This window comes from Serratia fonticola, assembly GCF_001006005.1.
Lineage (GTDB): Bacteria > Pseudomonadota > Gammaproteobacteria > Enterobacterales > Enterobacteriaceae > Chania > Chania fonticola.
Genome location: NZ_CP011254.1, coordinates 2,244,867 through 2,360,209, shown reverse-complemented (window position 1 = coordinate 2,360,209; position 115,343 = coordinate 2,244,867). Strand labels below are relative to the sequence as shown.

Below are 115,343 nucleotides of genomic sequence, written 5' to 3'. Positions count from 1 at the left end.
TTGCCGGTGACGACACTATTTTTGTCACTCCGGCCAGTTCATTTACCGCACGCCAACTGTTTGAAGCCATTCTCTCCTTGTTCGAACAGGAACTTTGATGCATTCAGCGCAGCCTGCGGCGCTCCGTCGCGGGCTGTGCATCCTTTATTAACCCTTCATTTACTTCTTCCGCACTGCCTACCACGTTTAAAACTGCCAAAAAGCCGACCTGCAGCACATTTCAATGACATTTCTGGGTGACTGGTGATAGTGACTGGAAGCTTCCGCACTTTTAGTCAAAAGCACTTAGCTCATTGAAATTACAAAAATTTAACATCAAAAGTGTATTTTATCGCCGTTTTTTATTCCATTAGGTTATTAAAAGTAACGGCCACCCCAATAAAGTTTCACTAGAAACTGTTAGTCAGCTATTAATTTTTTCCGTTACTAGATGTATACTCATTTTCGTGACGTAAATCACAGTTCATTGGAACTGATAAAAGAATACGAAGAGGATAAATCATGAAAATTAAAACTACCGTAGCAACAATTAGCCTGCTGTCCATGCTGTCTTTCGGTGCATTCGCAGCACAATCCGTTGATGCTTCACAGGCTGAAAAACTGCAGTCTGCCGGTACCATCACCGTGAGCGGCGTCGGTGCAGCACCTTCTGATATCCGTCAGGCACTGTCTGCCAAAGCCGATGCCCAAGGCGCGACTGCTTACCGCGTGATCGAAGCTCGTAACGAAGGCAACTACCACGCTACCGCTGAGATTTACAAGTAAGTACAAGATGTTATGTGAGCATTGCACGACAACTCTCTGGTAAAAAACCAAGTAGATAACCGCCTTCAAGTATAAAAAACGCTGTAAAGCCCTTCCAGGCCGTTATCTCTGAACGATTAAGGATCCAAGTATCATGAACATGAAAACTACTCTCGTTGCACTTAGCCTGCTGTCTGCCGTTTCTTTCGGTGCTTCTGCGGCTAACCTGGTCACTGATGCCCAAGCCAGCAATCTGCAGTCTGTCGGCACCATTACCGCTAGCGGCGTGGGTGGCGCACCTTCTGATATCCGTCAGGCGCTGTCTGATAAAGCGGACCAGCAAGGGGCCAAAGCCTACCGTGTGATCGAAGCCTATGAAAATGGCAACTGGCACGCAACGGCTGAAATCTACAAGTAAAACACCGAGGTCGCGCTTACTGAACTGACTACCCTCGTCACTGCCACTGCCGAGTTCTCAGGTAAACGTTATATCCTCGGAAATTGTCGTCGTCCTATCCGACGAACCCCATTGCCCTCGCACGCGAGGGCTTTTTTATGGGTGTAAAAAAGGCCGCATCAGCGACCTTGGTATTGGAACAAGCGCCGCACGCGACGCCTGTTTAACTAAACGTTAGTAGGTTTCTTTCGGTTCAGCCTTGTTAGCCAGCCCTGCCAGCAATTTGTCATGAATGCCGCCAAACCCGCCGTTGCTCATCACCAGAATATGGTCACCCGGCTGCGCGGTTTTCACGATCATCTCCACCAGCGTATCCAGATCGGCACTCCAGTGCGCGGGCTGGACACAAGCTTCGGCAACTTCTGCTACCTGCCACGGGATGTGGTGAGGCTGGAACAGGAACACTTCGTCGGCACGACCCAGTGAGGGGGCCAGATCGTTTTTGCTGATCCCCATTTTCATGGTGTTTGAGCGAGGCTCCAGCACGGCCAGGATGCGTGCGGTGCCGCCCACTTTGCCACGCAGCGCCGCCAAGGTAGCCAGAATGGCTGTCGGATGATGAGCAAAGTCGTCATACACCGTGACGCCGTTGGCTTCACCACGCAATTCCAGACGGCGGCGGGCATTGATAAAGTCACCCAGCGCCCGGCAGGCATCGGCTGGCTGTACGCCAACATGACGGGTAGCAGCGATTGCCATCAGGCCATTATGCATGTTGTGTTCGCCCACCAGCGCCCAGTTAACTTCCCCTACCTTCTCACCATTGAGGAACACTTCGTAATGGCTGGCATCCGTCGTCAGTTTGTGTGCGCGCCACGCGCCCCCTTCCCCGACCCATTCCTGTTCGCTCCAGCACCCCATCGCCATCACCTGTTTCAGATGGGTGTCGTTTTCCGGCAGGATAATCTTGCCTTGGCCCGGCACCAGGCGTACCAGGTGGTGGAACTGCTTCTGGATCGCTTTCAGATCGTCAAAGATGTCGGCATGATCGAACTCGAGGTTGTTCATGATCAACGTGCGCGGGCAGTAATGAACGAACTTGGAGCGTTTGTCGAAGAAGGCACAGTCATACTCATCGGCTTCGATGACAAAGAACGGGCTACCGCCAAGACGGGCCGAGACATCAAAATTGCCTGGTACACCGCCGATCACAAAGCCCGGCTGATAACCGCAGGCTTCCAGGATCCAGGTCGCCATCCCGGCGGTGGTGGTTTTACCGTGTGTTCCCGCTACCGCCAGCACCCAACGATCGCGCAGGACATAATCATGCAGCCACTGAGGGCCAGACATGTAAGGAATGCTCTGCTCCAGCACCGCTTCTACGCAAGGATTACCACGGCTCATGGCATTGCCGATAATCACCAGATCCGGAGCCGGATCCAACTGGGCAGGATCGTAACCCTGGATCAGATCGATCCCCTGCTTTTCAAGTAAGGTGCTCATAGGAGGATAGACGTTGGCATCTGAACCGGTCACCTCATGCCCCAGTGAACGAGCCAACATGGCTAGCCCACCCATAAAGGTGCCGCAGATCCCAAGAATATGTATGCGCATTAGGTCTCTCATTTTAGTGCAACGATTTACTGCCTATTCTAGCGCTCAGAATCGCTCAGAAGAAATGGATTTGCCTATGAATCGCAAGTTGCTTTGGGCTACACTGCTGACGAAAACGTTGGCGGTATGTTAACAAGCCGCTATCCATCCGTAGATTCAGGGATTGTGTCATGAAAACGTTAGGCGAATTTATCGTCGAGAAACAACACGACTTCTCTCACGCCACCGGTGAGCTGACCTCATTACTTTCTGCCATCAAACTGGGTGCCAAGATCATTCACCGTGATATCAACAAGGCAGGTTTAGTTGATATTTTGGGGACTAACGGCATTTCCAACGTTCAGGGCGAAGTTCAGATGAAGCTGGACCTGTTCGCGAACGAAAAGCTGAAAGCAGCGTTGAAGGCTCGTGGTGAAGTTGCGGGCATCGCGTCGGAAGAAGAAGACGAGATCGTGATTTTCGACGGCGAGCGAGCTGAGAATGGCAAGTATGTGGTGCTAATGGATCCGTTGGACGGCTCGTCCAACATTGATGTGAACGTCTCGGTCGGGACGATCTTCTCTATCTATCGCCGCATCACTCCGATTGGCACGCCAGTCACCGAAGAAGATTTCCTGCAGCCTGGCCATGCACAGGTAGCGGCCGGTTATGTAGTTTATGGCTCTTCCACCATGCTGGTATACACCACCGGTTATGGCGTACATGCCTTCACCTACGATCCGTCTCTGGGGGTGTTCTGTCTCTCCCACGAGAAAGTGCGCTTCCCGGAAAAAGCCAATATGTATTCCATCAACGAAGGTAACTACATCAAGTTCCCGCTCGGGGTGAAGAAATACATCAAATACTGCCAAGAGCAGGATGAAGCCACCCAGCGCCCTTATACCTCACGCTATATCGGTTCACTGGTTGCCGACTTCCACCGTAACCTGCTCAAAGGCGGCATCTATATCTACCCAAGCACCGCCAGCCACCCACAGGGCAAGCTGCGTCTGCTGTATGAATGCAACCCGATGGCGTTCCTGGCTGAACAGGCCGGGGGTAAAGCCAGCGATGGCAAAAACCGCATTCTGGATATCGTGCCGCAACAACTGCACCAGCGTGCGCCATTCTTCGTCGGAACCAAATCGATGGTAGAAGACGCCGAACGCTTTATTGCTGATTTCCCAGACCAGTAACGCTATAAAAGGGGCGGCATACCGCCCCTTCACATCACAGTTTGAACACAGCCATACTCTGTGCCAATAGTTGCGCCTGCTCTTCCAAAGAGCGCGTTGCTGCCGCAGACTCTTCCACCAGCGCCGCATTCTGCTGTGCCACCTGATCCATTTGCACTACCGCCAGGTTAACCTGCTCGATCCCACTGCTTTGTTCGCGAGTGGCCGCCGAGATTTCACGCATCAGCGCCGTGACGCGCCCGACTTCGCCCGTTATTCCGTTCATGGTCTTCGCCGCCGTAGCCGCCATCTGTTCACCTTCCCGCACGCGGTGTTGTGAAACTTCGATCAGCCCTTTGATCTCTTTGGCCGATTGCGCACTACGTTGGGCCAGGCTGCGTACCTCACCGGCCACCACGGCAAAACCACGGCCTTGCTCACCGGCACGTGCCGCCTCTACCGCCGCGTTGAGCGCCAGGATATTGGTCTGGAAGGAGATACCGTCCATCACGCTGATGATGTCGGCGATGCGTCGGGAGCTGTCGGTAATGGCCTGCATCTTGCTCATCACCTGGCTGACCACGTCACTGCCCTGTTCGGCAATATCGGAGACGCTCAGTGCCAACTGGTTGGCCTGTTCGCAGTTTTCAGCATTCATTTTCACCGTAGAGGTCAACTGCTCCATACTGGCGGCGGTTTGCTCCAGCGAAGCGGCCGATTCCTCCGTACGCTGCGCCAGATGAACGTTACCCGCAGCCAACTCACGGGAGCCGGTGTCGATCTGGCTGCTGGCATCGCGGACTTTACTAACCGACATCACCAGCGATTGTTGCATACGCTGCATGGCGCTTACCAGGCGCCCCATTTCGGTATCACCTTCACCGCTAATTTCGTGGGTCAGATCCCCGGCGGCAATATGCTCCAATTGGACGATCGACTCATCTAACGGGCGCAGCAAGATCACACGCATAGCAAACCAGGCCAGCACCGCCAGTAACATGCTGAGCAGCCCAGCCGCAACGATCAGGATAATCTTGGTGCTGGCATTACTTTCTGCCTCACGCGCATGCTGCTGGCCAATATCCATGGCAAACGCGCGGAATTCACTAAGATCGGCTTCAAAAGCAATGCTCAACTTAGAGATATGATTTTCTTGAATGGCGTAATAGTCATCCAACTTCCCCGCCTTTATGGCCGCCGCCATGGGCGCAATGCCTTGCTCCAGATAGGCGCGATAGCTCGCCTGCATCCGCATTGAGAATTGGCGACCGCGTTCGGTCACCGTTCCCACGTCGACAAAGCGCGCCATTTCCTTTTTCGACTGTTCCAGATAGCCATAAATGCGCCCCACCGAGGCGTCAGCAACCTCAATCTGACCAATCTCGCGCTGGCGTACTGCAAGCGAGGCAGCCGTTCTGGCCCGTAGCGCCAGGTTGGAGCTATTGGCCAACGAACCCAGTTCTTCCCCCAGGATCTGGTTCAGAGTCTGTAGCGAACGTGTTCCGTCGTTAATGGCTTTAACCCCGATGATGCTGACAACAATCAACAGCAACGTCATCAGGCTCAACAGGGCAATCAGCCCGGCCTTAACGGTGATCTTCTTTAACATGAGTGTTTCCCGGCTTTAGAAAAAAGTAGCTTCAGATGTAGAGGAGGCAAGAAGGCAGGGTCAGCTAGCTGCTGGACCGTTATTATTTGAGGAAGTTATCGGCAGCCGGGGAGTAAACTTCAATCAATGAGGGATTAATCTGGAAAAGTTGCTGTTATCGGCCAGGCAGCAGCTCAATGATGAAAAGGACGGGAAATCACAAAAGACTCCGCTATAATAGCCGCCACTCCATTTCTGGTTTGATTAAAGGAAACCGACATGAGCTTGAACCTGGTCCCTGCTGGCAAAGACCTGCCAGAAGACATCTACGTAGTTATCGAAATCCCGGCTAACGCCGATCCAATCAAATACGAAATCGACAAGGAAACGGGTTCGCTGTTCGTTGACCGTTTCATGTCCACGGCGATGTTCTACCCGTGCAACTACGGTTACATCAACCACACCCTGTCACTGGATGGTGATCCGGTAGACGTGTTGGTGCCAACCCCATACCCACTGCAACCAGGCTCAGTGATCCGCTGCCGCCCAGTTGGCGTGCTGAAAATGACCGACGAAGCCGGTGAAGATGCGAAACTGGTTGCCGTACCGCACAGCAAACTGACCAAAGAGTACGATCACATTAAAGATGTGAACGACCTGCCAGAACTGCTGAAAGCGCAGATCACCCACTTCTTTGAACACTACAAAGATCTGGAAAAAGGCAAGTGGGTAAAAGTGGATGGTTGGGCAGATGCTGCTGCAGCCAAAGCTGAGATCGTTGCCTCTTTCGAGCGCGCCAAGAAGTAATTCTCGCCCGAACTGATAAAAAAACACCGCCCAGATGAGCGGTGTTTTTTTTACTGCTTTTCGTCAAGACGCTTGAGCCAGTCACCGCTTTCAATCCGCGGGAAACCGTCCACGCTGTGCCTATACAGGTAGATCCACGCACTGCCGTAAGGCGTGCGGATCAGCTCGCGCTTGTAGTCTTTGGTATTGCTTTTCAACTCGTCCAGCTCGGCCAGAATCGATGAGTTAATACGATACACTTCGCAGTGTACCGTGCCCTCTCCAGGGATCGCCGCCGGGTAGTGCCCCAGATTATAAAGCTGGTAGCCTTCTAACTCATGTTCACCCAACCATTGGGCGTTGGTCATCCAATGGCTGTTTCCCTGTTTGCGTCGTAAACTGCCGTAGACAATTATTCGCATAGCTAAAACTCAAACTGATAGAGCACATCCAGTGCCTGGTCTAGACCAGACACCGCTTCCAGATACAACCTAGGCATCAGGCGGTATCGCAACGTCAGCGTGGCCAATGAGTCGAAGATCCCCACCCCATATTTTACTTGTAAGCCAGGGAGGACATAGCCGCTCACCACTACCTGAGAGCTGTCGCCAACTCCCTCGGTATCAAGGGCCAGATTACTTACGCCAAACGCCTCGCCGATTTTACCCACAAGTTGACCACTTTGTGCAACCCCCATACCAATTAACATTGAGGTCATGGCGTTACCATCGGCACCGCCAGCCCCTAATCCCTGGCCGCGCAGCAGGTAAGACAGCGCTTCTTGCTGAGACATGGCCGGATCGGAGAACACCTCAAGCCTTGGCGCATCGGCCATGCCGGTCACGCGGACACCAGCGGTCACGTCATTTTCCGTAGCATCCGGATTACGGATCGCCTCAATATTCAGCAGCGGTTGATCTGGTGGCCCAGAGAATATCAGTTGGCCTTTACGCACGAGCAGATCCTGACCATACGCATGGAAACGCCCCGATGGAATATTAATCTGGCCATGTACTCCCAGACCATTCTGGTCCTGTGCCACACGTAGATCGCCACGCAGTCTGGCTTTCAGGCCAAATGCATCCAGACGCACGTCGTTACCCACGCGGATCGTCAGATTGCTGTTGATTGGGATCCCTGCCGTCGCCGGTTGGATCGGCTTGAGCTGGTTATCCAACATCACTTCATCAGGAGAAACCCCGACTGCGCTTTCTGGCAGCTCCTGCACCGTGATGCGCGCCCAAGGGATACCTACGCTACCATTGAGTGAGAACAGCTGCGGCGTGGCTTCGAACACCACATCCGGTGAAACATCAATACGGACCATTGGCGGCAGGGTCACCCGCAGCCGATCGCCCTTGGCTGCAATACGTGCACGCCAGGCATTGATATCCCGCCAGTCGGCATCCCCGGACAGATTGAGCTGCCCATGCGTGGTCGCCAGCAATCCTTCCAGGGTCGAGGTCATCCCGTTGAAGTTCAGCGCCAGGCGGCCTTCGGTCATATCGAACGGCATCCAGTGGCCAACGATCGCTACCTTATCCAACGCCAGACGGCCAAACACCAGCGGGTTCTGCGCATTGCCGCCTAATTGCAGGTTGGCATTCAGCATCCCCGCGGCTTTCTCGCCCTGCGTCAGTATCGGGTTAAGCAGCGCCAGCGACACATTGGTGATATTGACGTTGCCGCTGATGGTACGACGTACCTGCGGATCGGCGATCTGAACGTTACCGTTAAACTGCCCGTTATTAGTCAGCTTGATCAGCCAGTCTGCCTGTGCCCGGCCATTGTTCAGGCCCGCATTGAGGTTTAGCGTGTCAAAGGCGATCGGCAATGCGGCGCCCTGCACCTGCTGCACCACTTTCACTCCTTTGCCAACCAGTGAAACCTTCGCCTGTGGCAATGCCCCCCCCGGTTGCCAACTTACGTCAGCTCGGCCAGTAAAGACCCCGTTCATGGCGGTATCCGGCCCCAGGAACGGTTTGATCATTGCCAGGTCGAAGCGATTGAGTACCACGCTAGCCTGGCCGCTGGCCCCCGCCTCGATGGTTCTAGGTACGCACAGCTCGGCATTCGGGTTCACCCAGCAATGCGGCCCTACGCTGATTTTCTGTTGCGTATTCAGGTAATCCAACGCGATGGCACGGCTAAGACGCCATTCACCCACCGGTGTATCAAAACGAGTGTTGTTCAGGTTGCCTCGCCAGCGCTGTTGCTGACGATCAAAACTGCCCTCCAGGGCCAACTGCCCGGAGACTGGCTTGCCATCAATGTTCAATTGCAGCCGATGTTGGCGCTCACTGCCTCTGGCATCCAACGTCAACAAATTGACCTGCAGCGCGTCCTGCTTGAGCTGTTCAACCCGTACCGCCAGTTGCCCCTGGATCTGATCGCTGGAACGGACATCACCGTTGACCTTCACCCGATTGATGTGTAGCGCCTGCCATTGCAAGCCTGTCGCGGTCAGGTCTGCCAACAGCTGTGGTGCCTGCAAATTTCCGCGCAGCTTCAACTGCCCGCGGACATTTCCAGCAAGGCCCGGCAAGGCTCCGTCGAGATGCGCCGCATCAACATTGGCATCCAGCACCCAGCTTTTCTCATCCAACTGGCCTTTAACGTTGAGCGTATTGCGCCCCAACGCCAGATCGATACCCGGGATCGTCCACTGCCCGGCCGCATTGCCACGCAGGGAACCGCGCGCCGATACCTTGTTTTGTTTCACATTGCCGTCGAGCTGCAGCACCGGCACCTGTAATTGCCAACTGCCGCCGTGCAGGCTGCCACGGGTGGTGATTTTCCCTTCCAAACGCGCTGGCCATTCCGGCCATTGCTTGGCGGTATTAATGCCTGAAAGCGTCAGCTGTGATGTCCAACTGATCGCTTTGCTCCAGTCCACCAGCGCCGTCAGATCGGTGTTCCCCTCCAGCGCAACCAACCGCAGGCGCTCGAGTCTGAACTGTTCAAGATTACCTTTACCATCCAGCTGTAGCACTGCCGGTGGCAGATCCTGGCCTTTGAAATTGGCGCGGGTAGAGAGCGCATAATCTGCGGCCTTGCCGTTAAAGCGCAGGCGGAAGTCATTGATCTGATACTGTGGCTCGCCGGTCAGCGGCCATTTCAGCTGTTTGCTTTGCAGCGTCAGCGCCAAGGGTAAACCCACCTCTGCCAACTGGGTTTGCACATCCAGCTGCGCACCAACGGGGCCAGACAGGTTAAGCGCCACTTTCAGCTCTTCACGCAGCCCACCAGACACATTCAGCTTCGCCTTCTCGCCTTTCAGCGGATCGATATTCAGCGTGCTGTTGGCCACCATTTCCACCGGCCAACTGCCGGTCAGCGTTGCCTGCCCTTTGGCGGAAAGCATGCCTTGCGGCGATCTCACGTCAAAGCGATCGAGCTGAATGTGCTGATCTTTGGTGCTGGCCTGCAGCTGCAAGCGGGTGATCGACACCTCAGTGTCCCCGGTCAGATGTAGCTGCTCGCCGTTGATTTCCTCAACGGTAATATCCAGCGGCAGGCGAATTTCTGGCAGATCCGGCAGCAGCGGTTTGGCAAACAACGCCTTCAGAGTTTCGCCCAACGGTTGCTCTTCCGCTGGCGGTGGCACCAATGCTGGCGCAACCGTCGTTTTCTCTGCCACCTTGTCTGCCACTTTCTCCGCTGCGGGCTGCAGTGCTTCCGGCAAAGGATTCACCGGCGTTTTTTGCAGCGCGATCAGCAAAGCGCGGACCGTAGTTGGCCTCAACGTCAAAGCACGTTCCTGCCACTGAGCACCAGTACTGAACTCCCCCAGCGAGATCGCCGTATCGTCCACGGTAACCTTGACGTTATTCAACGCCAGCTTACGCAGGGTAATAGGATAAGGCGTGCTGAGATCGCCGATCGGCTCGTTGCTTTCCTCAACCGGCGCAGAAGGCGCCATTTCGGCGGTTTTCACCACCACATCAACATCCTGTGCGGTCAGCGCATTGACGCACAATGAACTGCGTTTAAAACAGGAGAGATCGAGCGAAAGATGGAACTGCCCGGCGTTAACCGCCACGCCTGGCATCTGATACTTCACACCTTTCAAGGTCAGATCGCGCCAACCGCCACTGACCGCCGCAATTTCCAACCCGGGTACCCAGCGGGCAGCCCCGTTGATCACCATATGCAAGCCGGTCGTGGTGCCAAGCAGAAACGCCAACGTGCCAATCAGCAGCAACAGCAGGATCAAAAATCCCAGACAAATCTTTTTTATCAGGCTCATAGTTCAGGCCCCAAACCGATATAAAACTGTAGGCCGTGGGTCTCTTGATCCCCAACCGGCGCGGCGATATCCAGCTTCACCGGCCCTACCGGCGACTGCCAGCGCACGCCAACGCCCGCACCGGTCTTGAAATTGCTGTCTGAGAATTTATTGACCGCCTGCCCGGAATCCACAAACATCGCCCCCCACCAGCGGCCAGTGACGTTATATTGATACTCCAGCGAACCCGTCACCATTTTAGAGGCACCGGTCAGCTTGCCGTCATCCCCACGCGGGGAAATGCCCTGGAATTTATAACCACGGATACTGCGATCGCCACCGGCGAAGAAGCGCAAATCCGGCGGCACTTTGTCAAAATCGTTGGTTTCGATCCAGCCTACCTGGCCACGGACCACAAAGCGGTTTTTCTCCCCCAAGGTGCGGATCCAGACGTTCTGCGCCTGCAGTAACGCAAAATCGACCCCGGAACCCCATGTGGTGTCCGACACGTCAATGGAGTAGCGCTGGCTGTCACCCCACACCGGCATCAGGCCACCGCGTGAACGCGTACGGTTGATGGCCACACCAGGATAAAGCAGCATAGTGGTATTGGTGACGGTACCCTGGGTAAAGTGGTCCAAGCGCCAACTGAGGTTGATCGCACGCTGCCAACCGCTGGAAAGATCCCAGTTACGTGAGGCCACGACCTTGGTACTGTCAGATTGGGTATCGTTCAGATCGGTACGTTTGAAACCGGCCTGCAACAGGTAATACTGCTCTAGCGGGCTACGCAACAACGGGATCTTGTAGGTCAGATCCAACTGCTGTTCTGGCGCGGAAATACTGGCGGTGGTGGTCAAGCTGTGGCCCCGATCGTTCAGCCAGGGCTTGCGCCAGGTTCCACGCACCCTTGGGCCGATATCGGTAGAGAAGCCGCCGCCCAACTCCACAATATTGCTGCTACGCGGGGTTACCAGCGCATCTAACGGCAGGATCTTGCTCTCTTTGGCATCGGTGAAATCAGGGGATACCACCACCGAGTTGAACCAGTTGGTAGCAGACAAGCGGCGGTTCAGCTCAGCCAGATCGTTTGAGCTGTAATAATCGCCCTGATGAAAGGGCACCAGGTTTTGCAGATAGTCTTCGCGGATTTGCGAGCCCTTGAAAATCACTTTGCCGAAGTGATAACGCTCGCCACTGTCGAAATCAATGTCCCAGAACGCTTTATGCAGCTCTTCCGCTACACCCAGTTGGCTCTTTTTCATGTTGGCATCGAAATAGCCTTTACGCAGCGCGATCCCGGTCAGGGAACTTTTAAAGCTATCGTATTGGCCATGATTAAGGATCTCGCCCACGGTTGGCCGGTCGGTTCTGACCAGACGCAGGTAATCCTCATCCGTTCTTGCGCCACCTTCCAGCGTAATATTCGCCCCGGCAATGCGCACTGGCTCACCAGGAGTGACATGAACATGCAACACCGGACGCGAGAGCTTCGGGTTATCGTCAAAGGTGAAGTCAATGGTGGGCTCGTAATAGCCCAGTGGCCGAAGCCCCTGACGGATGGCAGCATCCACCCGAGCGCGGAAACGCCCCTCAGCATTAACCTCTTCCGGCGTGATCGCCGAAAGGCGCACACGAACGTTGCGCTCCAAATCCCCACTCAGGCCGTCAACCTGCAGCCGCACATTCGCCGCTAATACCGACGGCGTAACGAATAGCGCACATAACATGCAAAGGACACGATATCGTGGCACAGGTGCTCCTTAATTGATTTTTCTGTCCTGTCAGTACCTTTGCTCTGGTGCTGGGGCGGTGCTATCAGACTGCCCCCCTTACCTTTAGATCCCAGACGTTGCCCATACGGCATCGACCGTTACCGAAAACAAGACGCATTCTTAGCTTTTGGCGCTCAAAATACTGCGTTAAGCTGATACATAAACCTTAGATAGGGCTTATTGTGGGCAAAGAAGCGGCCAGATACAACTGACACGCGTCCCTATTAGGCTAATTCTCATTATGGCAACAGGAGTGAAACGTGGTGCAATCTTTTGATAAGTCTCAAAACATCGATAAGGCAAGTGCGCTTCCTGGCCGTACAACGCCGATGCCCGTTGCTACGCTTAACGAGGTGACCGGCCATTCCATGACCTTCGTGCCCGAGGGGTTGGCAACGGCTATCTTCGGCATGGGCTGCTTTTGGGGCGTTGAACGCCTGTTTTGGCAGCAGCCGGGGATTTATAGCACTGCAGCAGGTTACAGCGGTGGCTATACGCCAAATCCAACCTATCGCGAGGTATGCAGCGGCCAGACAGGGCATGCCGAAGTGGTACGCGTAGTCTTTGACCCGCAGGTCATCAGCTACCGCCAACTGTTACAGGTCTTCTGGGAAAACCACGATCCTGCGCAGGGCATGCGCCAGGGCGGAGATATCGGTACCCAATACCGCTCTGCTATTTACTACCTGGATGCAGAACAACAGGCCGAAGCGGAGCAAAGCCTGCAGGCATTCCAACAGGCGATGGATAAAGCGGGCGATCAACGCACCATCACCACCGAAATCGCACCGGCACTGCCTTTCTACTATGCAGAAGATGACCACCAGCAATACCTGCATAAGAACCCAGGCGGCTATTGTGGCCTGGGCGGCATTGGGGTTTGCCTGCCTCCACAGGGTTAAACTGTTAATTTTTAACCACTGGCGGCCCTCACGGGGCAACTGCTATACTGTGTTGGGCCGCGTTTGCGGCCCGCTTTTGTGGGCACGTGATATAACGGCCCTTGGATCCACCTTTTTATACGGTATGACCCCTCCGAAAGATCGCCGACATCCCGTCGGTACGAATGGATAGACTATGTTAAACAGTATTTTACTGATTCTTTTTCTGATCGCAGTGAGTGCGTTTTTCTCGCTTTCAGAAATCTCTCTGGCTGCGTCACGCAAGATCAAACTCAAACTGATGGCTGACGAAGGCAACATCAATGCCGCCAGAGTCCTTAAGCTGCAGGAAACCCCGGGTATCTTCTTTACCGTGGTGCAAATCGGCCTCAACGCCGTGGCCATCCTCGGCGGGATCGTCGGCGACGCCGCCTTCTCCCCCAGTTTCAAATTGATTTTCGACCGCTTTCTGTCACCCGAGATTTCCGAGCAGGTAAGCTTTATGTGCTCGTTTGTGATGGTGACCAGCATGTTCATCCTGTTCGCGGATTTAACCCCGAAGCGCATCGGTATGATTGCACCAGAGACGGTTGCCGTCCGGATCATCAACCCGATGCGTTTCTCGATCATGCTGTTCCGCCCGCTGGTCTGGTTCTTTAACGGCATGGCCAACCTGATTTTCCGCATGTTCAAGCTGCCGATGATGCGTAAAGACGACATCACCTCCGAAGATATTTACGCGGTGGTGGAAGCCGGCGCGCTGGCCGGGGTATTGCGCAAACAGGAACATGAGCTGATTGAAAACGTCTTCGAGCTGGAGTCGCGCACCGTGCCCTCTTCGATGACGTCCCGCGAAAGCGTGATTTACTTCGACCTGCGCGAAAGCGAAGACAGTATTAAAGAAAAGATCTCCACTCATCCGCATTCCAAGTTCCTGGTGTGCGACGGCCATATCGATCAGGTCGTTGGCTATGTTGACTCCAAAGACCTGCTGAACCGCGTTTTGGGCAACCAGAGCCTGGTACTGAGCAGCGGCGTGCAGATCCGCTCGGCGCTGATCGTGCCGGATACCCTGACCCTGTCAGAAGCGCTGGAAAGCTTTAAAACCGCCGGTGAAGACTTTGCGGTGATCCTCAATGAATATGCTTTGGTGGTCGGGATTATTACGCTGAACGATGTGATGACCACGCTGATGGGTGACCTGGTCGGCCAAGGTCAGGAAGAGCAGATCGTGACGCGTGATGAGAACTCGTGGCTGATTGAAGGTGGAACGCCAATCGAAGACGTGATGCGTGTACTGCATATCGATGAGTTCCCACAGGCTGGCAACTACGAAACCATCGGCGGCTTCATGATGTACATGCTGCGCAAAATCCCGAAACGCACCGACTTTGTGAAATATGCCGGGTACAAGTTTGAAGTGGTCGATATCGACAGCTACAAAATTGATCAGCTATTGGTCACCAGGCTGGTCGACAAACCGATCACTGTGCTACCAAAAGCCCCCGACGAAACGCCTCAGGCATAAACATTAGCGGCCCCTTGGGGGCCGCAGTTACTTTTCTTTGCAGGTGGCTCTACAATTACCCTAAGAATTTCAAGTCGCAGCTAGGCGACAAGCTTGTTCATCCCCAGGAGCTTACTATTGTAAGTGACTGGGGTTAACAAGTGCAGGTAACAACGCTGCGGCTTGAAAGGCGACGGGTATCGCGCTTTAGCCCATTTCGGCCTGCAGTAACAACACCTGCCGGTTAACTTCTGACATCACGTTGAAGTGGCGCTTGTCACGAACCTTCGGCAACAGGATTTTCCCCTTGTCGAATTCGAACGCCCCCACATCCTTGATGTACAGCCGCCCCCGGAACAGGGTTTTTACATACGTAGCCACTTTCAGTGGGTTATAACGCTGGAAGATTCTCATAGTTGTTACTCTCCTCCCGTTGGATCCATGCGCTCAGCGAGCGGCCAAAGTGGCCACCTCGACATTCGGAGCGCAACTTGATTGCTTTCTAGTAGACTGAGTAAAGCCCATTTCGTTCAACTCTGCCTGGATTTCTATCCTGGATTTACACTTGCTGACAGAATTGTGTATACCTATTTATAACCTTTGCAGTATATCCATTCAAAAATCGCGTGATTGCCCCCAGAAGGAAAAACTGCGATCCGGTTAACAGGACAGACCTCGGATGAGCACCTATGCTTTAATCACCTTGAGTCATATTGAGACTTATTTCCCTCTGCAGGAGAATGCATGAAAAATAGCATGCTGATAATATCGCTGCTGTTGGCCCCGATGTTGGCCTCTGCTCACAACCTTCAACTCCACCAACGGGTGGCACCGATCGGCGTCAGCGATAAGGGCGAGTTGGACTATGTTGATAATAAGTTTAGCTACAAAGGTTGGAATAGCGCGCAGCTTGGTGGAAAAGTGCGAGTGGTGCAGCATATTGCTGGCCGCACTTCGGCCAAAGAGCTCAACGATCCGCTGATTGAAGCCATCAAGACCGCTAAGCTACCGCACGATCGTTACCAAACGACGACCATCGTCAACACCGACGACGCCATCATCGGCACCGCCATCTTTGTGCGTAACAGTATTGAAGACAGCAAGAAAGAATTCCCTTGGTCGCAGTTCATTGTCGACAGTAATGGCAACGTCAAAAAAGCTTGGGATCTGCAACCAAAAGGCTCGGCAATAGTGGTGCTCGATAAAGAAGGCAAGATCCAGTTTGCCAAAGATGGCGCACTGACGCCGCAAGAGGTGCAGCAGGTGATGGAGATGCTGCACCAGTTGCTGAAATAGCGCTTAAACGGCGTCCCGCACGGCGATGAGCGGGGCGCTGCCTAAAACAGAGAAACCCTAAAGCCAGGGTTCAGGAAAGACTCACGCGGGGTGTATAACAGCGGCTTGCCCTGCCAATCGTGGATCTGAGCCCCGGCAGCAACCGCTACCGCGTGCCCTGCCGCCGTATCCCAGATATTGGTTGGCCCAAACCGTGGGTAAAGCTGCGCCCGCCCTTCCGCCACCAGGCAGAACTTCAGTGATGAGCCTACCGAGATGGTTTGGTGTTCGCCCAACTGTTGCAGGTAATCCTGTAATTCCTCATCGCTATGAGAGCGGCTGACCACCACCAACGGTAGCTCGGCATTACTGACGCTAATCTCACGACGTCGGCCCCCTTCTTCCTTCCAGGCTTTGCCGCGTTCAGCCAGATACAGCACGTCCATCGCCGGAGCGTAGACCACTCCCATTACCGCCTCACCCTCTTCGATCAGCGCGATATTGACCGTGAACTCACCGTTACGATTTAAAAACTCTTTGGTACCGTCCAACGGATCGACCAGCCAGTAACGCGTCCAGTTGCGGCGGACTTCCCAGGCAGGAGGGTCTTCCTCTGACAGCAGTGGGATCTCCGGCGTCAGTGCCGCCAGACCCCGTTTGATAATATGGTGCGCGGCCAAATCCGCGGCGGTCACCGGTGAATCATCTTTTTTCTGTGCCACATCAAGCGGTTGTTCACCATGATATACCGCCATGATCGCCGTACCCGCTTCGCGGGACAGCTGGCAAATCTGCTCCAACATAGTGCACCTCAGACATTAAGTTCCATGGGACATTTCCCCTTTCTATAGCTTGCAGCCTAGTTTTTTTTTGGCGGAATATCCATCTCAACTCGCTAAGCTGCGGTATTTATTCAAGTCTTCTCCGTCACAACTTTGCATATCGGTAGGTTACATTCGGCCAATTTATGCCAGACTTCACAGTTTACTGAGAGAGGTAGTGGTAATTACATACCCCCTTGAGATGCCCCTCGAAGAATAATCCAATGGAGATAACCATGATCAAGCGCCCTTTGGGACTATCTGCCCTGGCCCTGCTGGTCTGCGCCTCAACGCAGGCAGCCACGGTTGACCTGCGCGTGCTGGAAACCAGCGACCTACACGGCAATATGATGGACTTCGACTATTACAAGGATAAGCCCACCGATAAATTCGGCCTGGTGCGCACCGCCAGCCTGATCCAACACGCTCGCCAGCAGGTGACCAACAGCGTACTGGTCGATAACGGTGACGTCATCCAGGGCAGCCCAATGGCTGACTATATGGCTGCCAAGGGCTTGAAACCCGGCGACCTGCACCCGGTCTACAAGGCGATGAATACCCTGGATTATGTGGTAGGCAATATCGGTAATCACGAGTTCAACTACGGGCTCGACTATCTGAAGAATGCCCTGGCCGGAGCCAAATTCCCCTACGTCAACGCCAACGTTATTGATGCCACCACGCAAAAACCGTTGTTCACTCCCTATATTATTGTCGATACCCCGGTAAAAGACCGTGATGGCAAAGCTCATACTTTACGTATCGGCTATATCGGCTTTGTGCCGCCGCAGATCCTGGTGTGGGACAAAGCCAACCTGCAGGGGAAAGTGACCGTCAACGACATCACCGAAACCGCCAAACGCTACGTACCGGAAATGCGTCAACAAGGGGCCGATCTGGTCGTCGCGATCCCCCACTCTGGCCTTTCCAGCGACCCCTATAAGGCCATGGCGGAAAACTCGGTGTACTACCTCAGCCAGGTTCCAGGCATCGATGCCATCATGTTCGGCCATGCACACGCAGTGTTCCCCAGCAAGGACTTTGCCAATATCAAAGGCGCGGATATCGATAAAGGTTTGCTGAACGGCGTGCCTGCGGTGATGCCCGGCCAATGGGGCGATCATCTCGGCATCGTGGATCTGCAATTGAATAACGATGGGGGAAATTGGAAGGTTACCGCAGCGAAGGCGCAAGCCAGACCGGTTTATGACAAAGAGAACAAGCGTTCGTTGGCAACGGAAGATCCCGCATTGATCAAGGTGTTAGAGGAAGATCATAACGGAACACGTGAGTTCGTCAGCAAGCCTATCGGCAAGTCCGACGGCAATATGTACAGCTATCTGGCCCTGATCCAGGACGATCCTACCGTGCAGATCGTCAACAATGCGCAAAGAGCCTACGTTGAGCACTATATTCAAGGCGATCCGGATCTGGCCGAACTGCCGGTATTGGCCGCTGCTGCACCGTTCAAAGTAGGTGGCCGCAAGAACGATCCCGCCAGCTTTGTCGAGGTGGAAAAAGGCCAGCTCACCTTCCGCAATGCCGCCGATCTCTATCTTTACCCCAATACCCTGGTGGTGGTTAAAGCCAGCGGTAAGGAAGTGAAAGAGTGGCTGGAGTGCTCCGCCGGGCAGTTCAACCAAATTGACGTTAATAGCAGCAAACCGCAAGGGCTGATCAATTGGGACGGTTTCCGCACCTATAATTTCGACGTGATCGACGGCGTCAATTATCAGATTGACGTCAGCCAACCGGCGCGTTACGACGGAGAGTGCGCGTTGATCAATGACCAGGCAGAACGTATCAAGCAGCTGACCTTCAAAGGCAAGCCGATCGATCCTGACGCCCAGTTCCTGGTTGCGACCAACAACTACCGCGCCTACGGCGGCAAGTTTGCCGGAACGGGCGATAAGCATATCGCCTTTGCTTCACCGGATGAGAACCGCGCGGTATTAGCGGCCTACATCAGCGAAGAAACCCGGAAGCACGGCGCGGTGCATCCGCAGGCGGACAATAACTGGCGTTTGGCGAGCTTCCACAGCCCACAGCCGCTGGATATCCGCTTTGAGACCTCCCCTAGCGAGAAGGCTGCTGCATTTATTAAAGATAACGCGCAGTACCCGATGAAGTCAGTGGGTAACGACAGTATCAGCTTTGAGTTGTATAAGATCGACCTACAAGCCAACTAATTGAGTGTTAGGCGCGTTACGGCGCGCCTTTTTGGTTCTACCCCTTTTTAACCATAGCGCACCCTTTAAATTGCATTTAAAATACATGTTATAGATTTCTTCCTTTAAAGGGGCATCATCATGGATTACCGTAATCAATCCCTAGGCGCACTCGCCATTGCAATCCCACGAGCCAGCAAGCTGTTCCGCGACTACGATTTGGACTTCTGCTGTGGGGGGAAACAAACCCTGGAGCGCGCTGCCAGCCGCAAAGAACTGGATCTGGATAAGTTGGAAAGTGAGCTGGCCGCACTGGCGGCAGACCCGGTGGATACCCGCGATTGGCGCCTGGCCCCGCTGGCTGAGATCATCGATTACATCCTGCCACGCTTCCACCAACGCCACCGCGAACAGCTGTCAGAACTGGTATTGATGGCGGAAAAGGTTGAACGCGTCCACGGCGACAAGCCCACCTGCCCACGCGGGCTGGCCAAGCAGCTAAACCTGATCCGGCTGGATCTGGAAAATCACATGATGAAGGAAGAACAGATCCTGTTCCCGCTGATTAAACAAGGCATGGGGCAACAGGCGGCAGGGCCGATTTCGGTGATGGAACATGAGCATGATGAGGCTGGCGAACAGTTGGAGGTGGTGAAATTCCTCACCAACAACGTCACGCCACCGGAAGGGGCCTGTAATACCTGGCAAGCGCTGTACAACGGTATCAATACGTTTATCAGCGATCTGATGGAGCATATCCATCTGGAGAACAACTTGCTGTTCCCACGCGCACTGAGCGGCAGATAAAACCAGGGCGCCGTGAGGCGCCCTTACTGTAACACTAGAGCCGATTACAGAATTTCGAGCAACTCAACGTCAAACACCAGCGCGCTGAATGGCGGGATGGATGCGCCTGCACCACGCTCGCCATAGGCCAGGTTGTGAGGGATATACAGCTGCCACTTGGAGCCAACCGGCATCAGCGTCAGGGCTTCGATCCAGCCTGGGATCACGCCGCTGACTGGGAACTCGGCAGGTTGACCACGTTCAACTGAGCTGTCGAACACATCACCGTTGATCAGGCGGCCGGTGTAATGCACACGCACGCGATCCTGACGTGATGGGATTGGGCCATTGCCCTGCTCCAGCACGGAGAACTGCAGGCCAGACTCAGTCAGCGTCACTTCGTCACGCTTGGCGTTATCTTCCAGGAACTTCTGGCCTTCAACGGCCATCGCCTGCTGGCGCTCAAGGCGTACAGCATCCGCACGTTCGTGGATTTCGCGCAGCGCACGATGGACCACATCTACCGGAACCGCCGGGGCATTCCCTTCCAGCGCGTCACGCAGGCCAGCCAGCAGAGCTTCTGGTTGTAAACCTTGCAGGCCGGACTCTTGCAGTTGCTGACCGACCTGTAAACCAATCCCGTAACTTGCTTGCGCTTCAACGCTATCAAAAGAAGGGGTTGTCATGGGGTTTTCCTTTAGTCTGTAAAAAGTCGAAAGCGCAGCATAACAGCGCGGCAAAGCCGGGTAAAATCTTGTGTGGAGAATGATGACTTTTGTCGTAGAAAAAGAAACAATAACCTGCTGTTAACGTTTGGTGTCATTATTCTCTCGGCTACCAATCGCTTCAAACAGTTAGCGATATAGACCCGGTATGGCTCAAGGCCGGCACCGAAGTGGCGCAGTACAGAGACTATTCGCCCCTCAAGGTGCACAAGTGCACTGCGGCTTGAAACCATAGGGTATACTGGGGTCAGCGATACACTTTTTGTAAAGTGACAAATTTACGCAGTTGAAGAGAGGTCACCATGGGCAGAATCGCGCCCAGGAGAAGGAAAACCACCCGTGTCTACCAGCCATTGCTGCGCACCTGGCTGAACCTGAGCCAACGCCTGAAGCCTGGCCCGGCACCGGAAACGCCAGCAACCACAGATGAGCCGGACTCACCACCGCCACAGCAGAGCGGCAAGGGGCAAAGGCTCAAAGCGTTGTTGCTGAAAATATGGCACCTGCCGGACAGCCTCCACTGGATGGAACCGCTGCCCTATTTTCACCGCCGTTGGGTGATTATTTTTGGTGCTATCCTGCTACTGTCGCTGCTTTGGCCGTATTCCGACGATAACGCGCGTCCGTTCCCGGTCACCAGCCAGGAAAACCAGATACCGTTGCAGGCTCAGTTACAAAACGATGGCCAACAAACGGCAGGCGAAAGCGATAGCTGGCAGCGATATCAAATCCAGGCTGGCCAAACTCTGGCGCAGCTGTTCCGTGACAACAACCTGCCGGTGAACGAGGTGTTTGCCATGGCGCGAGTTGAAGGCAACGATAAGCCACTCAGCAATCTGAAGGCCGGGCAAGAAGTGCGTATCGAACGCAATGCCAACGGTGTGATCACCGCGCTCTCAGTCACCACCGTGGATAACAGGGAAGCCCTGTTCCGCCGCCAGAACGATGGCAGTTACCTGCGCGTTCGCTAATCTTTAAGCTGGTCCAGCAAAAAATCACGCAGTACAACCCCCTGGTTGTGCTGTGTGTCCTTACTGCCATACAGCAAGGTCAACGGCTCACCTCGCTTTAACAACGCCACCAGCGGCTGCCAGGCCTCATTGGCGACCAACTGTTGGCGATAGAGTGCAACAAACTCATCCCACTGGTCGGTATGCTGATGAAACCACTGGCGTAACGCCGTATCCGGTGCCACCTGCTTAAGCCAGATGACGCCCTGCAATCTCTCCTTACTCACACCGCGCGGCCATAGCCGGTCGGTCAAATAGCAGTGCTCCGGTGCCGGGCCGCTGAAATCGTAGACTCGCTGTAAGATAATTTCTGCCATTTTCGCCTCTCCTTGCCAACAGATGGCCTCAGAGTAGCGCGTTTTACCCGGCGCTGAAAAGCAAAACGCCAGCACTAGGCTGGCGTTTTAACTTGGTGTACTAAAGCCGATTAAGCTTCAGCAACCACAACTACATTCAGCTGTGCGAACACGTCGCTGTGTACCTGGAAGTGCACTTCGTGCTCACCAGTGGTACGCAGAACGCCGTTCGGCAGACGAACTTCGCTCTTGGCAACTTCAACGCCTGCCGCAGTAACTGCGTCAGCGATGTCGCGGGTGCCGATAGAGCCGAACAGTTTACCTTCGTCGCCTGATTTAGACGCGATGGTGACTGAACCCAGTTCGTTGATCTTGGTTGCGCGAGCTTCAGCAGCAGCCAGAACGTCAGCCAGTTTGGCTTCCAGTTCAGCACGGCGTGCTTCGAAGAACTCTACGTTTTTCTTGGTAGCAGGAACAGCTTTGCCCTGTGGTACCAGGAAGTTACGGGCATAACCCGCTTTAACGTTAACCTGATCACCCAGGCTGCCCAGGTTTGCTACTTTATCAAGCAGAATAACTTGCATTACCTTATCCTCTCAAAGTCGTTAATGGACAGTGGCCGATTACTGATGACGATCAGTGTACGGCAACAAAGACAGGTAGCGCGCGCGCTTGATAGCACGGGCCAGCTGGCGCTGATATTTTGCACGAGTACCGGTGATACGGCTCGGGACAATTTTACCACTTTCAGTGATGTAGTTTTTCAGCGTAGCGATGTCTTTATAGTCAATCTCTTGAACGCCTTCCGCGGTGAAACGGCAGAACTTGCGACGACGGAAATAACGTGCCATTTGGCTAGTCTCCAGAATCTATCAATTCAATCTGCTCGGCATGCAGGACCAATTTGTTCAGCCCGTTGCGCCCTTGATGGCAGCTAACGAAGCCTTGAACGGTAACCTGACTGCCGACCGTTAATCTTTGAGTTAAAGCTTGTGACTGTTGTCCGCTGACAACCACGGGCATTCGGCACCATGCTTGCCTGCTGAATCCGGCTTCCATCTGCGACGATCGGTGCTCAAGCACAAATTGGCAGTGGGGTATCCCGGAAGGACTCACTTTTCGCACCGGCGTCTTGCACACTGTGCCAGACAACACCAGACGATTAGCCGTCACGACAGCAATTACTCTTCAGAATCCCCAGCATCTGCATCATCTGCGGTTTCGTTAGCGAAGTCTTCGCGGCGATCGCCACGACGTTCGTCTTTCGCTTTAACCATCGGAGATGCTTCAGTTACCGCGTGCTTAACGCGCATAACCATGCTACGGATAACGGCGTCGTTGAAGCGGAAGTTAGTTTCCAGCTCATCGATCGCTTCCTGCGGAGCTTCAACGTTCAGCAGAACGTAGTGGGCTTTGTGCAGTTTATTGATCGGGTAAGCCAGTTGACGGCGGCCCCAGTCTTCCAGACGGTGAATCTGACCTTGCGCGTTAGTGATGGTAGCACTGTAACGCTCGATCATGCCCGGAACCTGTTCGCTTTGGTCAGGATGGACCATAAAAACGATTTCGTAATGACGCATCGAATTGCTCCTTACGGATTATTCAGCCTCCTGTCAGGGTCAACCGCGGCCCATGGAAGCAAGGAACGTGTGTATGTGTGCGGCTGAAAAATGACGCGTAATCATACCGGCGCAAGGGGGGGAACTCAAGGACTGAGTAGGATTTATTGAGGTTTATGCGTAAGGCCACGAGAAATAGCACGATTTGCTGACAGAAAAAGCGATGTATGCCGATCCATAGGTTTTAAAAATCCTTCAACAAAATCATCAGCCCACTGGAAATCATTATCATTTTTTTTGAACAAGGCCATCAAAATCCCCCCCTTTTTAATCCTGACTATCGGACTAAAGTTAAATTATCCGCCGCAGAAAGCGCAGCGATAAAGGGTTGCAGTTATTCAATATTGATAAATAACTTTTTGCTTAATGAGCAGTATATCGGCGGTGGCCCACGTGACACGCCGCTGTAGCAAAGAGTTAAGAGAGGCACCAATGAAACGTATCACCATCGCTACCGCTATCGCGTTGCTGCTTTCCGCCAACGCCATGGCCGCCACTGAAATCACCGCACGCCAGGCCGCAGAGCGCCAAAGCATTGGCTTCGTCAGCCTGACTCAGGAAGTGGTTTCGCCCGACGACGCGACGTCCCAAATCAACAAGATTGCCGATCAACGCGGCGCCAGCGCTTACCGGATTGTTGCGCTACATGAGCCAGGCAGCACCGCGTCTATCCACGTCAGCGCCGAGCTTTATCGCTAACCGAAAAATGCAGCACCAGGGAACCCTGCCGCACCAAGAGGCGGTCGATCAGTAACAGCCATGCCTTGCCCCCTCCCTCGGGGGCTTTTTACAGTGAACCCTGGAAGAAAGCGGCGGTAGCGTTCAACGCCCCAGGGGTAATACGATGGCGTACTTCCGCTTCAGTGAGGTAGGTCAACCTCCGATCCAGGCCGCGCTGGCGTAACTCACTGGCCAAGCGCTCACTCTCCACCGCTGGCACCACATCATCGGTTTCACCATGCCATAACAGCAACGGCCTCCCGGCAAAACGCTCCCAATGCTGCTCAACCTCATAAGAGACCAAGGGCGCAAGACGTGCCTTGAGCGCGGACTGCTCCAGTGGCTGACCCTGCGCATCCAATGGCGGATACAGCGTCTGCGCCAGTGAGGTAAAGTAGCCCGACCCCATCAGGCTGGCGGCCGCTTTCACCCAAGGATAACGGGTAAAGGCCCCTAAGGTGGTCATGCCCCCCATCGAAGCGCCCGCCACGCCAATGCGATCCCCGGCAATTAGCCCACGCTGCTCAAAGTGCGTTTTGAGCGCAGGTAACTCATCGACGTTACTTTTGAGGATTTCCCAGAAATGCGCCAGCCGCCGTGCTTCATCACCATCAAACCGCTCACCGTGCATCGCACAATCGGGCAGCACCACCCGGAAACCGACCTTGGCCAGCCCATAGGCAAAATAGGCGTACACCTCTTTCGATGAGGTATAGCCGTGATAGAAGAAGATAGTGGGCAACGGCTGCTCATAGCGCCCGGCAGGCACTGCATGGATCACCGCAACGTCACCCACCCGCTCATCATGGATCTCGATCATGTATTCCCCCTGTGCCCAATCTTCTCTATGATGGCAAAAATCGGCCCGAAACCTTAGTTCAACCCATTCTACTCTATGCGAAAGAGTAATGAGGCCAGCATGAATCTTTCCCGTACGTTGATCACCCTATTGCTGTTTGGTTTGTTATCCGGCTGCAGCGTATTTAAAACCACGCCCAAACCCCCACCCCCGCCTACCTCTCAGGCACAAGAGATCACCCGCGCCCAAACCACCGAGTTGGAGAAAATGGGAACGATCAGCGCGCTGGTGCATGGCAGCCCGATGAACGTGGAAGCCGAGATCCAGCGCAAAGCTAACGCCAGCGGGGCACGCTATTACATGATCATCATGAACAGCGAAACCATCGTGCCGGGCCAGTGGTATTCACAGGCGATACTTTATCGGTAGCGCTGGCTCTGAGAGATAAGTAAAAACGGGTGCCTGAATAGGCACCCGTAAAAGAGATTTACGCGATTATTCTTTGATTACCGGCCCAGTTACATCACCGTTATTGGTGTATCTCCCCGTCAGGTTCAGTTTCACCCCCTCCAGGCCGCCGATCACCGCGCCGCGCCGGTTAGTTAAATTCTGGCTGTTGATCGTGGTGACCTTGTCGGACCATAATTGACCGCTGTTGGTCAATGCCCCGTTGACGCGAATATCCAGCCCTTCTCTACCGTGGACCAAGCCGCTGTTGGTAAAGGCTGAAGCCACTTCTACGCTACTGCTACCTGTTGAAGAGATCGTGCCATTGCCGTTATCCAGGCGGTTAGCCAGCAGCGACAGAGAAGTCATACTTGAAAGGGTGCCGCGGTTATTATCCACGTTGCCAGCATACTTCATGTTCAAGTTGCCGCCGCTGGCAGCAATCAGACCCCGACTGTTGTACACCCGGTTACCGGTCATGCTCAGATCGCCCATGCTGATAATGCCCCCCTGAGTGTCCTCCGGCATATCGATATGCACGCCCATCACTCGACCAAAATTCCCACTATTACGGTTATAGAGAGTCGCCGCCTTTATTTCTGCCGTCTTCTCGGCAAAAATCAGCCCCTCGTCATTGCGCAATGTGTCGGTATGCACATGAACTTCCTGCCCCCCCAACAAGCCCGCATTGTTGTTGACCGTGCTGGCATACAGCTCCGTGCTACCCAGCGCGCTTCGGATCACGCCATAGTTGTTATTAAGGACATTGTTGATGCGAACGTCATTGCCCTTGTCCAAGGTTAACCCACCCGTGCGGTTATCCAGGCTGTTTGCTCGCAGCAACAGCTTACCCTCACCGCTAACACTGCCATCCCGGTTGTCCATGGCGTTGATATTGGCGAGCTGGATATCCCCCATTGCAGAGATCTGCCCACTCTCGTTGATCAGGTTACTGCCGTTGGTGTTTACGTTCAGCATCTTGGTCGCTTGCAGACTACCGGTTCTATTGGTCAGTAGCCCACTGTTGATATCCAACGCCCCAGCCGACTCAATCAAGCCGTTGGTGTTATTGAGCGCAGCTTTGTTTGTTGTCAGCTTAAAATCGTCACCTGCACTCATTTTGCCGTTTGCGCTATTGTTCAACGTACTGCTGGTAGACAGATTTACCTGATGTTGAGCCGCTATTTCGCCGCCACGGTTATCAAGCGTGCCGCCAACGGTCATCGACAGATCGGACGACGAAGAACCAAAGGCAAAAATCTGCCCATTACGGTTATCCAGCGCACCGCTGATGATAGTGGAGTTACCACTGGTGGTGATCAGGCCATTGTTATTGTTCAACTGACCCGTTTTCAGGGTCATACCCAAGGTGCTGTAAATACCGGTATCGTTATTGCGGCCAGTATTGGTCAGCAACTGCCCATTGGTATCGATAGTGACCTGTGAACTGGATTGCACCATACCGTTGGTATTGTTCAATTGCCCACTATTGATGCTCACAGAGCCGATAGCGGCTATGTTGCCGTTGGTATTGGTCAGGCGGTTTTTATGGGTATTGATAGTGATACCACCGTTCCCGCCGGTGATTTTCCCCCTGGTATTATTAATAGTGCCTGCGGTGTTCAGTTTGTTGGCGTGTGCGGCGGATAGGGTCCCTGAACGGTTATCCAGCACACCATTAACGTCCATCACCAGGTCTGAGGTGGAAGCCGCGATGGTACCGGCATTACGAACGCCCACTCCGCTTTCTGTACCCACCAGGGTGATCTTGCCGGCATACATCCCCCCCAAAGCAGCAACGTCAATCCCGACGCCAGGTCTGCCCAACGCCGAGGCCAGCGCAGTAGCCTGGGTGTTGTCCGCATTGACGTTATTACGGCCAGTGGTCACTTTCAAATCCTTGGCCCAGACACCGGCATTAATCGCCACCGAGCGGGCAATCAAATCGGTATAATTACTGTCGCCGCTGTTCAGGCCATTGCCATTAATAACAATGCTGCCTTTTTCCGTTTTATATCCCTGTATGGCACCATCGGCAATCTGGGCAGTACCGGTGGTCAGCGTTGCTCTGCCAGCATTAATAAATCCGCAGCCGCTACAGGTAATACCGGCCGGGTTAGCAATTATTACCTGGGCCTGCTGACCTGCAACTTCCACCATGCCATTTAACACGTTGGCCCGATTAGAGTTGACCTCATTAAGGATCACCGAGGCCGCCCCACCGCTTAAATTCGCATTACCCGCAAGACTCCCCGCCAGTTGGCTATTCGCACCATCGACGCTGTTATTCAGCACCACACCGTTTTTATCAACGTTGAACTGGTTGAAGATATTATGCGAAACACCGCCTTTACCCGCAGCGTTGATATTCACCACAGTCGACCCATTCGCCCCGGCATTAACCGCAGGGCTAGACGCCTGCCCGGCATCGGCAACGATAGCCGCATTAGCCACAGAGACGCAGCCAAAAGCCAGCAGCCCGGCAAAGTAGAGTGGCGAAAGATTCATCCGCAGAGATGAATTATTTTTTCCCATACGTGTCGATAAATCGGTAGTGGATGAGTGATTACTATATGTCATGCTGTTAATTCCTTTTACACAAATAGGAAAGCCAGTGGATTGACCAGAACAAGCCGCGATAAAAAAGATTTTCCCGAATAAATAATTGGCACAGATTGGCACTCTCGAGCCGTGCTTAATCTCAATTACATTAAAAATGTAACATACAACCCGTTACCCACTGAGCCAATTAGTTAATCAGAACCCAAAAAAGGGTATATCCCACACATTCACAAGAATCATCCTTAAAGCCACAGCAGAATACATATTGGGTGCTTACACGAAATTAATATCACGCGGGATATTTCTATAATTAATCATTCGAGCTGAAATCAGGCAAAAAATTATACATCCAATGCCATCAGCCTATTATCTGATGGCATTCCCTCTAGGCTATAAGCCCCGAGTTCCTGTTTATCCCCCCATAGCCCGCTGGAGTAGCGTATCGCACACCTCAGCAGGCAGCACTCTATCTCCACGGTAATCCAGAGTTAAATGGCACCAGGCTTCTCCAATTGGCGGGCTGGCATGCTGCAGCAGTTGGGCGGCACAGCACAAATCGAATAACTGCTGGGTTAGCAAACGCCCCATTTCTTCACGCGGTTGGCGCATACGCTGTTGCCATTGCCGCCAGGCGCGATCGAACAACCTGTTCTGCCCGCGCACCGGCAACAGTTCCTGCTGCAGCAACTCTAGCGCACCAGGCAACTTATGCAGACTGCGCATCACGTCCAGGCACATGATGTTGCCCGAACCTTCCCAAATGCTGTTTACCGGTGCCTCTCGATACAAACGCGGCAGCTCGCTGTCTTCGCAATAGCCAATCCCTCCCAGCACTTCCATGGCTTCCCCGATAAATGCCGCGCCTTGATGACAGATACGGTATTTTGCCGCCGGGGTCAGTAAGCGGCTGTAGACCACTTCGCCTTCATCCCCCCGGCTTTCCCAAGCTCGCGCCAAACGGAGCAGCAAAGCGGTATGCCCTTCAAGCCGTAACGCCATACGGGCCAACACCTGCCGCATCAACGGCTGTTCAATAAGGCATTTACCAAACGCCTGCCGTTGCAGAGCATGGTACAGCGCCACCGAAAGGCTGCGGCGCATCAGCCCATGGCTACCCAAAGCGCAATCGAAACGGGTCATCCCCCCCATCTTGAGGATTTGCCTGACGCCATCCCCTTCATCGCCCAATAACCAGGCCGTTGCGTCCTGAAACTCGGCTTCGCTACTGGCATTGGAACGGTTGCCCAGCTTGTCTTTAAGCCTCTCCAGGCGGATGGCATTGCGAGTGCCGTCAGGAAGGAGCCGGGGTAGGAAGAAACAGGAAAGCCCTCCCTCCGCCTGTGCCAATATCAGATGGGCATCGCTTTGCGGCACCGAAAAGAACCATTTATGGCCCACCAGGCGATAGGCCTCCCCATTGCCGCGACTGGCGAGCGGCACAGCGGTGGTGGTATTGCTCAGCACGTCAGAGCCGCCCTGCTTTTCCGTCATCCCCATGCCGATCAACAGCCCGCGCTTTTGTGCTCCGGGCAGCAGATGAGGATCATAACGATCGGAAAGTAACGGGGATAGCCAGGATTGATACTCCTTTGGCAGGGAACGCTGTAGCAGTGGGATAGCGCCAAAGGTCATGGTGATTGGGCAGAGCGTGCCGGCCTCCACCTGAGCGTGCAACACAAAGCGAGCGGCACGGGCCACCAAGGAGCCAATACGGGCATCTTCCTGCCACGGCAGGTTGTGCACCCGGTTAGCGACCAACCCCTGCATCAGGATGTGCCAGGCTGGATGAAAGCGCACGTCGTCCAGGCGTTGCCCGGTGGCGTCATAGCGCAGCAACTCCGGTGGGTTGATATTGGCCAGCCGCCCCAACTCCAGTGACTCCTGCGTGCCTAACTGTTGCCCAAGCGAGGCTAGAACGTCGCTATCCCAACCCGCCAACTCGCGCTGCAACGCTTCACGCAACGGCGTATCGGACAGGAAAAGGTTGCTGTTCCCCAAGGGCTTGGGTTGGTTAAAGACGGTATGCGTAGTCCAGACCATGAGCTTGCTCCCTGATTAACGCTTCAGGGGTAATTATGGTCATTAGCTGGATTTCTGCCGCTGGCGGGATCACAAGATAGGAGATTAGAGGTAGGGGTGACAGGTTTCACCCCTATTAAATCATCAGCTGCGCTGGCGCACCGCTTCAAACAGACAGACACCGGTCGCTACCGAGACGTTCAACGAGGAAACCGTACCGGCCATCGGAATGCTGATCAGTTCGTCGCAATGTTCACGGGTCAAACGACGCATACCTTCACCTTCCGCGCCCATCACCAGCGCCATCGGGCCGGTCATTTTGCTTTGATACAGCGTGTGGTCGGCTTCACCCGCCGTGCCCACGATCCAGATGTTCATCTCTTGCAGCAAACGCAGGGTACGAGCCAAGTTGGTGACGGTGATCAATGGGACATTCTCGGCCGCACCGCAGGCCACTTTCTTCGCCGTCGCATTCAGTTGGGCAGAGCGATCGCGTGGGACGATCACCGCATGGACACCGGCAGCGTCGGCACTACGCAGGCAAGCCCCCAGGTTATGGGGATCGGTAACGCCGTCCAGCACCAGCAGGAATGGCGTTTCAACGCTTTCCAGCAGCCCAGGCAGATCGTTCTCCTGATATTTCCGCCCTTCACGCACCCGCGCAATAATGCCCTGGTGGACGGCCCCTTCGACCTTCTCATCCAGCCATTGGCGGTTAGCCACCTGGATCACAATACCGGTCGCTTCCAGCTCGGCAATCAAAGGCTGTAAGCGGCGATCGTCACGCCCCTTGAGAATAAACACTTCCAGGAAACGTTGTGGATCGTTGTCTAGCAGGGCTTTGACAGCGTGAATACCGTAGATAATTTCGCTCATGATGCTCTTTTAACTGTGCGGCCGGGGGTGACCCGGCCGGGGATAATAACGTGCGGCAGGTTAACCCTGCTCGGCACCTTTCTTCTTGCTGGCACGCTTGGCTTTGGTCGCGGCCGCTATCTTTTTGGTCTTATCAGACGCTTTTTTGGCTTTCGCCTTCGGATCGGTTTTAGCTTTTGCCTTCGGGTCTGCCTTCACCTTGTCTGCGGGTTTGGCCTTGGCCCCCTCTTTTTTACGGAAGGCGCTGTCTGGCTCAAAGTTGGCAGGCGTCTTGCCGCCACGGCGTTTACGTTGAGCCTGACTACGGCCCGCTCCGGCACCGTCGCGCAGCGTGCGGTGGCCGCCATTCTTGGCACGCTCGCGCTCGGTTTTGCCTTCACCACGCGGTTTGCGGGTGCTGGAAACCAGGGCGAAGTCGATCTTGCGTTCGTCCATATGCACGGCCTCAACGCGGATCTCCACCGTATCTCCCAGGCGATAGACCATGCCGGAAGATTCGCCGATCAGACGCTGGCCGATATTATCGTAGCGATAGTAATCGTTATCCAGCGTGGACACGTGTACCAGACCATCGATAAACAGATCGCTCAGGCGGACGAAGAAACCAAAGCCGGTGACGCTGGCAATAACGCCGCTAAACACTTCACCGACGTGATCCTGCATAAAGTCGCACTTCAGCCAGTCCGCCACATTACGCGTAGCTTCATCGGCACGGCGCTCGGTCATCGAGCAGTGCATACCCAGTTGCAGCATCTCTTCCAGATCGCTGTGCCAGCCTCCGGTTGGCGTCCAGCGCTCTTTCTGCTCACCTTGCTCCTTCGCCAACACGTACTTGATGGCGCGGTGCAGTGACAGGTCCGGGTAACGACGGATAGGCGAAGTAAAGTGGCCATAAGAAGCCAACGCCAGGCCGAAGTGGCCACGGTTTTCCGGATCGTAGATCGCCTGTTTCATCGAACGCAGCAGCATGGTTTGCAGCATTTCACGGTCCGGACGTTCCGATACTTCGTCCATCAAAGTGGCGTAATCTTTCGGCTGCGGCTTCAGGCCTCCGCCCAGGGTCAGTCCCAGTTCGCTCAACACGCTGCGCAATGCAGAAATGTGATCGTCGCTTGGGCGATCGTGCACGCGGAACAGCGCAGGTTCGTTATGCTTCTCAACAAAGCGTGCCGCCGCAACGTTCGCCATGATCATGCACTCTTCGATCAGTTTGTGCGCGTCATTACGTACCGTTGGCTCTACGCGCTCAATACGGCGTTCGGCGTTGAAGATAAACTTGGCTTCTTCGGTTTCGAAGGCGATACCACCGCGCTCGGCACGAGCCTGATCCAGCACTTTATACAGCGCATGCAGCTCCTGCAGGTGTTTGACCAACGGATGATACTGCTCGCGCAGTTCCTGATCGCCCTGCAAGATATGCCAGACCTTGGTGTAGGTTAAGCGCGCATGGGAGCTCATTACCGCTTCGTAGAATTTAAACGAAGACAGACGGCCCGATGCGGAGATGGTCATCTCACTCACCATACACAGGCGATCGACCTGCGGGTTGAGCGAGCACAGGCCGTTGGAAAGCACTTCCGGCAGCATTGGCACCACTTCCGACGGGAAGTAGACTGAGGTGCCACGGCTACGGGCTTCGTCATCCAGCGCCGTGCGTGGGCGCACATAGTAGCTAACGTCGGCAATCGCGACCCACAGGCGCCAGCCGCCACCGCGCTTCTTCTCGCAGTACACGGCATCATCGAAATCGCGAGCGTCTTCGCCATCAATGGTGACCAGCGGCAGGTGACGCAGATCCACACGCCCTTTCTTGGCGGCTTCCGGCACCTGCTCACTGAGGTCGGCAACCTGCTTCTCCACCTGAGGTGGCCAGGTATGCGGGATCTCATGGGTACGCAATGCGATATCCACCGCCATGCTGGTGCCCATTTTATCGCCCAGGATCTCGACGATCTTACCCACGGCTTTGGTGCGGCGCGTTGGGCGCTGGGTCAGCTCGACCACCACCATAAAGCCCATCCGCGCCCCGCTGACCGAGTCGGCAGGGATCAGAATATCGAAGCTCAGGCGGCCGTCATCCGGCACCACGAAGCCGGTACCGGCATCGGTGAAGTAGCGGCCAACAATCTGGCTGGTTTTGGGCACCAGCACGCGCACGATACGCGCTTCGCGGCGGCCTTTGCGATCTTCGCCCAGCGGTTGAGCCAACACCACATCGCCGTGGATGGCCATTTTCATTTGCTCGGCGGAGAGATAAAGGTCGTCTTTACGCCCTTCAACCCGCAGGAAGCCGAAGCCATCGCGGTGGCCGATCACCGTGCCACGCAGCAGGTCCAGACGCTCCGGCAGGGCATAGCACTGGCGGCGGGTAAAGACCAACTGGCCATCACGCTCCATCGCACGCAGGCGACGGCGCAAGGCTTCCAGCGCTTCTTCGCCGGATAAGTTCAGTTCATTGCCCAATTCTTCGCGGCTGGCCGGCGTTTCACGTTTCGCCAAATGGGCCAGGATAAATTCGCGGCTAGGAATTGGGGATTCATATTTTTCTGCTTCTCGTTCCAGGAATGGATCTTGTGACATTGAGGTTCCTCCGTTGTCATCAGCAGGGTGTCGCTGAGCCTTGTCTTCTCAGTAACGCTTTATTCGACAAGCAAAAGCTTGTAGAGCGGTGAATTGTCTTCGACCATGTCGGCCAATGTGTGACTATCCAGCTCCTCAAGGAAATTCTTTACCGCCTGCTGGAGCACTTGCTTCAAACGGCAGGCTGGGGTGATATGACAAAAATCGCTGCTGCAGTTAACCAACGAAAGCGGCTCCAGCGCCCGCACCACGTCGCCAATACGGATGCTCTCAGCCGGTTTACCCAAGCGTATACCGCCGTTTTTACCCCGCACGGCGGTCACAAAGCCTTCACGGCTCAGCTGATTGATAATTTTTACCATATGGTTACGGGAAACCCCGTACACCTCCGTAACCTCAGAGATGCTGGTCATTTTGTCCGCAGGCAATGATGCCATATAGATCAATGCCCGTAGGCCATAGTCAGTAAAACTTGTTAACTGCACGTTTACCTCTGGGTATCTGCCGATTTTCGGCGATTTTCTTTACTATCTTATTGGATGATAAACCAGCCGGAGAGTTCGCAGCTAATTATTTAGCGCATAGGTGACTCTCAACCGGAGCAACGAAGGGATTTTGTGAGGTGAAAACGCCATCGGGGAGGATACATGAGGCAAACAAACCGGGACTTGGCCCGGTTTGTTTGATGACAATAGGTAAACAGATTATGCGTCGAACGGATCGCGCAGGATCATGGTTTCGCTACGGTCTGGGCCAGTAGAGATAATGTCTACCGGTACATCAGTCAGCTCTTCGATGCGTTTGATGTAGTTCAGCGCTGCCTGTGGCAGTTTGCTGTAGTCTTTCACACCAAACGTCGTTTCGCTCCAGCCCGGCATGGTTTCGTAGATTGGCTCGATACCTTCCCAACCTTCTGCAGCCAGCGGCGTGGTGGTCATTTCGCGGCCGTCCGGCATGCGATAGCCCACACAGATCTTCACTTCTTTCAGGCCGTCCAGCACGTCCAGCTTGGTCAGGCAGAAGCCAGACAGGGAGTTGATCTGCACGGCACGGCGAACGGCAACCGCATCCAGCCAGCCGGTACGACGGCGACGGCCAGTGGTAGCACCAAACTCATTACCCTGTTTGCACAGGTATTCGCCGGTTTCGTCGAACAGTTCGGTTGGGAACGGGCCTGCACCTACACGGGTAGAATAGGCTTTCACGATGCCCAGCACGTAGTCCACGTAACGTGGGCCAATGCCAGAACCGGTTGCTACGCCACCCGCGGTGGTGTTGGAAGAGGTCACGTACGGATAGGTACCGTGATCGATATCCAGCAGCGTACCCTGTGCACCTTCGAACATGATCAGATCGCCACGCTTGCGCGCACCGTCCAGTAGTTCGGAGACGTCTACTACCATCCCGGTCAGGATATCGGCAATCGACAGCACATAGTCAAGGGTGGTCTGGTAATCAACGGCTTCTACTTTGTAGTAGTTAACCAGTTGGAAGTTGTGGTAATCGATGATGTCTTTCAGCTTGGTAGCGAAGGTGGCTTTATCGAACAGGTCACCAACGCGCAGACCGCGACGGGCAACTTTGTCTTCGTAAGCCGGGCCGATACCACGGCCGGTGGTGCCGATGGCTTTGGCGCCACGCGCTTTCTCACGCGCATTATCCAGGGCGACGTGATAAGGCAGGATCAGCGGGCAGGCTTCAGACAGTAACAGACGTTCGCGTACCGGGATGCCGCGCGCTTCGAGTTCACCCATTTCCTTCATCAATGCGTCTGGCGCCAGAACCACACCGTTGCCGATGACGCTGGTCACGTTTTCACGCAGGATACCTGAAGGAATTAAATGAAGAACGGTTTTTTCACCGTTGATAACCAGAGTGTGGCCAGCGTTATGGCCACCTTGGTAGCGCACAACATATTGAGCCCGTTCAGTCAGCAGGTCTACGACCTTACCCTTACCTTCGTCACCCCATTGGGTGCCCAGTACGACGACGTTCTTACCCATTTTAAAATCACCAGGTTGCTTAAAAATGGATTCTACCACCCTAATTCTTCAGTTTCAGCACTTTTAGCATACGATTGCGTACTTTTTCGGCTAAACTTTAAACCCCCGTGTGTGCACGCAACATGTAGTAGATCACACAGCCTGCAACCACTAATCCCCCACCAAAACGCCGCAGCGTAGCATCGGGTAGTTGCGACATTGTCTGAACCATTTTACGCCAAGCCTGTGGGAACAACATCGGCCCCAGCCCTTCCAGCACCAAAACCAACCCAAGCGCCAGCCAGATTGTCGAATTCATCCTTCCCCCCAAAAAAAGAAAGGCCCGCGTTTAGACGGGCCTTGGTTCTACCCCTGTTCTTTCAAACCATGGCCTGAAAGCTATCGGGGATCGCCATCATGCTGACGTTATCTGTTGCGCGTAGCAACCGGCGACTTCATGTAGCGGAAGAAATCGCTGTCCGGGCTCAGCACCAACACGTCCTGGTTGCCAGGGCCGAAGCTGGTTTCATAAGCACGCAGGCTACGGATGAAAGCATAGAAATCCGGATCCTGGCTGAAGGCATCGGCAAACAGTTTAGCTGCTTCCGCATCGCCCGCACCGCGGGTGATACGTGCCTGACGCTCGGCTTCCGCGATGGTACGGGTCACTTCGTAGTCGGCGGTCGCCTTGAGCTTCTCAGCCTCTTCCTTACCTTGTGAACGGTGACGACGGGCTACCGCTTCACGTTCTGCACGCATACGCTGGAAGATCGCATCGGACACTTCCGCAGGCAGGTTGATCTGCTTGATACGGACGTCCACCACTTCAATACCCAGTGCCGCCATGCTGTTCGGGTTAACCGCTGGCTGTTTGCCATTGGTTTCACGCTCAACACGGGCTGCTGCAGAAGCAATAGCATCATCGGCTTCGGTAGCGGCGGCTTCTTCGCCGTCACCCACGGTACCGGTGTTCAGCGCATCACGCACGTCTGCCATCAGACGACCACGGGAGTCGGTCACGATATCACGCACGTCCAAACGGCCAATCTCGGAACGCAGACGGTCGTTGAACTTGCGTTTCAGCAGCAGTTCCGCCTGAGAAACGTCACCACCACCGGTGGCCAGGTAGTAGCGGCTGAAATCACTGATACGCCATTTCAGGTAGGAGTCGACGATCAGGTCTTTCTTCTCGCTGGTCACGAAGCGATCGGCCTGGTTGTCCATGGTCTGGATACGAGCATCCAGCATTTTCACGGTTTCAATAAACGGGATCTTGAAGTGCAGACCCGGTGCATAAACCAGCGGTTTGTTTTCGCTGTCGCGCAGTACTTTACTGAAACGCAGCACGATGCCGCGCTCGCCTTCCTGAACCACAAACATTGAGGCGTAAAGGGCTACCAACACCACCGCGAGGATAACTATGAAAGACTTACGCATTGATTATTCTCTCCCTACGCGTGTGTTGTCGCTACGCTGCGCATTAGCCCGGCGTTGGTCCATGATGGAACCGCTGCTGGAACTGCTGGTGCTCGCCTCCGATGAAGAAGTCGAGGCTGGCGCAGGGGCGAGAAGGTTCTGTCCGGCATCTTTGCTGCCTTCGCTAGCCGACTTACCGGCACCGCGCAGCATCTGATCCAGTGGCAGCACCATCAGATTGTTATTGCCTTTGTTGTCTGCCACCAACACCTTACGGGTGTGGCTCAGCACTCTTTCCATGGTTTCGATGTACAGACGCTCACGGGTAATTTCCGGTGCGGCTTTGTACTCCGGCAACAGCTTGGCGAAACGAGCAACCTCACCCTGGGCTTCCAGAACGGTCTGGGCCTGGTAGGCGCGCGCATTTTCCAACAGGCGCTGTGCAGCACCGTTGGCACGCGGCTGAACTTCGTTGGCGTAAGCTTCTGCTTCACGAATGGATTGCTGCTCGTTCTCACGTGCGGCGATCGCATCATCAAACGCGGCTTTCACCTCTTCCGGCGGACGTGCAGCCTGGAAGTTGACGTCCAGCAGAGTGATACCCATTTTGTACGGACGGATGGTCTCTTCCAGTACACGCTGAGTGTCGCTACGGACGATGGTACGGCCTTCGGTCAGGATCTTGTCCATGGTGTATTTACCGATAACACCACGCAATGCGCTGTCTGTCGCCTGTCTCAGGCTGTCGTTGGCATCGGTTACGCTGAACAGATAGGCTGCCGGATCGGAAACGCGGTACTGCACGTTCATCTCGACGCGAACCACGTTCTCATCAGACGTCAGCATCACACCGGACGCGGACAGGTCACGGACTGACTCCACGTTAACCGGGCGAACCTGATCGATAAACGTCGGTTTCCAGTTCAGACCTGGCTGCACCAGATGGCTGAATTTACCAAAGCGAGTGACCACACCACGTTCGGCTTCTTTGATGGTATAGAAACCGCTGGCGGCCCAGATCACCACCACTGCAACCGCAGCGATGCCGACAATCTTGCCACTGAAGCCCGGCCCGATTGAACCCGTACCACCGCTGTTATTGCCGTTGGAGCCTTTGCCACCGCCGGTCAGGCTGCTCAATTTCTTGCTCAGCTTGCGGAAGATATCGTCTAAATCCGGTGGCCCTTGATCGCGACCGCCTTTATTGTTACCGCCAGAGTTGCCGCCATTATTATTGCTGCTCCCCCACGGGTCGCGGTCCTGTCCGTTATTACCGGGCTGATTCCACGCCATGTTTTAGCTCCATTATTCTGTGATTGGGTACTTCAGGCTAATGCTTAGCCCACTCTTCTATTGAGCGGGCACACAAATGTAACAGGATATGATCATACGATAAAGTTAATCAGTTCCTGTTCCTGCTTGCAGAGGCGACGCCACTCCACGATCGGCATACGCACCACCACGCCGATACTGCCGTCCTCTTCATTCCACTCTTTTTCGATCGCCTGAAGCTGGTAGAAACGGCTACGAAGACGGCCTGCCTGTGGCGGTAAGCGCAGCTCATAATGCGCGATTTCCCCCGATAAGCGCTCCGTCAACGCCTGAAATAGCAACGGGATACCTTCACCGCTGGCGGCGGACAGCCACACTCGGATCGGTAAATTTTCTTCGTTGCGATCGATACGCGGGACAAAATCGTCCAGCATATCTATTTTGTTCATCACTAACAGTGTAGGGATCTCATCCGACTCAATCTCTGCCAACACGGAGTTCACCGCTTCAATGTTTTCATCCACCCGGGTATCCGCAGCGTCGATCACATGTAACAACAGAGAGGCCTGGCGCGTCTCTTGCAGTGTCGCTTTGAACGCGGCAACAAGATCGTGCGGCAAGTGCCGGATAAAGCCTACGGTATCCGCCAACACGGTATCGCCTACGTCCGCCACGTCAATACGCCGCAGGGTAGGATCCAGGGTGGCAAATAGTTGGTCCGCCACATACACTCCGGCAGACGTAATTCGGTTAAACAGGGTTGATTTGCCGGCGTTGGTGTAACCCACCAGCGATACGGTTGGCACATCGGCACGGGTACGCGCTCGTCGCCCTTGATCGCGCTGCTTCTCTACGCGCTCAAGGCGGCGCAAGATCAGGCTGATGCGATCGCGTAGCAGACGACGGTCAGTTTCTAACTGAGTCTCCCCCGGCCCGCGTAGGCCAATCCCCCCTTTCTGACGTTCAAGGTGAGTCCAACCACGAACCAGACGAGTGGCAATATGACGCAATTGCGCCAACTCTACCTGCAGCTTACCTTCATGGGTACGGGCACGCTGGGCAAAGATGTCGAGAATCAACCCGGTGCGATCGATCACCCGGCATTCACACAGGCGTTCGAGATTTCTCTCCTGCGCTGCGGAAAGGGCGTGATCAAACAGGACAACAGACGCGCCGCTGGCTTTCACCGCATCTGCAATTTCTTCGGCCTTTCCTTCACCGACAAAGTATTTTGGGTGAGGTGCTTTGCGGCTACCAGTAACCACTTGCAAAGCCTCGACGCCCGCAGAGGACACCAGCGATTCGAACTCACTGAGATCTTCTGTATCTTTGTCTTGCGAGAAATAGATATGAACCAGGACGGCCTGCTCACCGGCTTCATAACGGTCAAACAAGCGTGCAACCTCTCAAACGGAACAAAACCGCGAGTTTGGGGGACATAAACAGCACTGCGCTGCTTATGCTCCCCGTCATGGTTGACTCGCAACGCGCTTTATTCAGCGTCATCGCTTTCCTGCTGCGGCTGTTGCGGCGCAGACGGGTTGTTACCATGGTGATAATTGCTGGTGCCGCCGCTGCTCGGGGTGTTGCTGTGGTGCGATACCGGGCGCGATGGAACAACGGTAGAGATAGCGTGCTTATAAACCATCTGGCTCACCGTGTTCTTCAACAGGATGACAAACTGGTCAAAAGACTCAATCTGGCCTTGCAGCTTAATACCATTCACCAAATAAATAGAAACCGGAACACGTTCACGACGCAATGCGTTCAGGAACGGATCTTGCAAAGATTGCCCCTTAGCCATTCTATCTTTTCCTTATTTGTTTGTTGTTTTTAACCAAGAACCTGTCGGCTCAAAATAAACGACCTAAAAAATTTGCGCGCTGAATACTCATCAATTGTACACAATCACTCAACCTATGCACTAACAACCTGTGTTACCGAGTCTAAAGCCTCTCCCGGCTTTTCACTGTCCAACCACCGAACCGACTCCCAACCCCGTAACCAGGTCATCTGGCGTTTGGCCAACTGACGTGTTGCGCAAATACCTCGAAAAACCATCTCATCGTAACTAATCTCGCCAGAAAAATATGACCACATCTGGCGATAACCGACACAGCGAATGGAAGGCAAATCCGTATGCAAATCACCCCGTGCAAAAAGTGCACGCGCTTCCGCCTCAAAACCCGCCGCCAACATCTGATTGAACCGCAGCTCGATACGTTGATGCAACAACTCCCGGCTGACTGGCGCTATCGCAAATTGGTGAACATGATACGGCAACGATTCACCCGAAATTTTAGTCAGTTCAGTTAAAGTTTTACCCGAAATCAAAAAAACTTCCAGTGCTCTGGAGAGTCTCTGTGGATCATTCGGATGAATACGTAAGGCTGCAACCGGGTCTATCGCCTGCAATTGGCGGTGCAAAGCCTCCCAACCAAGCTCCGCCGCCTGCTGCTCAATCTGCTCGCGCACGGCGGGATCGGCAGAGGGTAACGGTGATAAACCTTCCAGCAACGCCTTAAAATAAAGCATTGTGCCCCCCACCAACAGCGGAATACGTCCGGCGGCAGTAATATCGGCCATTTCCCGCAACGCATCGGCACGAAAATCGGCCGCCGAATACGCTTGCGCAGGATCGCGGATATCGATCAAACGGTGTGGTGCCTGGGCAAGCTCTTCCGCCGAGGGTTTGGCGGTGCCGATATCCATACCGCGATAAATCAGGGCGGAATCGACACTGATCAGTTCGACGGGCAAGCGCTCACGCAGCGCCATCGCCAAGGCGGTTTTGCCTGAGGCCGTTGGCCCCATGATAAAAATGGCTGGGGGACGAGGGGTCATTTCAATTTCAGTCATGCTTAAGTGCTGCCAATGCAGCCTGCAAATCAACGGGTTGTAAAAGAGCGGCAGGAGGGGATTTGACCAGTTGCGGGCAAAGTCGTTCAACTTCTGTCAACAATTGTATCGCTTGCGAGCTGTTCCACACTTCGTGTTCGCTGCCTAATTGGCTGGCGATCCAGATGGATAGCACCGTTGGCGACATCTCCTGATGTTCGGCCAGATAGCCTAACAGCTCGGGTATCAACTTTTGTAAATTTTGTTGGCGTAATGGTAAAGGTACTGCGCGCAAAGTCACACGCCCGTGATCGGATTGCAGCTCCAACCCCATTTTGGCCAGCAGCGCCTGGTGTTGCACGCAGGCGGCCGCTTCATTTTTATTCAACGTCAGCTTAATCGGGATCAGCAGCGGCTGTGGCCGTAATCCCTCTTCCGGCGGGCAAAGCTGCGCCTGACGCAGCCAACGTTCGGCCATGGTCAGATTCAGTAACGCCAGCTGCTGACGCTGTTCAACCAGCGCATAGCTCGGCGGGCAGATCATCAGGACACGGCCAAAACTGTGCTGACTACCGGCGAGCGGAGTTTCCTGCACGGCGTTAACCGGCGGGAACAGCGGCTGTTTTACCGTATCTGCTGGCGGCGTAGCCTGCAACAGCTTGCCATACAGCTCGCCTTCACGTTTTTGGTAACCCGCACCTGCCTGATAGGCTGGCTGCGGGGCACGTTCACGGGCAGCGGAGGGTTCAGCAGGCTGACGTTCACGCTGTGGCGCAGGCTGGGAGAAGTGGTTGCCACCGGCAGCAACGCGGTTCTCCGGCTGCCAGACGGGAGCTTCTTGCGCAGCGGACTCTTCAGCCATTGGCAGCACGACATTACCCGCCTGCTGCAGCACCGTGGTAACCGCCTGGTAGATAAAATCATGTACCAGCCGAGCCTGATGAAAACGCACCTCATGCTTGGCCGGATGGACGTTGACATCTACCTGATGCGGATCCACTTCCAGATACAGCACATAGGCAGGCAGTTGATCGTCTTTCAGCTGATCCTGATACGCCTGACGAATGGCATGATTAATTAGCCGATCGCGCATCATCCGGCTGTTGACGTAGCAATATTGCATTTCGCCAAGCTGACGCGCCCCTTGCGGATCGGCCACCCAGCCGCGGATGCTGAGATCGCCATGCTGCCAGGAAATCGCCAACGCATGCTGCAGGAAGGCGGGACCACAAATGCTGGCCAGACGCCGCTCATGCTGGCTTTCTTCTTTTGCCGCGCGATACTGACGCATCAGCTTGCCGTTATGGCTGAGGTTAATCGCCACATCGAAACGCGCCAGCGCAATGCGCCGCACCACTTCGTCGATATGGCCAAATTCGGTTTTTTCGGTGCGCATGAACTTGCGCCGTGCGGGGGTGTTGTAAAACAGATCGAGCACTTCGAGCGTGCTGCCCACCGGATGAGCTGCCGGTTTGACGGTGACCGCCTGATCGCGCCCTTCCGCGTAGGCTTGCCAGGCTTCACTCTGTTCCGCCGTGCGTGAGGTCAACATCAGACGGGACACCGAGCTGATACTGGCCAACGCTTCGCCGCGAAAGCCCAGGCTGACTATGGCCTCCAGATCGTCAAGCGTACTGATTTTACTGGTAGCATGACGTGCCAGGGCCAAGGCCAGATCGGCTTTGGCAATGCCGCAGCCATTATCACGGATGCGGATCAGTTTGGCCCCACCGCGTTCGATATCAATATCAACCCGCGTTGCCCCGGCATCCAGACTATTTTCTACCAGTTCCTTCACTACCGACGCAGGCCGTTCGACCACTTCTCCGGCGGCAATCTGGTTGGCTAGCTGTGGCGGTAACACCTGGATAGGCATGGGGCTCCCTCTGTTGTTGGCATCAAGCCTACGGAATGATCAGCGTCCGATCCAGCGGCGCAACATCCGACTTTAATTTGTTAACCCGTTTAAGATCGCTGACGCTGACACCATATCGCGCGGCGATGGATGACAGCGTATCACCGCGAGTCACCTTATGTTTGCTCGGTTTAGCGCTTTTTGCCTTGGCCTTGGCCTGAACCGGTGCTGCTGCCGTTTTTCCGGCAGGGACCTTCAGACGCTGACCGACCCAGACGCCATCTTTTTTCAGCTTGTTCAGCTCACGTAGCGCCGCCATGCTGGTGCCATAGCTATCGGCAATGCCGGAAAGCGTTTCCGCCCGCTTCACCACATGGATCTGCGTTTTTCCTACGCTGGTGCGACTTCTCGCCGGGCTGGTCACCGGCTCAGGCTGTCTGAGATCGTCTGTTGTGGAGTTAACCGTCGCTGCGACGTCCAGCGAGCGGTTTTCCACCTTTGGGTCGGCTTGTAGCGGATGCGCCAGGAAATAACCGCGCAGGCCGTTGTGGATCGCCCGTGCAATTTTATCCTGATATGCGCTACTGCCCAGCAGTCGCTCCTCCGTGCTATTACTGATAAACCCGGTTTCCACCAGTAAAGATGGAATATCCGGTGAACGAAGCACTCCCAGGCTGGCGTGTTCCGGACGGCGTTTGTGTAATGAACCTACGACCTGTAACTGCTGTAATACCTTGACGGCTACGTCATAACCGACGCGCTGCGAATGACCGAACTGCAGATCCAACACCGCCTGGCTCAGATAAGGGTCGGCCTGGCTGTTGGCCAACAGATCGCCCGCACCACCCAGCAGTTCGGACTGTTTCTCGTGCTGTTCCAACCAACCGGCCATCTCGCTGTTAGCCCGGCGATTGGACAATACCCAAACCGAAGCCCCTTTGGCGCTACGATTCGGCGCAGCATCCGCGTGGATGGACACCAACACGTTGGCCCCTTGCTTACGCGCCACGTCAGAACGGCCCATCACCGAAATAAAGTAATCCCCGTTACGCGTCATCACCGCTTTGAACATCGGATCGGCATCCAACAACGCACGCAGACGATGCGCGATGGCAATGGTGACGTTTTTCTCTTTCAGGCCGTTTGGCCCGATAGCGCCAGGATCTTGTCCACCATGGCCTGCATCGATCGCCACCACTACCCGATCGCCAGAACCGGCGGACACCCGGCTGCTACGTGGGGTAATGCTGGTTGCCGTACCTGATACCGCAGCCGACTTCGGAGTAAATGGATTGGCGTTACTCGACGTAACCGGCGCTTTACGCACTGGCTCACTCACCACTGGCACAGGCACCGGTGCCTTACGAACGGTGTTGGTCGCCGTCTTGGCTTCTGAGGTGATGGTGAAGACAACAATGTAACTGTTACCCTCTTGACGCGTCGACACACGGGTTTTGGCACGTTGGGTTAAATCAAACACCAAGCGTACGGTTTGCGCATTTTTCGGCTGACTGGAACGAATTCTTTTTACCAGGTTTTGGCCGCTGAAGTTCAACGGCAGGCCGCCCACCTTGCCAGTTTGGGTAACGTCCAGCACCACCCGATCCGGACCATGTAACGTGGCGAAGGTATACTCCGGAGGGCCGGTAAAGCTCACCGATACCGTGGCTTCACGCTGAGCATTGGTCACTTTGACGTCGGAGAGGGACGATGCCGCCCAGGCACCGAACGGCCCCAGCAACGCAAGCAAGGCAATCACAACAAATCTTCTTAACCCATACATCATTGCTGCGTCATCCTTGTTGCTCCTGGATACTTTCTAATAATTGTTCGCCATAGGCGGAAACTGCCTGGAGCTTCGCCTGACGCCCTTCGTCATGGTAACTGAGATGCAGTTCCAGATCGGGATCGGGCAGCACGCCGGTACCCTGCTGCGGCCACTCGACCAGGCAAATCGAGTCCTGGGCAAAATAGTCGCGGATACCCATAAATTCGAGTTCTTCCGGGTCGGCCAAGCGATAAAGATCAAAGTGATAGACTGCCAGCGGCTGCAGCGCATAAGGTTCCACCAGCGTATAGGTTGGGCTTTTCACATTGCCCTGATGGCCTAACGCCTGCAAAAAGCCGCGGCTGAAGGTGGTTTTACCGGCACCCAAATCGCCATAAAGATAAATCACGCTGGCACGATCGCACGCCTGGGCCAAGACGGCCCCCAGTGCGACTGTGGCTGCCTCATCCGGCAGCGGTAAAACGAGTTCTTTCATTCGATAATGTCTATTTTGCCAACTCAGGGTTAACGTAATGAGGGATCATCGGCAGCAGATCGGTGGCCAGTAATCCCCTTGTTCCTTGTTTTGCAGCCACATGATCCGCTGCTGCGCCGTGCACTACGCAACCCGCGCAGGCAGCATCATACAGCGGCAGCTTTTGCGCCAGCAAACCGCCAATGATACCCGACAGCACATCTCCCATGCCACCGGATGCCATGCCAGCATTGCCAACGTCGGCGATCGCCATCTGTCCATGCTCATCGGCGATCAAGGTGCCTGCGCCTTTCAGCACCACAACGCCGCCGTATTGCGCGACCAACCTGCGGGTTGCAAGTAAGCGATCACTCTCAATATCAGCGGTGCGGCAGCTCAATAATCGCGCGGCTTCACCAGGATGCGGGGTAATAATGCGATTCTGACGCTTCTCGGGGTGTAATGCCAGTAAGTTAAGCGCATCCGCGTCCCATAATGTTGGTTTATCACTGGCTTGCAGCTGTTGCAACGCATTGCGGCCCCAATCACCCTGGCCAAGCCCCGGGCCAATCACGACCACATCGGCCCAGTCCAGCGCCGGTTGCAGGATATCATCACTCAGACGCTGCACCATCAACTCAGGCCGGGCGGTCAGCAGCGGCCCAATGTTTTCACTGTGAGTAAGCACTCGCACTAGTCCAGCCCCAGCACGCAGTGCGGCTTCCGCAGCCATGCGGATTGCCCCGCCAAAGCCGTGATCGCCCCCCACCAGCAGTAAACGCCCCTGCTCCCCTTTATGAGAACAAGGGCGGCGAGGCTTCAGCCACCTGGCCAAATCGCCAGCCGTAATACGCTCGATCTGAGGAGACTGTGTTGCCAGCCAATCCACCAATCCTAGCGTACTGTAATGAAGTTGCCCCACCCAATCACGAGCCTGCCCGGTCAGCAAGCCTGGTTTGAGTGCAATAAAAGTCAGCGTATGGGCCGCACGGATCGAGGCTCCCGGCACGGCTCCGCTTTCAGCCAGCAGGCCAGAAGGAATATCCAAAGCAACCACTGGCGCATCGGCTCGGTTGGCCGCTTCGATCAGGGCATCATAGGGCGCTCTGGGGGCCGCCCCCAACCCGGTACCTAACAATCCATCAATGATGAGATCGACATCCTCTGGCCAACGGCTGGTCGCTGGCAGGGCTTCTCCGCCACTTGCCAACCAGGCTTGCCGGGCGTTGGCAGCCTCTGGGGGCAATGGACGAACGCCTTCGCAGGCGATGAGCGTCACCTTGATACCCGCCGCACGGGCCAGACGAGCAACCACATAACCATCGCCACCGTTATTGCCATGCCCACACAGCACCAGCCAATGCCTGCTGGCCGGATACCGGTCGCACGCCAGCTCGTAAGCCGCCGCACCGGCACGCTCCATTAACGAATACAAGGAGAGGCCCAGCGTTGCGGCAGCAGCAGGTTCTGCCTGGCGGATCCAGTCTGCAGACCAAACAGAGTGTGGTAAACTGGAACAGTATTGTTTCTCACTATGGCCCGTCATGACACACCCCCTCGATCTCGATCAACTCGCCCAACATATCAAGCAATGGGGGCAATCGCTAGGATTCCAGCAGGTGGGGATCTGCGATACCGATCTCAGCACGGAAGAACCCAGATTGCAGGCGTGGCTGGATAAGCAATACCACGGCGAGATGGAGTGGATGGCACGCCACGGCATGATGCGCGCGCGGCCACATGAATTATTGCCCGGCACACTGCGGGTGATCAGCGTGCGCATGAACTATCTACCCGCGAAAGCCGCGTTCGCCAGTACGTTAAAAAACCCGCAGTTGGGCTACGTTAGCCGTTATGCGCTGGGGCGTGATTATCACAAGCTGCTACGCCAGCGGCTAAAAAAGCTCGGCGATCAAATCCAGGCTTACTGCGGTGAACTGAATTTCCGGCCCTTTGTGGATTCGGCTCCCATCATGGAGCGAGCCTTGGCCTCAAAAGCCGGCATCGGCTGGGTTGGTAAACACTCACTGATCCTTAACCGCGACGCTGGCTCCTGGTTTTTTCTGGGCGAGTTGTTAATCGATTTGCCCCTGCCGGTGGATAAGCCGCAGGAAGAGCAGTGTGGCCGCTGTGTCGCCTGTATCACCACTTGCCCCACCGGTGCGATAGTTGCCCCTTACACCGTCGATGCTCGGCGCTGCATCTCCTACCTGACCATCGAGCTGGAAGGCGCTATTCCAGAAGAATTCCGCCCTCTGATGGGCAATAGAATCTACGGCTGCGACGATTGCCAGCTCATTTGCCCATGGAACCGCTTCTCGCAGTTAACGGATGAAGACGATTTCAGCCCCCGCGCTGCGCTGCATGCCCCGCAACTGATCGAGCTGTTTGGCTGGAATGAGGAGAAGTTTCTACGTATCACCGAAGGCTCTGCCATCCGACGCATCGGCCATTTGCGCTGGTTACGCAATATCGCGGTAGCACTCGGCAACGCCCCTTATCTGGATCAGATCGTTATCAGCTTGCAGACCCGGCAAGGTCAGGATCCGATGCTGGACGAGCACATCAGTTGGGCACTGGCTCAACAGCTTGCACGCCGTGAAGCTCTGGCGGTTGAGGTGCAGACTATGCAGAAAAAACGTTTAATTCGGGCGGTCGAGAAAGGATTACCGAGGGATGCCTAGAAAACCCTCAGACTCTCCTTGTGGATTTGTGCATAAAAATAAAAATGCGTTGTCTTTCAAGCGTCACAAAAAGAGCAAGTGATCGAGACAACGTTTTATAATAAATAAATATTGATGATTATCAATAAGATATAAATTTCATTTGTGAGGCGTTGCAATTTTGCACAGAAGGTATTATGTACAGGATCTGTGGATAACTCTGTTCACAACATATTTTCTGAGTATGTATAACTGAAAGAAAGTCACACCGGAAGCGGTGTAGGATTGAATCTAAACTGGAGATAAATTTGGAGCGGGAAACGAGACTCGAACTCGCGACCCCGACCTTGGCAAGGTCGTGCTCTACCAACTGAGCTATTCCCGCATTGATATGCTTGAAGCATCCGGCCAACAATGAACAACATGGCCTTTGAAATTTTTGGAGCGGGAAACGAGACTCGAACTCGCGACCCCGACCTTGGCAAGGTCGTGCTCTACCAACTGAGCTATTCCCGCGTCGCATGGGTGTTACTTTAACTACTTTTTCTTCATCACGCTACATCAGCAGCATTTTTGAAGTTGGAGCGGGAAACGAGACTCGAACTCGCGACCCCGACCTTGGCAAGGTCGTGCTCTACCAACTGAGCTATTCCCGCCCGGCGTAACGATGGTGTAATGGAACGAAATTCTTCATCGGTACGGGGTGCGCATTATACGAGAAATCCTTTTCGCCGCAAGCCCCTGAAAGCAAAAAAACGCGAATTTTGTCTGATTGCTGCTTTAAGCACCGAAATGGTGAATTTTCGTGCCGGGATAGGCAAAAAACCTGTTTTGCGGGCATCCAAGGTCAGGATTTGGTTCCCCATCACGGTGAACGTCCTATTGAGCCCATCACAACGGCTTACGCTTGGAGAAATAATGGGCGGGAGAATCGCCAAAACACCGTCTGAACATCGCGATAAAGTTGCTGGGGGTCGCGTACCCCAGGGCATCCGCAATACTGCTCACAGACATACCATTAGCCAGCATTTCCAACGCGTGAGACAACCTTGCCTGTTGACGCCATTGTGCAAAGCTGTTGCCCGTCTCGGCCATAAATAAACGTGACAAGGTGCTGGGCGAAAGCCCTCCCCAAGCCGCCCAGGCTTGCAAGGTTCTGGTGTCATCAGGCTCGGCAAGGATCGCATTGGTGATCCGCAATAAGCGCCGGTCGGTAGGCATTCTCAAATGCAGCGGCTGATGAGGCGAACGCCGGATTTCATCCAACAACACCGCAATCATCCGATCCTGTTCAACCTGCAAAGTCTCTTCAAACGACCAGGACACCGCACGGCGTACCAACGCATTCATCAACTCACTGATACCAATCACGCAGGGTTGATCGGGCAACGCTTTGCTCGCATCAGGCGTAATCAACACCGTCCAGCCGCTCATGACGCCGCTGATGCTGACTTTGTGCGGCTCATGTGAGGGTATCCAGCCGGCGCGATTCGGTGGTAACAGCCAGGATCCCTGTCTGGTGCGAACATGCATCAAGCCGCTCTCCACGCAGAATAACTGCCCCCGCAAATGCTGGTGCCAATCGTATTCACGCGTCCCCAGACGAAACTCAAGACCCGGATCGTCTTCACCCCACATCACGATCAGTGAAGGACCATCGGCACGTTCACTGAGGTCGGAGGGATGATTGGCAAGCGCCGCTACCGTCATGACTGCTTCTCATTATTTTTAGCATAAATAACGTTATCCAACTTTTCGCCAGTTGTCCATTATTCATACTTTCTCCGCTCTTTGACCAACCAGAGGCGCCTAATGAACGACGTGAAGACCACTCCCCCCACCCCCGCGAAAAGTAAACGCCCTTGGCTGCTGTATTTACTGGGGGCAGCCTGTCTGCTTGCCGCCATCCTCTGGGCAGGATGGTATGGTGCGTATGGTCGCTGGTATGCCAGCACCGATAACGCCTATGTTCAAGGGGATGTCGTACAGATCACGCCACAGTTTCATGGCACCGTGGTCTCCATCAACGTCGATGACGGCGAATGGGTGTTCGCTGGCGATACGCTGGTTATGCTTGATCCTGACGACAGCCAACTGGCACTGGACAATGCCGAGGCCCATCTGGCCAACGTGGTGCGTAAAGTGCGAGGTTTGTTTAGTGCGGTCAGCGGTGCCAAGGCCGAAATCGCTGCCCGCCAAGCTACGCGGGACAAAGCGCGCGCTGATTACCAACGACGCCGCGCACTAACCGTTTCCGGTGCCATCTCCAAAGAGGAATTAGCCCACGCCAACAACGCTTTTCTGGAAGCACAGAGCGCGCTGGAGGCTATCGAGCAACAGTACCAGCAAAATCTCTCATTAGTGGATAACACCAGCCTGGCTTCACACCCCGAAGTACTGGCAGCGATAGCGGCATTGCGTGTCGCTTTCCTCGATCGCTCACGCACCACCATCGTTGCCCCGGTCACGGGGTATGTCGCCAAACGTAAGGTGCAGTTGGGCCAGCGAGTACAGCCAGGCGAAGCGCTAATGGCCGTCGTACCGCTGGATAAAGTCTGGGTCGAGGCTAATTTCACCGAGGCCCAACTGCGTGATATTCGCATCGGTCAACCAGTAGAGATCTATGCCGATGTCTATGGCAAAACCATTCGCTATAACGGTCAGGTACAGCATCTGGGTATTGGGACCGGTGCTGCGTTTGCGTTGCTGCCCGCACAAAACGCCACTGGGAACTGGATCAAGATCGTTCAACGGGTGCCGGTACGTATTGCCCTCACCCAGCCTGAGCAGCTTATCAGCCACCCGTTGCGCGTTGGCTTGTCCATGCAGGTCAATGTTGATTTGCATGACCGTAGCGGGGCGCTATTAGCTCAGCGCTCGCCAGAGCCCTTGCTGGCTACCGATGTCTACCGCGATCAACTGAGCCAGTCAGACACCTTGATCGAACGGATCGTTAAGGCTAATAGGGGGAATTTATGAGTCCCACGATCCCCGCCCAGGATTTCCGCCCCCCCAGCGTCAACTGGACCACCTTTGGTCTGGCTCTGGCGGTATTTATGTACGTGCTTGATGGCACTATCGCCAATGTCTCCCTGCCGACCATCGCCGGTAATCTGGGAGCCAGCAGTAGCCAAAGCGCCTGGGTGATCACCAGTTTTGCCGCCAGCAATGCGATTGCCTTGCCACTCACGGGTTTTCTGGTACGTCGCATTGGCCAGCTGCGGCTGTTTCTCTGGTCAATGGGATTGTTCACTGCCGCCTCATTAGCGTGCGGAATGGCCATCAATATGGAAATGTTAATTCTCTGCCGTGTGTTACAAGGAGCCGTGGCGGGGCCACTGATCCCGACAACCCAAGCGCTGATGTTGTCGATTTACCCGCCAGAAAAACGAGGGTATGCCCTATCCATGATCGCCATGGTCACCGTGGTCGCTCCAGTTGCGGGCCCCTTGCTCGGTGGGTGGATCACCGATTTTTATTCATGGCGCTGGACCTTCCTGATCAATATCCCGGTCGGCATTTTTGCCTGCACCCTGATTGCCAGCCAAATGCATGGCCGCCCCGAGAGCACCATGCGTGCCAAGGTGGATCGCGTTGGGCTAGTCGCGTTGATCCTGGGGGTGGGCGCACTCCAGATCTTGCTGGATAAAGGCAATGAAGAGGATTGGTTCAACTCTACCCAGATCGTCTTGCTGGCTATCGTTGCCGTGGTCAGCTTGCTGTTTTTTGTTATCTGGGAACTGACCGACTCACAACCGATCGTTAATCTGCAGCTATTTCGTCATCGCAATTTCCGGGTGGGTACGCTTGCGCTGATAGGTGCCTATTCCGCGTTTTACGCCACCAACGTAATCATGCCGCTTTGGCTACAGCGTACCTTGGGCTATACCCCCATCTGGGCAGGGTTAGCCGTTGCCCCCATGGGGATTTTGCCGCTGCTGCTGATGCCCTTTATGGGCAAATATGCGCCGCGTTTCAACATGCGCTGGCTGGTATGCGGGGCTTTCATCCTGCTAGCTACGGCCTCTTACCTGCGCTCAGGCTTTGTCATTGATATTGATTTCCAACATATCGCGCTGATCCAACTGCTGCAGGGGCTCGGGCTGGCACTGTTTATCATGCCGATCAACACCATCTTGCTCTCCGATCTCAAGCCGGACGAGATTGCGGCAGGCTCAGGGCTTGCCACCTTTATGCGTACGTTAGGTGCCAGCCTGGCAGTCTCCATTACGACCTTGATGTGGGATCGCCGTGCGGTTTCCCATCACGCCCAATTAGGCGAATCCCTGACCGTCTACGATCAAGAGACTCGTCAGGCGGTCACAACTTTAGAGCTGGGCCAGGCGCAGTCAGGCTATGAACGGCTGAATAATCTGGTCTCCGAACAGGCCGCACAGATCGCCTTCAATGATATTTCTTATGCGCTGGCTGGCGTGTTTCTGCTAGCCATCGTGCTGGTTTGGTTCGCCAAACCGCCCTTCGTACCTAAAGCCAAACCCTAGATCCCCAATAGAAAAGGGGGCGTGGATTACTCCTCCGCCCCCTTTTATGAACCTGATCCCGGCTACAGCTGAATAAAATGCTCGCGGTAGTACGCCAGTTCCGCAACGGATTCGCGGATATCATCCAACGCCTGGTGAGTGCCCTGCTTTTTGAAGCCTGGCAGGATCTCCGGTTTCCAGCGGCGCGCCAGCTCTTTCAGGGTGCTGACATCCAGATAACGATAATGGAAGTAGGCTTCCAGCAGCGGCATATAGCGGAACAGGAAACGGCGATCCTGGCCAACGCTGTTGCCACAGATAGGTGATTTACCCGCTGGCACCCACGCTTGCAGGAAAGCGATAGTGGCCAGCTCGGCGGCACGATCGTCATGCTTGCTGGCTTTAACGCGCTCCACCAGCCCACTGCCGGTATGCGTGCGCACATTCCAGTCATCCATTCGCGCCAGTTGTTCATCTGATTGATGCACCGCGATCACCGGTCCTTCGGCAAGGATATTCAAATTGGCATCGGTCACCAATGTCGCGATCTCGATAATGCGATCGCGTTCAGGGTCCAACCCGGTCATCTCCAGATCGATCCAAATCAGGTTGTTTTCGTTTCCTGTCATGATTTTTCCTGCGTAAAAGCCGAAAGATAAACAAACCACGGGCAAACCCGCGGCTAATGCCAGCGTGCGTGGCGGTCAAGAACGGTTATTTAATATAAAATAGCGTGTATCATAGCCTTTTTGCTCGCCCCGAGCGATAAATGCCGATTCAAGTGAGGCTCAGTGAGTAAGAACAAACTGTCCAAAGGTCAAGAACGCCGCGTACAGGCCAACCATCAGCGTCGCCTGAAGCGTACTGACAACAAGCCGGAGCTGGATGATTCCCAATTGGGCGAACCGCAAGACGGGATCGTCATCAGCCGCTTTGGCATGCATGCCGACGTGGAAGCCGCAGACGGCGTCCAGCATCGCTGCAACATTCGCCGCACCCTACGTTCGCTGGTTACCGGCGATCGCGTGGTCTGGCGCCCTGGTGTAGGCACTCATGCGGGGGTCAAAGGCATCGTAGAAGCGGTGCATGAACGCACCTCGGTGCTGAACCGCCCTGATTTCTACGACGGCGTTAAACCCATCGCCGCCAATATCGATCAGATCGTCATCGTGTCGGCCATTTTGCCCGAACTTTCACTCAATATGATCGATCGCTACCTGGTCGCCTGCGAAACGCTGCAAGTCGAGCCGCTGATCGTGCTCAACAAGATCGACCTGCTGGACGCCGCAGCGCGTAAGGTGGTCGACGGAATGATGGACATCTATCGCCATATTGGCTACCGCGTTCTCGAAGTGTCCAGCCAGACCCGCGAAGGGATGGAAGCCTTTGAACAGGCGCTGGTCGACCGTATCAGCATCTTTGCCGGGCAGTCCGGTGTGGGCAAATCCAGCCTGTTGAACGCCCTGCTACCGCAGACGGAAAAGCAAATTCTGGTAAATCAGGTTTCCGACGTCTCCGGCCTGGGGCAACATACCACCACGGCGGCGCGCTTGTATCACTTCCAACATGGCGGTGATGTTATCGACTCCCCTGGCGTGCGTGAATTTGGTCTGTGGCATCTGGAGCCAGAGCAAGTCACCCAGGCCTATGTCGAATTCCGCGACTATTTGGGCGGTTGTAAATTCCGCGACTGCCGCCACGACACCGATCCGGGCTGCGCCATTCGCGCCGCGATGGAAAGTGGCGCGATAGCCAAAGAGCGTTTCGACAACTATCACCGCATCCTGGAAAGCATGGCGCAGGTTAAAACCCGCAAAAACTTCCCGGACGCAGATAACTGATCCACAGTGCGGGGGTTGCGCTAATCGACCCCCTCGCCCTTATATCCCCTTTCAAGAGGTTAATGTGCTGGATAGCATCAAGATTAAATTACAGTATTGGCTGCCAAAGCTGGCGTTAACCCGCCTGGCGGGCTGGGGCGCAGATAAAAAGGCCGGCTGGCTGACGAAGCTGGTGGTAAAAGCGTTTGCCCGCTATTACCGCGTGCAGATGCAGGAAGCACAGAACCCGGATTTAGCCTCCTATGCCACATTCAATGAATTCTTCGTTCGTCCATTACGTGATGGCGCACGCCCGATCGTAGCGGAGCCTCACGTGCTGGCACTGCCGGCAGATGGTGCCATCAGCCAGCTCGGTGCGATCCGCGACGATCAGATTTTCCAGGCCAAAGGCCATAATTACACGCTGGAAGCCCTGTTGGCCGGCAACTATCTGTTGGCGGAGCCTTTCCGTAACGGCCTGTTCGCCACCACCTATCTGGCCCCAAGCGACTATCACCGTGTCCATATGCCTTGTGACGGCGTACTGCGCGAAATGATCTACGTGCCGGGCGATCTGTTCTCGGTTAACCCGCTGACCGCCGCCAACGTGCCGAATCTGTTTGCGCGCAATGAGCGTGTGATCTGCGTATTCGATACCGCCTTTGGGCCGATGGTGCAGATCCTGGTCGGTGCGACTATTGTGGGCAGCATCGAAACCGTCTGGGCCGGTACCGTCACGCCACCCCGCGAAGGCATCATCCGCCGCTGGACCTATCCAGCCGAAGGCATGGAAGGCGCGATCCAACTGGTTAAAGGTGAAGAGATGGGCCGCTTCAAACTCGGTTCCACGGTCATCAACCTGTTCACACCTGGCAGCGTACAGTTCGCTCCGCACCTGAACAACGGCACCGTAACCCGGATGGGCCAGGCTTTTGCTGAAGCCGCTGCCGCGCCAGAAGCCACCTTCGAAGGGAATTGATGCTGTGCGCCTGATTATCGCTTTATTGCTCAGCCTGCTACTGATCCAGCCGGTTCTCGCCGCCGCGATCCCCAACGAGTCCCAGTTACGGCAAGAATTGAAGCTGGCCGAGGGCAATAAAAACGCGCCTAATCAGGCGGAAACGGTTGAGGCGCTGCAAAGCGCCATCAACTGGCTCACCGAACGCAAAGAGTCGCAGAACAATTCCCAGCAGTATCAGCGGGTGATCGACGATTTCCCGAAGATGACGCAGGAACTGCGCCGCCAGCTCACTCTCGAAGAAGCCAAAATCCTGCCCAACGGCGAGAACCTGCCCGCCAGCGATCTGGAACAGTTAATTCTGCAAACCAGCAGCCAACTGCTGGAACAGGCCCGCCTGTTGCAACAGGAGCAGGACCGGACACGCGAGATCAGCGACTCTCTCAGCCAACTGCCACAGCAACAAACCGAAGCCCGGCGCGCGTTAACGGAAGTTCAGCGCCGCCTACAGGCTCAGGGCAATAACCAAACCACGCCATTGGCACTGGCGCAGTTTGCCCTGTTACAGGCAGAGGCGGCGGCACGTAAAGCGAAAGTGGATGAGCTGGATCTGGCTCAACTCTCGGCCAATAACCGCCAGGAACTGGCGCGGATGCGTGCCGATGTCTACAAAACGCGGCATGAAAAAATTGATGTTCAGTTACAGGCGCTGCGTAACAACCTCAACAGCCAACGCCAGCGGGAAGCGGAACGGGCGCTGGAAAAAACCGAGCAATTGGCCGAACAGAACGGCGATTTACCCGCCAGCCTACGCAAGCAGCTGCAAATCAACCGTGAACTTTCTGCTGCGCTGAACGATCAGGCGCAACAGATGGATCTGATCTCTTCCCAACAGCGCCAGGCCGCCGCACAAACGCTGCAGGTGCGCCAGGCATTGAGCACCATCATTGAGCAGTCCCAATGGTTGAGCGCCTCTACTGCGCTGGGGGAAACCCTGCGCGCCCAGGTCGCCATCTTGCCAGAAATGCCAAAACCCCGGCAGTTGGACAGCGCCATGGCCGATCTGCGCGTTCAACGCCTGAATTTTGAAAACCAGCTGGAAAGCCTGCCACAGCGCGCCAAAGAGTTTAAACAAGACGACGGTAGCCCCCTGACCAGCGCCCAACAGCGTATCGTCGATGCTCAGCTACGTACCCAGCGTGATCTGTTGAATTCGCTGCTGTCCGGCTGCGATACCCAGATCCTTGAGCTGACCAAGCTGAAGGTGGCCAACACCCAGTTGGTCGATGCGCTGAACGAAATTCAGGATGCAGCGCACCGCTATCTGTTCTGGGTGCCAGACATCAGCCCTATCACCCTGTCGTATCCGCTCAATGTGGCACAGGATCTGACCCGTGTACTGTCACTGGATACCCTGACGCAGCTCAGCGGCGCCTTCGTGATGATGGTCACTAGCCGGGAAACCTTGATCCCGCTGTTTGGTGCGGTGCTGTTGGTGATTTTCAGCATCAGTTCGCGTAAGCATTACCATGCGTTCCTGGCGCGGGCCAGCAGCAGAGTGGGCAAGGTCACGCAAGATGAATTCCTGCTGACGTTGCGTACCGTATTTTGGTCGATCCTGGTGGCCTTGCCGCTGCCGGTATTGTGGGCAGCGTTGGGCTTCGGCTTGCAGAATGCCTGGCCGTATCCGGTTGCTGTCGCAATCGGTGAGGGCGTCACCGCCACGCTGCCAGTGCTGTGGATCTGTATGATCAGCGCCGCCTTCGCCCATCCGCAAGGGTTGTTCATCGTGCATTTCCGCTGGCCGGTGAAACAGGTTTCCCGCGCCATGCGTTATTACCAGATGTCGATCTGGCTGATCGTGCCGTTGATTATGGCGCTGATCACCTTCGACAATCTCAACGATCGCGAATTCGCCAATACCCTTGGCCGCCTGTGCTTCATTCTACTCTGTCTGGCGCTGGCATTGGTCACCAACAGCTTGAAGCGGGCCGGTATTCCACTGTATCTGGATAACAAAGGCTCCGGCGAAAACATGATCAACACCGCGTTGTGGGGGCTGTTGCTTTCCGCACCGCTGATTGCTGCGTTGGCTTCCACCGTCGGCTATCTGACCACCGCACAGAAACTGTTGGCACGCCTGGAGACCTCGGTTGCCATCTGGTTCCTGCTGTTGGTGATTTACCACATTATCCGCCGCTGGATGCTGATCCAACGCCGCCGCATCGCCTTTGACCGTGCCAAGCAACGCCGTGCCGATATCCTGGCGCAGCGTGCCAAAGGCGAAGAAGAATCCACACATACCCCTAACAGCATTGAAGGTGCGATTGAGGTAGATGAAACGGAAATCGATCTGGATGCCATCAGCGCCCAGTCGCTGAGGTTGGTGCGTTCGATCCTGACGATGGTGGCACTGGTCTCGGTGATCGTCCTGTGGTCAGAGATCCACTCGGCCTTCGGCTTCCTGGAAAATATCAAGCTCTGGGATGTCAACTCCACGGTGAATGGCATTGATATTGCTCAGCCGATCACCTTGGGGGCACTGCTGATCGCCATCCTGGTGCTGATCGTCACCATGCAGCTGGTGCGTAACCTGCCAGCATTGCTCGAGTTGGCGGTGTTGCAGCACCTGGATCTGACGCCTGGCACCGGCTACGCCATTACCACCATCACCAAGTATCTGTTGCTGCTGTTCGGGGCGATCCTCAGCTTTTCCTGGATCGGTATCGAGTGGTCGAAACTGCAATGGGTGGTCACCGCGCTCAGCGTGGGCTTGGGCTTTGGTATGCAGGAGATCTTCTCCAACTTTATTTCTGGCCTGATCATTCTGTTTGAAAAACCGATCCGCATCGGCGATACGGTGACGATCCGTAACCTGACGGGCACCGTCACCAAGATCAATACCCGCGCCACTACCATTTCAGACTGGGACCGCAAAGAGATTATCGTGCCTAACAAGGCCTTTATTACCGAGCAGTTTATCAACTGGTCGCTGTCGGACACGCTGACCCGTGTGGTGCTGACCGTACCGGCGCCGGCAGAGGCGAATACGGAAGAAGTGACCAAGATCCTGATCAACTCGGCCGAACGTTGCTCACTGGTGCTGGATAACCCAACACCGGAAGCCTATCTGGTCGATCTGCAACAGGGTATTCAGATCTTCGAACTGCGTATCTACGCCGCCGAAATGGGCCACCGCATGCCGTTACGCCATGAGATCCACCAGTTGATCCTGGCGGGTTACCGAGAACACGGCATCACGCTGCCATACCCACCGTTCCAGGTTCGCACCGAGACGCTGTCGCGCATGACCAGTAATGGCCGTACGCCGCCTTCAACCCCACCGCGCAATACACGCCGCGAGTCGGGCGGGCTATAGAAGCAAAAAGGGTTCGGCAACAAACCGAACCCTTTTTACTGGATAAAAAACGGGCGCAGCATGCAGCGCCCCTACGGTCAAACATGTTCGACCCTACATTGCACGAGGACGCGGTTATGCCCGGCTGACCGGAAACGCGATCACTTCGCTCAGGCTTTCGGCTCCCAACGCCAACATCACCAAACGATCGACGCCCAATGCCACGCCCGCACACTCCGGCATACCATGCTTCAAGGCATCCAGCAGATTGTTATCAATCGGGTGCTCCGGCAAGCCACGCGCCAGGCGTTTACGATTGTCCTGCGTAAAGCGCTGGCGTTGCTCATCGCCGTCGGTCAACTCGCGGAAACCATTCGCCAACTCAAGGCCTTTGAAATAGACCTCGAACCGCTCCGCGACACGGTGATCTTCGGTGCTGATCTCTGCCAGCGAGGCCTGTGAAGCCGGGAAGTGGTAAACGAATGCCGGTTTATCACGGCCGATATGGGGTTCGACGCCCACGGTAAACAGCAGTTGCAGCAAGGTATCGCGGTCTTCTTCCGTATCGGCAATGTTGCTCAGATCGAGCTTGGCCGCAGCCTCGCGCAGCTGTGCCTTCTCTGCCGACAGCGGATCGAGATCCAGATGGCGCAGGAATGCCTGCTGATAGGACAGGGTTTCGGCACTGTCGCAATCCAATACCTGTTGCAGCAGATCGTCCACCTCGTTCATCAGGCGGTACATATCATAGTGCGGGCGATACCATTCCAGCATGGTGAATTCAGGGTTGTGATGCCGCCCCGCTTCTTCATTACGGAAGCTGCGCCCCATCTGATAGATCGGGCCGCTCCCTGCCGCCAGCAGGCGCTTCATGTGGTATTCCGGGCTGGTCATCATGTACAGCGTCAGGCCATCTGCCGCGCCCGGGCCGACGAAACGCGTCTGGAACGGGACCAGGTGGATGTCGGTGACTGTCGCCTGGCTCATGGCCGGGGTCTCAACCTCCAATACGCCACGATCGGCAAAGAAACGCCGGATCTCAGCCAGTATCGCTGCGCGCTTCAACAAATTGGCGATGGGTGCACTTGGCTGCCAGCTTGCCGTTTCGCTCATGGTAATTACTCCGAAATCAAACAGGGGGTGCAGTCTACTCGCATCCTCTCAAGCAAACAAATTCTTGGCTATTGTGTGCGCTGGTCTACATTAAAATCATAAAAAACATATAAGCCATATAAACCACCGACAATCGCGCTAATCAAAGACAAAGGCGAGGCAACACCTTATTTTTGCAGGAATGCCTCTTGCGTAACGGTTAAAAGGCAAAACAATCGATCACATCAAATTTCTACTACTTAACTTTAGGTATAGTGATAACCCTATATTCGGTAGCAGTTATCTATCCTTAGTGTTTAGTTTAAAAAGTCACTGAATTTAGCTTAGCACCCGAAGCACCTTTATAAATATTAAGCATAGATTAATTAAATTGTCGTTTTAACGAGAACATTGGAGGAGTGCAGTGCAAACCTTTAACGCCGACCTAGCCATCATTGGTGCCGGGGGAGCTGGTTTACGGGCCGCTATAGCCGCCGCGGAAGCCAATCCCCAACTGAAAATCGCGCTGATATCTAAAGTATATCCAATGCGTAGCCACACGGTAGCCGCCGAAGGGGGCTCCGCCGCAGTCACTCAGGATCACGACAGCTACGACTATCACTTCCAGGACACCGTAGCCGGTGGCGACTGGCTGTGTGAGCAGGACGTGGTCGACCACTTTGTTCACAGCTGCCCACGTGAAATGGCCCAGTTGGAGCAATGGGGTTGCCCGTGGAGCCGTAAGCCAGACGGTTCGGTCAACGTGCGCCGCTTTGGTGGCATGAAGATTGAACGTACCTGGTTTGCCGCCGATAAAACCGGCTTCCACATGCTGCACACCCTGTTCCAGACTTCGCTGAAGTATCCGCAAATCCAACGTTTCGACGAGCACTTCGTGCTGGACGTACTGGTAGATGATGGCCAGGCGCGCGGCGTGGTTGCCATGAACATGATGGAAGGCACTCGCGTGCAGATCCGTGCCAACGCGGTCATCATGGCCACCGGTGGTGCAGGCCGTGTTTATCGCTATAACACCAACGGCGGCATCGTCACCGGCGACGGTATGGGGATGGCGTTCCACCACGGCGTGCCACTGCGCGACATGGAGTTTGTGCAATATCACCCAACCGGCCTGCCAGGCTCAGGCATCCTGATGACTGAAGGCTGCCGCGGTGAAGGCGGTATTCTGGTTAACAAAGACGGCTACCGCTACCTGCAAGACTACGGTATGGGCCCGGAAACCCCGCTGGGCGAGCCAAGAAACAAATATATGGAGCTGGGCCCGCGTGACAAAGTGTCGCAGGCTTTCTGGCATGAATGGCGTGCTGGCCGCACCATCGCCACCCCGCGCGGCGACGTGGTCTATCTGGATCTGCGCCACCTGGGCGAGAAGAAACTGCTGGAACGTCTGCCGTTCATCTGTGAACTGTCGAAAGCCTACGTGGGTGTCGATCCCGTTAAAGATCCAATCCCGGTCCGCCCAACCGCGCACTACACCATGGGCGGTATCGAAACCGATCAAAACTGTGAAACCCGCATCAAAGGCCTGTTCGCCGTCGGCGAATGTTCCTCGGTTGGTCTGCACGGCGCGAACCGCCTGGGTTCCAACTCGCTGGCTGAGCTGGTGGTGTTTGGGCGTGTGGCAGGTGAACACGCAGCACGCCGCGCGCTGGAAAGTGGCCCGGCCAACGGCAGCGCTTTGGAAGCACAAGGCCGCGACGTGGAAACCCGCCTCAGCAACCTGATGAAGCAGGAAGGTAGCGAGAACTGGTCGAAGATCCGCGATGAAATGGGTCTGTCGATGGAAGAAGGCTGTGGTATCTACCGTACGCCGGAACTGATGCAGAAAACCATCGATAAGCTGGCGGAGCTGAAAGAGCGCTTCAAGCGCGTCAAAATTACCGACAACTCCAGCGTGTTCAACACCGATCTGCTGTACACCATCGAGCTGGGCTATGGCCTGGACGTTGCCGAATGTATGGCGCACTCGGCCTTCAACCGTAAAGAATCTCGCGGCGCACACCAGCGTCTCGACGAAGGTTGCACCGAGCGTGACGACGTGAACTTCCTGAAACATACGCTGGCGTTCCATAACCCGAACGGTGCACCACGCCTGGAGTACAGCGACGTGAAAATTACCAAACTGCCACCGGCCAAGCGTGTTTATGGCGCCGCAGCCGAAGCGCAGGACAAAGAGAGAAAGGATAAGGAGCAGGCGAATGGCTGAGCTGAAAACCCTGAAAATCGAGGTCATGCGCTATAACCCGGAACGCGACGCCGAGCCGCATTTCGAGACCTTCAGCGTACCTTACGATGAGCAGACTTCGCTGCTGGACGCACTGGGTTATATCAAAGATAACCTGGCACCAGACCTGTCCTATCGCTGGTCGTGCCGTATGGCCATCTGTGGCTCTTGCGGCATGATGGTCAACCGCGTGCCTAAGCTGGCCTGTAAAACCTTCCTGCGTGAATATACCGATGGCATGAAGGTTGAGGCGTTGGGCAACTTCCCGATCGAGCGCGATCTGGTGGTGGATATGACCCACTTTATCGAGAGCCTGGAAGCGATTAAGCCTTACATCATCGGCAACGATCGCAAACCGGAAGATGGCCCGAACGTGCAGACCCCGGCGCAAATGGCGAAGTATCACCAGTTCTCCGGCTGCATCAACTGTGGCCTGTGCTATGCCGCTTGCCCACAGTTCGGCCTGAATCAGGAGTTTATCGGCCCGGCAGCGATTACGCTGGCACACCGTTATAACCTGGATAACCGCGACCACGGCAAGAAACAGCGTATGCCGCTGCTTAACGGCCAGAACGGTGTCTGGTCCTGTACGTTTGTTGGCTACTGCTCTGAAGTCTGTCCAAAACACGTCGACCCGGCCGCTGCGATCCAGCAGGGCAAGGTAGAGAGTGCCAAAGACTTCATGATCGCAATGCTGAAACCGCAATAAGGGAGGGAGACAGCAATGACAACACAACGTAAGCCCTATGTGCGTACCATGACGCCAACCTGGTGGCAAAAGCTGGGTTTCTACCGTTTCTACATGCTGCGTGAAGGTACTTCGGTGCTGGCGGTGTGGTTCAGCATCGTGCTGATCTACGGCGTCTTTGCCCTGAAGGGTGGCCCTGAAAGCTGGGCCGGGTTTGTCGGCTTCCTGCAAAACCCGCTGGTGCTGCTGATTAACATCATCGCCCTGCTGGCCGCCGCACTGCATACCAAAACCTGGTTCGATCTGGCACCGAAAGCCGCCAATATCGTCGTCAACAGCGAGAAAATGGGGCCGGAGCCAATCGTTAAGGCGCTGTGGGCAGTGACGATCGTCGTCACCGTGATCATTCTCGCCGTAGCGTTACTGTAATCCGGAGGAAACATGATAAATCAATCACCTAAGCGCTCTGACGAGCCGGTTTTCTGGGGATTATTTGGCGCTGGCGGTATGTGGGGAGCGATCGTTGCTCCGGCTATCGTGCTGCTGGTCGGCATCCTGCTGCCACTAGGCCTGTTCCCCGGCGAAGCTTTAGGTTATGAGCGCGTCTTAGCATTTTGCCAAAGCTGGATCGGCCGCCTGTTCCTGCTGCTGATGATCATTTTGCCATTGTGGTGCGGGCTACACCGTATCCACCATGCCATGCACGATCTGAAAATCCACGTGCCTGCAGGCAAATGGGTGTTCTACGGTCTGGCAGCTATCCTGAGCGTCGTAACCCTGATCGGGGTCGTCACGCTGTAAGACCTCTGGCGGCCAACTCCCGTTGGCCGCCTATTCCGCGACTCCCACTCTTTCGACTACACTGTTTATCTGTAACTGAAAAACAGGAGTCACCCATGCGTTTGTGGTCAAAGCTGTGCGTCATTTTATCCGCCCTCGTTTCCGTTGCCTGTAGCGTGACACCCCCGAAGGACGTCAAGGTCATAGATAACTTCGATAGCAAACGCTATCTGGGCACCTGGTATGAAATCGCGCGTCTGGATCATCGCTTTGAACGAGGCCTGGAGCAGGTTACGGCCAATTACAGCCCGCGCACAGACGGCGGTCTGAAGGTGATTAACCGGGGTTTCGATAGCAAAAAACAGCAATGGCAGGAGAGCGAAGGCAAGGCGTATTTTATCGGCTCGCCGCAAACGGCCTCGCTGAAAGTCTCATTCTTCGGCCCTTTCTATGGCGGCTATAACGTCATCGAACTCGATCCGGAATACCGTTATGCGCTGGTTTGTGGCCCAAACCGCGACTATCTGTGGATATTGTCGCGCACGCCGACGTTGGAAGCCGCCACGCGCGACAGACTGGTGCAGATTGCCAAAGGCTACGGCTTTGATACCGAAGCGTTAATCTGGGTCAATCAGCAGCCCACTCATTGACTGCTGAATTTTAGCCCCAGGATCCCGGCCACGATCAGGCACAGGCTGAGAATACGCATGATGTTGGTCGACTCACCGAGCAGCACCATGCCCATTACCGCCGCGCCCACCGCCCCAATCCCGGTCCACACGGCGTAAGCCGTGCCCGCAGGCAACGTTTTCATGGCGTGTGCCAGCAACACCATACTCACCACCATCGCAGCGACGGTAATCAAACTGGGGGTCAAACGGGTAAAACCGTGGGTGTATTTAAGGCCAATAGCCCAGACGACCTCTAACAGGCCCGCAAAAAGCAAAATGATCCATGCCATGACACTGGCTCCAGAACTGATGGGGTCGTCCCCAGACAACAGAAGCGCAGGCGGGTCGTCCCACTTGGCTGATTGAAGACGTAGATTATAACCAACGAAGGTGGCAAGTCACAAGGCGACGAAATGGCAAGGTTGCTCATATTTGCCGGTGCTGAACATGTTCGACTGTAGGGGCGCTGCACGCTGCGCCCGTTTAGCAACATGCAGTGCCCAATGTGCGGTCTTAATTACTGTGCGCTACGCTGGATCGCCTGACCACCAGCTTCAACATCTTTGCCCACGCCTTCGGTAGTATTACAGCCCACCAGCGATGACAGGATCAACAAGGAAAAAATGGCGAAAATAGTTTTCTTCAGCATAAGATTACCCTTATTCGTTATTAGTGAAAAAGTGTAGCTCTCTAAGCGTAGTAAAAATCAGGAGGGTTGCCGGAATAAACGGATTTTTCTGTATTATCCGATTAATGGCGCTAATTGATTTCAGCCAGCGCTGCGGGAAATCGCGCCGCCGAGGTGTTGAACGTCTTCACCAAAACCACGGAAGGTATTACAGCCGCTGAGAGACATCAGCAACAACAGAGAGACCACGGCCAACAGCGTTTTCTTCATCATGCGGTTCTGCCAACGAGTGACGGAAAGGGATAACACAGAGGAACCTCGGGGGTTCCTCTGTATTGAAACTTATTTAACGCGGGAGACGTATTCGCCAGAGCGGGTGTCAACCTTGATCACTTCGCCAATCTGCACGAACAATGGCACTTTAACTACTGCGCCGGTGCTCAGGGTAGCTGGCTTGCCGCCGGTACCTGCGGTGTCGCCTTTCAGGCCTGGATCGGTATCAGTGATTTCTGCTTCGATAAAGTTCGGTGGCAGCACAGCGATAGGACGGCCATCCCACAGGGTGACGATACATTCCGCGTTGTCCTGCAGCCATTTAGCCACGTCAGAAACGGTTTTCTCTTCAACCTGATGCTGTTCAAAAGTCTCAGGGTGCATGAAGTGGTAGAACTCACCGTCGTTGTACAGGTAGTTCATGTTGGTATCTACCACGTCCGCGCCTTCGCAGGAGTCGGTAGACTTAAAGGTTTTCTCAACGCGGGTGCCAGTCAGCAGGCGACGCATTTTTACACGCGCAAAAGCCTGGCCTTTACCTGGTTTAACGAACTCGCTGGATTCGACAGCGTAAGGTTCGCCTTCGAACATGATTTTAAGACCCGGACGGAAATCGTTGCTAGAATAAGTCGCCATGATGGCCCTCTGAAAATTTAAACTGGTAGCTTAGCCAAAAAAATGGCACACATTATAACCCAAAACACGGCGCATAGAGAAGATTGGTTGCATCAACTCGCCGATGTTATTACCGACCCAGATGAATTACTGCAGCTTCTGTCACTAAATACGCACCCGGAACTGCCACAGGGGCGCGATGCACGCCGCCTGTTTGCGCTACGCGTGCCGCGAGCCTTTGCCGCGCGTATGCAACCCGGTGATGCCAATGACCCGCTGCTGCGCCAGGTACTCACCGCCAGCGCAGAATTCATCGATGCCCCAGGCTTCACCACCGATCCGCTGGATGAACAGCGCAGCGTGGTGCCGGGGTTGCTGCACAAGTATCGCAACCGTGCCCTGCTGTTGGTAAAAGGCGGCTGTGCGGTTAACTGCCGCTACTGTTTCCGCCGTCATTTCCCCTATCAGGAGAACCAGGGCAACAAGGCAAACTGGCTTCAAGCGTTGGAGTATATCCGTCAACACCCGGAACTGGATGAAATTATTTTCTCCGGGGGCGATCCGCTGATGGCCAAAGACCACGAACTGGATTGGCTGATCGGGGAACTGGAGGCTATCCCACACCTCAAACGCCTGCGTATTCATACCCGCTTGCCGGTGGTGATCCCCGCCCGCATCACCGCCACGCTGTGCCAACGCTTCTCGGCATCGCGCCTGCAGGTGCTGATGGTCACCCATATCAATCATGCCAACGAGATTGACCCACCGCTGCGCGCCAGTATGGCACAGTTGCGTAGCGCCGGAGTGACGCTGCTGAACCAAAGCGTGCTGCTACGAGGGATCAATGATAACGCGGATACGCTGGCAACGCTGAGTAACGCCCTGTTTGATGCAGGGATCCTGCCCTATTACCTCCACGTGTTGGATAAAGTGCAGGGCGCGGCCCACTTTATGGTCAGCGACGACGAGGCTCGTGCGATCGTGAAAAGTTTGCTGAGCAAGGTTTCCGGTTATCTGGTACCCCGCCTGACTCGTGAGGTCGGCGGCGAACCCAGCAAAACGCCGTTGGATCTGCGCCTCACGCAAAGCTCGTAGGGGCGCTGCACGCTGCTCCCGTTTAATAACATGCCGCATATGAATGCAAAAAGAGGAATGCCTGGGCATTCCTCTTTTGTTTTATACGGGTGCTTATGCCAGCGTTACGGGCACTTATACACCTGGCCGATCATTTTGCTGTCCAGCGGTGCAAAACTTGAAAGCAGGTTCTGGCTTGGGCTAGTCGCACCGTAAATCACGTTGCCGCCCATTGCTGCTGCCTTGTTGCGCAGATCGTTAGCCGCGCCGCGCATGGAGCTGCCCTCACCACCACTCCCCGACAGCCAGTTGCTCTGAGTGCCGGTGACTTCGCCTACCAACTGGCATTCTGCGGCAGGCTTGGTGTCGGTAAATTTGACCTGTTGACCTGCGGCGGTCAGTTCATTGGTGCTGCTGCACCCTGCCAGCAGCAGCGCTGCCGATAGACCCAGTAAGGCTTTAATCCGCATCTTGTTCCCCATATGATGTTGAGAATTACGCAAAAGCTTATCAGAAAGCGTTGCCATCTCTTAAGCATCCGTTGCCACCGGCCACTGGTGCCTGGTCAACGTCTTGAGCGACAGCTGATGAACTATCAGTTTACACGCTTAATAGATACGGTCTGCAAAAATATCATCAAATTCAGCACTGACGCATCGGTAGCCGCTGACGATGATAAAAACAGACGCAGCAATCAGCCCCCACACGAAGAGGGTAATAAAAAACCCGGCCGAAGCCGGGTTTTGTGGTTAGCTCACAGAGGTGAGGGGAATTACATCATTCCGCCCATACCACCCATGCCGCCCATACCACCAGCGCCACCCATGTCTAACTTGTCTTCTTTCGGCAAGTCAGTGATCATGCACTCCGTGGTGATCATCAGGCCAGCTACAGAGGCCGCGTACTGCAGAGCAGAACGGGTCACTTTAGTTGGATCCAGGATACCCATCGCGATCATGTCGCCGTATTCTTCGGTGTAAGCGTTGTAGCCGAAGCTGCCTTCGCCTGCTTTCACCTTGTTGGCAATCACAGAAGCTTCTTCACCGGCGTTGATCACGATCTGACGCAGTGGAGATTCCATAGCACGCAGGGCAACTTTGATACCCACGTTCTGGTCTTCGTTATCGCCTTTCAGGCCAGAGATTTTGTCTGCTACACGGATCAGCGCTACGCCACCGCCAGCAACCACGCCTTCTTCTACCGCAGCACGGGTAGCGTGCAGGGCATCTTCAACGCGGGCTTTCTTCTCTTTCATTTCAACTTCAGTTGCGGCGCCAACTTTGATAACGGCAACGCCGCCAGCCAGTTTAGCAACACGCTCTTGCAGTTTTTCACGATCGTAGTCAGAGGTCGCTTCTTCGATCTGCTGACGGATCTGGGAGACGCGACCCTGAATGGTGGTTTCGTCGCCCACGCCATCGATGATGATGGTGGTGTCTTTGTTGATTACGATGCGTTTTGCCTGACCCAGATCTTCCAGGGTAGCTTTTTCCAGCTCCAGACCGATCTCTTCAGAGATCACGGTACCGGCAGTCAGGGTAGCGATGTCTTGCAGCATGGCTTTACGACGGTCGCCGAAGCCAGGTGCTTTAACCGCAGCCACTTTCACGATGCCACGCATGGTGTTAACCACCAGGGTCGCCAACGCTTCGCCTTCAACATCTTCAGCAATGATCAGCAGTGGTTTGCCCGCTTTCGCAACGGCTTCCAGCACTGGCAGCATTTCACGGATGTTGGAGATTTTCTTGTCAGCCAGCAGGATGAACGGGCTTTCCAGCTCGATAGAACCGGTTTCTGGCTTGTTGATGAAGTACGGAGACAGGTAGCCGCGATCGAACTGCATACCTTCAACCACGTCCAGCTCGTCTTGCAGGCCGGTGCCTTCTTCAACGGTGATCACGCCTTCTTTGCCCACTTTCTCCATCGCTTCTGCAATCAGTTTACCCACGGTTTCGTCGGAGTTTGCAGAGATGGTGCCTACCTGAGCGATAGCTTTAGAGTCAGAGCAAGGTACAGACAGTTTTTTAAGCTCTTCAACCGCAGCGATAACCGCTTTGTCGATACCGCGCTTCAGATCCATCGGGTTCATGCCGGCAGCCACAGCTTTCAGGCCTTCGGTGATGATGGATTGAGCCAGTACGGTTGCAGTGGTGGTACCGTCGCCCGCAGCGTCGTTCGCTTTAGAGGCAACTTCTTTCACCATTTGTGCACCCATGTTCTCGAACTTGTCTTCCAGTTCGATTTCACGAGCAACAGATACGCCATCTTTGGTGATGGTAGGAGCGCCGAAGGATTTATCCAGCACTACGTTGCGGCCTTTCGGGCCCAGAGTCACTTTTACTGCATCAGCGAGAACATTCACGCCGCGGAGCATCTTCACGCGAGCGTCATTGCCGAATTTTACATCTTTAGCTGCCATTGGTATTTCCCTTCAACTCGTTCAGTTCAGAAGATTTATAAAGCGTTATTACGCTTCAACAATTGCCAGAATGTCGCTTTCGGACATGATCAACACTTCTTCATTGTCGATCTTCTCTGCTTTCACGCCGTAACCGTCGTTGAAAATCACGATGTCGCCTACTTTCACATCCAGCGGCTGGATGTTGCCGCTTTCCAGAACACGTCCTTTACCAACGGCTACCACTTCACCACGAGTAGATTTACCCGCTGCAGAGCCAGTCAGAACGATGCCGCCAGCAGATTTTGATTCAACTTCTTTGCGCTTGACGATAACGCGGTCATGCAATGGACGAATACTCATTGAACGCTCTCCTGTAAGAAGGTTTCTATCAGATTTAGGGTTGTGCGCCAGATTATTGATACCGGCTCCGTGGGATTTGAAATGGGGGCGTTCCATCCCCCTTCAAGGGGCAGCAGCAAAAAAATTTTCGATTTGATGGCCTGCGGTGAACGCCATTAGCAAAAACGCGGCCGATCTCCCCTCACCCCGACCCTCTCCCACTATACGGACCGGATAACACATGGGCACTTGTTTAGGGAGAGGGGGTAGTCCAGAGTCGCGGTCAGGTACCGGGGGCAAATGTAGCACGTTCAGTCCCCTCTCCCTTTGGGAGAGGGTTAGGGTGAGGGGAGATATCAGCGATCGTCACGCTTGTCGCGATCGTCGGGTTGATGATCCAAGGTGTAGCGGTCGTCTTGCTTGCGCTGGAATTCACCGTCGAAGGTATTGCCATTGGCGGCTCCGCCGTTCTGGCCCCAACCGCCTGGGCGATAAACGGCGAGATGCGGCATCAGCTTCAGCGTCAGCGATTTCTGCACCGGCGGCAACAGCAGCAACAGGCCAAGGAAATCGGTGAAAAAGCCCGGTATCACCAGCAGGAAACCCGCCAGCACCAGTGAAACGCTTTTCACCATCTCCGCTGCCGGGCTTTCGCCCGCCGCCAGCTTCTGTTGCATCTGCACAAAGGTCTTCATGCCCTGATTACGCACCAGGGAAACACCGACGCAGGAAGTAAACACCACCAGCAGCAGCGTCATTGCCACACCGAACACGGCGGCAACTTTGATAAACAAGGATATCTCTATGTAAGCCAGTAGAAATATCAGCAGTAACGGTAACCAGCGCACCTGGTTCTCTCCTCTAGGTAGAGTCGGCGTACCCGCCCGATGGCGCATACGTGATAAATGGGGCCGCTAATCGGCCAACCTTCATACAATGGGGGCTTCTCGCCGCCATTTCAACCGGGCGATCTTTTTTATTCTCTTTGCCGCAAACGTGAAGCCCTTCACAGAAACCAAAAGCTGTCATTTGCTGAAGCACCATATAGTGATCTACGTTCATTCATTTATTACCAACCAGCATATGATCTGGGTAGCGACAATAGCTGCGGTCAATACTTCCGCAGTAGACCCGCTCGGCAACATTATTTTGTTATCCTGCACATAATTATATTCGGCAGCAACATAGAGAAGGTTCTCATGTCAAACAACATTCGTATCGAAGAAGACCTATTAGGAACACGTGAAGTCCCAGCAGAAGCCTACTACGGTGTTCATACTCTGCGTGCGATTGAAAACTTCTATATCAGCAACAGTAAAATCAGCGACGTTCCTGAGTTTGTACGCGGCATGGTGATGGTAAAAAAAGCCGCCGCCATGGCAAACAAAGAGCTGCAAACCATCCCACGTAAAATTGCCGACGTCATCATCCAGGCATGTGATGAAGTACTGGATAAAGGCAAATGCATGGACCAATTCCCGGTGGATGTGTTCCAGGGCGGTGCTGGCACCTCGCTGAACATGAACACCAACGAAGTACTGGCAAACATCGGCTTGGAGCTGATGGGCCACCAGAAGGGTGAATACCAATATCTGAACCCTAACGATCACCTCAACAAGTGTCAGTCTACCAACGACGCTTACCCAACCGGGTTCCGCATCGCGGTTTACGCCTCCAACCAGAAACTGATCGATGCTATCAACCAACTGCGTGAAGGGTTTGACCGTAAGGCCAAAGAGTTCGAAACCATCCTGAAAATGGGCCGTACCCAGTTGCAGGACGCGGTGCCAATGACCCTGGGCCAGGAATTCCACGCCTTCAGCGTGTTGCTGAATGAAGAAACCCGTAACCTGCACCGTACCGCAGAGTTGCTGCTGGAAGTGAACCTGGGTGCGACGGCGATCGGTACCGCGCTGAATACTCCGGAAGGTTACCAACACCTGGCTGTTAAGAAACTGGCGGAAGTGAGTGGCCTGCCAGTGGTACCTGCCGAAGACCTGATCGAGGCCACCTCCGACTGCGGTGCCTACGTGATGGTGCACAGTGCGCACAAGCGCCTGGCGGTCAAACTGTCCAAGATCTGTAACGACCTGCGTCTGCTGTCTTCCGGCCCACGCGCTGGCCTGAACGAAATCAACCTGCCTGAACTGCAGGCCGGTTCTTCCATCATGCCGGCCAAAGTGAACCCGGTGATCCCAGAAGTGGTTAACCAGGTTTGCTTTAAGGTGATCGGCAACGACACTTGCGTTACCATGGCCGCCGAAGCAGGCCAGCTGCAGTTGAACGTGATGGAACCGGTAATTGGCCAGGCGATGTTTGAATCAATTCACATCCTGACCAATGCCTGCTATAACCTGCTGGAAAAATGCATTAACGGTATTACCGCCAACAAAGAAGTGTGCGAGTACTACGTATTTAACTCTATCGGTATCGTCACCTATCTGAACCCGTTCATTGGCCACCACAACGGTGACATTGTCGGCAAGATCTGTGCTGAAACCGGCAAGAGCGTACGTGAAGTCGTGCTGGAACGCGGTTTACTGACCGAAGCTGAGCTGGATGACATCTTCTCCGTAGAGAACCTGATGCACCCGGCATATAAGGCGAAACGCTATACAGATGAAAATGAACAATAATAGACTCATCCGGTAGCCTGAAAGGCACGCTAATCCTCTGGATAGCGTGCCTTTTTTCTTTCCGAAAACACAAAGCTGTAACGTTTGGTTTTCATAAAAATCCATTTTAAGGGGTAAACACTATGCTAGTAGTAGAATTGGTGATCGTTCTACTGGCCATCTTTTTGGGGGCCAGGCTGGGCGGTATCGGAATAGGCTTTGCAGGCGGTCTTGGGGTGTTGGTGCTGGCGATGATTGGCGTTAAGCCAGGCAGCATTCCCTTCGACGTTATTTCAATCATTATGGCGGTTATCGCCGCTATCGCCGCTATGCAGGTCGCTGGCGGGATGGACTATCTGGTGCAGCAAACCGAAAAACTGCTGCGTAAAAATCCAAAATACATCACTATTCTGGCCCCCATCGTCACCTATTTCCTGACCATCTTCGCCGGTACCGGTAATATCTCCCTCTCGGCCCTACCGGTCATTGCAGAAGTGGCTAAAGAGCAAGGCATCAAACCTTGCCGCCCTCTGTCGACTGCCGTGGTTTCTGCGCAGATTGCCATTACCGCCTCGCCTATCTCAGCAGCGGTGGTGTACATGTCTTCCGTTATGGAAGGCCACGGCGTGAGTTACCTACACTTGCTGATGGTAGTGATCCCTTCCACCTTCCTGGCTGTGATACTGATGTCGCTGCTGGTCACTTGGTTGTTTGACTCCAAGCTGTCTGACGATCCTGTGTATCAAAAGCGCTTCGAAGAAGGTCTGGTTGCCCTGCGTGGTGAGAACGTCATCGTGATCAAACCGCGTGCGAAAACCTCCGTGCTGCTGTTCCTGGCTGGCGTACTGAGCGTAGTGGCTTATGCCATCATCAACAGCCCAAGCATGGGTCTGGTGACGACGCCGCTGATGAACACCACCAATGCCATCTTGATCATCATGCTGAGCGTGGCCACCCTGACCACCATCCTGTGTCGCATCGAAACCGACCTGATTTTGAACTCCAGCACCTTTAAGGCCGGGATGAGCGCCTGTATCTGTATCCTGGGCGTAGCCTGGTTGGGTGACACCTTTGTGCAGGCCAACCTTGACTGGATCAAAGAGACTGCGGGTACCGTGATCCAATCCCATCCTTGGTTACTGGCGGTGATCTTCTTCTTCTGTTCGGCGCTGCTGTACTCTCAGGCCGCCACTGCCAAGGCGTTGATGCCGATGGCGCTGGCCCTGAACGTCACCCCGCTGACGGCGATCGCTTCCTTTGCTGCCGTTTCTGGCCTGTTTATTCTGCCAACCTACCCTACCCTGGTAGCGGCGGTACAGATGGACGATACCGGGACGACACGCATCGGGCGCTTCGTGTTTAACCACCCGTTCCTGATCCCTGGCACCTTGGGCGTGGCGTTTGCCGTCATCTTCGGCTTCCTGATCGGTAGCGTTATTCTGTGATCCTCAAGCGGGGTTTCGGCCCCGCTTTCTCCTCCTCATTCCCCTGCTGCTGATAATCTAACCTTCTAGCCAACACCGCTTCAGGGTATAGTGCCCTGTTACCAAACCTGGTTGAGAGGGCCGAAGATGTCTGATTGCGAAGCTATCGTCATACTCTGTACCGCACCTGATGAAGCCACAGCGCAAGAGCTGGCGGCACGCGTCCTGGGGGAGAAACTGGCGGCCTGTGCCACGCTGCTGCCTGGGGCAACATCGCTGTATTACTGGGAAGGGAAACTGCAACAGGAATACGAAGTGCAGATGCTGTTTAAAAGCGATCGTCAGCATCAACAAGCGCTACTCACCTACCTGAAACAACATCACCCGTACCAGACACCCGAACTGTTGGTGCTGCCGGTGATGGCTGGAGATAAAGATTACCTGTCATGGATCAACGCCTCATTAAACTGATATTGCTGCTGTGCAGCCTGTTCTTCCTGCCCACTGCGGCTCAGGCTTCACTGTTCGGCCAAAACGCGGGGAACCAGTTCGTACCCGTCGATCAGGCATTTGCCTTTGATTTTAAACAACAGGGCCCCCAACTGACGCTAAGCTGGCAAATCCGCCCTGGTTACTACCTGTATCGCCAGCAAATCAAGCTGGTGCCGCAGCAGGCAACGCTGGGCCAGTTCGAGCTGCCCGCCGGGCTGAAGCATAAAGATGAATTCTTTGGTGAAGTGGCGATATTCAAGGAACCCTTGGCCCTGAGCATTCCCCTGTTGCAGGCGGGTGACAATGCCAGCCTGAGCGTCACCTACCAAGGGTGTGCTGAGGCCGGATTCTGCTATCCACCTGAGACCCGTGTGATCCCGCTGAGCGCAGTGGTACTTGCCGCAGAGCCCGCAGCACCAGTAGCCATAGCACCAGCAGAAACAGCACCGGCCAATCTGCCCTTCTCCCCCCTTTGGGCCTTGTTGATTGGCATCGGTATTGCGTTTACCCCTTGCGTGTTGCCGATGTACCCACTGATTTCCGGCATTATTCTGGGCCGTGAGCGGCCACACAGCAGCGGGCGCATTCTGGTGCTGGCCGTGGTGTATGTGCAAGGCATGGCGCTGACCTATACCCTGCTCGGCCTGGTGGTTGCCGCCGCCGGGTTGCAGTTCCAGGCCGCGCTGCAGCACCCTTACGTGCTGATAGGTCTTTCGGTGCTGTTTGTCGCCCTGGCTCTGTCCATGTTCGGCTGCTACTCCTTGCAGCTCCCCTCTTCACTGCAAACGCGGCTGGCCAACTGGAGCAACACCCAGCAGGGTGGCTCGCTGGTGGGTGTGTTTGTGATGGGCGCTCTGGCAGGCCTGATCTGCTCGCCATGCACCACCGCCCCGCTCAGCGCCATCCTGTTGTACATCGCCCAAAGCGGCAATATGTGGGCCGGTGGCGGCACGCTGTATCTGTATGCATTGGGGATGGGTATCCCGCTGGTGATCGTGACGCTGTTCGGCAACCGCCTGCTGCCACGCAGCGGCCCGTGGATGCAGTACGTCAAGGAAGCCTTTGGCTTTGTGATCCTGGCGCTGCCGGTGTTCCTGCTTGAGCGGGTGATTGGCGACGTCTGGGGGCTGCGCCTGTGGAGCCTGCTCGGTCTGGCGTTCTTCGGCTGGGCATTCGTCCTGAGCCTGAAATCATCCCGTGGCTGGACACGAGCCATCCAGGTGCTGCTGTTGGCGGCGCTGGTGATTTCGGCGCGCCCATTGCAAGACTGGGCATTCGGTAGCACTGCTTCTGAGCAGACGGCCCAGCCGCATCTGAATTTCACCCGTATCAATAACGTTGAGCAGCTTAACCAGGCGCTGCAACAGGCGCAGGGCAAGCCGGTGATGCTGGACCTGTATGCGGACTGGTGTGTCGCCTGCAAAGAGTTTGAGAAATACACCTTCAGCGACCCAGCGGTGCAGACCCAATTGGCCGATACGGTGTTGCTGCAGGCCGACGTAACGGCCAACAATGCCGAGCAGGCAGCCTTGCTCAAGCACTTGCAGGTGCTTGGCCTGCCGACCATTTTGTTCTTTGACCGAGATGGCAAAGAGTTACCCGCAGCCCGCGTGACGGGCTTTATGAACGCAGAAGCCTTCGACGCACATTTGCAGAAAACCACTCGGTAAACGACACTGAGTTTCAGAACATTTTTTGGAGGGAGCACTAGTGCAACGTGAACAGGTTTTAAATACAGCCTTGGAGCTGTTGGAAAAACAGGGCCTGGCGACCACCACCTTGGAAATGCTGGCAGAAAAACTGGGTGTGCCATACAGCGACTTCAAACCGTTTTGGCCGGACCGTGAAGCACTGCTGTATGACTGCCTGCGCTACCACGGCCAGCAGATTGATACCTGGCGCCGCCAGTTGCAGCTTGATGAGACGTTGAGCCCACAGCAAAAGCTGCTGGCGCGTTATGACGTGCTGGCAGAGCATGTGCAGAATGAACGCTACCCTGGCTGCCTGTTTATTGCCGCCTGTAGCTTCTTCCCTGAGAGCGACCACCCGATCCATCAACTGGCCGAGCAGCAGAAGATCACCTCGCTGGACTTCACCCGCGATCTATTGCGTGAGATGGATGCCGACGACGCCGACTCGGTAGCGCAGCAAATGGAACTGGTGCAGGAAGGCTGCCTGAGTAAACTGCTGATAAAACGCCAGTTGCAAGATGTGGCTGTCGCCAAGCGGCTGGCCGAAGATATCTTGCATATTGCCCAGTGCCGTCAGTTTGGTGCGTTAAGCTAAAGCCTCCCTTACCGGGCTTACCACGTAGGGGCGCTGCATGCTGCGCCCGTTGATAACCAATGGGATAAGGCCGTATTCTGCGCGCTTTGCCTGAAAAGCCAGCAATCGGCGCTGTTTTCACGTTTTTCGTCACAAATCCGTTGACGCCGCACGGCCAATACGGTTTAATGCGCCCCGTTGCCCGGATAGCTCAGTCGGTAGAGCAGGGGATTGAAAATCCCCGTGTCCTTGGTTCGATTCCGAGTCCGGGCACCATCATTTAGAAGAACCCGCCTATGGCGGGTTTTTTGCTTTATGCATGCTGCCCTTCCCCGAGCTTCGTACTACTGCGAATTAGACACCTGCAGCCAACGTGTGATGATGCTCCACATGGGCTTCTCCGAATCGGGACACTACACTCTATCCCAAGATGCCCCAGTGAATCGTTGAACGAGTAAAAATACCCTCAGTACCAAGCCGATAGATGGAGGTATTTTGAGATTCATCGATTTGGGAACCTTACTCAGTTCGATAATTACAGAGTCCAACTACCCTGTTATATTCACACAGTATTATCTTCCCCGAACTGGAAATGTTAAGCATACGAACAGAATGTCGAACAGCTAGGAGGAAAGATAGGCCAGTAGTAAACTCTATTTGTGATTTATGCTGAAAAAAGCGCTCAAGGATATGACAGACAGGAGGTGATAAGTTGGAGATATTTTACGATCCTAATTTATATAAAATTTTGATATTAGTCTTCATCTTCTCGGCTGTGGCTGGATTTATTTTCTACATGTTGAATGACATTGACTTAACGTTAAAAAGGCGAAAATATGAAGCGACACTCAAGCAAGCTATCGCTCTTGATAGGCTCCAGAGTGACGATGTTTACCTTCTAGCCACACGCTGGTTTGTCAAAAAAGATCAGATTGCTACAACGCTCAACTTCATTTTGAGTGACTACATTAATGATAAAGATTGTAGCGATGAAAAGCTGGAACGAATCAGGGAACTCATCATCTGCCATCAAGAGAACGATCCTTTTTCTGACTTACCTGATGACATCAAGCTACAGTTACAGCAAATCAAAAAAATGGCTGGCGATGGCCATCAGGATATTCTCAGGCTGTCAAAATCGCTCAGTGAGATATACCTGTCCAATCAACGAAAAGCAAAAAACTCCTGGATACTCTCTTTGTGTAGCTTTCTTATCGGGATAGTGGGCTTGCCGTATGGTTTTTCCAAATAATCCCCAAGGAGATAAAAAATGAAAAAACGCAATATCACCGTGCAGGGAGTCGCCGTCGGCATCACGACCCTCCACGAACAGGATTACATTTCACTAACGGATATGGTGAAGAACTTCGAGGGCGGTAGTGCCCTGATTGAGCAATGGCTTAAGAACAAAGACACCATTCTGTTCCTGGGGGTATGGGAACAGATCAATAACCCGGATTTTAATTCCCCCGAATTCGAGGGAATTAAAAACGAGGCGGGTCGCAACAGCTTCTATCTGTCAGCCAAGAAGTGGAGCGACGCTACAGGAGCTATTGGCCTTTACGCCAAGGCTGGACGCTACGGCGGTACCTATGCCCACCGAGATGTCGCCTTCGAATTCGGCTCCTGGCTCAGCCCTGAATTCAAGCTTTACCTAATCAAAGAGTTTCAACGGCTTAAGGATGAAGAAGCACGCACCGCATCGCTAGAATGGAGTTTTCAACGCACATTGGCGAAAGTCAATTATCGCATCCATACCGACGCGATCAAGGAACGGCTGCTCCCGCCACAGTTGACCAAAGCACAAACGGTAACGGTCTATGCTAGCGAGGCCGATCTACTTAATGTCGCACTGTTCGGCATGACAGCAGCCCAATGGCGGCAAACCAATCCTGAACACCCTGGCAATATGCGAGACTCTGCCACACTTGAGCAATTGGTTGTTCTGTCTAACCTGGAGAGCATCAACGCTGTGCTGATCCACCAAGGATTATCGGCGAAAGAGCGCCTGCCACAGTTGAACAGGATTGCCATCACGCAAATGCGCTCTCTGGTTGGTCTACAGGAAATCAAACAGTTAGGGAGTCTATAAAAGTTGAGCATCACATACGGTTTGTATTTACCTCCAACTGACAACATGTTGGAATCGACAATGACATTCACGCTATTAGTACTGTGAATGTCATTGTATGCCTGAGCATCCCTCATCAACCCAAACCACCAACTGCCGCAGTTCTTCCATCACCACCTGGCGTAACTGAACATTCTCCCGCAGCCCTTGTTCCAGCGCCGCACAGGCCTGAACCGAATTTTGCATCCCCAAGCTGGCGCAGCCACTCTTCAGCTTATGCGCCAAACGCGCCACCAAGTCTTCATCCCCGGCCGCGAACGCCTGTTCAATTTCCGCCACCAGAGGGAAGGCGTGCTCGATAAACAAGTCTTTCCATTCGCCGATTTTCTGTTTGCCAAACACCGCCGCATCCTGTGTTAGCTGGATCGTATCCAGCGAACCAGCGGGCAACTGCGCTTTTTTATCCGCTGTCAGATAATGTTCGATCAACCGGCTAAGTTCCTCACGCGCGATAGGTTTTTGTATCAACCCACGGAATACTTTGGTCGTGCGCTGTCTCAAAGCCTCGTCCGCCACGTGGGCGCTAAAACCGATCAGTGGCAGTTGTGGGCAACAGACCGTGATCTGTAATGAGAGCGTGATGCCATCCATATCAGGCAGGTCCAAATCGACCAGCACGCCACTGAATGTGGAGTCCATAGCCAGTATGCCCAGCGCACTTTGGCCATCGCTGGCCACCTCAACCTCGGCACCACAGGACTGAAGCATTTCCGCCGTGATGCGCTGCGTCACCAGGTTGTCCTCCACGATCAGCAGGCGATAGTTGGCAAGATCGGTGCGCTCTTCGGCACGATGCTGAACTGGCGTGGTCGCAATTTGCAGCGGCAGGCTCAGTGAGAAACAGCTGCCCTGGCCCGGCGTACTGGTGGCGCTTAGCGTGCCCTGCAACGCCTCGGTTAATCCCTGGCTGATGGCCAAACCTAACCCGGTGCCGCCGCGTTTATCCGTCAGTTGCACGAAGGGTTTAAACATTTGTGTGAGCCCTTCGGCGGAAATGCCGCAACCGGTGTCAGCAACATCGATTTGCCAACGCTGGCCATCAACTCGGCAACGTACATCTATCCGGCCCAGCTCGGTAAAGCGCAAAGCGTTGGAGAGCAGGTTAATCACAATCTGGCGAATACGCCGCGGATCGCCATTGAGCCATTGCGGTAGATCATCGGCACAGTTGAGGCTGAGCTGGATATCGCGATGGCGTAACCGCCCAGAGATCAAACGTACGATACTCGCCAACAGTTGGCGCGGATCGAAAGGCTCGTTGCTGACGGTAACGCTGCCTTTGCCCGCCTCCAGCGCCGAATAGTCCAGAATATCGTTGAGGATCGCCAACAGGCTTTCGCCGGAATCATTGATCGCCTGTACATAAGCGAGGCTTTTGGCCGACAACCGTTGCTCGGAGAGTAACTGAGCGGTGCCTAATACACCATGCAACGGCGTGCGGATTTCATGGCTCATCGCCGCCAAAAAGGCCGATTTTGCCCGGTTGGCCTTTTCAGCCTCTGCCCGTGCCTGATGGTGTTCCACCACCAGCGCTTCCAGCTCTGCCGTGCGTAATTCGACCTGTGCCGCCAGATATTGCTGCTGGTTTTGCAAAGCGTCCGCATTGGCGCGAAACGCCTCCATCAATTGCCCCATGGTGTTTAGCTCATGCACCACCGAGGTGGCAGGAAAGGGCGAGTTGAGGTCGCCTTGCAGCAACCTTTGCAGCGCTGCGGTTTGCTTCGCCAAAGGTAAAGTGACCGAACGCCACACTACGCGCCACAGGATCAGAGACAACACCACCAGGGTGAACAGGCTCAAGGTGATCAGCCAGAACTTGCCGGTTTCACGGGCCTGTTTCAACGTTTCCAGCGCCTGAGTATTACGCCGTTCGATGTCGCTGACCTGGCGACTGATTTCGCTACTAAAGCGGGTGAACATATCCAGGTTGTTTTGCGACAACGCCTGTAACTGGGCACGAATGTCCCGTTCGCGCTGATAGAGGGCCGAAAGTTGCTGATAACGCGCCACGATCTGCAATTCACTGCCGATCTTCTCCCGCGTTAGCGGATCTTCGACACGTTCCTGACGGCGCTGGAGGATACGCACATAGTCGCCAATGCGGGAAACCAACTCTGCGGGCGCTCGCTCGGCGACCTCTTTTTCCAGCAGCAGGATCAGGTGCTCGATTTGGATCGCGTTAAGCCGCAGTTCGCTCATCTGGTTTTGATATTCCAGATCGACATCGATCAACCGGTCTAACGCCTGCTCCGCCGCCTGATTGCGATGCTGATCGATAAGATCGTAGATCCCCGCCTGGGTCACGCCCGCCGCTGTAGCCGCGTTGTTTAACTGCCCTTTGGCCAGTTCGGCAATGCGAGATGCCGCCTCCATAATCTCGCGTGACAGCTCGCGCTGCTGCTTGCGCAGCGCCAACCGTTGGCCAACCAGTTCGCCCTGTAAACCCAGGCTGCGGGTGATATCAGATTCCTGTTGCTCGATCGCCGCAGTATCAAACCCCTGCTCGCGCAGGCGCCCCAGCAACCGACTGATGCGCAGGCTTTGCACCGTCAGCATTTTCCCCTGATCGAGCCATTCCGCCTGGGTATTGGCGTTGGTCAGGCTTTGGGCTGAGAACAGTTCGTACGCGCTGGCCTCGCTCAGCTGGCGCGCCATGTTCATGGTGGGGATCACCGACTGAGTATGGGTTTGCTCTACCTCGCCAATAAAGCGAAAGCCAAACCAGCCGATCAGCGAACTGAGCAGCGTTAGGCCAGCCATCAGCAAGAAAGCCAACCAAAGTCGCCGTGTTAACGAAGGGTGCCCCATAAATGTCCTGGTGATGGAATATCGGCCGCGAAGCCTATAGCATAAAGGCATCCGATCTATGAGGCTATTATGCAAACCTCGATTCTGCGTTTTCTGCTGCTGTTCATCTGCGGCCTGTACGCCTTTTCAGCGCTGGCCGTCTCAAAAGCCCCGTTGGTGCGTTGGTTAAACGAGCGCCAGTCTGAGCCGCTTGCCGCCCTGGCCCCACTGCACGCACAACGCAGTTGGAAAATATGTGCGCTCTACCCCAGCCTGAAAGACTCTTACTGGTTATCTATCAATTACGGCATGGTGCGAGAAGCACAGCGTGCTGGTGTGACGTTGAAAATCTTTGAGGCCAGCGGTTACTCGCAGATCGATACCCAGCGTGAACAACTGGCGTTATGCCGCCGTTGGGGAGCTGATGCCATTTTGCTTGGCAGCAGCGTGGCGCAGTTCCCCGATCTGGCCGCCTCCGTTGGCGACACCCCGGTGATTGAGGTAGTCAACGCGTTAGGCTACCCAGCAACCAAAGTGCGCGTGGGAGTGCCTTGGTTCCAAATGGGTTATCAGCCGGGGCGCTATCTGGTTGAACATGCAACCCAGCGCCCACTCAACGTGTTGCTGATGCCGGGGCCAAAAGATGCCGGTGGCAGCCGCGAAATGATCGCCGGTTTTCGCGCCGCCGTTGCAGGCAGTGCGATCAACATCGTCGAGGTGGTGTATGGCGATAATGACGTAGAAATTCAGCGCAATTTACTGCAAGACATGCTGGAGCAACACCCGCAAATCAATCTGGTGGCGGGCAACGCCATTGCCGCTCAGGTGGCGATGGGGGAAAACCGCAATCGGCAGCAGCCGCTGGAGATTGTCTCTTTTTATCTGTCGCACCAGGTTTATCGTGGGCTTAAGCGTGACAAAATCATGGTGGCCGCCAGTGACCAGATGGTGCTACAAGGCGAGTTGGCCATCGATCAGGCGATCCGCGTTTTGCAGCATCAGGCGGTAGCCAATAATGTCAGCCCACCGATCCTGACGCTGACGCCGGGCAATATCAGCACCCAAAAGGTGGCGCTATCACTCTCGCCCCTTGGTTTTCGGCCCGTATATCTGTTGCCGTCAGCTAACGTCGGCGGCTAGGAAGTAGCCTTCACCGTGCTGGGTGACGAACAGTTCGCTGTTCAGTTTGTTCCTCAGCCTGCGTATCAGCACGTCAACGGTGCGCAGATCGGGCTGCTCCACCCGGTGGGACGACAGCATCCGCAACAGGCGTTCGCGGCTCAGCACCGTGCCTGGGTTGGTGACAAATGCCAACAACATTTCATATTCGGCCCGCGTCAGGCGGATCGGCTGCTCTTCAAAAGTCAGAGTATGGCGGGAAGGGTTGAGGCTGTAACCGGCGAACAGGTAGCAGTTGTCCTGCTGCACGTTGCTGGCCGGGGTGTTGGCCAGATCGATCCGCCACAGCAGGTTTTTCACCCGCACCACCAGCTCACGCAGCTCCAGCGGCTTGGTGACGTAGTCATCGGCCCCCATTTCCAACCCGACGATCCGATCGATCTGATCGCTGCGCCCGGTAACCAGAATGATCCCGACGTTAGATCGCTCACGCAACGCACGGGTTAATAACAGGCCATTTTCGTTGGGCAGATTGATATCCAGCAAAATCAGATCCACCGGCTGCAGCAGCATGATCTCCTTCAGCCCCACGCCGCTTTCCGCCACGGACACCTGGTAGCCCTCATGAACAAAATAATCACGTAAGCGTGCCTGCGTAACCGGATCGTCTTCCACAATCACGATGTGATGGCTCATGAGTTAGCACCCGCCCCTAGTCTGTTCATATTCGTTCATATTCTGACTTATTACGTTCATTCCGACCAGTGACCTTATTCACATTTACTCCCTATCCTACTAAAGGAGTATCCATAATAACTAGAAGGTCTATTTTATGAGCAAGCTTTGGCGGAAATTGACGCGGCCCAGCGCCAAATGGTCGGTGCTGGCGTTGGTTGGCATCGGCTGCATTCTCGGGTTAGCGCTCATCATCGTGCCGCACGCCGGCATCAAGATGACCAGCACCACCGAGTTCTGCGTCAGTTGCCACTCTATGCAGCCAGTGTACCAAGAATACAAACAGTCTGTTCACTTCAAGAACGCCTCCGGCGTGCGCGCAGAATGCCATGACTGCCACATTCCGCCGGATTTGCCCGGCATGCTGTGGCGCAAGATGGAAGCGGCCAACGATATTTACCAAACCTTTATCGCCCACTCGATCGATACGCCAGAGAAATTCGAAGCCAAGCGGGCCGAACTGGCCGAGCGCGAATGGAAACGCATGAAAGATAACAACTCTGCCGGTTGTCGCTCCTGCCATAACTATGACGCGATGGAACACACCAAGCAGCATCCGGAAGCCGCTAAGCAGATGAGTATTGCGGCCAAGGACAACCAGTCCTGTGTCGATTGCCATAAGGGGATTGCCCACCAACTGCCAGACATGAGCAGCGGCTTTCGCAAACAGTTTGAAGATCTGCGCCATACAGCCGACGCAAACAGCGATGGCAGCACGCTCTACACCCTGGATATGAAACCCATCTACGCGGCCAAAGGCGATAAAGAGCCTGCCGGTTCTCTGCTGCCAGCCTCTGAAGTCACGGTGTTGAAACGTGATGGCGATTGGCTGGAAGTGCAAATCGTCGGCTGGACGGAAACCACTGGCCGTCAGCGCGTACTGTCACTGCTGCCAGGCAAGCGTATTTTTGTCTCCTCAATCCGTGATGAGGTACAAAAGCAGGCCAAAACGCTGGAGAAAACCACGGTAGCCGGCACCGGCGTGGAATGGAGCAAGCTGCAAACCTCCGCCTGGGTGCAGAAAGGCGATCTGGTCAACGATATCAAGCCAATCTGGGCCTATACCGCCGCCCTGTATAACGGCACCTGTAACCAGTGCCACGGCGCACCGGAGATCGCGCACTTTGATGCCAACGGTTGGATCGGCACCTTGAACGGCATGATTGGCTTTACCAGCCTGGATAAACGTGAAGAACGTACCTTGCTGAAATACTTGCAGATGAATGCGTCCGATACCGGTGGCGCCGAGCAGAAACACTAAGGGAGAATGCACAATGAAAACATCACCAACGATCAGCTTGTCCCGCCGTCGTTTCCTGACTCAACTGGGCGGGTTGACCGCCATTGGCATGATTGGCCCATCACTGCTGATGCCGAAAAACGCACTGGCTCAGGGCAGTGCCGGTAGCGGCCTGCAAGAAGGGCTGTTGACCGGCTCACACTGGGGGGCCATCCGCGCCACGGTGATGGACGGGCGCTTTGTCGCCGCCAAGCCGTTCGAGATGGATAAGTATCCCTCGAAGATGATTGCGGGCCTGCCCGATCACGTTCACGGTACCGCACGTATTCGTTATCCGATGGTGCGGATTGACTGGATGCGCAAGCGCCATTTGAGCGACACCACGCAGCGCGGCGACAACCGTTTCGTGCGCGTCACCTGGGATGAAGCACTTAACCTGTTCTATCAGGAACTCGAGCGGGTACAAAAAACCTACGGCCCTTCGGCCCTGCTCTCTGGCACCGGTTGGCAATCGACCGGCATGCTCCACAATGCCTCCGGTATGCTGGCCCGGGCATTATCCCTGCACGGGGAATCGGTTGGCACCGGCGGCGACTACTCCACGGGCGCGGCCCAGGTGATCCTGCCACGAGTCGTGGGAGCGATGGAAGTCTATGAGCAACAAACCTCATGGCCGCTGGTGCTGCAAAACAGCAAGACCGTCGTGTTCTGGGGCTCGGATCTGGTGAAAAACCAGCAGGCCAACTGGTGGTGCCCGGATCATGACGTTTATGAATACTACGCCGAGCTAAAAGCCAAGGCGGCCAGCGGCGAAATCAAAGTGGTCAGCGTTGACCCAGTGGTCACCTCAACCCACGAGTATTTAGGCCGCGAACACGTGCAGCACATCGCCCTGAATCCACAAACGGATGTGCCGCTGCAGCTTGCCCTGGCGCACACCTTGTATACGGAGAAGTTGCACGATACCCACTTCCTCGGCACCTATTACGTCGGCTTTGAGCAATTCCTCCCTTACCTGTTAGGCACAACCGACGGCCAGCCCAAAGACGCCCAATGGGCCTCGGCGCTGTGCGGTATCGATGCCAACACCATTCAGGAGTTGGCCCGCCAGATGGCGGCTAACCGCACGCAGATTATTGCAGGCTGGTGTGTGCAGCGTATGCAACACGGCGAGCAATGGTCATGGATGACGGTGGTATTGGCCGCTATGCTCGGCCAGATCGGATTACCTGGTGGCGGCTTTGGTTTTGGCTGGCACTATAACGGTGCAGGCACGCCAAGCCGTAAAGGGGTGATCCTGAGCGGATTCTCTGGATCCACTAGCACGCCACCGATCCATGCTAACGGCGACTTCAAGGGCTACAGCAGCACCATCCCTATCGCCCGCTTTATTGATGCCATGCTGGAGCCGGGCAAAGAGATTGATTGGAATGGCAAACGCGTCAAGCTGCCGATGCTGAAGATGTGCGTGTTTGCCGGTACCAACCCGTTCCACCGCCACCAGCAGGTGAACCGCATGATCGCCGGTTGGCAGAAGCTGGAAACCGTGATTTCCATTGATAATCAGTGGACCTCCACCTGCCGCTTTGCCGACATCGTGCTACCTGCCACCACCCAGTTTGAACGTAACGATATCGACCAGTTCGGTAACCACTCCAACCGCGGCATTATGGCGATGAAGCAACTGGTGCCGCCGCAGTTTGAAGCGCGCAATGACTTCGATATCTTCCGCGATCTCTGCAAGCTGTTCGATCGCGAGCGGGAGTTCACCGAAGGCCTGGACGAAATGGGCTGGATCAAGCGTATCTATCAAGACGGTGCCCGCCAGGGGAAAGGGCGCGGTATCGCTCTGCCTGCCTTTGATGAATATTGGAATGGCAGCGGTTACTTCGAATTCAGCCATCCGGAAATGTTTGTGCGCCACCAGGCTTTCCGCCAAGACCCGGATTTAGAGCCGTTAGGCACACCAAGTGGCCTGATCGAGATTTACTCGAAGAGCATTGCCGATCTTAACTATAAAAATTGCCAGGGCCACCCGATGTGGTTTGAGAAGGCAGAACGCTCGCACGGTGGGCCGCTTTCGGCCAGCTATCCGCTGCATCTGCAATCTGCCCACCCGGATTTCCGTTTACACTCGCAGCTGTGTGAATCTGAAACGCTGCGTGCACAATATAGCGTGGCGGGTAAAGAGCCGGTGTTTATCAGCCCGCAGGATGCACGCGAACGCGGCATCAACAATGGCGATGTTGTGCGGGTGTTCAACGCGCGTGGGCAGGTGCTGGCCGGTGCCGTGGTTTCAGATCGCTATGCCCCCGGTGTGATCCGCATCCATGAAGGGGCCTGGTATGATCCTGAACGTGGTGGCGTGGCCGGTTCGCTGTGTAAGTACGGCAACCCTAACGTGCTGACCCTGGATATCGGCTCCTCCGATCTGGCTCAGGCCACCAGCGCACACACCGCACTAGTCGAGATTGAGAAGTTCAAGGGTAAGATCGAGCCGGTGACCGCGTTTAATGGCCCTATCGAGATGGTTGCCCAATATGAATTTGTGCCGATGACGGCAGAAAATGCGGCGCAATAAGGAGTCCCAAACATGGTAAATCAGGGTTCAGCACTTGGCGCACCGCATTATGCCTGCCTCTACGCCTGGCTCTCTGGCTGCTTTGCCCGTGAGCTTGACGATGCGCAGCTTGCCGAGCTTACCAGCCCATCGCTCAGCGCCTGGCTGACGCTGCTGGAGCAGACCCCAACGTTGCAAGCACCGGTCACCCAGTTCAATCAGGCGGTTGCTGCATTGCAGCAGCGGCCTGATGCCCGGCTAGAGCTGGCTGCTGATTTTGCCGGGCTGTTTCTAATGACGGAGAAGTCCGCCGCGCTGCCCTATGCGTCTTGCTATCAGCCGGAATCTTCACGGTTTAAGCAGGAGCAAAGCGCGCAGATGAAGGCGCTATTGGCGCAGACGGGTATGGAGGTCAACGGCTCCTTTAGCGAGCCGGAAGATCATATAGCGGTGATATTAGAGCTGCTGAGCCGCCTGAACTTTGCGTTAACGGAAACCGAGGCACCGAGCCAGAAGTTATTTGAGCTACGCAATGATGTCTTATCCCGAAGCCTGAGCTGGTTGCCGGAGTTTAATCAACGCTGTATTCGCCACGACGGCTTTGGCTTTTATGCCGCGTTGAGTACCTTGCTGCTGGCACTGCTGCGTCTGGATGCCAGCACATCTCCACACTGACAATGCCACCAAGCGGGCATCCTCTGCCCGCTTGAGTACGTCCCTTCAACTTTTCCGGTTAACCACCTGCCCGAATCCCTCACCCTCCAGCTCCACATCTGGCGCAGCAAAGAAATCCAGATTGAAGTAGGTATCGGACGTTAATAACTCAATGCGGTGCCAATATTCAGGCGGGCTGATACCAAACTGCCCGGCCGAAATTATCACTTCAATTTCCGCTTCAGTGGCATGCTCGTGGTTAAAGCCGATATATTTCACCGCCCCCTGCATCACGGAAAGCCGGCCATAAACGCCTTTTTTGGTGTTGTGATGGGTCAGTAAGGCACCCGGAACCGTGTCTCGATCCCAGAACGGTGTTGAACGTGTATGTCGGTAATCAGCTGGTATACGGTATTTCATGACTAACCCCCTGGGGATGAATAGTGTCGCAATATTCTGGCAATGGCCTTCAGGCATTCAGCGCTTTCAACAGGCCAAACGCCTGCTTCATATGATCTTCACTGACGATAAATGCCCGTAGTTGCTGCTGTTGATCCATCCCTTTGGCAATCATGCCTTGGGGATCCACGGTGATCGACCAACTCAAATCCTGACGCTGGGTTTCGCCCGCCATGTGCAGAGGTAGATCAGGCGTTTTCACCTTGACCAACATGGCGGGGAATTTCACTGGCTCGGCCATCCCCAACAGATTTTTGGCCAGAGCCATGGCGCTGAACTGGATGGGTAGCAGGAAAGGCATTAGCTGGCCATCGATCTCTGCACAATCACCGAGCGCATAAACGTCTTTCGCCGACGTCTGCAAGCACCGGTCGACCAAGATGCCCCGGTTAACCTGCAAATTAGCCTGCTGTGCCAAGGCAATATTCGGCTGTAGCCCAATGGCAGAGACCACCGCATCCACCAGCAACTCACGCTGATTGCTCAGCGTGACTCGTAGGCCATTTTCCCGTTGCTCAATAGCTGTTAATTGTTGGTTGAATACCAGCTCGACGCCCATCTGCTGCAAACGCTGCTGTAAGCCACTGCTGGCCTCAACCGGCATCAGCGTCGACATCAAACTACAGGCCTTGTCGACTAGCGTGACCCGCTTGCCCGCCCGGCACATATCCATGGCCAGTTCACAGCCAATAAGTCCACCGCCCAGGATCAACACCTGTTGCGCCTGTAACAACGCCGTTTCCCCGCGGCGGTATTCCTGCTGGCTGTTCAACGTCAGCATATGTTGATGGCCCGGCACTGACGGCACGATTGCCGAGGCACCCACGGCCAGCACCAACTTATCGTAGGGCCAGCACTGCTCATCGCTACTTACCGTTTTTTGCTGGGTATCCACCGCGGTGATGCGGATGTTCGGATGCAGCGTAACGCGGTACTGTTCCGCAAAGCTGCCCGCCGTTTGCCGCGTCAAGGCATCCGCTGATTGATTCTGGCTGACAACGTGGCTCAGTTCCGGTTTGTTGTACTCATCACAGCTGTCCGCAGCAATCAGGCTAATCGGCACGTTAGCGTCTTGCTTGCGCAGGCTTTTAACCAACTGGCGGGCCGCAAATCCGGAGCCAACGATCAGGATACCGTGGTTCATTTGGCCTCCGGCTTCAATGCGTCAAAGACCTCTTTCCCCATCGCACATTTCGGGCAGAGGAAATCGTCCGGCACGTTTTGCCAGGCCGTTCCTGGAGCGACATCCTGCATCGGCTCACCTTGCTGCGGATCGTAAACCCACAGGCATACGCTGCACTGCATGCTTGGCCCCAAATCGGCGCTTTCAGTACTCAGGGGGGCCGGAGTGGTTGAGGCTAATGGAGCTTGAGGTGGGGTATCCGTGGATACCGTCTTACCTGCTGGCAAGGGAGAAATGGCCCATTGGCGGGCGATATCGCGGCCATGCTGGCGGCAAATCTCCAACGTATCGCCATCGGGTCGCCATTTTGCTTTTAGTGCCAAGGTGGTTTCAAAACCGCTGTCCATTAACCGGGTCTGGATGCGATCGACTGCCCCACCATTCCAACCATAGCTGCCAAAGGCCGAGGCTTTTTTGTTACGAAAGCGAAGACCGGTGATCTCTTCCAACAGCCCGGCCACCTTCGGCATCATCACGTTATTCATGGTCGAAGATCCGACCAAAATACCTTTGGAGCGGAAGACGTTAGTCAGGATCTCGTTTTTATCATGGCGCGCCACGTTAAAGATTTTCACCGCGACACGCGCATCAATTTCGTTGATCCCCTGAGCAATGGCATCCGCCATCATGCGCGTATTATTCGACATGGTGTCGTAGAAAATGGTGATGCGGTCTTCCTGATAATCGGCCGCCCATTCCAGATAGCGTTGCACAATTTGCGTGGGGTTATCGCGCCACACCACGCCATGCGAAGTGGCAATCATATCTACCGGCAGATTAAACCCAAGGATTTCAGTGATCTTAGGTGTGACCAAGCGGCTGAAGGGGGTCAGGATATTGGCGTAATAGCGTTGGCACTGCTCAAACAGTTCGTTCTGGTCAACCTCGTCGTTGAACAGATGCTCATCACAATAGTGCTGGCCAAAAGCGTCGTTGCTGAACAGCACCGCATCGCCGGTAATATAGGTCATCATACTGTCTGGCCAGTGCAGCATCGGGGTTTCAACAAAGATAAGCTGTTTGCCGTTACCGATATCCAGGCTATCACCGGTATGTACCACGTGGAAATTCCACTCGGGATGGTGATGATGGCCATTAATGGAATCAATGCCGTTTTCGGTACAGTAAATCGGCGTATTGGGGATCTGTACCATGAGTTCGCTAAGCGCACCGGCATGGTCTTCTTCTGCATGGTTGATAATGATGTAGTCCAGCGTTTGCAGATCGATCTCCGCCGACAGATTTTGTACAAACTCGCGGCTGAATTTGTGATCCACCGTATCGATCAATACCGTTTTTTCCTCACGGATCAGATAGCTGTTATAGCTGCTGCCCTTCAGGGTCTTATATTCCGTACCGTGAAAATCACGCACTTCCCAATCACGCTGTCCGACCCACTGGATGTTGTTTTTTACCTGGATTGCCATGCTCGCTACCTTTTGATTAATCATTACCTTGAGATAATGGTATTGAGCAAAGGGCGTGCCAGTTATTATCTGATTGTTTTTAGTGAATTTTTAAATTATTGATGTCAAATTGACATCAGGATAAGATTGTCTTTATGACAATTCAGTGTCGGAATGACAATCATGTCTCTCTCGATCCAGTCGCTCGCCACCATTGCGATAGACTTACAAAATGGTCTCACACAGCGCGATCGCTTCCATTTTTTAATCAATAGCTTAAGAACGCTGTTGCGTTGCGATGCCTCCGCCTTGCTACGTTTTGAAGGGCAACAGTTCCGCCCTTTGGCCACCGATGGCCTGGCTGCGGATGTCTTGGGTCGTCGTTTCTCCCTTGACGCGCATCCTCGGCTGGAAGCCATCGCTCGTGCCGGTAACGTGGTGCGTTTCCCAGCAGACAGCGATTTGCCCGATCCCTACGACGGCTTGATCCCCGGCCACGGCCAATTGAAAGTGCATGCCTGCATCGGGTTACCCTTGTTCGCAGGGCAGGATTTAATCGGTGCCTTAACCTTCGATAGCATGGATCCGCAGCAATTCGCTCGCTTCAGCGACGAAGAGCTCCGGCTGATTGGCGCATTGGCCGCAGGTGCACTCAATAACGCCCTGCTGGTGGAAATGTTGGAAAAACAGTCGCTGTCACCGTTGGCAGAACACCGCATCAACAGCGCCAAGCACAGCGATGAGATGATTGGGCTTTCGCCGATCGTCCGCCAACTGCAGCAAGAAATCAGTATCGTGGCCAACTCCGATCTCAACGTGTTGATTACGGGTGAAACCGGGGTGGGGAAGGAACTGGTGGCGCAAGCCATTCATCGAAAATCATCGCGCGTCGCCAAGCCAATGGTGTATCTCAACTGCGCCGCACTGCCAGAAAACGTCGCAGAAAGTGAGCTATTCGGCCACGTCAAAGGTGCGTTTACCGGCGCTATCCAACATCGGATCGGTAAGTTTGAGCTGGCGGACGAAGGAACCCTGTTCCTCGATGAGATTGGCGAGCTGTCCCTTTCGCTACAAGCCAAGTTGCTGCGGGTGATCCAATATGGCGACCTGCAACGCGTGGGGGATGACCGGGTGAAACGCGTCAACGTGCGCATTCTGGCAGCGACCAACCGCGACCTTAAACAAGCGGCGGTTGAGGGGGTGTTCCGGGTTGATTTGTATCATCGGCTGAGCGTATTCCCTATCGCCGTGCCCCCCTTGCGAGAGCGCACTGGCGATATAGCCCTGCTTGCTGGTTTCTTCTGTGAGCGTTGCCGTATCAAGCTGGGTCTGGCGCAATTAACTCTGACCTCGGCGGCGTTATCTACGCTGGAGCAGTATCCGTGGCCAGGCAACGTTCGCGAACTGGAGCACGCCATCTACCGGGCTGCAATAGTGGCGCGCGCAACGCAAAACCACGCCGAGCTGGAGCTGCTGCCTACGCACTTTAATTTAAACGTGGAACTCATGGCAGAAAGGATTAATGACAGTCCCTACGAGCCAGTATTAGCAGCCGATCTGGCCACGATGACCCAACAGTTTCAACGCGATGTGATCCAGAAAACGCTGGAAGACTGCGATAGAAATTGGGCGGCCACGGCGCGTAAACTTAGTCTGGACAGTGGGAACCTGCACCGCCTGGCAAAACGGTTAGGGATTAAATAATCCACGCTGTCATCTGACAAGGTTGTCCCCCAACATCTGGGGGCCAACCAACGGACTACTCGGCATAAGCGGGTTGAAAAACAGTGCGCCCGATCTGACGCGCTGCATCGAGGTAAGCCTTTGGCTCCCCCAGTTCTGGCAGCAATAACATTTCGTTAGTCGCCACCTGAGCACCACAATAATCAAAAATACCGTGCGTTATCTGCGCGTTAAAGGCATCGGTAAAGCCGTGACGGTCATAAACGCCCTTGCTTGCCGCACCAAGAGCAACCAAATGCACCGGTAAATGCCCCAGCTTTTTGACCACTGCCCCCTCTGCCGTCTCTTCATAAGCCCAACCATTAGAAAACACGCGGTCTACCCAGCCCTTAAGCAAGGCAGGCATGCTCCACCAGTAGATTGGGAACACCAGAACCAAGGCATCCGCGCTATCGATACGCTTCTGTTCTGCCAGAATATCCGCGGGAATGGAGGCCGTTTTTAAGAACGCAGCGATATCTGTGGCACCGTACACCGGATCGAAACCTTCCTGAGTGAGATCGGCAATTTCAAATGTATTGGCAGGTTCGGCGGCCGTTATCCCTTCGGCAATAGCGGCTGCAACACCATGGGTTAATGACGTATCGAGAGGATGGGAAACAACGATGAGTGCGTGCATTGGGGTGGCTCCTATTGTCAGGGCGAGGTATAAAACGTACTCTATATACCAACAGTAAGTTACCGTCGGTAAGTTACCTTTAGTATATAACGCTGTCAACGGGTAAATATTGCTATGGTCTCCAAACCACATTCGCGAGTTCGGCTATCGAGAGAAGAGCGTTATCAGCAGTTGCTGGCAACTGCGTGGGAAATCATTCATGAAGAAGGTACCGAAGCGCTAACGCTCGGCCACCTGGCTGAACGCTCGGGCGTCACCAAGCCGGTCGTGTATGATCACTTCACCAACCGTTCGGGCCTGTTTGCCGCGCTGTATCAAGAGTTTGATTATCGTCAGACCGCGCGGATGGATGAAGCTATCCAAAATACCCAACCAGAGCTGGCGGCCTTGGCCTCGGTGATTGCCACTTCCTACATTGAGTGCGTGCTGCTGCAAGGCCGTGAGATGCCTAGCGTCATGGCTGCACTAGCCGGTAAGCCCGAGCTTGAGAAAATCAGGAATGATTACGCCGTGGTGTTCATCGAGAAATGCCGCCAGATCTTTGCCCCCTTCTGCTGCGATAACCAGCTTCAGGACGCCGCGCTATGGGGTATGCTCGGCTCTGCGGAAGGGCTATCCTACGCCACCAGCTGTGGCGCGATTACGGCAGCCCAGGCTAAGGAAGAGTTATGCGGCATCATTATTTCGATGGTGCAGCGAAGTGGCGATCGGCCGGATATGGCTATGCCATAATAAGCACAGTGTTACCCCTCATCATGGAAGAGAGTTATGCCAACGATCGTTACCCACGCCGCAGTGCCGTTATGTCTCGGTTTAGGGCTGGGCCAAAAAATCATACCGCCCCGCTTGCTGCTCGCGGGCGTGGTACTGTCTATGCTGCCGGATGCCGACGTGCTGGCGTTTAAATTTGGTGTGGCTTACGGCAATCAGTTCGGCCATCGCGGTTTCACGCATTCACTGCTGTTTGCGTTCCTGATGCCTAGCTTGGCACTGCTGTTCTACCGCTGGTTCAAGGCTAACCCCGTCAAGACCTGGTTGTTCCTGTTTATCTCGCTGTTATCCCACAGTTTGCTGGATTCGGTGACCACCGGAGGCAAAGGCGTCGGCTGGCTGTGGCCATGGAGTGACGAGCGTTTCTTTGCGCCCTGGCAAGTGATCCGTGTAGCACCGTTTAGCCTCGAGAAATACCTGACTCCTGCAGGGCATGCGGTGATCATGTCGGAATTACTGTGGGTTTGGTTGCCAGGAGCCATCTTGATGACCGGCATGATAGCGCTGCGTAAGTTCATGCAGCGCCAGTGAGAAATTGATTAGATAAGCGGGCGCCGCATGCAGCGCCCCGCGGTGAGCCGGTTAAGGTTTGTAAGCGGCTTAACCGACAAAATCAATTCTGGTCAGCATTAACGTGCCTTGTTGTAGAGTAAACTCTACACGCATTCCCCCTTCACAAACTTCTGACAGCCCAGGGATCAGCAGGTTGGAACCAGTGCCGATAAATACGGCAAGTGTTCCGTCCTCAAAATCACCCGAGCCGACCGAATCGCAGGTGCCTTCAATCAGTACTTTCTTCGTCCCATCATGGTAGTAGAACTGCCCGTCCTCCTCGGCTGGGAAGTATTTTCTGGCCTGCTCCAACGGAGTTAATGAGTTCACCCGAAAATCAATCACCTGCTTTTTAGTGAGGTTGACACCCAGCAACGGTATTTCCTTCAAACCATTCCTGATTTGCTGCGCATAGCGGTCAAACAGTGCTGGGGTTATGCTTTGTTGATGTTCATCAGGCGTTCCTGCCAGGAAGGTATCAGCGACGTTCTCAAGCGGGAAGAGAATATGTGCCTTTAAATAGGCCATATCGGCCGTCTTGACCGCCTGTTGGAATAGCTGGAACTGAGAGAGCATCTCAACCTTGAGGCTGTCATCGATCTCCTGAGGAGATGCCGAGAGGAGTGGCTGCTTCACCGCCGCCAACAGCTTTTGTTCGGTGATCGCCGCGGCTGGCCCACTGAAGTTGCACTTCTCCACGGTCTTGCTCTCAACCATCAGCGCCTGCCACTCTGCCTTGGCATCTTTGGCCATAATGGCATCGTAGTAATTCATCCCTTGCCGATCCTGGCCCTCTTCCCCTTCCAGCCGCCCGCAGAAATACGCCATCTTGCCGGTTGTGCACAGGTGAGAAACCACAAATCTGGGTTGGGCAATAGCCCCTTGATAACTGCGTCGGACCGCGTCCAGCAACGGCTTACGCTCCGCATCATAAAGACCGACGTTTTGGCACCCGCTCGCTGCGGGTTCATCTTGAATAGTGCTATAGCATTGGGCCTGCGCCGGTGAATCGACATAAGAGTCAAAATTGCTCACCGTCGTCCAGAAACCTTCCGCTGACAGCTGCAGTTCCCGATCGTAGACCACCGTCTTGCCGTTAATTTTGGCGCTACCGCTACCATCATTAGTTTTGGCGGTGGCGCAGAAATACGCCTGCGAGCCGGAAACGCTCAGCTGTTTAACCACAAACTGGATATCAGTGGGATAGCCGATATTGGCACGCATCTGATCCAGAATGACACGCCGTAGCGGATCGTTGGCATCCAGAGTCTGCCCTTGAACATAGGGGGATAACAACACCAGTAACAGCGCATATCTTTTCATTGGGCAAACCTCATCCTGAGCAGGCCTTACAGAGAGCGCTAGTATTGGAACAATTTGGCCATCATTCAATAAAAAAACCCGCCAACGGCGGGTTTTGAGATAAAGAGATGGAGCGACTTACGCCTGATTGGCAGGGGTCACTTTACTGGCCAGGAACTCCTGCTCGTAGGCCAGCGACTTTTTACGGTCGAACTGATGTTCCCATTTGGCAATCACCAACACCGCCAGCGCATTGCCCACCACGTTCAGAGCCGTACGCGCCATATCGAGGATACGGTCAACGCCGGCGATAAACGCCAAACCTTCCAGCGGAATACCCACGCTGCCCAAGGTCGCCAACAGCACCACAAAGGAGACACCCGGCACGCCGGCAATCCCTTTTGAGGTCACCATCAGCGTCAGCACCAGAATGATCTCTTGCCCCAGCGACAGCTCAATACCGTATAGCTGTGCAATAAAGATGGCAGCAATACTCTGGTACAACGTAGAACCGTCCAGATTGAAAGAGTAGCCGGTAGGCACCACGAAGCTGGTGATGGATTTTGGCGCACCGTAGGCCTCCATCTTTTCGATAATACGCGGCAACACGGTTTCCGAACTGGCCGTTGAGTAAGCCAGGATCAGCTCTTCTTTCAAGATGCGGATCAGCGTCCAGATACGCAGGTTACACAGTCGCGCAACGGCCCCCAGAACCACCAAACCAAAAAAGGCGATGGCGAAGTAAACCAGCACCACCAGCTTGGCCAACGGCAAGAGCGAAGCAAAACCGAAGTTGGCTACCGTTACCGAGATCAAACCAAATACCCCAATCGGGGCGTAACGCATGATCATGTGGGTCACTTTGAACATGCTCTCGGCCACCGCTTTGAACACCTTCAGCAACGGCTCTTTGGTCTCTTTCGGCAAGGAAGACAGCCCCAGCCCAAACAGCACCGAGAAGAAGATGATCGGCAACATGTCGCCTTTGACCATCGACGAGAACACGTTAGAAGGAATTAACGAAAGGATGGTGGCCACCAGGCTATGTGAGCCGCTTTGCACCTGTTCCGTCGTTTTTTCATACTGTGAGATATCGACCGCGGTCAGCGCCGACATGTCAATGCCGTGCCCGGGTTGAAAAACATTAGCCAATGTCACACCCACGATGATGGCGATGGTGGTGATCACTTCAAAATAGATAATGGTTTTCAATCCAATACGGCCCAGCTTTTTGGTATCGCCAATACCGGCAATACCGACGATTAGCGTGGAAATAACAATAGGCACCACGATCATCTTGATCAAACGAATAAAGATATCACCGGCGGGGCTCAATATATTACTGACCATCCACTCACGCGATTCCGTTTGATTATGTAGCACTGCGCCCAGGATAATACCCAATACCAACGCGATCAGGATTTGCCAGGCCAGGCTGATTTTTACATTTTTCATACCCAAAAAGTCCTCAAAGACTCCGTGCCATCGTGTTAAAACACACCTAGGCTCCGGAAGGAATACTTAATCATTTATTACAGGCTTATGTTTGTGAACCTTTGCGCCAACTGCCCTTGGTGTAACGCAGTATGAATCTGTACCATCTGAAGGCGGGCTTCTGCAAGCCTTGTTTCATCTCGATTTTGTCCGTTTCACCAGCAAAAAACCAACAAACAAAAAACGAACCGCAACATAATTACTTGTTCTAAAAAACATAATATTATCTTGGGCGGAACAATAGCCGATTGGATAGGACGATTTTCAATCCAAATAAAAGTGCGTGATTTGTCATTGCATTTGCATATTTAGTCTAAAAATGTGTTTCCATATTGTTAACGAAAAGTTCTAAAAAAGAAAATAAAAACCTCAGGTGAACACCTTTAACCTACTAAGATAAGTCTCAATATGATTCACACAACTAATTAATCACCACAAAACCATTCACCAAACATCTTGTTTGTATTTTCAAAAAAACCAACATAATAAAGGCAGAAAAAAATAACCCGTCGACAGATTGCAGCTAACAATTATGCTGAGTATTTATAGCCGTCATTAATAGAGTCTGATTAGCTGTAAAATATAACTTCGACCTTATTGTTTCCTACACCATCAAGCCAATGCCTCCCGCTTAATATTTTTAGTAATCTAAAAACTTTTTTAACAGAAATACGTCCATTACCGTCTTTTCACCGTCAACCAAACAGTTACACAACACAATTACGACAGTAACTATTACAAATCAACATCTTCGTTGCGTGATCTGCCGCCCAAAAAAGAAACAAACCGTCATGGCAAACTATACTTAACCATCAGTTGACATATCATTAACAATTCTAAGGAGAAAAACCATGAGCCAACTGCACAAACACGCCATTCCTTCTGCAATTGCAGATCGTGCCCTGATCAATCCGGAGCAATACCAGCAATATTATCAACAGTCTGTACAAGACCCAGCGGCATTCTGGGGCGAGCACGGCAAGATCCTCGATTGGATCAAGCCCTATACCTCAGTGAAGAACACCTCTTTCGATCCTGGTCATATCAGCATCCGCTGGTTTGAAGACGGTACCCTTAACCTGGCGGCGAACTGTCTGGACCGCCACTTGGCCGAACGCGGCGACCAAACCGCCATCATCTGGGAAGGTGACGATCCGACCCAATCGGCCAAGGTCACCTACAAGCAGCTGCACCACGATGTCTGCCAGTTCGCCAACGTGCTGAAAAAGCTCGGGGTGAAAAAAGGCGATGTGGTGGCCATCTATATGCCAATGGTGCCTGAGGCCGCCGTCGCCATGCTGGCCTGTGCGCGCATTGGCGCCGTGCACTCGGTGATCTTTGGGGGCTTTTCCCCAGAAGCCGTAGCGGGCCGTATTATCGATTCCAACTCCAAACTGGTGATCACCGCTGATGAAGGGCTGCGTGCTGGCCGCGCGGTACCGCTGAAAAAGAACGTCGATGATGCGCTGAAGAACCCAGGGGTGAAAAGCGTCAACAACGTGGTGGTCTTCCAACGCACCGGCAAGCCGGGCTACTGGCAAGAAGGGCGCGATCTCTGGTGGCATGAGCTGACCGAAGGCGTATCTGCCGACTGCCCACCGGAAGAGATGAACGCGGAAGATCCGCTGTTTATCCTCTATACCTCCGGCTCAACCGGCAAACCGAAAGGCGTGGTACATACCACCGGGGGCTATCTGGTTTACGCCGCGCTGACCTTCAAATACGTCTTTGATTACCACGATGGCGACGTCTATTGGTGCACCGCCGACGTGGGCTGGGTTACTGGCCATAGCTACCTGTTATATGGCCCATTGGCCTGCGGTGCCATTACGCTGATGTTTGAAGGCGTGCCGAACTACCCAGGTGTAAACCGTCTGTCGCAGGTAGTGGATAAGCATCAGGTCAATATCCTGTATACCGCGCCAACGGCAATCCGCGCCCTGATGGCCGAAGGCGACAAAGCAATCGAAGGCACCAAACGCGATTCGCTGCGCATTATGGGTTCCGTGGGTGAGCCAATCAACCCAGAGGCCTGGGAGTGGTATTACAACAAGATTGGTAACGCAAAATGCCCGATCGTTGATACCTGGTGGCAGACCGAAACCGGTGGCTTCATGATCACCCCGCTACCAGGAGCTACCGAGCTGAAGGCTGGCTCCGCCACTCGCCCATTCTTTGGTGTGCAACCGGCATTGGTCGACAATATGGGCACCCCGCAGGAAGGCGCTTGCGAAGGCAACCTGGTGATCACCGATTCTTGGCCAGGCCAGGCTCGAACTCTGTACGGTGACCATGACCGCTTCGAGCAAACCTACTTCTCTACCTTTAAAGGCATGTACTTCAGCGGTGACGGCGCACGTCGTGACGAAGATGGCTATTACTGGATCACCGGCCGTGTCGATGACGTGCTGAACGTTTCCGGCCACCGTCTGGGCACCGCCGAAATTGAATCCGCATTGGTATCCCATCCCAAAATTGCCGAGGCCGCGGTGGTGGGTATTCCGCATAACATCAAGGGTCAGGCGATTTATGCCTATATCACCCTGAATCATGGGGAAGAGCCAACGCCGGAACTGTATGCCGAAGTGCGTAACTGGGTGCGTAAGGAAATCGGGCCGATTGCCACGCCTGACATTCTCCATTGGACCGACTCTTTGCCAAAAACGCGGTCTGGCAAAATCATGCGGCGTATTCTGCGCAAAATTGCCGCCGGTGATACCAGCAACCTGGGGGATACCTCAACGCTGGCGGATCCGGCCGTAGTCGAAAAGCTGTTGGAAGAGAAACAATCAATGAAAGTTCCATCCTAATCCGCGCTGCCTCCGGCCGTTCGTCTGCCATGCGCAGCTGAACGGCCTGTATACCTGAAAGCTTTCAACTGCAGTAAAGCCGATCCCAGACATTTGGCTGGGATGGGTCAAAGCGGCCCGCAGAGCGCCGATTTGCCAGCTGGAAGGGTATCGCGTGGCGTACTTGTTCAATACCTATTGGAGAAACTCGGATGAATGAAGATATTTATCAAAGGATTGAAGAAAACCCGCGCTTTCAGGAGCTGGTGCAAAAGCGCAGCCGTTTCGCCTGGCTCCTGTCACTGATCACACTCGCGCTGTACGTCGGCTTTATCTTACTGATCGCCTTCGATCCTCAGTGGCTGGGGACTCCACTTGGTCCCGGATTAACCATTACCCGTGGGATCCCGGTTGGCGTGGGATTGATCGTGATTTCTTTCGTGTTAACCGGGATCTATGTTTATCGTGCCAACGGTGAATTCGATCGCCTGAATGCTGAAATCCTGCGTGAGGTACAACAATGAAGCGCCTACTTTCAGCTACCGCACTGTTGGCCCTGCCAGGCCTAAGCCATGCCGATGCGATTGGGGGTGCAGTACAGCGCCAACCACTGAACATCCAGGCCATCATCATGTTCCTGCTGTTCGTCGGTGCCACCCTTTACATCACCTACTGGGCTTCCAAACGTACCCGATCTCGTCAGGATTACTATACCGCTGGCGGGCGCATCACCGGGTTGCAAAATGGCTTGGCTATCGCCGGCGACTTTATGTCTGCGGCATCGTTCCTCGGTATCTCCGCGCTGGTTTATACCTCCGGCTATGATGGGCTGATTTATTCCATCGGCTTCCTGATTGGTTGGCCAATTATTTTATTCCTGATTGCCGAGCGGCTGCGCAACCTTGGTCGCTATACTTTCGCCGACGTGGCCTCTTACCGCCTGAAACAGAAGCCGATCCGCTCCCTTTCAGCCTGTGGTTCCCTGGTGGTGGTAGCACTGTATCTGATCGCCCAGATGGTGGGCGCGGGCAAATTGATCCAGCTGCTATTCGGCCTCAATTACCACGTCGCCGTTGTCTTGGTCGGTATATTGATGGTGCTGTATGTCCTGTTCGGTGGCATGCTGGCTACCACCTGGGTGCAAATCATCAAGGCCGTGCTGCTGTTGGCCGGTGCCAGCTTTATGGCGCTGATGGTGATGAAATCCGTCAACTTTGACTTCAATACCCTGTTTGCCGAAGCCGTGAAGGTGCACCCGAAAGGGCTTGCCATCATGAGCCCGGGCGGACTGGTCTCCGACCCTATATCCGCCCTCTCCCTGGGTCTGGCATTGATGTTCGGTACCGCCGGTTTGCCACATATCCTGATGCGTTTCTTCACCGTTAGCGATGCCAAAGAAGCGCGTAAGAGCGTGTTCTATGCCACCGGTTTTATCGGTTACTTCTATATCCTGACCTTTATTATCGGTTTCGGCGCGATCCTGCTGGTCAGTGGCAATCCGGCCTTCAAAGATGCCAGTGGGGCATTGCTGGGCGGAACGAACATGGCGGCGGTGCATCTGGCTAACGCAGTGGGGGGTAACTTCTTCCTTGGATTTATCTCTGCGGTGGCATTTGCCACGATCCTGGCGGTGGTTGCCGGGCTAACGTTGGCAGGTGCTTCGGCGGTGTCTCACGATCTCTATGCCTGCGTCATCAAAAATGGCAAAGCGACCGAGCGTGACGAGCTGAAAGTCTCCAAAATCACCGTGGTATTGCTCGGGGTGGTGGCTATCGCGCTGGGGATCCTGTTTGAGAAGCAGAACATTGCCTTTATGGTGGGGCTGGCATTCTCCATTGCGGCCAGCTGTAACTTCCCAATCATCATTCTTTCCATGTACTGGTCACGTCTGACCACGCGGGGAGCAATGATCGGCGGGTGGCTTGGTCTGTTAACCGCAGTGATCCTGATGATCCTGGGCCCGACTATCTGGGTGCAGATCCTCGGCCATGCCAAACCGATTTATCCTTACGAATATCCAGCGCTGTTCTCTATGCTGGTCGCCTTTATCGGCACCTGGTTCTTCTCTGTGACCGACAATTCGTTGGTTGGGCAGCAAGAACGCGTTAAATTCCGTTCCCAGTTTGTACGTTCACAAACGGGGTTGGGGATTTCGCAGGGGAGTGCACACTAAGGCATTGATTTGGGCTGAGGTTGACTCGGCCCCGCTTTAAAGAGTTAGCCTGCTGGGTCTTCCGGCAGGTTAATTTGTCAGATCGAGTAATGACCCCTCACCCTAACCTTCTCCCACAGGGAGAGGGAACCGATCGAGTCCGCCGATATTCCTGCGCAATACCCCCAACTTTCATCTTACTCATCACTGCCGAAACGGCATGGGTTCATCAAAGGTTCCGACTTGCCGAAGCCGCACAGGCTCACCCACGGAGCCGGACAGCTCCCTCTCCCCCGCACGGGTGTTCAGGATGTTCTCGGTGGGTACTCTGGGAGAGGGCTGGGGTGAGGGGCATTTCCATTTCCGACCCATAGCAAAAAGGCCATCCTTGCGGATGGCCTCTTGGCTTAATTGATGCCTGGCAGTGTCCTACTCTCGCATGGGGAGACCCCACACTACCATCGGCGCTACGGCGTTTCACTTCTGAGTTCGGCATGGGGTCAGGTGGGACCACCGCGCTATTGCCGCCAGGCAAATTCTGTTTCATTCCAACCGCTTCACTCTCGTGTCGCCATTGAAACCAATCTCGGAACTTCGCTGAAAATCTACTTCAATCTCTTCAAAACACCTTGGGTGTTGTAAGGTTAAGCCTCACGGATCATTAGTACTGGTTAGCTCAATGCATCGCTGCACTTACACACCCAGCCTATCAACGTCTTAGTCTTAAACGTTCCTTCAGGGACCTTAAAGGCCCAGGGAAGACTCATCTCGAGGCAAGTTTCGCGCTTAGATGCTTTCAGCGCTTATCTTTTCCGCACTTAGCTACCGGGCAGTGCCATTGGCATGACAACCCGAACACCAGTGGTGCGTTCACTCCGGTCCTCTCGTACTAGGAGCAACCCCTCTCAATCTTCCAACGCCCACGGCAGATAGGGACCGAACTGTCTCACGACGTTCTAAACCCAGCTCGCGTACCACTTTAAATGGCGAACAGCCATACCCTTGGGACCTACTTCAGCCCCAGGATGTGATGAGCCGACATCGAGGTGCCAAACACCGCCGTCGATATGAACTCTTGGGCGGTATCAGCCTGTTATCCCCGGAGTACCTTTTATCCGTTGAGCGATGGCCCTTCCATTCAGAACCACCGGATCACTAAGACCTACTTTCGTACCTGCTCGAGCCGTCACTCTCGCAGTCAAGCTAGCTTATGCCTTTGCACTAACCTCACGATGTCCGACCGTGATTAGCTAACCTTCGTGCTCCTCCGTTACTCTTTGGGAGGAGACCGCCCCAGTCAAACTACCCACCAGACACTGTCCTCACCCCGGATTACGGGGCCGAGTTAGAACATCAAACATTAAAGGGTGGTATTTCAAGGTTGGCTCCATGCAGACTGGCGTCCACACTTCAAAGCCTCCCACCTATCCTACACATCAAGGCTCAATGTTCAGTGTCAAGCTATAGTAAAGGTTCACGGGGTCTTTCCGTCTTGCCGCGGGTACACTGCATCTTCACAGCGAGTTCAATTTCACTGAGTCTCGGGTGGAGACAGCCTGGCCATCATTACGCCATTCGTGCAGGTCGGAACTTACCCGACAAGGAATTTCGCTACCTTAGGACCGTTATAGTTACGGCCGCCGTTTACTGGGGCTTCGATCAAGAGCTTCGCCTTGCGGCTGACCCCATCAATTAACCTTCCAGCACCGGGCAGGCGTCACACCGTATACGTCCACTTTCGTGTTTGCACAGTGCTGTGTTTTTATTAAACAGTTGCAGCCAGCTGGTATCTGCGACTGGCTTCAGCTCCGAGAGCAAGTCTCTTCACCTACGCGCCAGCGTGCCTTCTCCCGAAGTTACGGCACCATTTTGCCTAGTTCCTTCACCCGAGTTCTCTCAAGCGCCTTGGTATTCTCTACCTGACCACCTGTGTCGGTTTGGGGTACGATTTGATGTTACCTGATGCTTAGAGGCTTTTCCTGGAAGCAGGGCATCAACTACTTCTGCACCGTAGTGCATCGTCATCACGCCTCAGGGTTGATAGCGTTCCGGATTTACCAGGAACACCCCCCTACACGCTTAAACCGGGACAACCGTCGCCCGGCTAGCCTAGCCTTCTCCGTCCCCCCTTCGCAGTAACACCGAGTACAGGAATATTAACCTGTTTCCCATCGACTACGCCTTTCGGCCTCGCCTTAGGGGTCGACTCACCCTGCCCCGATTAACGTTGGACAGGAACCCTTGGTCTTCCGGCGAGCGGGTTTTTCACCCGCTTTATCGTTACTTATGTCAGCATTCGCACTTCTGATACCTCCAGCAAACCTCACAGTTCACCTTCAACGGCTTACAGAACGCTCCCCTACCCAACAACGCCTAAGCGTCGCTGCCGCAGCTTCGGTGCATGGTTTAGCCCCGTTACATCTTCCGCGCAGGCCGACTCGACCAGTGAGCTATTACGCTTTCTTTAAATGATGGCTGCTTCTAAGCCAACATCCTGGCTGTCTATGCCTTCCCACATCGTTTCCCACTTAACCATGACTTTGGGACCTTAGCTGGCGGTCTGGGTTGTTTCCCTCTTCACGACGGACGTTAGCACCCGCCGTGTGTCTCCCGTGATAACATTCTTCGGTATTCGGAGTTTGCATCGGTTTGGTAAGCCGGGATGGCCCCCTAGCCGAAACAGTGCTCTACCCCCGAAGATGAGTTCACGAGGCGCTACCTAAATAGCTTTCGGGGAGAACCAGCTATCTCCCGGTTTGATTGGCCTTTCACCCCCAGCCACAAGTCATCCGCTAATTTTTCAACATTAGTCGGTTCGGTCCTCCAGTTAGTGTTACCCAACCTTCAACCTGCCCATGGCTAGATCACCGGGTTTCGGGTCTATACCTTGCAACTATTCGCCCAGTTAAGACTCGGTTTCCCTACGGCTCCCCTATACGGTTAACCTTGCTACAAAATATAAGTCGCTGACCCATTATACAAAAGGTACGCAGTCACACCACGAAGGTGCTCCCACTGCTTGTACGTACACGGTTTCAGGTTCTATTTCACTCCCCTCGCCGGGGTTCTTTTCGCCTTTCCCTCACGGTACTGGTTCACTATCGGTCAGTCAGGAGTATTTAGCCTTGGAGGATGGTCCCCCCATATTCAGACAGGATGTCACGTGTCCCGCCCTACTCATCGAACTCACAGTTAATGCATTTTAGTGTACGGGGCTATCACCCTTTGCTGCGCGACTTTCCAGACGCTTCCACTAACACAAGAACTGATTCAGGTTCTGGGCTGTTCCCCGTTCGCTCGCCGCTACTAGGGGAATCTCGGTTGATTTCTTTTCCTCGGGGTACTTAGATGTTTCAGTTCCCCCGGTTCGCCTCGTATGGCTATGTATTCACCATACGATAGTGTGTCGAAACACACTGGGTTTCCCCATTCGGGTATTGCCGGTTATAACGGTTCATATCACCTTACCGACACTTTTCGCAGATTAGCACGCCCTTCATCGCCTCTGACTGCCTAGGCATCCACCGTGTACGCTTAGTCACTTAACCTCACAACCCGAAGGTGTTTCTGTAAACAGAGAACACTGTCGTGCTGTTTATTTGAGAGACTCTATGACAGGTTAATCCTTACCCCAATAGTTCTACGGAGGGATAAGTTTCAGCTGTCATGTTTCAATTTTCAGCTTGTTCCAGATTGTTAAAGAGCAAAATACTTCGCAGCATACTGTTGCCAGTACACTCTGAAGTATTATCAAGGACCATATGGATATGGTGGAGCTAAGCGGGATCGAACCGCTGACCTCCTGCGTGCAAGGCAGGCGCTCTCCCAGCTGAGCTATAGCCCCATACAGTCACTTGCAGAAACCTTTATTTACCACTCGCTCAGGCAAGGCATGCTCACTGGACGTTTACGGTGTAAACGTATCGCGTGCAACGCAGCACAAGTGCGAATTTGGTAGGCCTGAGTGGACTTGAACCACCGACCTCACCCTTATCAGGGGTGCGCTCTAACCACCTGAGCTACAAGCCTATAAAGGTATTTCTGCTCGTTACTTTTTCATCAGACAATCTGTGTGGACACTGCACTCAACTGCATATCTTTAGGTAAGGAGGTGATCCAACCGCAGGTTCCCCTACGGTTACCTTGTTACGACTTCACCCCAGTCATGAATCACAAAGTGGTAAGCGCCCTCCCGAAGGTTAAGCTACCTACTTCTTTTGCAACCCACTCCCATGGTGTGACGGGCGGTGTGTACAAGGCCCGGGAACGTATTCACCGTAGCATTCTGATCTACGATTACTAGCGATTCCGACTTCACGGAGTCGAGTTGCAGACTCCGATCCGGACTACGACATACTTTATGAGGTCCGCTTGCTCTCGCGAGTTCGCTTCTCTTTGTATATGCCATTGTAGCACGTGTGTAGCCCTACTCGTAAGGGCCATGATGACTTGACGTCATCCCCACCTTCCTCCGGTTTATCACCGGCAGTCTCCTTTGAGTTCCCACCATTACGTGCTGGCAACAAAGGATAAGGGTTGCGCTCGTTGCGGGACTTAACCCAACATTTCACAACACGAGCTGACGACAGCCATGCAGCACCTGTCTCACAGTTCCCGAAGGCACCAATCCATCTCTGGAAAGTTCTGTGGATGTCAAGAGTAGGTAAGGTTCTTCGCGTTGCATCGAATTAAACCACATGCTCCACCGCTTGTGCGGGCCCCCGTCAATTCATTTGAGTTTTAACCTTGCGGCCGTACTCCCCAGGCGGTCGACTTAACGCGTTAGCTCCGGAAGCCACGCCTCAAGGGCACAACCTCCAAGTCGACATCGTTTACAGCGTGGACTACCAGGGTATCTAATCCTGTTTGCTCCCCACGCTTTCGCACCTGAGCGTCAGTCTTTGTCCAGGGGGCCGCCTTCGCCACCGGTATTCCTCCAGATCTCTACGCATTTCACCGCTACACCTGGAATTCTACCCCCCTCTACAAGACTCTAGCTTGCCAGTTTCAAATGCAGTTCCCAAGTTAAGCTCGGGGATTTCACATCTGACTTAACAAACCGCCTGCGTGCGCTTTACGCCCAGTAATTCCGATTAACGCTTGCACCCTCCGTATTACCGCGGCTGCTGGCACGGAGTTAGCCGGTGCTTCTTCTGCGAGTAACGTCAATGAACGGTGCTATTAACACCGAACCCTTCCTCCTCGCTGAAAGTGCTTTACAACCCGAAGGCCTTCTTCACACACGCGGCATGGCTGCATCAGGCTTGCGCCCATTGTGCAATATTCCCCACTGCTGCCTCCCGTAGGAGTCTGGACCGTGTCTCAGTTCCAGTGTGGCTGGTCATCCTCTCAGACCAGCTAGGGATCGTCGCCTAGGTGAGCCATTACCTCACCTACTAGCTAATCCCATCTGGGCACATCCGATGGTGTGAGGCCCGAAGGTCCCCCACTTTGGTCCGAAGACGTTATGCGGTATTAGCTACCGTTTCCAGTAGTTATCCCCCTCCATCGGGCAGTTTCCCAGACATTACTCACCCGTCCGCCGCTCGTCACCCAGGAGCAAGCTCCTTGTGCTACCGCTCGACTTGCATGTGTTAGGCCTGCCGCCAGCGTTCAATCTGAGCCATGATCAAACTCTTCAATTAAAAGCTTGATTTGCTTCAACTCGTGAAGCGATGCTCGAAAATTAACTTTCGTAATAATTCATTCGCATGAATTACTGCTTGGTCACTCTTCAAGACTTGATATTTTTTTGCTACCGAAGTAGCTGGATATCGTCTTGTGAGTGCCCACACAGATTGTCTGATAAATTGTTAAAGAGCAGTGAGTTACGCGCTTTCGCTTGCTAACTCGAGGTGGCGTATATTACGCTTTCCTCTTTCAGAGTCAACCTTAATTTCAGGTTTTTTCTCTGCGACCCCCGGAGACTCTGTGAAGTTGTTCACATGTTCCGTGTCGATGGAGGCGCATTATAGGGAGTTCCACGCAGGCCGCAACAGGTATTTTCAACAAAAATCACCGTTTGCTGCATTCCACAGCAAAACCCGCCCTTATACCCGGTTATGCACTAACTTATCCACAGAACGCATTTGGTCGGAAAATTTACGAGCGCCACGCAAACGTTTTCGCTACAATTCCCCGCGACGAAACAATCCCCGTTTTTATCGGGGCGCTACCTGAATCTGTTCCTGTCCTTCTCTATATAGGAAGAAATCCCCTCTATATAAGAAGCAACAAGGTGGAGATCCACGTAACGCTCTTTTATTGCGACTCAAAGCCAAGGGATAAAACCATGCAACAACCTCGTCCAATCCGCCGGGCCCTGCTCAGCGTGTCCGACAAAGCCGGAATCGTTGAATTCGCCGAAGCCCTCTCCCAGAGAGGCGTCGAATTACTCTCCACCGGTGGCACTGCCCGCCTGCTGGCCGATGCCGGTCTGCCTGTTACCGAAGTTTCCGACTACACCGGCTTCCCGGAGATGATGGACGGACGAGTCAAAACCCTGCACCCGAAAGTGCACGGTGGCATTCTGGGCCGTCGCGGCCAGGACGATGCCATCATGGAACAACATGCGATCCAACCGATCGATATGGTAGTGGTAAACCTGTATCCCTTCGCGCAGACCGTCGCTCGCCCAGATTGCTCGCTGGAAGACGCCGTAGAGAATATCGATATCGGTGGCCCAACCATGGTGCGCTCGGCCGCCAAGAACCATAAAGACGTGGCCATCGTGGTCAAGAGCAGTGACTACGCCGCAGTGATCACCGAGATGGATAACAACAACGGTTCACTGTTGTACCCAACCCGTTTCGACCTGGCGATCAAAGCGTTTGAGCATACCGCCGCCTATGACAGCATGATCGCCAACTACTTTGGTACCCTGGTGCCGCCTTATCACGGTGAAACCGAGCAGCCTTCTGGCCGCTTCCCACGTACGCTGAACCTGAACTACATCAAGAAGCAGGATATGCGTTACGGTGAAAACAGCCACCAGCAAGCCGCCTTCTATATAGAAGAGAATGTGCAGGAGGCCTCCGTGGCCACCGCCGACCAGCTACAGGGTAAAGCACTTTCCTACAACAACATCGCCGATACCGATGCGGCGCTGGAATGTGTGAAAGAATTTGCCGAACCGGCCTGCGTGATCGTCAAGCATGCCAACCCTTGTGGCGTTGCTATCGGTGAGAACCTGTTTGCTGCCTATGAGCGCGCCTACCAAACCGATCCAACCTCGGCCTTTGGCGGCATTATTGCCTTCAACCGTGAACTGGATGCCAAAACGGCACAGGCGATCATCAGCCGTCAGTTTGTTGAAGTCATCATCGCGCCAAGCATCAGTGAAGAAGCCCGCACTCTGCTGGCAGCGAAACAGAACGTACGCGTGCTGGCCTGTGGCCAATGGCAACAGCGCATCGCCGGGCTGGACTTTAAACGCGTCAACGGTGGTCTGTTAGTGCAGGATCGCGATCTGGGTATGGTGATCGAAGCCGATTTGCGCGTGGTATCTGAACGCCAGCCAACCGCTCAGGAGCTGCGTGATGCGCTGTTCTGCTGGAAAGTGGCCAAGTTCGTCAAATCCAACGCCATCGTCTATGCGCGCGACAACATGACCATCGGCATAGGCGCCGGGCAGATGAGCCGCGTTTACTCCGCCAAGATCGCCGGGATCAAAGCCGCTGACGAAGGGCTGGAAGTCAAAGGCTCCGCCATGGCGTCTGACGCCTTCTTCCCGTTCCGTGACGGTATTGATGCGGCTGCAGCGGTGGGTATTACCTGCGTGATCCAGCCGGGTGGTTCGATTCGTGATGATGAAGTGATTGCGGCGGCCAACGAACACGGCATCGCGATGATCTTCACCGACATGCGCCACTTCCGCCATTAATCCCTTTTGCTGCGTGCGCTCAATGCGCACGCCGTTTATGGAGCACCTGATGAATATTTTAATTATTGGCAACGGCGGGCGTGAACATGCGCTGGCCTGGAAAGCGGCCCAATCGCCATTGGCAGATACGGTTTACGTGGCCCCAGGTAATGCGGGTACCGCATTGGAAAGCAATCTGACCAACGTCGATATCGCCCCAACCGATATCCCGGCGCTGGTTGCCTTTGCCAAGGACAACGCCATCGGCCTGACCATCGTAGGCCCGGAAGCGCCGCTGGTGATCGGTGTGGTAGATGCCTTCCAGGCTGCCGGGTTGAAAATCTTTGGCCCGTCGCAGGCCGCAGCACAGCTTGAAGGCTCCAAAGCCTTTACCAAGGATTTCCTGGCTCGCCACGCTATCCCAAGCGCTGCATACCAGAACTTTACCGAAGTGGAACCCGCCTTGGCCTACGTACGCCGCCAAGGTGCACCGATTGTCATCAAGGCAGATGGCCTGGCGGCAGGCAAAGGCGTGATCGTCGCGATGACGTTGCAGGAAGCCGAAGACGCCATTCAGGACATGCTGGCAGGTAATGCATTTGGTGACGCCGGGCATCGCATCGTGGTTGAGGAGTTCCTGACAGGCGAAGAAGCCAGCTTTATCGTCATGGTCGATGGTAAGAATGTGGTGCCAATGGCCACCAGCCAGGATCATAAACGTGTCGGTGACGGCGATACCGGCCCGAATACCGGCGGCATGGGCGCCTACTCGCCAGCGCCAGTGGTGACGGATGAAATCCACCAGCGCGTAATGGACCAGGTGATCTGGCCAACCGTGCGCGGCATGGCGGCGGAAGGCAACACCTATGTCGGCTTCCTGTACGCTGGCCTGATGATTGCTGAGGATGGTCAACCCAAGGTGATCGAATTCAACTGCCGCTTTGGCGACCCGGAAACTCAGCCGATCATGCTGCGCCTGCGCTCCGATCTGGTTGAACTCTGCCTGGCTGGGGCCGAAGGCAAGCTGGATGAGAAAACTTCCGAGTGGGATGAACGCCCTGCTCTCGGCGTGGTGTTGGCGGCTGGCGGCTATCCTGCGGATTATCGCCAAGGGGATGTGATCCACGGCTTGCCTCAGCAAGAAGATGCCAATGGCAAAGTGTTCCATGCCGGAACGCGTATGCAAGGGAATGACGTCGTGACCAACGGCGGGCGTGTACTATGCGTTACGGCCTTGGGCACAACGGTGGCTCAGGCTCAGCAGTTAGCCTATCAGCTAGCGGAAGGTATTCAGTGGCAAGACAGTTTCTGCCGCAAGGATATTGGCTACCGTGCTATCGCACGCGAAAAGTAATAGGTATTGATTATCTAGATGGGCGCAGCATGCAGCGCCCCTACGTGTCGCTCGGTGGCGTTTTAAAAGTCTCAGGCTCTGTTCGCAGGGCCTTTTTTATGCGCTACAGGGTGTCTTTGGTGGGTTCCCAACTGCAGAAATCATTATTTGCCACCAATAACAGCTCACGACCTTCCGGCCCATCCAACCAGGCTACGTTCACTGGCTGACTGCTGTTGGCCGCACGCCGCATGATCCACTCTTCGGCCTGTTGGTCCAAACCTGGCTTCACGACTTCGCCGTTGCACAGTTTCACCGCGCCCTGCTGCCAGTGCCCCTGTAACAGCCGTACACGGCCGGCATTAAGCGCATCGCTCAATTCCAGTATCCGCCGTGCCTGATATTGATAGAGCACGACTTCATCGTTGGAGAGCTTCTGGCGCTGCGTGGCCAGTTGGCGCTGCATAAAGCTGACGGTACCGTTGGCGGTGAAACGCAGTTGAATAGAGTCGCGATCGCCATCGGCATCGGTGCGTTTGATTTGGTACAACACGCCGCGTTGATATTCATACAGCGTTGTGACGGTACCCGGCCCGCGATAAGGGCTGTAGACACTCAACAGCGCCACTGGCCGCTGCTGGCCGTCATCCATCCGCCACACCCGCATTACCCCCTGATCGGCCACAAAGCCGCTGGCGGTAAAGGTTGGCGGGGCAGAACGGAAACTACAAGCACTCAAGGCAGCAACAACCGTCACCGCCATGAGTGCCCGTTGAATAAACAAAAGGGGCGCCAACGCCCCCCTGTTTAAACCTTTCTGCAACACGCGATTAAGACTTAACCGCGTCTTTCAGTGCTTTACCAGAAACGAACGCAGGCACGTTAGCTGCTGCGATTTTGATTTCTTTACCAGTCTGTGGGTTGCGGCCAGTGCGCTCGCTACGATGGTTTACCTTGAAAGTACCGAAACCAACCAATTGTACTGCATCACCTTCTTTCAGGGACTCAGTAATGGCAGCCAGGGTAGATTCCAGAGCCAGCTTAGCTTGAGCCTTGGAAAGGTCAGCCTTCTCTGCGATTACATCAATCAGTTGAGTCTTGTTCATAAGTTATCCTTACAGTGTGTTTATCGTTTGCAAAGCATCGAGTGCGACGGATATGCCGATGGACAGCACTCTCCTGCATACACGCACCGATAGCCACTTTTTTTTCGCCCCCCAAATGTAGACCAGACAGGGTGCGGATGTGAAGCCTTAAGGCACGACAAATCAGACGTTAAATCACGTTTTCTTGCCTTATTGCGTTAAATTTATCCCAATGTTACTCACCGCGGCCTCGCGCAGGTCAGATCGTAACCCTTTGATCAGATCCAGATCACGCTCTTCGCAGGCGGCCAACAGGCGGAAAATCTCCCATTGAATGTCCCATTCTTCCTCAACGGCAGGCAGAATTTTCAGCTCTTCGTCGGTCATTTCTTTGCCAGCTTGGGTCATTTCCAACATCGCCACGGTGCGAATTGAGGTTTCGCTGATGGCAATGGCGTGCTCCAACGTCTCTCCGCTGAGGCGCGAATGGATCAATTCCCCTAATGCAATGCAGGCATCGATCGCTGGGTAAACGCCGTAAAGATCGTAATCTTCTGCCGACGGGATCGCCTCTTCCAACTTTTCCAGCTGGCTGTCAAAGTTGACCTTGGCGTCTTTCACCACCAGCGTTTCCCAGACCAAGTCCAGGATACGGCGATAAACGGCCGGGTCGCCAAACTCCGTCTGCAGACAGAACATCTGGTAATTCGGGTACATACGCTCGCACAGGCAGGCCATAAAGGTCAAATGCTGCCAGCTTTCCAGCTTTTCCAAGCGTAAATGAATCGGGTTACGTAGCATGGTCTACTCTCTTACTCATTATCTGCCGCGCAGTGTACCCGAAATCGCTCATTACGACACCTCTGGATGCTGCTGTAACCAGCGTACAAAGGCCGGGCGGCGTGAGGCAATGGCATCGGCCCACCGCGTGGGCTCCGGCAAACGGTAGCCTGCCATGCAGCGTTGCACCCAGGCCAAGGCGCTGTCGGTGCTCACGCGATGGCCCGTGGCGATAAATAACGGATTACAGCGCTCTTTGCTGCGCCATACCCATCCCAGCTGTTCGCCCTTGTCCTCCAGCGCGGCCAGCGAGCCAACGGTAGCGTCCAACGGGGAAAATTTACCACATAAACGCTTCTTGGCCACGCCAATGGTCGGCACGTTGACCAGCAGGCCAAAGTGGCTGGCAACCCCCAGGCGTCTTGGATGGGAAATACCATGGCCATCGACAAAGATCAGGTCGGGCTTCTGTTGCAATTGCTCCCAGGCGGCGATCAGCGCAGGGTACTCGCGAAACGAGAGAAAGCCGGGGATATAGGGCATGGTGGTGCTGATACGGGCGAGCTGATACTCCACCAGCTCGAGTGAAGGATAGCGCAGGATAGCAATGGCGGCGCGTGTTACCGCGCCTTCTTGTTCAAAACCGACATCCGCACCGGCGATAAACGCCGGTGGGTCTTGCAGAAAATCATCGTGACGAATGACTTCCCCGGCGCGCCGTAGCTGTTCGGCGCGCAGAGCCTGAGTATCGATCACAGCGTCTCCTTGCGGTTTAGCGGTGGTATTTGGCCGACAGCGCATGCACCGCTTCAACGAAGGCCCCGGCATGTTCCGGTGGCACGTCTTGATGAATACCGTGACCAAGGTTGAAGACATGACCTTCGCCCTGGCCAAAACCGGCCAGAATGGTTTCCACTTCCTGGGCGATGCGTTCCGGTGCGGCATACAGCATGGAAGGATCCATATTCCCCTGCAGCGCGACTTTATCGCCCACACGGCGGCGCGCATCGGCAATATCGGTGGTCCAATCCAGGCCCAGCGCATCGCAACCGGTGGCCGCCATCGCTTCCAGCCACTGGCCGCCGCCTTTGGTGAACAGCGTCACCGGCACCCGGCGTCCGTCATTTTCACGCAGCAGGCCATCAACGATTTTATGCATATAGTGCAGTGAGAATTCGCGATAATCACGGCCCGTCAGCACGCCGCCCCAGGTATCGAATACCATTACGGACTGCGCCCCGGCCTTGATCTGGGCATTGAGATACAGGATCACGCTGTCCGCCAGCTTATCCAGCAGCAAATGCAGCGTCTGCGGCTCGGCATACATCATTTTCTTCAGCTTGGTGAATGCCTTGCTGCTGCCGCCTTCGACCATATAGGTCGCCAACGTCCACGGGCTGCCGGAGAAACCGATCAGTGGCACTTCACCCTTCAATTCACGGCGGATGGTGCGCACCGCGTTCATGACATAGCCCAGCTCGTCTTCCGGATCGAATGCAGGCAGCTTCTCTACATCGGCACGGCAGGTGATTGGCGAAGAAAAACGCGGGCCTTCCCCAGTTTCGAAATAGAGCCCAAGCCCCATGGCATCGGGAATGGTGAGGATGTCGGAGAACAGGATGGCGGCGTCCAGTGCATAACGGCGCAGGGGCTGTAATGTCACCTCGCAGGCCAGTTCGGCATTTTTGCACAGCGACATGAAATCCCCGGCCTGAGCACGGGTGGCTTTGTACTCTGGCAAATAACGACCGGCCTGGCGCATCATCCATACAGGGGTGAGATCCACCGGCTGGCGCAGCAGCGCACGCAGGTAGCGATCGTTCTTCAACTCATTCATTTCTTGGGCTCCCTTGATTATCTGCCGCCATTGTACATTATTCTGCCCGACACAGCGCCACGGTGTCCTCAATCAGGCGGCGTGCAACGGTACCAGGTGGTGGCAGCATCGGCAGTTGGTCATAGCGATACCAGCCCGCATTGAGCAACTCCTTCGGATCGTGGCGCAGTTCACCGCCCTGATACTCGGCCATAAACGCCATCATCAGCGAATGAGGGAACGGCCAGGGCTGCGAGGTGACGTAGCGCAGGTTGGTAATGGCGATATTGCTTTCTTCCATCACTTCGCGCGCTACGGCCTGCTCCAGGGTTTCCCCTACTTCAACAAACCCCGCCAGCACGGTATGGATCCCCCCACGGTGGCGCACATGTTGTGCCAACAGGATCTCGTCATTGCGGCGGATAGCGACAATCACGCAAGGGGCAATCTGCGGATAATAACGTTCGCGGCAGTTGTCACACAGGCAGGCGCTTTCGGTACGGCTAAGGTGCATTTCATGGCCGCAGTAGCCACAGAACCGGTGCGAGCGATAAAAGTCGGCCAGCTGTACGCCGCGCCCGGCCAGTTGGAACAGGCCACGATCGAGACTGAGCAACTGCCTCACCGATCCCATCTCTTTCGGCATCGGTTGGCGCACCAGCCAGACCGGGGCTCCCTCCCATTCGCCAATTTGCCGAGCCGGCCGGCCTTGCAAGGAAAATAGTGCGGCGGAACCAAACGGCAATTCACCGTTTGGTAACCAAATTTTGCTTTCATGGCTGACGATCCACCAGCCATTTTCGTTACCCGTTAATGCAAGTTCCATATGTTGTTGCACAACCTCTGCTTCACTGGCAATCTAGGAATGGTCTTTGTTACATTTTATTAACTTACTTTTTCTTTCTCT

General features: G+C 54.6%; 100 protein-coding genes, 6 tRNA genes and 3 rRNA genes (1 of these 109 only partly in view). 45 read left to right on the top strand and 64 right to left on the bottom strand.

Annotated features, from left to right (window positions below; all coding sequences use genetic code 11):
* From argR to yhcN (WN53_RS10480), 3 genes are all read left to right on the top strand, one after another.
* A protein-coding gene (argR, locus tag WN53_RS10490; RefSeq protein WP_021179033.1) for a transcriptional regulator ArgR crosses the window boundary here: on the top strand, positions 1–98 show its end. 373 nt of this gene lie to the left of the window's left edge; only the last 98 of its 471 coding nucleotides appear in the window; its start codon lies beyond the left edge, outside the window; it ends in the stop codon at positions 96–98.
* A gap of 403 nt (positions 99–501) precedes the next feature.
* Positions 502–765 carry a peroxide/acid stress response protein YhcN gene (yhcN, locus tag WN53_RS10485; protein WP_024483359.1) on the top strand — a complete coding sequence of 88 codons (264 nt, stop codon included), beginning with the start codon at positions 502–504 and terminating at the stop codon, positions 763–765.
* Positions 766–898: 133 nt separating this feature from the next.
* The gene (yhcN, locus tag WN53_RS10480; RefSeq protein WP_021179031.1) at positions 899–1,162 is read left to right on the top strand and encodes a peroxide/acid stress response protein YhcN; all 264 of its coding nucleotides are present in this window, start codon (positions 899–901) and stop codon (positions 1,160–1,162) included.
* 213 nt (positions 1,163–1,375) lie between these two features.
* Here yhcN (WN53_RS10480) and mpl read toward each other — a convergent pair whose 3' ends face one another.
* Entirely contained in the window at positions 1,376–2,755 is a 1,380-nt protein-coding gene (mpl, locus tag WN53_RS10475) for a UDP-N-acetylmuramate:L-alanyl-gamma-D-glutamyl-meso-diaminopimelate ligase (RefSeq protein WP_024483358.1), read from the bottom strand.
* 170 nt (positions 2,756–2,925) lie between these two features.
* On the opposite strand from mpl, the gene fbp reads away from it, so the two are divergent.
* Entirely contained in the window at positions 2,926–3,930 is a 1,005-nt protein-coding gene (gene fbp, locus WN53_RS10470) for a class 1 fructose-bisphosphatase (protein WP_029711176.1), read from the top strand.
* Between the two features lie 34 nt (positions 3,931–3,964).
* Here the strand turns inward: fbp and WN53_RS10465 are convergent, their stop codons facing one another.
* Entirely contained in the window at positions 3,965–5,518 is a 1,554-nt protein-coding gene (locus tag WN53_RS10465) for a methyl-accepting chemotaxis protein (protein WP_024483357.1), read from the bottom strand.
* A 258-nt stretch (positions 5,519–5,776) separates the two neighbouring features.
* On the opposite strand from WN53_RS10465, the gene ppa reads away from it, so the two are divergent.
* Positions 5,777–6,304 (top strand): inorganic diphosphatase, encoded by a 528-nt coding sequence (ppa, locus tag WN53_RS10460; RefSeq protein ID WP_024483356.1) that lies wholly within the window; start codon positions 5,777–5,779, stop codon positions 6,302–6,304.
* Between the two features lie 50 nt (positions 6,305–6,354).
* Here ppa and WN53_RS10455 read toward each other — a convergent pair whose 3' ends face one another.
* Genes WN53_RS10455 through tamA form a run of 3 tightly spaced genes read right to left on the bottom strand, consistent with a single transcriptional unit; the run spans position 6,355 to position 12,265 of the window.
* Positions 6,355–6,705 carry a gamma-glutamylcyclotransferase family protein gene (locus WN53_RS10455; protein ID WP_024483355.1) on the bottom strand — a complete coding sequence of 117 codons (351 nt, stop codon included), beginning with the start codon at positions 6,703–6,705 and terminating at the stop codon, positions 6,355–6,357.
* A 2-nt stretch (positions 6,706–6,707) separates the two neighbouring features.
* Positions 6,708–10,532, bottom strand: a complete 3,825-nt coding sequence (tamB, locus tag WN53_RS10450; RefSeq protein WP_024483354.1) for an autotransporter assembly complex protein TamB — start codon at positions 10,530–10,532, stop codon at positions 6,708–6,710.
* Positions 10,529–12,265 (bottom strand): autotransporter assembly complex protein TamA, encoded by a 1,737-nt coding sequence (gene tamA / locus WN53_RS10445; protein ID WP_024483353.1) that lies wholly within the window; start codon positions 12,263–12,265, stop codon positions 10,529–10,531. Before tamA ends, tamB begins: the two co-directional genes overlap by 4 nt.
* Before the next feature lie 284 nt (positions 12,266–12,549).
* Between tamA and msrA the strand changes: the two genes are divergently transcribed.
* Together msrA and paeA are read left to right on the top strand one after the other, a co-directional pair.
* Entirely contained in the window at positions 12,550–13,188 is a 639-nt protein-coding gene (gene msrA / locus WN53_RS10440) for a peptide-methionine (S)-S-oxide reductase MsrA (RefSeq protein WP_099049955.1), read from the top strand.
* A 175-nt stretch (positions 13,189–13,363) separates the two neighbouring features.
* The gene (paeA, locus tag WN53_RS10435) at positions 13,364–14,695 is read left to right on the top strand and encodes a polyamine export protein PaeA (protein ID WP_021179023.1); all 1,332 of its coding nucleotides are present in this window, start codon (positions 13,364–13,366) and stop codon (positions 14,693–14,695) included.
* Between the two features lie 186 nt (positions 14,696–14,881).
* On the opposite strand, the gene WN53_RS10430 is transcribed toward paeA, so the two are convergent.
* Positions 14,882–15,088 carry a DUF1107 domain-containing protein gene (locus tag WN53_RS10430; RefSeq protein WP_021179022.1) on the bottom strand — a complete coding sequence of 69 codons (207 nt, stop codon included), beginning with the start codon at positions 15,086–15,088 and terminating at the stop codon, positions 14,882–14,884.
* 330 nt (positions 15,089–15,418) lie between these two features.
* Here WN53_RS10430 and WN53_RS10425 point away from each other — a divergent pair, with 330 nt between their 5' ends.
* A complete protein-coding gene (locus WN53_RS10425; RefSeq protein WP_024483351.1) occupies positions 15,419–15,970 on the top strand; it encodes a YtfJ family protein in 552 nt (183 codons plus the stop codon).
* Positions 15,971–16,011: 41 nt separating this feature from the next.
* On the opposite strand, the gene cysQ is transcribed toward WN53_RS10425, so the two are convergent.
* Positions 16,012–16,752, bottom strand: coding sequence for a 3'(2'),5'-bisphosphate nucleotidase CysQ (cysQ, locus tag WN53_RS10420; protein ID WP_024483350.1), 741 nt, complete (start codon positions 16,750–16,752; stop codon positions 16,012–16,014).
* A 254-nt stretch (positions 16,753–17,006) separates the two neighbouring features.
* Here cysQ and WN53_RS10415 point away from each other — a divergent pair, with 254 nt between their 5' ends.
* On the top strand, positions 17,007–18,959 hold the full coding sequence (locus tag WN53_RS10415; protein WP_024483349.1) for a bifunctional 2',3'-cyclic-nucleotide 2'-phosphodiesterase/3'-nucleotidase: 1,953 nt from the start codon (positions 17,007–17,009) through the stop codon (positions 18,957–18,959).
* 120 nt (positions 18,960–19,079) lie between these two features.
* Positions 19,080–19,745, top strand: coding sequence for an iron-sulfur cluster repair protein YtfE (gene ytfE / locus WN53_RS10410; RefSeq protein ID WP_024483348.1), 666 nt, complete (start codon positions 19,080–19,082; stop codon positions 19,743–19,745).
* Positions 19,746–19,789: 44 nt separating this feature from the next.
* Here ytfE and bamJ read toward each other — a convergent pair whose 3' ends face one another.
* Complete coding sequence (bamJ, locus tag WN53_RS10405) at positions 19,790–20,410, bottom strand: BamJ family beta-barrel-assembly machinery protein (protein WP_021179017.1); 621 nt, start codon at positions 20,408–20,410, stop codon at positions 19,790–19,792.
* Between the two features lie 341 nt (positions 20,411–20,751).
* On the opposite strand from bamJ, the gene WN53_RS10400 reads away from it, so the two are divergent.
* Positions 20,752–21,420, top strand: a complete 669-nt coding sequence (locus tag WN53_RS10400) for an OapA family protein (protein WP_024483347.1) — start codon at positions 20,752–20,754, stop codon at positions 21,418–21,420.
* Here the strand turns inward: WN53_RS10400 and WN53_RS10395 are convergent.
* The 6 genes from WN53_RS10395 to WN53_RS28630 form a co-directional block, all read right to left on the bottom strand.
* Positions 21,417–21,776 (bottom strand): DUF488 domain-containing protein, encoded by a 360-nt coding sequence (locus WN53_RS10395; protein WP_024483346.1) that lies wholly within the window; start codon positions 21,774–21,776, stop codon positions 21,417–21,419. The genes WN53_RS10400 and WN53_RS10395 overlap by 4 nt on opposite strands.
* Positions 21,777–21,886: 110 nt before the next feature.
* Positions 21,887–22,339 carry a 50S ribosomal protein L9 gene (gene rplI / locus WN53_RS10390; RefSeq protein WP_004933629.1) on the bottom strand — a complete coding sequence of 151 codons (453 nt, stop codon included), beginning with the start codon at positions 22,337–22,339 and terminating at the stop codon, positions 21,887–21,889.
* A 39-nt stretch (positions 22,340–22,378) separates the two neighbouring features.
* Complete coding sequence (gene rpsR / locus WN53_RS10385; protein ID WP_000135199.1) at positions 22,379–22,606, bottom strand: 30S ribosomal protein S18; 228 nt, start codon at positions 22,604–22,606, stop codon at positions 22,379–22,381.
* A 4-nt stretch (positions 22,607–22,610) separates the two neighbouring features.
* The gene (priB, locus tag WN53_RS27205) at positions 22,611–22,928 is read right to left on the bottom strand and encodes a primosomal replication protein N (protein ID WP_065684090.1); all 318 of its coding nucleotides are present in this window, start codon (positions 22,926–22,928) and stop codon (positions 22,611–22,613) included.
* Positions 22,929–22,936: 8 nt separating this feature from the next.
* Positions 22,937–23,335 (bottom strand): 30S ribosomal protein S6, encoded by a 399-nt coding sequence (gene rpsF / locus WN53_RS10380; RefSeq protein ID WP_004933634.1) that lies wholly within the window; start codon positions 23,333–23,335, stop codon positions 22,937–22,939.
* Between the two features lie 143 nt (positions 23,336–23,478).
* Positions 23,479–23,625 carry a hypothetical protein gene (locus WN53_RS28630; protein ID WP_158645277.1) on the bottom strand — a complete coding sequence of 49 codons (147 nt, stop codon included), beginning with the start codon at positions 23,623–23,625 and terminating at the stop codon, positions 23,479–23,481.
* A 181-nt stretch (positions 23,626–23,806) separates the two neighbouring features.
* On the opposite strand from WN53_RS28630, the gene WN53_RS10375 reads away from it, so the two are divergent.
* Positions 23,807–24,073, top strand: a complete 267-nt coding sequence (locus WN53_RS10375) for a YdgH/BhsA/McbA family protein (protein ID WP_024483345.1) — start codon at positions 23,807–23,809, stop codon at positions 24,071–24,073.
* An 88-nt stretch (positions 24,074–24,161) separates the two neighbouring features.
* Here WN53_RS10375 and yjfP read toward each other — a convergent pair whose 3' ends face one another.
* Complete coding sequence (gene yjfP / locus WN53_RS10370) at positions 24,162–24,914, bottom strand: esterase (protein ID WP_024483344.1); 753 nt, start codon at positions 24,912–24,914, stop codon at positions 24,162–24,164.
* Between the two features lie 99 nt (positions 24,915–25,013).
* Between yjfP and bsmA the strand changes: the two genes are divergently transcribed.
* The gene (bsmA, locus tag WN53_RS10365) at positions 25,014–25,322 is read left to right on the top strand and encodes a biofilm peroxide resistance protein BsmA (RefSeq protein ID WP_024483343.1); all 309 of its coding nucleotides are present in this window, start codon (positions 25,014–25,016) and stop codon (positions 25,320–25,322) included.
* Positions 25,323–25,388: 66 nt separating this feature from the next.
* Here the strand turns inward: bsmA and WN53_RS10360 are convergent, their stop codons facing one another.
* The 16 genes from WN53_RS10360 to nnr all read right to left on the bottom strand — a co-directional run bounded on the left by WN53_RS10360 (position 25,389) and on the right by nnr (position 46,529).
* Positions 25,389–27,920 carry a two-partner secretion domain-containing protein gene (locus WN53_RS10360; protein WP_080660655.1) on the bottom strand — a complete coding sequence of 844 codons (2,532 nt, stop codon included), beginning with the start codon at positions 27,918–27,920 and terminating at the stop codon, positions 25,389–25,391.
* A gap of 393 nt (positions 27,921–28,313) precedes the next feature.
* Positions 28,314–29,942, bottom strand: a complete 1,629-nt coding sequence (locus tag WN53_RS10355) for an isovaleryl-CoA dehydrogenase (protein ID WP_024483341.1) — start codon at positions 29,940–29,942, stop codon at positions 28,314–28,316.
* A gap of 123 nt (positions 29,943–30,065) precedes the next feature.
* The gene (rlmB, locus tag WN53_RS10350; RefSeq protein WP_021179009.1) at positions 30,066–30,797 is read right to left on the bottom strand and encodes a 23S rRNA (guanosine(2251)-2'-O)-methyltransferase RlmB; all 732 of its coding nucleotides are present in this window, start codon (positions 30,795–30,797) and stop codon (positions 30,066–30,068) included.
* A gap of 60 nt (positions 30,798–30,857) precedes the next feature.
* The gene (rnr, locus tag WN53_RS10345; protein ID WP_024483340.1) at positions 30,858–33,377 is read right to left on the bottom strand and encodes a ribonuclease R; all 2,520 of its coding nucleotides are present in this window, start codon (positions 33,375–33,377) and stop codon (positions 30,858–30,860) included.
* A 59-nt stretch (positions 33,378–33,436) separates the two neighbouring features.
* Complete coding sequence (gene nsrR / locus WN53_RS10340; RefSeq protein WP_024483339.1) at positions 33,437–33,862, bottom strand: nitric oxide-sensing transcriptional repressor NsrR; 426 nt, start codon at positions 33,860–33,862, stop codon at positions 33,437–33,439.
* A 219-nt stretch (positions 33,863–34,081) separates the two neighbouring features.
* Positions 34,082–35,380, bottom strand: a complete 1,299-nt coding sequence (locus WN53_RS10335; RefSeq protein WP_024483338.1) for an adenylosuccinate synthase — start codon at positions 35,378–35,380, stop codon at positions 34,082–34,084.
* Between the two features lie 97 nt (positions 35,381–35,477).
* Positions 35,478–35,678, bottom strand: coding sequence for a DUF2065 domain-containing protein (locus WN53_RS10330; RefSeq protein ID WP_021179005.1), 201 nt, complete (start codon positions 35,676–35,678; stop codon positions 35,478–35,480).
* A 107-nt stretch (positions 35,679–35,785) separates the two neighbouring features.
* Positions 35,786–36,796, bottom strand: a complete 1,011-nt coding sequence (gene hflC, locus WN53_RS10325; protein ID WP_021807553.1) for a protease modulator HflC — start codon at positions 36,794–36,796, stop codon at positions 35,786–35,788.
* Between the two features lie 3 nt (positions 36,797–36,799).
* Complete coding sequence (gene hflK, locus WN53_RS10320) at positions 36,800–38,068, bottom strand: FtsH protease activity modulator HflK (protein ID WP_024483337.1); 1,269 nt, start codon at positions 38,066–38,068, stop codon at positions 36,800–36,802.
* Between the two features lie 92 nt (positions 38,069–38,160).
* Positions 38,161–39,441, bottom strand: coding sequence for a ribosome rescue GTPase HflX (gene hflX / locus WN53_RS10315; protein ID WP_024483336.1), 1,281 nt, complete (start codon positions 39,439–39,441; stop codon positions 38,161–38,163).
* A gap of 98 nt (positions 39,442–39,539) precedes the next feature.
* Positions 39,540–39,851, bottom strand: coding sequence for an RNA chaperone Hfq (gene hfq, locus WN53_RS10310; RefSeq protein ID WP_021179001.1), 312 nt, complete (start codon positions 39,849–39,851; stop codon positions 39,540–39,542).
* Between the two features lie 113 nt (positions 39,852–39,964).
* On the bottom strand, positions 39,965–40,906 hold the full coding sequence (gene miaA, locus WN53_RS10305; RefSeq protein WP_024483335.1) for a tRNA (adenosine(37)-N6)-dimethylallyltransferase MiaA: 942 nt from the start codon (positions 40,904–40,906) through the stop codon (positions 39,965–39,967).
* Positions 40,899–42,761, bottom strand: a complete 1,863-nt coding sequence (gene mutL, locus WN53_RS10300) for a DNA mismatch repair endonuclease MutL (protein WP_024483334.1) — start codon at positions 42,759–42,761, stop codon at positions 40,899–40,901. Before mutL ends, miaA begins: the two co-directional genes overlap by 8 nt.
* A 28-nt stretch (positions 42,762–42,789) precedes the next feature.
* Positions 42,790–44,526 (bottom strand): N-acetylmuramoyl-L-alanine amidase AmiB, encoded by a 1,737-nt coding sequence (amiB, locus tag WN53_RS10295; protein WP_037411439.1) that lies wholly within the window; start codon positions 44,524–44,526, stop codon positions 42,790–42,792.
* 7 nt (positions 44,527–44,533) lie between these two features.
* The gene (gene tsaE, locus WN53_RS10290; RefSeq protein ID WP_024483333.1) at positions 44,534–45,004 is read right to left on the bottom strand and encodes a tRNA (adenosine(37)-N6)-threonylcarbamoyltransferase complex ATPase subunit type 1 TsaE; all 471 of its coding nucleotides are present in this window, start codon (positions 45,002–45,004) and stop codon (positions 44,534–44,536) included.
* A gap of 10 nt (positions 45,005–45,014) precedes the next feature.
* A complete protein-coding gene (nnr, locus tag WN53_RS10285) occupies positions 45,015–46,529 on the bottom strand; it encodes a bifunctional ADP-dependent NAD(P)H-hydrate dehydratase/NAD(P)H-hydrate epimerase (protein ID WP_024483332.1) in 1,515 nt (504 codons plus the stop codon).
* Between nnr and queG the strand changes: the two genes are divergently transcribed.
* Complete coding sequence (gene queG, locus WN53_RS10280) at positions 46,528–47,667, top strand: tRNA epoxyqueuosine(34) reductase QueG (RefSeq protein ID WP_024483331.1); 1,140 nt, start codon at positions 46,528–46,530, stop codon at positions 47,665–47,667. The two genes, nnr and queG, sit on opposite strands and share 2 nt — an antisense overlap.
* 288 nt (positions 47,668–47,955) lie before the next feature.
* On the opposite strand, the gene WN53_RS10275 is transcribed toward queG, so the two are convergent.
* The 4 genes from WN53_RS10275 to WN53_RS10260 form a co-directional block, all read right to left on the bottom strand.
* Positions 47,956–48,031 (bottom strand) — tRNA-Gly (locus WN53_RS10275).
* Between the two features lie 55 nt (positions 48,032–48,086).
* Positions 48,087–48,162, bottom strand: a tRNA-Gly gene (locus WN53_RS10270).
* Between the two features lie 64 nt (positions 48,163–48,226).
* A tRNA-Gly gene (locus WN53_RS10265) sits at positions 48,227–48,302 on the bottom strand.
* 235 nt (positions 48,303–48,537) lie between these two features.
* Positions 48,538–49,356 carry an AraC family transcriptional regulator gene (locus WN53_RS10260; RefSeq protein WP_024484780.1) on the bottom strand — a complete coding sequence of 273 codons (819 nt, stop codon included), beginning with the start codon at positions 49,354–49,356 and terminating at the stop codon, positions 48,538–48,540.
* 102 nt (positions 49,357–49,458) lie between these two features.
* Between WN53_RS10260 and WN53_RS10255 the strand changes: the two genes are divergently transcribed.
* The gene (locus WN53_RS10255) at positions 49,459–50,625 is read left to right on the top strand and encodes an HlyD/EmrA/EmrK family protein (protein WP_024484779.1); all 1,167 of its coding nucleotides are present in this window, start codon (positions 49,459–49,461) and stop codon (positions 50,623–50,625) included.
* Complete coding sequence (locus WN53_RS10250) at positions 50,622–52,148, top strand: DHA2 family efflux MFS transporter permease subunit (protein ID WP_024484778.1); 1,527 nt, start codon at positions 50,622–50,624, stop codon at positions 52,146–52,148. The genes WN53_RS10255 and WN53_RS10250 overlap by 4 nt, the downstream gene beginning before the upstream one ends.
* 62 nt (positions 52,149–52,210) lie before the next feature.
* Here the strand turns inward: WN53_RS10250 and orn are convergent, their stop codons facing one another.
* Entirely contained in the window at positions 52,211–52,756 is a 546-nt protein-coding gene (orn, locus tag WN53_RS10245) for an oligoribonuclease (RefSeq protein WP_021182111.1), read from the bottom strand.
* 162 nt (positions 52,757–52,918) lie between these two features.
* On the opposite strand from orn, the gene rsgA reads away from it, so the two are divergent.
* The 3 genes from rsgA to mscM all read left to right on the top strand — a co-directional run bounded on the left by rsgA (position 52,919) and on the right by mscM (position 58,284).
* Positions 52,919–53,968 carry a small ribosomal subunit biogenesis GTPase RsgA gene (rsgA, locus tag WN53_RS10240; RefSeq protein ID WP_021182110.1) on the top strand — a complete coding sequence of 350 codons (1,050 nt, stop codon included), beginning with the start codon at positions 52,919–52,921 and terminating at the stop codon, positions 53,966–53,968.
* Positions 53,969–54,032: 64 nt separating this feature from the next.
* Positions 54,033–54,926 (top strand): archaetidylserine decarboxylase, encoded by an 894-nt coding sequence (gene asd, locus WN53_RS10235; RefSeq protein ID WP_021182109.1) that lies wholly within the window; start codon positions 54,033–54,035, stop codon positions 54,924–54,926.
* Positions 54,927–54,930: 4 nt separating this feature from the next.
* Positions 54,931–58,284 carry a miniconductance mechanosensitive channel MscM gene (gene mscM / locus WN53_RS10230; RefSeq protein WP_024484777.1) on the top strand — a complete coding sequence of 1,118 codons (3,354 nt, stop codon included), beginning with the start codon at positions 54,931–54,933 and terminating at the stop codon, positions 58,282–58,284.
* 114 nt (positions 58,285–58,398) lie between these two features.
* Here mscM and epmA read toward each other — a convergent pair whose 3' ends face one another.
* Positions 58,399–59,376 (bottom strand): elongation factor P--(R)-beta-lysine ligase, encoded by a 978-nt coding sequence (epmA, locus tag WN53_RS10225; protein WP_024484776.1) that lies wholly within the window; start codon positions 59,374–59,376, stop codon positions 58,399–58,401.
* 403 nt (positions 59,377–59,779) lie between these two features.
* Here epmA and frdA point away from each other — a divergent pair, with 403 nt between their 5' ends.
* The 5 genes from frdA to blc all read left to right on the top strand — a co-directional run bounded on the left by frdA (position 59,780) and on the right by blc (position 63,718).
* A complete protein-coding gene (frdA, locus tag WN53_RS10220; protein WP_024484775.1) occupies positions 59,780–61,582 on the top strand; it encodes a fumarate reductase (quinol) flavoprotein subunit in 1,803 nt (600 codons plus the stop codon).
* Positions 61,575–62,309, top strand: coding sequence for a succinate dehydrogenase/fumarate reductase iron-sulfur subunit (locus tag WN53_RS10215; protein ID WP_024484774.1), 735 nt, complete (start codon positions 61,575–61,577; stop codon positions 62,307–62,309). Before frdA ends, WN53_RS10215 begins: the two co-directional genes overlap by 8 nt.
* A 15-nt stretch (positions 62,310–62,324) precedes the next feature.
* Positions 62,325–62,717 (top strand): fumarate reductase subunit FrdC, encoded by a 393-nt coding sequence (gene frdC / locus WN53_RS10210; RefSeq protein ID WP_021182104.1) that lies wholly within the window; start codon positions 62,325–62,327, stop codon positions 62,715–62,717.
* Positions 62,718–62,729: 12 nt separating this feature from the next.
* Entirely contained in the window at positions 62,730–63,089 is a 360-nt protein-coding gene (frdD, locus tag WN53_RS10205) for a fumarate reductase subunit FrdD (protein ID WP_021182103.1), read from the top strand.
* A 95-nt stretch (positions 63,090–63,184) separates the two neighbouring features.
* Positions 63,185–63,718, top strand: a complete 534-nt coding sequence (blc, locus tag WN53_RS10200) for an outer membrane lipoprotein Blc (protein ID WP_024484773.1) — start codon at positions 63,185–63,187, stop codon at positions 63,716–63,718.
* Here blc and sugE read toward each other — a convergent pair.
* From sugE to efp, 4 genes are all read right to left on the bottom strand, one after another.
* Positions 63,712–64,029 carry a quaternary ammonium compound efflux SMR transporter SugE gene (gene sugE / locus WN53_RS10195; protein WP_021182101.1) on the bottom strand — a complete coding sequence of 106 codons (318 nt, stop codon included), beginning with the start codon at positions 64,027–64,029 and terminating at the stop codon, positions 63,712–63,714. The genes blc and sugE overlap by 7 nt on opposite strands.
* Before the next feature lie 227 nt (positions 64,030–64,256).
* A complete protein-coding gene (locus WN53_RS10190; protein ID WP_021807577.1) occupies positions 64,257–64,388 on the bottom strand; it encodes an entericidin A/B family lipoprotein in 132 nt (43 codons plus the stop codon).
* 120 nt (positions 64,389–64,508) lie between these two features.
* Positions 64,509–64,640: an entericidin A/B family lipoprotein gene (locus WN53_RS10185; RefSeq protein ID WP_021182099.1), complete on the bottom strand. Its 132-nt coding sequence runs from the start codon at positions 64,638–64,640 to the stop codon at positions 64,509–64,511.
* 69 nt (positions 64,641–64,709) lie between these two features.
* Positions 64,710–65,276 (bottom strand): elongation factor P, encoded by a 567-nt coding sequence (efp, locus tag WN53_RS10180; protein ID WP_024484772.1) that lies wholly within the window; start codon positions 65,274–65,276, stop codon positions 64,710–64,712.
* 42 nt (positions 65,277–65,318) lie between these two features.
* Between efp and epmB the strand changes: the two genes are divergently transcribed.
* Positions 65,319–66,350, top strand: coding sequence for an EF-P beta-lysylation protein EpmB (epmB, locus tag WN53_RS10175; protein WP_024484771.1), 1,032 nt, complete (start codon positions 65,319–65,321; stop codon positions 66,348–66,350).
* 104 nt (positions 66,351–66,454) lie between these two features.
* On the opposite strand, the gene WN53_RS10170 is transcribed toward epmB, so the two are convergent.
* The 4 genes from WN53_RS10170 to WN53_RS10155 all read right to left on the bottom strand — a co-directional run bounded on the left by WN53_RS10170 (position 66,455) and on the right by WN53_RS10155 (position 69,917).
* Positions 66,455–66,799, bottom strand: a complete 345-nt coding sequence (locus WN53_RS10170; protein WP_024484770.1) for a DUF4156 domain-containing protein — start codon at positions 66,797–66,799, stop codon at positions 66,455–66,457.
* A gap of 302 nt (positions 66,800–67,101) precedes the next feature.
* The gene (groL, locus tag WN53_RS10165) at positions 67,102–68,748 is read right to left on the bottom strand and encodes a chaperonin GroEL (RefSeq protein WP_024484769.1); all 1,647 of its coding nucleotides are present in this window, start codon (positions 68,746–68,748) and stop codon (positions 67,102–67,104) included.
* A gap of 48 nt (positions 68,749–68,796) precedes the next feature.
* A complete protein-coding gene (locus WN53_RS10160; protein WP_004952634.1) occupies positions 68,797–69,090 on the bottom strand; it encodes a co-chaperone GroES in 294 nt (97 codons plus the stop codon).
* Positions 69,091–69,425: 335 nt separating this feature from the next.
* The gene (locus WN53_RS10155) at positions 69,426–69,917 is read right to left on the bottom strand and encodes an FxsA family protein (protein WP_024484768.1); all 492 of its coding nucleotides are present in this window, start codon (positions 69,915–69,917) and stop codon (positions 69,426–69,428) included.
* A 351-nt stretch (positions 69,918–70,268) separates the two neighbouring features.
* Between WN53_RS10155 and aspA the strand changes: the two genes are divergently transcribed.
* The 8 genes from aspA (at position 70,269) to WN53_RS10115 (ending at position 77,957) form a co-directional block, all read left to right on the top strand.
* The gene (gene aspA, locus WN53_RS10150; RefSeq protein WP_021807586.1) at positions 70,269–71,705 is read left to right on the top strand and encodes an aspartate ammonia-lyase; all 1,437 of its coding nucleotides are present in this window, start codon (positions 70,269–70,271) and stop codon (positions 71,703–71,705) included.
* A 122-nt stretch (positions 71,706–71,827) separates the two neighbouring features.
* Positions 71,828–73,129, top strand: coding sequence for an anaerobic C4-dicarboxylate transporter (locus WN53_RS10145; RefSeq protein WP_024484767.1), 1,302 nt, complete (start codon positions 71,828–71,830; stop codon positions 73,127–73,129).
* 126 nt (positions 73,130–73,255) lie between these two features.
* Complete coding sequence (cutA, locus tag WN53_RS10140; RefSeq protein WP_021807588.1) at positions 73,256–73,579, top strand: divalent cation tolerance protein CutA; 324 nt, start codon at positions 73,256–73,258, stop codon at positions 73,577–73,579.
* Complete coding sequence (locus tag WN53_RS10135) at positions 73,555–75,270, top strand: protein-disulfide reductase DsbD (RefSeq protein ID WP_024484766.1); 1,716 nt, start codon at positions 73,555–73,557, stop codon at positions 75,268–75,270. The genes cutA and WN53_RS10135 overlap by 25 nt, the downstream gene beginning before the upstream one ends.
* Positions 75,271–75,310: 40 nt before the next feature.
* Positions 75,311–75,886, top strand: coding sequence for a transcriptional regulator (locus WN53_RS10130; RefSeq protein WP_021807590.1), 576 nt, complete (start codon positions 75,311–75,313; stop codon positions 75,884–75,886).
* 179 nt (positions 75,887–76,065) lie between these two features.
* Positions 76,066–76,141: transfer RNA gene (locus WN53_RS10125), tRNA-Phe, on the top strand.
* 436 nt (positions 76,142–76,577) lie between these two features.
* Complete coding sequence (locus tag WN53_RS10120; protein ID WP_024484765.1) at positions 76,578–77,117, top strand: hypothetical protein; 540 nt, start codon at positions 76,578–76,580, stop codon at positions 77,115–77,117.
* Positions 77,118–77,135: 18 nt separating this feature from the next.
* Entirely contained in the window at positions 77,136–77,957 is an 822-nt protein-coding gene (locus WN53_RS10115) for a KilA-N domain-containing protein (protein WP_024484764.1), read from the top strand.
* Positions 77,958–78,047: 90 nt separating this feature from the next.
* On the opposite strand, the gene torS is transcribed toward WN53_RS10115, so the two are convergent.
* Positions 78,048–80,804 (bottom strand): TMAO reductase system sensor histidine kinase/response regulator TorS, encoded by a 2,757-nt coding sequence (torS, locus tag WN53_RS10110; protein WP_024484763.1) that lies wholly within the window; start codon positions 80,802–80,804, stop codon positions 78,048–78,050.
* An 84-nt stretch (positions 80,805–80,888) separates the two neighbouring features.
* On the opposite strand from torS, the gene torT reads away from it, so the two are divergent.
* Entirely contained in the window at positions 80,889–81,923 is a 1,035-nt protein-coding gene (gene torT / locus WN53_RS10105) for a TMAO reductase system periplasmic protein TorT (RefSeq protein WP_024484762.1), read from the top strand.
* On the opposite strand, the gene torR is transcribed toward torT, so the two are convergent.
* Positions 81,903–82,598 (bottom strand): two-component system response regulator TorR, encoded by a 696-nt coding sequence (torR, locus tag WN53_RS10100; RefSeq protein ID WP_024484761.1) that lies wholly within the window; start codon positions 82,596–82,598, stop codon positions 81,903–81,905. The genes torT and torR overlap by 21 nt on opposite strands.
* A 136-nt stretch (positions 82,599–82,734) precedes the next feature.
* Between torR and torC the strand changes: the two genes are divergently transcribed.
* The 3 genes from torC to torD are packed head-to-tail and all read left to right on the top strand — an operon-like array spanning position 82,735 to position 87,112.
* The gene (gene torC / locus WN53_RS10095; protein ID WP_024484760.1) at positions 82,735–83,898 is read left to right on the top strand and encodes a pentaheme c-type cytochrome TorC; all 1,164 of its coding nucleotides are present in this window, start codon (positions 82,735–82,737) and stop codon (positions 83,896–83,898) included.
* Between the two features lie 13 nt (positions 83,899–83,911).
* Entirely contained in the window at positions 83,912–86,458 is a 2,547-nt protein-coding gene (gene torA / locus WN53_RS10090) for a trimethylamine-N-oxide reductase TorA (protein ID WP_024484759.1), read from the top strand.
* Between the two features lie 12 nt (positions 86,459–86,470).
* The gene (gene torD / locus WN53_RS10085) at positions 86,471–87,112 is read left to right on the top strand and encodes a molecular chaperone TorD (RefSeq protein ID WP_024484758.1); all 642 of its coding nucleotides are present in this window, start codon (positions 86,471–86,473) and stop codon (positions 87,110–87,112) included.
* Positions 87,113–87,157: 45 nt separating this feature from the next.
* Here torD and WN53_RS10080 read toward each other — a convergent pair whose 3' ends face one another.
* The 3 genes from WN53_RS10080 to norV are packed head-to-tail and all read right to left on the bottom strand — an operon-like array spanning position 87,158 to position 90,160.
* Complete coding sequence (locus tag WN53_RS10080; protein ID WP_024484757.1) at positions 87,158–87,511, bottom strand: TehB family protein; 354 nt, start codon at positions 87,509–87,511, stop codon at positions 87,158–87,160.
* 49 nt (positions 87,512–87,560) lie between these two features.
* Positions 87,561–88,694, bottom strand: coding sequence for an NADH:flavorubredoxin reductase NorW (norW, locus tag WN53_RS10075; RefSeq protein WP_024484756.1), 1,134 nt, complete (start codon positions 88,692–88,694; stop codon positions 87,561–87,563).
* Positions 88,691–90,160, bottom strand: coding sequence for an anaerobic nitric oxide reductase flavorubredoxin (gene norV / locus WN53_RS10070; protein WP_024484755.1), 1,470 nt, complete (start codon positions 90,158–90,160; stop codon positions 88,691–88,693). Before norV ends, norW begins: the two co-directional genes overlap by 4 nt.
* 162 nt (positions 90,161–90,322) lie before the next feature.
* Here norV and norR point away from each other — a divergent pair, with 162 nt between their 5' ends.
* Positions 90,323–91,843, top strand: coding sequence for a nitric oxide reductase transcriptional regulator NorR (norR, locus tag WN53_RS10065; protein WP_024484754.1), 1,521 nt, complete (start codon positions 90,323–90,325; stop codon positions 91,841–91,843).
* Between the two features lie 55 nt (positions 91,844–91,898).
* On the opposite strand, the gene WN53_RS10060 is transcribed toward norR, so the two are convergent.
* Positions 91,899–92,501 (bottom strand): NAD(P)H-dependent oxidoreductase, encoded by a 603-nt coding sequence (locus tag WN53_RS10060; protein WP_024484753.1) that lies wholly within the window; start codon positions 92,499–92,501, stop codon positions 91,899–91,901.
* A 114-nt stretch (positions 92,502–92,615) separates the two neighbouring features.
* On the opposite strand from WN53_RS10060, the gene WN53_RS10055 reads away from it, so the two are divergent.
* On the top strand, positions 92,616–93,233 hold the full coding sequence (locus WN53_RS10055) for a TetR/AcrR family transcriptional regulator (RefSeq protein ID WP_024484752.1): 618 nt from the start codon (positions 92,616–92,618) through the stop codon (positions 93,231–93,233).
* Between the two features lie 36 nt (positions 93,234–93,269).
* Positions 93,270–93,803 (top strand): metal-dependent hydrolase, encoded by a 534-nt coding sequence (locus tag WN53_RS10050; RefSeq protein ID WP_024484751.1) that lies wholly within the window; start codon positions 93,270–93,272, stop codon positions 93,801–93,803.
* A 69-nt stretch (positions 93,804–93,872) separates the two neighbouring features.
* Here the strand turns inward: WN53_RS10050 and WN53_RS10045 are convergent, their stop codons facing one another.
* Both WN53_RS10045 and gltP read right to left on the bottom strand, forming a co-directional pair.
* A complete protein-coding gene (locus tag WN53_RS10045; RefSeq protein ID WP_024484750.1) occupies positions 93,873–95,147 on the bottom strand; it encodes a hypothetical protein in 1,275 nt (424 codons plus the stop codon).
* Positions 95,148–95,264: 117 nt separating this feature from the next.
* Positions 95,265–96,581, bottom strand: a complete 1,317-nt coding sequence (gltP, locus tag WN53_RS10040; RefSeq protein WP_024484749.1) for a glutamate/aspartate:proton symporter GltP — start codon at positions 96,579–96,581, stop codon at positions 95,265–95,267.
* An 890-nt stretch (positions 96,582–97,471) separates the two neighbouring features.
* Here gltP and acs point away from each other — a divergent pair.
* From acs to actP, 3 genes are all read left to right on the top strand, one after another.
* Complete coding sequence (gene acs / locus WN53_RS10035) at positions 97,472–99,430, top strand: acetate--CoA ligase (protein ID WP_024484748.1); 1,959 nt, start codon at positions 97,472–97,474, stop codon at positions 99,428–99,430.
* Positions 99,431–99,621: 191 nt separating this feature from the next.
* A complete protein-coding gene (locus WN53_RS10030) occupies positions 99,622–99,933 on the top strand; it encodes a DUF485 domain-containing protein (protein ID WP_024484747.1) in 312 nt (103 codons plus the stop codon).
* A complete protein-coding gene (actP, locus tag WN53_RS10025) occupies positions 99,930–101,582 on the top strand; it encodes a cation/acetate symporter ActP (RefSeq protein ID WP_024484746.1) in 1,653 nt (550 codons plus the stop codon). Before WN53_RS10030 ends, actP begins: the two co-directional genes overlap by 4 nt.
* 395 nt (positions 101,583–101,977) lie before the next feature.
* Here the strand turns inward: actP and rrf are convergent.
* The 5 genes from rrf to WN53_RS10000 all read right to left on the bottom strand — a co-directional run bounded on the left by rrf (position 101,978) and on the right by WN53_RS10000 (position 107,206).
* Positions 101,978–102,093 (bottom strand): 5S ribosomal RNA (gene rrf, locus WN53_RS10020).
* A gap of 108 nt (positions 102,094–102,201) precedes the next feature.
* A 23S ribosomal RNA gene (locus tag WN53_RS10015) occupies positions 102,202–105,109 on the bottom strand.
* Between the two features lie 220 nt (positions 105,110–105,329).
* Positions 105,330–105,405: transfer RNA gene (locus WN53_RS10010), tRNA-Ala, on the bottom strand.
* 108 nt (positions 105,406–105,513) lie between these two features.
* Positions 105,514–105,590: transfer RNA gene (locus tag WN53_RS10005), tRNA-Ile, on the bottom strand.
* A gap of 75 nt (positions 105,591–105,665) precedes the next feature.
* Positions 105,666–107,206: ribosomal RNA gene (locus WN53_RS10000) — 16S ribosomal RNA — on the bottom strand.
* Together the 16S, 23S and 5S rRNA genes with 2 tRNA genes alongside form the textbook arrangement of a ribosomal RNA operon.
* 647 nt (positions 107,207–107,853) lie before the next feature.
* On the opposite strand from WN53_RS10000, the gene purH reads away from it, so the two are divergent.
* The gene (gene purH / locus WN53_RS09995) at positions 107,854–109,443 is read left to right on the top strand and encodes a bifunctional phosphoribosylaminoimidazolecarboxamide formyltransferase/IMP cyclohydrolase (RefSeq protein ID WP_024485312.1); all 1,590 of its coding nucleotides are present in this window, start codon (positions 107,854–107,856) and stop codon (positions 109,441–109,443) included.
* Positions 109,444–109,492: 49 nt separating this feature from the next.
* Complete coding sequence (purD, locus tag WN53_RS09990; protein ID WP_024485313.1) at positions 109,493–110,776, top strand: phosphoribosylamine--glycine ligase; 1,284 nt, start codon at positions 109,493–109,495, stop codon at positions 110,774–110,776.
* A 103-nt stretch (positions 110,777–110,879) separates the two neighbouring features.
* On the opposite strand, the gene WN53_RS09985 is transcribed toward purD, so the two are convergent.
* The 6 genes from WN53_RS09985 to nudC form a co-directional block, all read right to left on the bottom strand.
* Entirely contained in the window at positions 110,880–111,518 is a 639-nt protein-coding gene (locus WN53_RS09985) for a DUF1481 domain-containing protein (protein ID WP_037412648.1), read from the bottom strand.
* Positions 111,519–111,585: 67 nt separating this feature from the next.
* Entirely contained in the window at positions 111,586–111,861 is a 276-nt protein-coding gene (hupA, locus tag WN53_RS09980; RefSeq protein WP_021182173.1) for a nucleoid-associated protein HU-alpha, read from the bottom strand.
* Positions 111,862–112,050: 189 nt separating this feature from the next.
* Complete coding sequence (locus WN53_RS09975; protein ID WP_021808056.1) at positions 112,051–112,641, bottom strand: YjaG family protein; 591 nt, start codon at positions 112,639–112,641, stop codon at positions 112,051–112,053.
* A 51-nt stretch (positions 112,642–112,692) separates the two neighbouring features.
* Positions 112,693–113,376: a deoxyribonuclease V gene (gene nfi, locus WN53_RS09970; protein ID WP_024485315.1), complete on the bottom strand. Its 684-nt coding sequence runs from the start codon at positions 113,374–113,376 to the stop codon at positions 112,693–112,695.
* Between the two features lie 16 nt (positions 113,377–113,392).
* On the bottom strand, positions 113,393–114,457 hold the full coding sequence (gene hemE / locus WN53_RS09965) for a uroporphyrinogen decarboxylase (RefSeq protein ID WP_021808058.1): 1,065 nt from the start codon (positions 114,455–114,457) through the stop codon (positions 113,393–113,395).
* Positions 114,458–114,494: 37 nt separating this feature from the next.
* Positions 114,495–115,262, bottom strand: a complete 768-nt coding sequence (gene nudC, locus WN53_RS09960) for an NAD(+) diphosphatase (protein WP_024485316.1) — start codon at positions 115,260–115,262, stop codon at positions 114,495–114,497.
* Positions 115,263–115,343 lie beyond the last annotated feature (81 nt).

Coding starts and splice junctions, on each gene's coding strand:
- purH (WP_024485312.1), top strand. CDS start 107,854: ATGCAACAACCTCGTCCAATCCGCCGGGCCCTGCTCAGCGTGTCCGAC.
- acs (WP_024484748.1), top strand. CDS start 97,472: ATGAGCCAACTGCACAAACACGCCATTCCTTCTGCAATTGCAGATCGT.
- torR (WP_024484761.1), bottom strand. CDS start 82,598: ATGAGCCATCACATCGTGATTGTGGAAGACGATCCGGTTACGCAGGCA.
- WN53_RS10215 (WP_024484774.1), top strand. CDS start 61,575: ATGGCTGAGCTGAAAACCCTGAAAATCGAGGTCATGCGCTATAACCCG.
- epmA (WP_024484776.1), bottom strand. CDS start 59,376: ATGAGCGAAACGGCAAGCTGGCAGCCAAGTGCACCCATCGCCAATTTG.
- cutA (WP_021807588.1), top strand. CDS start 73,256: ATGTCTGATTGCGAAGCTATCGTCATACTCTGTACCGCACCTGATGAA.
- rlmB (WP_021179009.1), bottom strand. CDS start 30,797: ATGAGCGAAATTATCTACGGTATTCACGCTGTCAAAGCCCTGCTAGAC.
- yhcN (WP_024483359.1), top strand. CDS start 502: ATGAAAATTAAAACTACCGTAGCAACAATTAGCCTGCTGTCCATGCTG.
- frdD (WP_021182103.1), top strand. CDS start 62,730: ATGATAAATCAATCACCTAAGCGCTCTGACGAGCCGGTTTTCTGGGGA.
- norV (WP_024484755.1), bottom strand. CDS start 90,160: ATGGCAATCCAGGTAAAAAACAACATCCAGTGGGTCGGACAGCGTGAT.
- yjfP (WP_024483344.1), bottom strand. CDS start 24,914: ATGATCGAGATCCATGATGAGCGGGTGGGTGACGTTGCGGTGATCCAT.
- tamB (WP_024483354.1), bottom strand. CDS start 10,532: ATGAGCCTGATAAAAAAGATTTGTCTGGGATTTTTGATCCTGCTGTTG.
- WN53_RS10190 (WP_021807577.1), bottom strand. CDS start 64,388: ATGCTGAAGAAAACTATTTTCGCCATTTTTTCCTTGTTGATCCTGTCA.
- cysQ (WP_024483350.1), bottom strand. CDS start 16,752: ATGTTGGAGCAGATTTGCCAGCTGTCCCGCGAAGCGGGTACGGCGATC.
- mpl (WP_024483358.1), bottom strand. CDS start 2,755: ATGCGCATACATATTCTTGGGATCTGCGGCACCTTTATGGGTGGGCTA.
- ppa (WP_024483356.1), top strand. CDS start 5,777: ATGAGCTTGAACCTGGTCCCTGCTGGCAAAGACCTGCCAGAAGACATC.
- WN53_RS10170 (WP_024484770.1), bottom strand. CDS start 66,799: ATGCGGATTAAAGCCTTACTGGGTCTATCGGCAGCGCTGCTGCTGGCA.
- actP (WP_024484746.1), top strand. CDS start 99,930: ATGAAGCGCCTACTTTCAGCTACCGCACTGTTGGCCCTGCCAGGCCTA.
- WN53_RS10050 (WP_024484751.1), top strand. CDS start 93,270: ATGCCAACGATCGTTACCCACGCCGCAGTGCCGTTATGTCTCGGTTTA.
- norW (WP_024484756.1), bottom strand. CDS start 88,694: ATGAACCACGGTATCCTGATCGTTGGCTCCGGATTTGCGGCCCGCCAG.
- WN53_RS10355 (WP_024483341.1), bottom strand. CDS start 29,942: ATGGTCTGGACTACGCATACCGTCTTTAACCAACCCAAGCCCTTGGGG.
- hflK (WP_024483337.1), bottom strand. CDS start 38,068: ATGGCGTGGAATCAGCCCGGTAATAACGGACAGGACCGCGACCCGTGG.
- WN53_RS09975 (WP_021808056.1), bottom strand. CDS start 112,641: ATGCTACGTAACCCGATTCATTTACGCTTGGAAAAGCTGGAAAGCTGG.
- efp (WP_024484772.1), bottom strand. CDS start 65,276: ATGGCGACTTATTCTAGCAACGATTTCCGTCCGGGTCTTAAAATCATG.
- WN53_RS09985 (WP_037412648.1), bottom strand. CDS start 111,518: ATGGCGGTGACGGTTGTTGCTGCCTTGAGTGCTTGTAGTTTCCGTTCT.
- torC (WP_024484760.1), top strand. CDS start 82,735: ATGAGCAAGCTTTGGCGGAAATTGACGCGGCCCAGCGCCAAATGGTCG.
- hemE (WP_021808058.1), bottom strand. CDS start 114,457: ATGAATGAGTTGAAGAACGATCGCTACCTGCGTGCGCTGCTGCGCCAG.
- queG (WP_024483331.1), top strand. CDS start 46,528: ATGACACACCCCCTCGATCTCGATCAACTCGCCCAACATATCAAGCAA.
- WN53_RS10250 (WP_024484778.1), top strand. CDS start 50,622: ATGAGTCCCACGATCCCCGCCCAGGATTTCCGCCCCCCCAGCGTCAAC.
- WN53_RS10465 (WP_024483357.1), bottom strand. CDS start 5,518: ATGTTAAAGAAGATCACCGTTAAGGCCGGGCTGATTGCCCTGTTGAGC.
- WN53_RS10425 (WP_024483351.1), top strand. CDS start 15,419: ATGAAAAATAGCATGCTGATAATATCGCTGCTGTTGGCCCCGATGTTG.
- blc (WP_024484773.1), top strand. CDS start 63,185: ATGCGTTTGTGGTCAAAGCTGTGCGTCATTTTATCCGCCCTCGTTTCC.
- torA (WP_024484759.1), top strand. CDS start 83,912: ATGAAAACATCACCAACGATCAGCTTGTCCCGCCGTCGTTTCCTGACT.
- WN53_RS10375 (WP_024483345.1), top strand. CDS start 23,807: ATGAAACGTATCACCATCGCTACCGCTATCGCGTTGCTGCTTTCCGCC.
- mutL (WP_024483334.1), bottom strand. CDS start 42,761: ATGCCTATCCAGGTGTTACCGCCACAGCTAGCCAACCAGATTGCCGCC.
- tsaE (WP_024483333.1), bottom strand. CDS start 45,004: ATGAAAGAACTCGTTTTACCGCTGCCGGATGAGGCAGCCACAGTCGCA.
- WN53_RS10135 (WP_024484766.1), top strand. CDS start 73,555: ATGGATCAACGCCTCATTAAACTGATATTGCTGCTGTGCAGCCTGTTC.
- frdC (WP_021182104.1), top strand. CDS start 62,325: ATGACAACACAACGTAAGCCCTATGTGCGTACCATGACGCCAACCTGG.
- WN53_RS10080 (WP_024484757.1), bottom strand. CDS start 87,511: ATGAAATACCGTATACCAGCTGATTACCGACATACACGTTCAACACCG.
- amiB (WP_037411439.1), bottom strand. CDS start 44,526: ATGATGTATGGGTTAAGAAGATTTGTTGTGATTGCCTTGCTTGCGTTG.
- rpsF (WP_004933634.1), bottom strand. CDS start 23,335: ATGCGTCATTACGAAATCGTTTTTATGGTCCATCCTGACCAAAGCGAA.
- hflC (WP_021807553.1), bottom strand. CDS start 36,796: ATGCGTAAGTCTTTCATAGTTATCCTCGCGGTGGTGTTGGTAGCCCTT.
- epmB (WP_024484771.1), top strand. CDS start 65,319: ATGGCACACATTATAACCCAAAACACGGCGCATAGAGAAGATTGGTTG.
- aspA (WP_021807586.1), top strand. CDS start 70,269: ATGTCAAACAACATTCGTATCGAAGAAGACCTATTAGGAACACGTGAA.
- WN53_RS10430 (WP_021179022.1), bottom strand. CDS start 15,088: ATGAGAATCTTCCAGCGTTATAACCCACTGAAAGTGGCTACGTATGTA.
- WN53_RS28630 (WP_158645277.1), bottom strand. CDS start 23,625: ATGGCCTTGTTCAAAAAAAATGATAATGATTTCCAGTGGGCTGATGAT.
- WN53_RS10400 (WP_024483347.1), top strand. CDS start 20,752: ATGGGCAGAATCGCGCCCAGGAGAAGGAAAACCACCCGTGTCTACCAG.
- WN53_RS10045 (WP_024484750.1), bottom strand. CDS start 95,147: ATGAAAAGATATGCGCTGTTACTGGTGTTGTTATCCCCCTATGTTCAA.
- rplI (WP_004933629.1), bottom strand. CDS start 22,339: ATGCAAGTTATTCTGCTTGATAAAGTAGCAAACCTGGGCAGCCTGGGT.
- WN53_RS10455 (WP_024483355.1), bottom strand. CDS start 6,705: ATGCGAATAATTGTCTACGGCAGTTTACGACGCAAACAGGGAAACAGC.
- WN53_RS10115 (WP_024484764.1), top strand. CDS start 77,136: ATGAAAAAACGCAATATCACCGTGCAGGGAGTCGCCGTCGGCATCACG.
- WN53_RS10395 (WP_024483346.1), bottom strand. CDS start 21,776: ATGGCAGAAATTATCTTACAGCGAGTCTACGATTTCAGCGGCCCGGCA.
- WN53_RS10185 (WP_021182099.1), bottom strand. CDS start 64,640: ATGATGAAGAAAACGCTGTTGGCCGTGGTCTCTCTGTTGTTGCTGATG.
- nudC (WP_024485316.1), bottom strand. CDS start 115,262: ATGGAACTTGCATTAACGGGTAACGAAAATGGCTGGTGGATCGTCAGC.
- hupA (WP_021182173.1), bottom strand. CDS start 111,861: ATGAACAAGACTCAACTGATTGATGTAATCGCAGAGAAGGCTGACCTT.
- bsmA (WP_024483343.1), top strand. CDS start 25,014: ATGAATCTTTCCCGTACGTTGATCACCCTATTGCTGTTTGGTTTGTTA.
- bamJ (WP_021179017.1), bottom strand. CDS start 20,410: ATGACAACCCCTTCTTTTGATAGCGTTGAAGCGCAAGCAAGTTACGGG.
- WN53_RS10415 (WP_024483349.1), top strand. CDS start 17,007: ATGATCAAGCGCCCTTTGGGACTATCTGCCCTGGCCCTGCTGGTCTGC.
- WN53_RS10160 (WP_004952634.1), bottom strand. CDS start 69,090: ATGAGTATTCGTCCATTGCATGACCGCGTTATCGTCAAGCGCAAAGAA.
- rnr (WP_024483340.1), bottom strand. CDS start 33,377: ATGTCACAAGATCCATTCCTGGAACGAGAAGCAGAAAAATATGAATCC.
- torS (WP_024484763.1), bottom strand. CDS start 80,804: ATGGGGCACCCTTCGTTAACACGGCGACTTTGGTTGGCTTTCTTGCTG.
- WN53_RS10335 (WP_024483338.1), bottom strand. CDS start 35,380: ATGGGTAAGAACGTCGTCGTACTGGGCACCCAATGGGGTGACGAAGGT.
- WN53_RS10030 (WP_024484747.1), top strand. CDS start 99,622: ATGAATGAAGATATTTATCAAAGGATTGAAGAAAACCCGCGCTTTCAG.
- WN53_RS10260 (WP_024484780.1), bottom strand. CDS start 49,356: ATGACGGTAGCGGCGCTTGCCAATCATCCCTCCGACCTCAGTGAACGT.
- groL (WP_024484769.1), bottom strand. CDS start 68,748: ATGGCAGCTAAAGATGTAAAATTCGGCAATGACGCTCGCGTGAAGATG.
- WN53_RS10145 (WP_024484767.1), top strand. CDS start 71,828: ATGCTAGTAGTAGAATTGGTGATCGTTCTACTGGCCATCTTTTTGGGG.
- WN53_RS10060 (WP_024484753.1), bottom strand. CDS start 92,501: ATGCACGCACTCATCGTTGTTTCCCATCCTCTCGATACGTCATTAACC.
- yhcN (WP_021179031.1), top strand. CDS start 899: ATGAACATGAAAACTACTCTCGTTGCACTTAGCCTGCTGTCTGCCGTT.
- purD (WP_024485313.1), top strand. CDS start 109,493: ATGAATATTTTAATTATTGGCAACGGCGGGCGTGAACATGCGCTGGCC.
- WN53_RS10360 (WP_080660655.1), bottom strand. CDS start 27,920: ATGACATATAGTAATCACTCATCCACTACCGATTTATCGACACGTATG.
- torD (WP_024484758.1), top strand. CDS start 86,471: ATGGTAAATCAGGGTTCAGCACTTGGCGCACCGCATTATGCCTGCCTC.
- fbp (WP_029711176.1), top strand. CDS start 2,926: ATGAAAACGTTAGGCGAATTTATCGTCGAGAAACAACACGACTTCTCT.
- paeA (WP_021179023.1), top strand. CDS start 13,364: ATGTTAAACAGTATTTTACTGATTCTTTTTCTGATCGCAGTGAGTGCG.
- ytfE (WP_024483348.1), top strand. CDS start 19,080: ATGGATTACCGTAATCAATCCCTAGGCGCACTCGCCATTGCAATCCCA.
- norR (WP_024484754.1), top strand. CDS start 90,323: ATGTCTCTCTCGATCCAGTCGCTCGCCACCATTGCGATAGACTTACAA.
- sugE (WP_021182101.1), bottom strand. CDS start 64,029: ATGGCATGGATCATTTTGCTTTTTGCGGGCCTGTTAGAGGTCGTCTGG.
- WN53_RS10255 (WP_024484779.1), top strand. CDS start 49,459: ATGAACGACGTGAAGACCACTCCCCCCACCCCCGCGAAAAGTAAACGC.
- miaA (WP_024483335.1), bottom strand. CDS start 40,906: ATGACTGAAATTGAAATGACCCCTCGTCCCCCAGCCATTTTTATCATG.
- gltP (WP_024484749.1), bottom strand. CDS start 96,581: ATGAAAAATGTAAAAATCAGCCTGGCCTGGCAAATCCTGATCGCGTTG.
- orn (WP_021182111.1), bottom strand. CDS start 52,756: ATGACAGGAAACGAAAACAACCTGATTTGGATCGATCTGGAGATGACC.
- hfq (WP_021179001.1), bottom strand. CDS start 39,851: ATGGCTAAGGGGCAATCTTTGCAAGATCCGTTCCTGAACGCATTGCGT.
- nnr (WP_024483332.1), bottom strand. CDS start 46,529: ATGACGGGCCATAGTGAGAAACAATACTGTTCCAGTTTACCACACTCT.
- rpsR (WP_000135199.1), bottom strand. CDS start 22,606: ATGGCACGTTATTTCCGTCGTCGCAAGTTCTGCCGTTTCACCGCGGAA.
- WN53_RS10055 (WP_024484752.1), top strand. CDS start 92,616: ATGGTCTCCAAACCACATTCGCGAGTTCGGCTATCGAGAGAAGAGCGT.
- WN53_RS10330 (WP_021179005.1), bottom strand. CDS start 35,678: ATGAATTCGACAATCTGGCTGGCGCTTGGGTTGGTTTTGGTGCTGGAA.